At 51.2% G+C, this 115,343-nt stretch carries 110 protein-coding genes, 2 tRNA genes and 6 pseudogenes (2 of these 118 cut by a window edge); 57 read left to right on the top strand and 61 right to left on the bottom strand.

The genetic code is table 11. From position 1 onward, the window contains the following. Positions 1–21, bottom strand: the 5' end (the start) of a protein-coding gene (gene yjfY, locus WES_RS02355; RefSeq protein WP_000492914.1) for a DUF1471 family protein YjfY. Its footprint begins 255 nt before the window's first position; the window shows 21 of its 276 coding nt (coding positions 1–21); the start codon lies at positions 19–21; its stop codon lies beyond the left edge, outside the window. 326 nt (positions 22–347) lie between these two features. On the opposite strand from yjfY, the gene rpsF reads away from it, so the two are divergent. From rpsF to rplI, 4 genes are read left to right on the top strand one after another with little or no spacing between them, the layout of a single operon-like run. Further along, a complete protein-coding gene (gene rpsF / locus WES_RS02360; RefSeq protein WP_001216676.1) occupies positions 348–743 on the top strand; it encodes a 30S ribosomal protein S6 in 396 nt (131 codons plus the stop codon). Between the two features lie 6 nt (positions 744–749). Then, positions 750–1,064, top strand: a complete 315-nt coding sequence (gene priB / locus WES_RS02365; protein WP_016159978.1) for a primosomal replication protein N — start codon at positions 750–752, stop codon at positions 1,062–1,064. Positions 1,065–1,068: 4 nt separating this feature from the next. Continuing rightward, a complete protein-coding gene (gene rpsR / locus WES_RS02370; protein ID WP_000135199.1) occupies positions 1,069–1,296 on the top strand; it encodes a 30S ribosomal protein S18 in 228 nt (75 codons plus the stop codon). A gap of 41 nt (positions 1,297–1,337) precedes the next feature. After that, complete coding sequence (gene rplI / locus WES_RS02375) at positions 1,338–1,787, top strand: 50S ribosomal protein L9 (RefSeq protein ID WP_001196062.1); 450 nt, start codon at positions 1,338–1,340, stop codon at positions 1,785–1,787. Between the two features lie 100 nt (positions 1,788–1,887). Here rplI and WES_RS02380 read toward each other — a convergent pair whose 3' ends face one another. From WES_RS02380 to WES_RS02405, 6 genes are all read right to left on the bottom strand, one after another. Beyond that, on the bottom strand, positions 1,888–3,165 hold the full coding sequence (locus WES_RS02380; protein ID WP_001033619.1) for an MFS transporter: 1,278 nt from the start codon (positions 3,163–3,165) through the stop codon (positions 1,888–1,890). A gap of 92 nt (positions 3,166–3,257) precedes the next feature. Then, a complete protein-coding gene (locus tag WES_RS02385; RefSeq protein WP_016159979.1) occupies positions 3,258–5,330 on the bottom strand; it encodes an FAD-dependent oxidoreductase in 2,073 nt (690 codons plus the stop codon). Continuing rightward, on the bottom strand, positions 5,327–6,868 hold the full coding sequence (locus WES_RS02390; RefSeq protein ID WP_016159980.1) for an acyl CoA:acetate/3-ketoacid CoA transferase: 1,542 nt from the start codon (positions 6,866–6,868) through the stop codon (positions 5,327–5,329). Before WES_RS02390 ends, WES_RS02385 begins: the two co-directional genes overlap by 4 nt. A 9-nt stretch (positions 6,869–6,877) precedes the next feature. Continuing rightward, entirely contained in the window at positions 6,878–7,654 is a 777-nt protein-coding gene (locus WES_RS02395) for an enoyl-CoA hydratase/isomerase family protein (protein WP_016159981.1), read from the bottom strand. Positions 7,655–7,663: 9 nt separating this feature from the next. Next, positions 7,664–8,506 carry a sugar phosphate isomerase/epimerase family protein gene (locus WES_RS02400; protein WP_001205236.1) on the bottom strand — a complete coding sequence of 281 codons (843 nt, stop codon included), beginning with the start codon at positions 8,504–8,506 and terminating at the stop codon, positions 7,664–7,666. Positions 8,507–8,515: 9 nt separating this feature from the next. After that, on the bottom strand, positions 8,516–9,307 hold the full coding sequence (locus tag WES_RS02405; RefSeq protein WP_016159982.1) for a 3-ketoacyl-ACP reductase: 792 nt from the start codon (positions 9,305–9,307) through the stop codon (positions 8,516–8,518). A 211-nt stretch (positions 9,308–9,518) separates the two neighbouring features. On the opposite strand from WES_RS02405, the gene WES_RS02410 reads away from it, so the two are divergent. Then, positions 9,519–10,166 carry a TetR/AcrR family transcriptional regulator gene (locus WES_RS02410; RefSeq protein WP_010348212.1) on the top strand — a complete coding sequence of 216 codons (648 nt, stop codon included), beginning with the start codon at positions 9,519–9,521 and terminating at the stop codon, positions 10,164–10,166. Here WES_RS02410 and ytfB read toward each other — a convergent pair. After that, the gene (ytfB, locus tag WES_RS02415; protein WP_001119466.1) at positions 10,150–10,788 is read right to left on the bottom strand and encodes a cell division protein YtfB; all 639 of its coding nucleotides are present in this window, start codon (positions 10,786–10,788) and stop codon (positions 10,150–10,152) included. The genes WES_RS02410 and ytfB overlap by 17 nt on opposite strands. A 216-nt stretch (positions 10,789–11,004) precedes the next feature. Between ytfB and fklB the strand changes: the two genes are divergently transcribed. Then, positions 11,005–11,625 carry a BamJ family beta-barrel-assembly machinery protein gene (gene fklB, locus WES_RS02420; protein WP_000211237.1) on the top strand — a complete coding sequence of 207 codons (621 nt, stop codon included), beginning with the start codon at positions 11,005–11,007 and terminating at the stop codon, positions 11,623–11,625. 308 nt (positions 11,626–11,933) lie between these two features. Beyond that, positions 11,934–13,346: a D-serine/D-alanine/glycine transporter gene (gene cycA, locus WES_RS02425; protein ID WP_016159983.1), complete on the top strand. Its 1,413-nt coding sequence runs from the start codon at positions 11,934–11,936 to the stop codon at positions 13,344–13,346. Positions 13,347–13,390: 44 nt separating this feature from the next. Here cycA and ytfE read toward each other — a convergent pair whose 3' ends face one another. The 3 genes from ytfE to qorB form a co-directional block, all read right to left on the bottom strand. Continuing rightward, positions 13,391–14,053: an iron-sulfur cluster repair protein YtfE gene (gene ytfE / locus WES_RS02430; RefSeq protein ID WP_016159984.1), complete on the bottom strand. Its 663-nt coding sequence runs from the start codon at positions 14,051–14,053 to the stop codon at positions 13,391–13,393. A 107-nt stretch (positions 14,054–14,160) separates the two neighbouring features. After that, a complete protein-coding gene (locus WES_RS02435) occupies positions 14,161–15,126 on the bottom strand; it encodes a DMT family transporter (protein ID WP_016159985.1) in 966 nt (321 codons plus the stop codon). Between the two features lie 108 nt (positions 15,127–15,234). Continuing rightward, complete coding sequence (gene qorB, locus WES_RS02440; RefSeq protein ID WP_016159986.1) at positions 15,235–16,095, bottom strand: NAD(P)H:quinone oxidoreductase; 861 nt, start codon at positions 16,093–16,095, stop codon at positions 15,235–15,237. A gap of 88 nt (positions 16,096–16,183) precedes the next feature. Between qorB and WES_RS02445 the strand changes: the two genes are divergently transcribed. Then, on the top strand, positions 16,184–16,564 hold the full coding sequence (locus WES_RS02445) for a winged helix-turn-helix transcriptional regulator (RefSeq protein ID WP_016159987.1): 381 nt from the start codon (positions 16,184–16,186) through the stop codon (positions 16,562–16,564). Between the two features lie 118 nt (positions 16,565–16,682). On the opposite strand, the gene cpdB is transcribed toward WES_RS02445, so the two are convergent. Continuing rightward, the gene (cpdB, locus tag WES_RS02450) at positions 16,683–18,629 is read right to left on the bottom strand and encodes a 2',3'-cyclic-nucleotide 2'-phosphodiesterase (RefSeq protein ID WP_016159988.1); all 1,947 of its coding nucleotides are present in this window, start codon (positions 18,627–18,629) and stop codon (positions 16,683–16,685) included. 170 nt (positions 18,630–18,799) lie between these two features. On the opposite strand from cpdB, the gene cysQ reads away from it, so the two are divergent. Then, the gene (gene cysQ, locus WES_RS02455; protein ID WP_016159989.1) at positions 18,800–19,540 is read left to right on the top strand and encodes a 3'(2'),5'-bisphosphate nucleotidase CysQ; all 741 of its coding nucleotides are present in this window, start codon (positions 18,800–18,802) and stop codon (positions 19,538–19,540) included. Here cysQ and WES_RS02460 read toward each other — a convergent pair. Then, positions 19,530–20,087 carry a YtfJ family protein gene (locus tag WES_RS02460; RefSeq protein WP_000175264.1) on the bottom strand — a complete coding sequence of 186 codons (558 nt, stop codon included), beginning with the start codon at positions 20,085–20,087 and terminating at the stop codon, positions 19,530–19,532. The genes cysQ and WES_RS02460 overlap by 11 nt on opposite strands. Positions 20,088–20,411: 324 nt before the next feature. Between WES_RS02460 and WES_RS02465 the strand changes: the two genes are divergently transcribed. After that, entirely contained in the window at positions 20,412–20,618 is a 207-nt protein-coding gene (locus WES_RS02465) for a DUF1107 domain-containing protein (RefSeq protein WP_000689228.1), read from the top strand. Between the two features lie 59 nt (positions 20,619–20,677). Here the strand turns inward: WES_RS02465 and WES_RS02470 are convergent, their stop codons facing one another. Continuing rightward, positions 20,678–22,021 (bottom strand): polyamine export protein PaeA, encoded by a 1,344-nt coding sequence (locus WES_RS02470; protein ID WP_000935031.1) that lies wholly within the window; start codon positions 22,019–22,021, stop codon positions 20,678–20,680. Positions 22,022–22,208: 187 nt separating this feature from the next. Beyond that, entirely contained in the window at positions 22,209–22,847 is a 639-nt protein-coding gene (msrA, locus tag WES_RS02475; protein WP_016159990.1) for a peptide-methionine (S)-S-oxide reductase MsrA, read from the bottom strand. Between the two features lie 205 nt (positions 22,848–23,052). On the opposite strand from msrA, the gene tamA reads away from it, so the two are divergent. Genes tamA through WES_RS02490 form a run of 3 tightly spaced genes read left to right on the top strand, consistent with a single transcriptional unit; the run spans position 23,053 to position 28,909 of the window. After that, on the top strand, positions 23,053–24,786 hold the full coding sequence (gene tamA, locus WES_RS02480) for an autotransporter assembly complex protein TamA (protein WP_001269289.1): 1,734 nt from the start codon (positions 23,053–23,055) through the stop codon (positions 24,784–24,786). After that, complete coding sequence (tamB, locus tag WES_RS02485) at positions 24,783–28,562, top strand: autotransporter assembly complex protein TamB (protein ID WP_016159991.1); 3,780 nt, start codon at positions 24,783–24,785, stop codon at positions 28,560–28,562. The genes tamA and tamB overlap by 4 nt, the downstream gene beginning before the upstream one ends. Positions 28,563–28,564: 2 nt before the next feature. Continuing rightward, positions 28,565–28,909: a gamma-glutamylcyclotransferase family protein gene (locus WES_RS02490; RefSeq protein ID WP_001219162.1), complete on the top strand. Its 345-nt coding sequence runs from the start codon at positions 28,565–28,567 to the stop codon at positions 28,907–28,909. 375 nt (positions 28,910–29,284) lie between these two features. Here the strand turns inward: WES_RS02490 and ppa are convergent, their stop codons facing one another. Beyond that, positions 29,285–29,815, bottom strand: a complete 531-nt coding sequence (gene ppa, locus WES_RS02495; protein ID WP_000055074.1) for an inorganic diphosphatase — start codon at positions 29,813–29,815, stop codon at positions 29,285–29,287. 308 nt (positions 29,816–30,123) lie between these two features. On the opposite strand from ppa, the gene ytfQ reads away from it, so the two are divergent. The 4 genes from ytfQ (at position 30,124) to yjfF (ending at position 34,813) form a co-directional block, all read left to right on the top strand. Beyond that, on the top strand, positions 30,124–31,080 hold the full coding sequence (gene ytfQ / locus WES_RS02500) for a galactofuranose ABC transporter substrate-binding protein YtfQ (RefSeq protein ID WP_000265933.1): 957 nt from the start codon (positions 30,124–30,126) through the stop codon (positions 31,078–31,080). A gap of 212 nt (positions 31,081–31,292) precedes the next feature. Continuing rightward, positions 31,293–32,795 (top strand): galactofuranose ABC transporter, ATP-binding protein YtfR, encoded by a 1,503-nt coding sequence (gene ytfR, locus WES_RS02505; protein WP_000205783.1) that lies wholly within the window; start codon positions 31,293–31,295, stop codon positions 32,793–32,795. A gap of 13 nt (positions 32,796–32,808) precedes the next feature. Then, on the top strand, positions 32,809–33,831 hold the full coding sequence (gene ytfT / locus WES_RS02510) for a galactofuranose ABC transporter, ATP-binding protein YtfT (protein WP_016159994.1): 1,023 nt from the start codon (positions 32,809–32,811) through the stop codon (positions 33,829–33,831). Further along, the gene (gene yjfF / locus WES_RS02515; protein WP_016159995.1) at positions 33,818–34,813 is read left to right on the top strand and encodes a galactofuranose ABC transporter, permease protein YjfF; all 996 of its coding nucleotides are present in this window, start codon (positions 33,818–33,820) and stop codon (positions 34,811–34,813) included. Before ytfT ends, yjfF begins: the two co-directional genes overlap by 14 nt. Positions 34,814–34,971: 158 nt before the next feature. Here the strand turns inward: yjfF and fbp are convergent, their stop codons facing one another. After that, positions 34,972–35,970: a class 1 fructose-bisphosphatase gene (gene fbp / locus WES_RS02520; RefSeq protein ID WP_000853756.1), complete on the bottom strand. Its 999-nt coding sequence runs from the start codon at positions 35,968–35,970 to the stop codon at positions 34,972–34,974. A gap of 175 nt (positions 35,971–36,145) precedes the next feature. Here fbp and mpl point away from each other — a divergent pair, with 175 nt between their 5' ends. Next, positions 36,146–37,519: a UDP-N-acetylmuramate:L-alanyl-gamma-D-glutamyl-meso-diaminopimelate ligase gene (gene mpl / locus WES_RS02525; protein ID WP_001219776.1), complete on the top strand. Its 1,374-nt coding sequence runs from the start codon at positions 36,146–36,148 to the stop codon at positions 37,517–37,519. 85 nt (positions 37,520–37,604) lie between these two features. Here the strand turns inward: mpl and yjgA are convergent, their stop codons facing one another. Further along, on the bottom strand, positions 37,605–38,156 hold the full coding sequence (gene yjgA, locus WES_RS02530; RefSeq protein ID WP_000166265.1) for a ribosome biogenesis factor YjgA: 552 nt from the start codon (positions 38,154–38,156) through the stop codon (positions 37,605–37,607). Positions 38,157–38,249: 93 nt separating this feature from the next. Here yjgA and pmbA point away from each other — a divergent pair, with 93 nt between their 5' ends. The 4 genes from pmbA to WES_RS02550 all read left to right on the top strand — a co-directional run bounded on the left by pmbA (position 38,250) and on the right by WES_RS02550 (position 40,757). Next, the gene (gene pmbA, locus WES_RS02535) at positions 38,250–39,602 is read left to right on the top strand and encodes a metalloprotease PmbA (RefSeq protein ID WP_001162191.1); all 1,353 of its coding nucleotides are present in this window, start codon (positions 38,250–38,252) and stop codon (positions 39,600–39,602) included. A gap of 54 nt (positions 39,603–39,656) precedes the next feature. Continuing rightward, positions 39,657–40,043: a cytochrome b562 gene (gene cybC, locus WES_RS02540; RefSeq protein ID WP_001232262.1), complete on the top strand. Its 387-nt coding sequence runs from the start codon at positions 39,657–39,659 to the stop codon at positions 40,041–40,043. A gap of 191 nt (positions 40,044–40,234) precedes the next feature. Beyond that, entirely contained in the window at positions 40,235–40,477 is a 243-nt protein-coding gene (locus tag WES_RS02545; RefSeq protein ID WP_000212715.1) for a type II toxin-antitoxin system RelB/DinJ family antitoxin, read from the top strand. Then, a complete protein-coding gene (locus WES_RS02550) occupies positions 40,467–40,757 on the top strand; it encodes a type II toxin-antitoxin system RelE family toxin (RefSeq protein ID WP_016159996.1) in 291 nt (96 codons plus the stop codon). The genes WES_RS02545 and WES_RS02550 overlap by 11 nt, the downstream gene beginning before the upstream one ends. On the opposite strand, the gene nrdG is transcribed toward WES_RS02550, so the two are convergent. From nrdG to treR, 5 genes and pseudogenes are all read right to left on the bottom strand, one after another. Then, a complete protein-coding gene (gene nrdG, locus WES_RS02555; protein ID WP_001009182.1) occupies positions 40,758–41,222 on the bottom strand; it encodes an anaerobic ribonucleoside-triphosphate reductase-activating protein in 465 nt (154 codons plus the stop codon). Positions 41,223–41,342: 120 nt separating this feature from the next. Beyond that, the gene (nrdD, locus tag WES_RS02560) at positions 41,343–43,481 is read right to left on the bottom strand and encodes an anaerobic ribonucleoside-triphosphate reductase (protein WP_000187803.1); all 2,139 of its coding nucleotides are present in this window, start codon (positions 43,479–43,481) and stop codon (positions 41,343–41,345) included. 393 nt (positions 43,482–43,874) lie between these two features. Further along, the gene (gene treC / locus WES_RS02565) at positions 43,875–45,530 is read right to left on the bottom strand and encodes an alpha,alpha-phosphotrehalase (RefSeq protein ID WP_000183358.1); all 1,656 of its coding nucleotides are present in this window, start codon (positions 45,528–45,530) and stop codon (positions 43,875–43,877) included. Between the two features lie 49 nt (positions 45,531–45,579). Then, complete coding sequence (gene treB / locus WES_RS02570; RefSeq protein ID WP_016159997.1) at positions 45,580–47,001, bottom strand: PTS trehalose transporter subunit IIBC; 1,422 nt, start codon at positions 46,999–47,001, stop codon at positions 45,580–45,582. Between the two features lie 118 nt (positions 47,002–47,119). After that, a pseudogene (gene treR, locus WES_RS02575) lies at positions 47,120–48,070 on the bottom strand (trehalose operon repressor TreR); the annotation flags it as partial. A gap of 171 nt (positions 48,071–48,241) precedes the next feature. Between treR and mgtL the strand changes: the two are divergent. After that, a complete protein-coding gene (gene mgtL / locus WES_RS24195; RefSeq protein WP_001387276.1) occupies positions 48,242–48,295 on the top strand; it encodes a mgtA regulatory leader peptide MgtL in 54 nt (17 codons plus the stop codon). A gap of 140 nt (positions 48,296–48,435) precedes the next feature. Further along, complete coding sequence (mgtA, locus tag WES_RS02580; RefSeq protein ID WP_016159999.1) at positions 48,436–51,132, top strand: magnesium-translocating P-type ATPase; 2,697 nt, start codon at positions 48,436–48,438, stop codon at positions 51,130–51,132. A 45-nt stretch (positions 51,133–51,177) separates the two neighbouring features. Here mgtA and WES_RS02585 read toward each other — a convergent pair whose 3' ends face one another. The 5 genes from WES_RS02585 to pyrL all read right to left on the bottom strand — a co-directional run bounded on the left by WES_RS02585 (position 51,178) and on the right by pyrL (position 53,705). Continuing rightward, complete coding sequence (locus WES_RS02585; protein ID WP_016160000.1) at positions 51,178–51,633, bottom strand: transposase; 456 nt, start codon at positions 51,631–51,633, stop codon at positions 51,178–51,180. Between the two features lie 66 nt (positions 51,634–51,699). Beyond that, on the bottom strand, positions 51,700–52,086 hold the full coding sequence (locus tag WES_RS02590; protein WP_000047542.1) for an enamine/imine deaminase: 387 nt from the start codon (positions 52,084–52,086) through the stop codon (positions 51,700–51,702). Between the two features lie 72 nt (positions 52,087–52,158). After that, entirely contained in the window at positions 52,159–52,620 is a 462-nt protein-coding gene (gene pyrI, locus WES_RS02595; protein WP_000148581.1) for an aspartate carbamoyltransferase regulatory subunit, read from the bottom strand. A gap of 12 nt (positions 52,621–52,632) precedes the next feature. Next, entirely contained in the window at positions 52,633–53,568 is a 936-nt protein-coding gene (gene pyrB, locus WES_RS02600; protein ID WP_000013052.1) for an aspartate carbamoyltransferase, read from the bottom strand. A 2-nt stretch (positions 53,569–53,570) separates the two neighbouring features. After that, the gene (pyrL, locus tag WES_RS0121840) at positions 53,571–53,705 is read right to left on the bottom strand and encodes a pyr operon leader peptide (protein ID WP_001296693.1); all 135 of its coding nucleotides are present in this window, start codon (positions 53,703–53,705) and stop codon (positions 53,571–53,573) included. A 261-nt stretch (positions 53,706–53,966) separates the two neighbouring features. On the opposite strand from pyrL, the gene tabA reads away from it, so the two are divergent. Further along, the gene (gene tabA, locus WES_RS02605; protein ID WP_000583474.1) at positions 53,967–54,419 is read left to right on the top strand and encodes a toxin-antitoxin biofilm protein TabA; all 453 of its coding nucleotides are present in this window, start codon (positions 53,967–53,969) and stop codon (positions 54,417–54,419) included. A 45-nt stretch (positions 54,420–54,464) separates the two neighbouring features. Here tabA and argF read toward each other — a convergent pair whose 3' ends face one another. Then, a complete protein-coding gene (argF, locus tag WES_RS02610; RefSeq protein WP_000012938.1) occupies positions 54,465–55,469 on the bottom strand; it encodes an ornithine carbamoyltransferase in 1,005 nt (334 codons plus the stop codon). A 161-nt stretch (positions 55,470–55,630) separates the two neighbouring features. Here argF and rraB point away from each other — a divergent pair, with 161 nt between their 5' ends. After that, a complete protein-coding gene (gene rraB, locus WES_RS02615) occupies positions 55,631–56,047 on the top strand; it encodes a ribonuclease E inhibitor RraB (RefSeq protein ID WP_000002947.1) in 417 nt (138 codons plus the stop codon). 45 nt (positions 56,048–56,092) lie between these two features. Here the strand turns inward: rraB and WES_RS02620 are convergent, their stop codons facing one another. Continuing rightward, a complete protein-coding gene (locus tag WES_RS02620) occupies positions 56,093–56,596 on the bottom strand; it encodes a GNAT family N-acetyltransferase (RefSeq protein WP_016160001.1) in 504 nt (167 codons plus the stop codon). A 192-nt stretch (positions 56,597–56,788) separates the two neighbouring features. Between WES_RS02620 and WES_RS02625 the strand changes: the two genes are divergently transcribed. Beyond that, positions 56,789–57,976 (top strand): YjgN family protein, encoded by a 1,188-nt coding sequence (locus WES_RS02625; protein WP_016160002.1) that lies wholly within the window; start codon positions 56,789–56,791, stop codon positions 57,974–57,976. A 49-nt stretch (positions 57,977–58,025) separates the two neighbouring features. On the opposite strand, the gene valS is transcribed toward WES_RS02625, so the two are convergent. The 3 genes from valS to pepA form a co-directional block, all read right to left on the bottom strand. Beyond that, entirely contained in the window at positions 58,026–60,881 is a 2,856-nt protein-coding gene (valS, locus tag WES_RS02630) for a valine--tRNA ligase (RefSeq protein ID WP_016160003.1), read from the bottom strand. Further along, entirely contained in the window at positions 60,881–61,324 is a 444-nt protein-coding gene (gene holC / locus WES_RS02635) for a DNA polymerase III subunit chi (protein WP_000786399.1), read from the bottom strand. Before holC ends, valS begins: the two co-directional genes overlap by 1 nt. Before the next feature lie 162 nt (positions 61,325–61,486). Continuing rightward, positions 61,487–62,998, bottom strand: coding sequence for a leucyl aminopeptidase (gene pepA / locus WES_RS02640; RefSeq protein WP_016160004.1), 1,512 nt, complete (start codon positions 62,996–62,998; stop codon positions 61,487–61,489). Positions 62,999–63,151: 153 nt separating this feature from the next. Between pepA and ytgA the strand changes: the two genes are divergently transcribed. The 3 genes from ytgA to lptG all read left to right on the top strand — a co-directional run bounded on the left by ytgA (position 63,152) and on the right by lptG (position 65,447). Continuing rightward, a complete protein-coding gene (ytgA, locus tag WES_RS24430; protein ID WP_211180521.1) occupies positions 63,152–63,202 on the top strand; it encodes a protein YtgA in 51 nt (16 codons plus the stop codon). A gap of 62 nt (positions 63,203–63,264) precedes the next feature. Further along, a complete protein-coding gene (lptF, locus tag WES_RS02645; protein ID WP_000584114.1) occupies positions 63,265–64,365 on the top strand; it encodes an LPS export ABC transporter permease LptF in 1,101 nt (366 codons plus the stop codon). Continuing rightward, the gene (lptG, locus tag WES_RS02650; protein ID WP_016160005.1) at positions 64,365–65,447 is read left to right on the top strand and encodes an LPS export ABC transporter permease LptG; all 1,083 of its coding nucleotides are present in this window, start codon (positions 64,365–64,367) and stop codon (positions 65,445–65,447) included. Before lptF ends, lptG begins: the two co-directional genes overlap by 1 nt. Before the next feature lie 188 nt (positions 65,448–65,635). Here lptG and WES_RS02655 read toward each other — a convergent pair whose 3' ends face one another. Continuing rightward, positions 65,636–67,138 carry a helicase HerA-like C-terminal domain-containing protein gene (locus WES_RS02655; RefSeq protein ID WP_016160006.1) on the bottom strand — a complete coding sequence of 501 codons (1,503 nt, stop codon included), beginning with the start codon at positions 67,136–67,138 and terminating at the stop codon, positions 65,636–65,638. Positions 67,139–67,254: 116 nt separating this feature from the next. Continuing rightward, positions 67,255–67,386, bottom strand: a pseudogene (locus WES_RS23785) (alcohol dehydrogenase); the annotation flags it as partial. 152 nt (positions 67,387–67,538) lie between these two features. On the opposite strand from WES_RS23785, the gene WES_RS02660 reads away from it, so the two are divergent. The 6 genes and pseudogenes from WES_RS02660 to WES_RS24605 all read left to right on the top strand — a co-directional run. Next, positions 67,539–67,623: transfer RNA gene (locus WES_RS02660), tRNA-Leu, on the top strand. Positions 67,624–67,733: 110 nt separating this feature from the next. Continuing rightward, a pseudogene (locus WES_RS02665) lies at positions 67,734–68,324 on the top strand (DUF4942 domain-containing protein); the annotation flags it as partial. A gap of 69 nt (positions 68,325–68,393) precedes the next feature. Then, positions 68,394–68,789, top strand: coding sequence for a DUF6088 family protein (locus WES_RS02670; protein WP_000152739.1), 396 nt, complete (start codon positions 68,394–68,396; stop codon positions 68,787–68,789). Then, the gene (locus WES_RS02675; RefSeq protein ID WP_016160008.1) at positions 68,782–69,729 is read left to right on the top strand and encodes a nucleotidyl transferase AbiEii/AbiGii toxin family protein; all 948 of its coding nucleotides are present in this window, start codon (positions 68,782–68,784) and stop codon (positions 69,727–69,729) included. The genes WES_RS02670 and WES_RS02675 overlap by 8 nt, the downstream gene beginning before the upstream one ends. Positions 69,730–70,012: 283 nt before the next feature. Next, positions 70,013–71,268: pseudogene (locus tag WES_RS23780) on the top strand (IS3 family transposase). 129 nt (positions 71,269–71,397) lie between these two features. After that, positions 71,398–71,656: pseudogene (locus tag WES_RS24605) on the top strand (hypothetical protein); the annotation flags it as partial. 91 nt (positions 71,657–71,747) lie between these two features. Here the strand turns inward: WES_RS24605 and dcm are convergent. Together dcm and WES_RS02690 are read right to left on the bottom strand one after the other, a co-directional pair. Then, positions 71,748–72,980, bottom strand: a complete 1,233-nt coding sequence (gene dcm / locus WES_RS02685; RefSeq protein WP_024195157.1) for a DNA (cytosine-5-)-methyltransferase — start codon at positions 72,978–72,980, stop codon at positions 71,748–71,750. 80 nt (positions 72,981–73,060) lie between these two features. Further along, positions 73,061–73,780 carry an Eco47II family restriction endonuclease gene (locus WES_RS02690; protein ID WP_016160012.1) on the bottom strand — a complete coding sequence of 240 codons (720 nt, stop codon included), beginning with the start codon at positions 73,778–73,780 and terminating at the stop codon, positions 73,061–73,063. A gap of 393 nt (positions 73,781–74,173) precedes the next feature. Here WES_RS02690 and WES_RS23155 point away from each other — a divergent pair. Next, positions 74,174–74,478, top strand: a pseudogene (locus WES_RS23155) (integrase core domain-containing protein); the annotation flags it as partial. Between the two features lie 13 nt (positions 74,479–74,491). Beyond that, entirely contained in the window at positions 74,492–75,373 is an 882-nt protein-coding gene (locus tag WES_RS02695) for an AAA domain-containing protein (protein WP_147598610.1), read from the top strand. A 239-nt stretch (positions 75,374–75,612) separates the two neighbouring features. Here the strand turns inward: WES_RS02695 and argG are convergent, their stop codons facing one another. Then, a complete protein-coding gene (gene argG / locus WES_RS02700) occupies positions 75,613–76,956 on the bottom strand; it encodes an argininosuccinate synthase (RefSeq protein WP_000207675.1) in 1,344 nt (447 codons plus the stop codon). Between the two features lie 347 nt (positions 76,957–77,303). Here argG and WES_RS02705 point away from each other — a divergent pair. The 12 genes from WES_RS02705 to mtr all read left to right on the top strand — a co-directional run bounded on the left by WES_RS02705 (position 77,304) and on the right by mtr (position 91,019). Next, positions 77,304–77,380, top strand: a tRNA-Met gene (locus tag WES_RS02705). A gap of 206 nt (positions 77,381–77,586) precedes the next feature. Next, a complete protein-coding gene (rimP, locus tag WES_RS02710; protein ID WP_001300397.1) occupies positions 77,587–78,039 on the top strand; it encodes a ribosome maturation factor RimP in 453 nt (150 codons plus the stop codon). A gap of 27 nt (positions 78,040–78,066) precedes the next feature. Continuing rightward, positions 78,067–79,554 carry a transcription termination factor NusA gene (nusA, locus tag WES_RS02715; protein ID WP_001031044.1) on the top strand — a complete coding sequence of 496 codons (1,488 nt, stop codon included), beginning with the start codon at positions 78,067–78,069 and terminating at the stop codon, positions 79,552–79,554. A gap of 24 nt (positions 79,555–79,578) precedes the next feature. Further along, the gene (infB, locus tag WES_RS02720; protein ID WP_016159709.1) at positions 79,579–82,251 is read left to right on the top strand and encodes a translation initiation factor IF-2; all 2,673 of its coding nucleotides are present in this window, start codon (positions 79,579–79,581) and stop codon (positions 82,249–82,251) included. A gap of 162 nt (positions 82,252–82,413) precedes the next feature. Beyond that, entirely contained in the window at positions 82,414–82,815 is a 402-nt protein-coding gene (rbfA, locus tag WES_RS02725; RefSeq protein WP_001040205.1) for a 30S ribosome-binding factor RbfA, read from the top strand. Then, positions 82,815–83,759, top strand: coding sequence for a tRNA pseudouridine(55) synthase TruB (gene truB / locus WES_RS02730; RefSeq protein WP_016159710.1), 945 nt, complete (start codon positions 82,815–82,817; stop codon positions 83,757–83,759). Before rbfA ends, truB begins: the two co-directional genes overlap by 1 nt. A gap of 148 nt (positions 83,760–83,907) precedes the next feature. Further along, positions 83,908–84,177 (top strand): 30S ribosomal protein S15, encoded by a 270-nt coding sequence (gene rpsO / locus WES_RS02735; protein ID WP_000059470.1) that lies wholly within the window; start codon positions 83,908–83,910, stop codon positions 84,175–84,177. 246 nt (positions 84,178–84,423) lie between these two features. Beyond that, a complete protein-coding gene (gene pnp, locus WES_RS02740; RefSeq protein WP_000933927.1) occupies positions 84,424–86,559 on the top strand; it encodes a polyribonucleotide nucleotidyltransferase in 2,136 nt (711 codons plus the stop codon). A 108-nt stretch (positions 86,560–86,667) separates the two neighbouring features. Then, positions 86,668–87,552, top strand: coding sequence for a lipoprotein NlpI (gene nlpI, locus WES_RS02745; protein ID WP_000802080.1), 885 nt, complete (start codon positions 86,668–86,670; stop codon positions 87,550–87,552). A 106-nt stretch (positions 87,553–87,658) separates the two neighbouring features. Then, complete coding sequence (yrbN, locus tag WES_RS23775) at positions 87,659–87,739, top strand: protein YrbN (RefSeq protein ID WP_010723222.1); 81 nt, start codon at positions 87,659–87,661, stop codon at positions 87,737–87,739. After that, positions 87,732–89,621 carry an ATP-dependent RNA helicase DeaD gene (gene deaD / locus WES_RS02750; RefSeq protein ID WP_010350076.1) on the top strand — a complete coding sequence of 630 codons (1,890 nt, stop codon included), beginning with the start codon at positions 87,732–87,734 and terminating at the stop codon, positions 89,619–89,621. The genes yrbN and deaD overlap by 8 nt, the downstream gene beginning before the upstream one ends. A 153-nt stretch (positions 89,622–89,774) precedes the next feature. Further along, positions 89,775–91,019, top strand: coding sequence for a tryptophan permease (gene mtr / locus WES_RS02755; RefSeq protein WP_000224360.1), 1,245 nt, complete (start codon positions 89,775–89,777; stop codon positions 91,017–91,019). Positions 91,020–91,091: 72 nt separating this feature from the next. Here mtr and WES_RS02760 read toward each other — a convergent pair whose 3' ends face one another. From WES_RS02760 to WES_RS02770, 3 genes are all read right to left on the bottom strand, one after another. Continuing rightward, on the bottom strand, positions 91,092–92,099 hold the full coding sequence (locus tag WES_RS02760; RefSeq protein ID WP_016159711.1) for a luciferase-like monooxygenase: 1,008 nt from the start codon (positions 92,097–92,099) through the stop codon (positions 91,092–91,094). An 80-nt stretch (positions 92,100–92,179) separates the two neighbouring features. Continuing rightward, positions 92,180–93,058, bottom strand: a complete 879-nt coding sequence (locus tag WES_RS02765; protein WP_016159712.1) for a U32 family peptidase — start codon at positions 93,056–93,058, stop codon at positions 92,180–92,182. 8 nt (positions 93,059–93,066) lie between these two features. After that, positions 93,067–94,062: a ubiquinone anaerobic biosynthesis protein UbiU gene (locus tag WES_RS02770; protein ID WP_000421305.1), complete on the bottom strand. Its 996-nt coding sequence runs from the start codon at positions 94,060–94,062 to the stop codon at positions 93,067–93,069. Between the two features lie 208 nt (positions 94,063–94,270). Between WES_RS02770 and WES_RS02775 the strand changes: the two genes are divergently transcribed. Both WES_RS02775 and WES_RS02780 read left to right on the top strand, forming a co-directional pair. After that, the gene (locus tag WES_RS02775) at positions 94,271–94,795 is read left to right on the top strand and encodes a ubiquinone anaerobic biosynthesis accessory factor UbiT (RefSeq protein ID WP_001517154.1); all 525 of its coding nucleotides are present in this window, start codon (positions 94,271–94,273) and stop codon (positions 94,793–94,795) included. Then, complete coding sequence (locus WES_RS02780; RefSeq protein WP_000908553.1) at positions 94,789–95,292, top strand: GNAT family N-acetyltransferase; 504 nt, start codon at positions 94,789–94,791, stop codon at positions 95,290–95,292. Before WES_RS02775 ends, WES_RS02780 begins: the two co-directional genes overlap by 7 nt. On the opposite strand, the gene yhbQ is transcribed toward WES_RS02780, so the two are convergent. Next, on the bottom strand, positions 95,279–95,581 hold the full coding sequence (gene yhbQ / locus WES_RS02785) for a DNA damage response exodeoxyribonuclease YhbQ (RefSeq protein WP_000189371.1): 303 nt from the start codon (positions 95,579–95,581) through the stop codon (positions 95,279–95,281). The genes WES_RS02780 and yhbQ overlap by 14 nt on opposite strands. Before the next feature lie 50 nt (positions 95,582–95,631). Between yhbQ and WES_RS02790 the strand changes: the two genes are divergently transcribed. Next, entirely contained in the window at positions 95,632–96,075 is a 444-nt protein-coding gene (locus tag WES_RS02790) for a YhbP family protein (protein ID WP_016159715.1), read from the top strand. Here WES_RS02790 and yhbO read toward each other — a convergent pair. Continuing rightward, positions 96,055–96,573 (bottom strand): protein/nucleic acid deglycase, encoded by a 519-nt coding sequence (gene yhbO, locus WES_RS02795; protein ID WP_016159716.1) that lies wholly within the window; start codon positions 96,571–96,573, stop codon positions 96,055–96,057. The genes WES_RS02790 and yhbO overlap by 21 nt on opposite strands. 127 nt (positions 96,574–96,700) lie before the next feature. On the opposite strand from yhbO, the gene WES_RS02800 reads away from it, so the two are divergent. After that, on the top strand, positions 96,701–97,336 hold the full coding sequence (locus tag WES_RS02800) for an NAD(P)H-binding protein (protein WP_000084526.1): 636 nt from the start codon (positions 96,701–96,703) through the stop codon (positions 97,334–97,336). 72 nt (positions 97,337–97,408) lie between these two features. Further along, complete coding sequence (locus WES_RS02805) at positions 97,409–98,449, top strand: permease (RefSeq protein WP_016159717.1); 1,041 nt, start codon at positions 97,409–97,411, stop codon at positions 98,447–98,449. Positions 98,450–98,552: 103 nt separating this feature from the next. Here the strand turns inward: WES_RS02805 and dolP are convergent, their stop codons facing one another. From dolP to lpoA, 4 genes are read right to left on the bottom strand one after another with little or no spacing between them, the layout of a single operon-like run. Further along, the gene (dolP, locus tag WES_RS02810; protein WP_000646033.1) at positions 98,553–99,128 is read right to left on the bottom strand and encodes a division/outer membrane stress-associated lipid-binding lipoprotein; all 576 of its coding nucleotides are present in this window, start codon (positions 99,126–99,128) and stop codon (positions 98,553–98,555) included. A gap of 9 nt (positions 99,129–99,137) precedes the next feature. Continuing rightward, complete coding sequence (gene diaA / locus WES_RS02815) at positions 99,138–99,728, bottom strand: DnaA initiator-associating protein DiaA (protein WP_001158034.1); 591 nt, start codon at positions 99,726–99,728, stop codon at positions 99,138–99,140. Positions 99,729–99,747: 19 nt separating this feature from the next. Continuing rightward, entirely contained in the window at positions 99,748–100,143 is a 396-nt protein-coding gene (locus WES_RS02820) for a YraN family protein (RefSeq protein WP_000246838.1), read from the bottom strand. Next, positions 100,101–102,137 carry a penicillin-binding protein activator LpoA gene (gene lpoA, locus WES_RS02825; RefSeq protein ID WP_016159718.1) on the bottom strand — a complete coding sequence of 679 codons (2,037 nt, stop codon included), beginning with the start codon at positions 102,135–102,137 and terminating at the stop codon, positions 100,101–100,103. Before lpoA ends, WES_RS02820 begins: the two co-directional genes overlap by 43 nt. A gap of 64 nt (positions 102,138–102,201) precedes the next feature. Between lpoA and rsmI the strand changes: the two genes are divergently transcribed. Further along, a complete protein-coding gene (rsmI, locus tag WES_RS02830; protein ID WP_000809263.1) occupies positions 102,202–103,065 on the top strand; it encodes a 16S rRNA (cytidine(1402)-2'-O)-methyltransferase in 864 nt (287 codons plus the stop codon). 50 nt (positions 103,066–103,115) lie between these two features. Here rsmI and WES_RS02835 read toward each other — a convergent pair whose 3' ends face one another. The 11 genes from WES_RS02835 to kbaZ form a co-directional block, all read right to left on the bottom strand. Further along, on the bottom strand, positions 103,116–103,829 hold the full coding sequence (locus tag WES_RS02835; protein ID WP_016159719.1) for a galactosamine-6-phosphate isomerase: 714 nt from the start codon (positions 103,827–103,829) through the stop codon (positions 103,116–103,118). Between the two features lie 228 nt (positions 103,830–104,057). Then, positions 104,058–104,849 (bottom strand): PTS galactosamine transporter subunit IID, encoded by a 792-nt coding sequence (gene agaD / locus WES_RS02840; RefSeq protein WP_000534348.1) that lies wholly within the window; start codon positions 104,847–104,849, stop codon positions 104,058–104,060. Beyond that, complete coding sequence (agaC, locus tag WES_RS02845; RefSeq protein WP_016159720.1) at positions 104,839–105,642, bottom strand: PTS galactosamine transporter subunit IIC; 804 nt, start codon at positions 105,640–105,642, stop codon at positions 104,839–104,841. Before agaC ends, agaD begins: the two co-directional genes overlap by 11 nt. A 37-nt stretch (positions 105,643–105,679) precedes the next feature. Beyond that, positions 105,680–106,156, bottom strand: a complete 477-nt coding sequence (agaB, locus tag WES_RS02850; protein ID WP_016159721.1) for a PTS galactosamine transporter subunit IIB — start codon at positions 106,154–106,156, stop codon at positions 105,680–105,682. 165 nt (positions 106,157–106,321) lie between these two features. Next, complete coding sequence (gene kbaY, locus WES_RS02855) at positions 106,322–107,182, bottom strand: tagatose-bisphosphate aldolase subunit KbaY (protein ID WP_016159722.1); 861 nt, start codon at positions 107,180–107,182, stop codon at positions 106,322–106,324. 12 nt (positions 107,183–107,194) lie between these two features. Continuing rightward, positions 107,195–108,349: an AgaS family sugar isomerase gene (locus WES_RS02860; protein WP_001114847.1), complete on the bottom strand. Its 1,155-nt coding sequence runs from the start codon at positions 108,347–108,349 to the stop codon at positions 107,195–107,197. A gap of 427 nt (positions 108,350–108,776) precedes the next feature. Then, positions 108,777–109,211: a PTS galactosamine/N-acetylgalactosamine transporter subunit IIA gene (agaF, locus tag WES_RS02865; protein WP_000948816.1), complete on the bottom strand. Its 435-nt coding sequence runs from the start codon at positions 109,209–109,211 to the stop codon at positions 108,777–108,779. Between the two features lie 17 nt (positions 109,212–109,228). After that, positions 109,229–110,107, bottom strand: coding sequence for a PTS N-acetylgalactosamine transporter subunit IID (agaE, locus tag WES_RS02870; protein ID WP_010355080.1), 879 nt, complete (start codon positions 110,105–110,107; stop codon positions 109,229–109,231). Continuing rightward, complete coding sequence (agaW, locus tag WES_RS02875; protein ID WP_000406230.1) at positions 110,097–110,876, bottom strand: PTS N-acetylgalactosamine transporter subunit IIC; 780 nt, start codon at positions 110,874–110,876, stop codon at positions 110,097–110,099. Before agaW ends, agaE begins: the two co-directional genes overlap by 11 nt. A 10-nt stretch (positions 110,877–110,886) precedes the next feature. Beyond that, on the bottom strand, positions 110,887–111,360 hold the full coding sequence (gene agaV / locus WES_RS02880; RefSeq protein WP_016159723.1) for a PTS N-acetylgalactosamine transporter subunit IIB: 474 nt from the start codon (positions 111,358–111,360) through the stop codon (positions 110,887–110,889). A 22-nt stretch (positions 111,361–111,382) separates the two neighbouring features. Further along, positions 111,383–112,663 (bottom strand): tagatose-bisphosphate aldolase subunit KbaZ, encoded by a 1,281-nt coding sequence (kbaZ, locus tag WES_RS02885; RefSeq protein WP_016159724.1) that lies wholly within the window; start codon positions 112,661–112,663, stop codon positions 111,383–111,385. Positions 112,664–112,912: 249 nt separating this feature from the next. Here kbaZ and agaR point away from each other — a divergent pair, with 249 nt between their 5' ends. Next, positions 112,913–113,722, top strand: a complete 810-nt coding sequence (gene agaR / locus WES_RS02890; RefSeq protein WP_000072178.1) for an aga operon transcriptional regulator AgaR — start codon at positions 112,913–112,915, stop codon at positions 113,720–113,722. A gap of 54 nt (positions 113,723–113,776) precedes the next feature. On the opposite strand, the gene yhaV is transcribed toward agaR, so the two are convergent. The 3 genes from yhaV to garD form a co-directional block, all read right to left on the bottom strand. Further along, positions 113,777–114,241, bottom strand: coding sequence for a type II toxin-antitoxin system ribonuclease toxin YhaV (gene yhaV / locus WES_RS02895; RefSeq protein ID WP_016159725.1), 465 nt, complete (start codon positions 114,239–114,241; stop codon positions 113,777–113,779). Next, positions 114,241–114,576 (bottom strand): type II toxin-antitoxin system antitoxin PrlF, encoded by a 336-nt coding sequence (prlF, locus tag WES_RS02900; protein ID WP_016159726.1) that lies wholly within the window; start codon positions 114,574–114,576, stop codon positions 114,241–114,243. Before prlF ends, yhaV begins: the two co-directional genes overlap by 1 nt. A gap of 148 nt (positions 114,577–114,724) precedes the next feature. After that, positions 114,725–115,343, bottom strand: the final stretch of a protein-coding gene (gene garD / locus WES_RS02905) for a galactarate dehydratase (protein WP_016159727.1). It continues 953 nt past the right edge of the window; 619 of the gene's 1,572 nt are visible here — the last part of the coding sequence; the start codon falls outside the window, past its right edge; the stop codon is at positions 114,725–114,727.

Raw genomic sequence — 115,343 nt, 5'->3', positions numbered from 1 at the left:
GGCTAAAACACGGCTGAACATAGATACCTCCTCGACGGCTGTCTTTGTGTGCTCTCCTCTGTGATGATCTTCTGATTTAATTTTAATCAATGATAAAGAAGTTGATGGTGACCATTTCTGATGCAGTTGTTCAAAAAAACACCGTAATGGAATGTGATGAACTTCAAATCAGCGGGTTAGTACGATTTGGCGAAAGGTGAGATTTATTTGTCGGCTGGCCTTGAGTTTAGCGGGGTATACCAGTACTATAACGCGTCATTTTTCAGCCGCCCTTTAACACGTTCCTTGCCTCCATGGGCTGCGGCTGACCCAGACAGGAGGCTGAATAATCCGTAAGGAGCAATTCGATGCGTCATTACGAAATCGTTTTTATGGTCCATCCTGACCAGAGCGAACAGGTTCCGGGCATGATCGAGCGCTACACTGCTGCCATCACTGGTGCAGAAGGCAAGATCCACCGTCTGGAAGACTGGGGCCGCCGTCAGCTGGCTTACCCGATCAACAAACTGCACAAAGCTCACTACGTTCTGATGAACGTTGAAGCGCCGCAGGAAGTGATCGATGAGCTGGAAACTACCTTCCGCTTCAACGACGCCGTTATCCGTAGCATGGTAATGCGTACTAAGCACGCCGTTACCGAAGCATCTCCGATGGTTAAAGCGAAAGACGAGCGCCGTGAGCGTCGCGATGATTTCGCAAACGAAACCGCTGATGATGCTGAAGCTGGGGATTCTGAAGAGTAATTTCTGATGACCAACCGTCTGGTGTTGTCCGGCACCGTGTGCAGGACTCCCCTTCGAAAGGTCAGTCCATCAGGAATTCCTCACTGCCAGTTCGTGCTTGAGCATCGTTCTGTGCAGGAGGAAGCCGGTTTTCACCGGCAGGCGTGGTGCCAAATGCCCGTTATTATTAGCGGACACGAAAACCAGGCCATTACTCACAGTATAACGGTCGGCAGTCGCATAACCGTTCAGGGGTTCATTTCATGCCACAAGGCAAAGAACGGACTGAGCAAAATGGTTTTGCATGCCGAGCAGATTGAATTGATAGATTCTGGAGACTAGCCATATGGCACGTTATTTCCGTCGTCGCAAGTTCTGCCGTTTCACCGCGGAAGGCGTTCAAGAGATCGACTATAAAGATATCGCTACGCTGAAAAACTACATCACCGAAAGCGGTAAGATTGTCCCAAGCCGTATCACCGGTACCCGTGCAAAATACCAGCGTCAGCTGGCTCGCGCTATCAAACGCGCTCGCTACCTGTCCCTGCTGCCGTACACTGATCGCCATCAGTAATCGGTCACGGTCCATTAATACGACTTTGAGAGGATAAGGTAATGCAAGTTATTCTGCTTGATAAAGTAGCAAACCTGGGTAGCCTGGGTGATCAGGTAAACGTTAAAGCGGGCTATGCTCGTAACTTCCTGGTACCGCAGGGTAAAGCTGTTCCAGCTACCAAGAAAAACATTGAATTCTTCGAAGCACGTCGCGCTGAACTGGAAGCTAAACTGGCTGAAGTTCTGGCAGCAGCTAATGCTCGCGCTGAGAAAATCAATGCACTGGAAACTGTTACCATCGCGTCTAAAGCTGGCGACGAAGGTAAACTGTTCGGTTCCATCGGTACTCGCGACATCGCTGACGCTGTAACTGCAGCTGGCGTTGAAGTGGCTAAGAGCGAAGTTCGTCTGCCGAACGGCGTTCTGCGTACCACTGGCGAACACGAAGTGAGCTTCCAGGTTCACAGCGAAGTATTCGCGAAAGTGATCGTAAACGTAGTAGCTGAATAATTCGTTATTCAACGAGACGTAAAAACGCCGACCATTGGTCGGCGTTTTGCTTTATAGCGAAAGCGTTACAACTGGAGTATAACGCTCTGATATCTATTAATTAGCTTGTCGCTAGCTGTACTTGCGGTTCTTCATCTTTAACTTTGATAAGCGTCCACAATGCAATAGCGCCAATAATGTCAAAGAAAGCCAGGGCAATAAAGAACGGCGCGAAGCCGATAATGTGAACGAATGCCCCGATGAACAGGTTGAAAATCAACTGACCGCTCCACGCACAGGCTCCTGCCATACCCACTGCGGTAGCCACTTCGTCTTTTTTGAACAGATCGCCGCCCAGAGTTGCTGCCACAGTAGAAAGGCATTGATGCGAGAACGCGCCAATACTAATCAGTAATACGGCAATGTAGGGATTTTCGACAATACTCACCAGACCAATCGTCATCATAATGACGGCAGCGATAGTGAAGGTAATTCTTCGTGAGTTGATTAAACTCACGCCGCGATCGTGGAAGAACTTCGCGACAAAACCACTGGCTAAACAGCCAAGGTCGCCCAACAGGAAAGGTAGCCAGACGAACATCGCAATTTCTTTCAGGCTAAAATGCAGCGTTTCAACAAAGAAAATTGGCACCCAGAAGTTAATGGTTCCCCATGCCGGGTCAGCGAGAAAACGCGCGATGCCAATCCCCCAGAAATTACGTTGGCTGAGGATATGCTTGATTGATGTTTTTTCTTTCTTATCTGTTTTAAGATGCTGTTCTTGCCCTGATTCAATATAGTGGCGCTCTTCATCAGAAAGGCGTTTGGCATCTTTTGGATCTTTATAACAAAAGAACCAAAATAAAGCCGCGAGCAAAGCAAGGCTACCTGAGACAATAAACGCAAATTGCCAGCTATGAAACATAATGCACCAGGCAATTAGCGGTGGTGCAAGCATCGCGCCGAGTGAGGTGCCCATATTGAAAACACCTGTTGCCACGCCACGCTCTTTTGCCGGGAACCATGTTGATGCGGTTTTTACACCGGCCGGAATTGCCGACGCTTCGCTGAAACCCATCAGGGCGCGCATAAATGCCAGACCTGACCATGTTCCGGTCAGCGCATGACCCATTGTTGCCAGCCCCCATACTGCGGCACAAATCGCAAAACTCAATTTCAGACCAACAGTGTCAATAAAGAATCCCATTACCGGTTGACCCAATGTATAGGCCAACTGGAATGCACTGACAATCCATGAATATTGCTCTTTGGTTATTCCAGTTGTCTCCATAATAGTTGGAGCTGCAATACCTAACGCCGTTCTGTCCAGATAATTGATTACAGTGATAAAGCATACGAGGGCAATCATATGCCACCGGTAATTCTTTATTTTATTCATGTTTAAACCTTTTAATTATATTAATAAACCCTGGTTGTTGGTAATTCCGTGTAATAGTTAATAAAAATCAGGTACAGAGAACATATTAAGAATTATTGTGTATAAATCTCTCCCTTTAGAAAATCTGGCCAGTTTTTTTCAAAGTAAATACCATTAATACGCGGTAGCACACGTAAAGACTTCACTTCAGTAATAAAAGAGTCTTGTGAATAATGAATAGTTAATCTGTGATTTTTATCGTCAGCGAGTTCAGAGCGAAAACGCCATTCTTCTTTTGCACCGCGACGAGTTTGTGGAAGGCATTCGCCTTGTGGATCAATAACCATCCGCGCCCCACGGCTGCCGCCGCCTGCATCAATATAATGCGTCAACTGTGTCAATACGGCGGCAGACGTCAGCGCCATATGCCGCCACATAAATAGCTCGGCAATTTCGCCAACATGGTTGATAGTCAAACCGTGTTGTTGCACAAACTCACTTAACAGCAGGGCGTCACGGGCGGCGTGACGAACTTTATCGGCATGACAAATAAATCCGGCGTAATCAGACATTCGCGCCTGGATTTTTTCTTTCACCGCAGCCAGCGCCATTCCATTTTCGTTTGCCAGCGCCTGAGTGATGATCTCTCTGATTGAATTTAGTGCCGGAGATGCCAATTGTGCGACATCATCTTCAACAGATCGCTTTTGTGTGCAGCCAATAAAACGCGCCAGACGCACGGCAAAAACCTGTCCGGCATTCAGCGCCGCGCCGCCAGGTCGGGTAACACCGTGAGTTCCGGCGACTTCTCCCACCGCAAAACAACCGGGCAGAGAAGTTTGCCCCCAGATATCAACCTCAATGCCGCCATTCATATGCTGATTGTTCATGGCAAACTGCAACGGCTGCGTGGTGAGATCGTAACCGTGCATCTTATACAGCGAGATGGACAGCGGATTCATTCGTTGCAGACGTTCGATAGGCGATGGCGCCAGAGCGTCGTTATTTTCCAGATATGCGCGAACGTCGTCGTCCAGTCGATCTAATGAGAAGGGCAAATCACCAGGCACCGCTTCAGGATTTCGATTGAAATCCATAAAAACCAGGCGGCCTGATTGCTGCTCTTGCGCTACCGCCATGTCCAACAGGCTTGAGCCGAAATCCATCACTCGCGTAGCGTGGAACGGCCACTGATAGCCTTTACGGAAGATGTTTGAAGCCAGTTCCTGGGTGGTGCGATAGTAATCTGCGAGGAAGTTATACTCGTTGCCCTCGGCATCCACGGAATAGATATACGGGATCACCTGCACATAGGTGCCGGATAAATTCCACGGAAACGTGCTGCGCGGCGTGCCTATACCAAACTGGCTTTCGGTCAGATTGGTTAGCGTCAGACCTTCTTCCAGCGCCAGCCCCAGCGAGCCAAAGCATTTATGCGGATAAACACTGTCGCGATAAAGCTCGCCCGGCCCGCCTGTTGCCAGTACCACATTGGGCGCAGTGACAATTGCCAGCCCCCACGGGTTATGGGCGCGGGAACCGGTTGCGAGGATAGCCCCGGCTACACGATCTTCGCCGTTTTCACCGCGTTGATGCAGCAGTTTAATCACCGTTGCACTGGTCAACAGTGGGATGGAAAGACGCTGCACTTCTTCGAGCAATACTTTCACCATCAGACGAGAAGTGCGCGGCCCACAGGAGGTTGCGCGTCCGGCTTCGTCATGGTCGGTCTGATAACGGAGAATTGCACCATAGCGATCTTCCGGTAATTCCAGACCGAGATATTGCAGCCCGCCAAGGGTATGCAGGGAACCGACTGCTTCAACATACGCCGTGTCGTGATCCATCGCACCGCCGCTCGCCAGTGCTTCGGCAAGTTTGGCGAAGTTATCGCCGTTGCCCGCCGTAGCGGCGGTAAACAGCGTCTGTTTATCGGAACCGGAGCAGGCCGATGTTCCCATATATAACCCGGCGGTGGCGATCAGCACATTTTGCTGGCGACGTTTCAGTTCAACCGCCGCACGTAATCCTGCCGCGCCGCTACCAACGACCAGAGCATCTGTTTGCCAGAGTGGGTAGTCAACACCGTCCACCGTGATAATTGACGTTGGCTCTGTTGACACAAAACCCTTCGGGAAGGTGACGTGGGTCAGCGCATCGAGGATGGCGTCATCAGGCTGGCTCATGCGTCCTCCATCGGCGTAAAAAGGCTACTTTCCATCAGGCGCGGTTGGTTGATAATTGGACGGAAGGCCATATACGGCAGAATGTCGCGGTCAATCTCTACGCCCGGCGCGATTTCAATTAATTCAACGCCTTCTGCCGTTAACTGGAATACCGCACGTTCAGTGATATACAGTACTTCCTGACCGCTTTGCTGTGCGTAGGCGGCGCTAAAGGTGATTTTTTCCACCTGAGTAACCAGTTTAGGGATTTGACCTGACTGGGCGATATGCAAGCCATCTGGTGTTACATCAATCTTGCTGCCTTTGGCGTCGAACGTGCCGCAGAACACCACCTTACGGGCGTTTTGCGCAATTTCGAGAAATCCACCGGGGCCAATCAGATTGCCATTGAGATGTGAGACGTTGACGTTACCATGTTGATCCATCTCGCCCATGCCGAGGAACGTAATGTCGATGCCGCCGCCGCTGTAGAACTCGAATTGATCCAGCGAAGGGATAATGGCGTCGGCGTTACGGGCGCAGCCGAAAAACGCGTCATCCAGCATCATACCGTTATGCACGCCTTGCTCGACGCTTAGCCATAAACTTTGGTAAGGAACGCCTTCACGCAGCGCAACCCCAGGAATACCGCCGGGGATACCAAAGCCAAAGTTGGTTGAAGCGCCTGCGACCAGCTCGCGCGCTGCCCGACGGGCAATTAAGCGACGTACCGGATGACTAACCAGTTCAATAGCGTCGTTAGAACTCAGACGGCGATGTTGACCGCTGATCGTCAGGTCGTAACCGCCAAGATAGGTTTGCGGTTGTTCGCGGTATTCAACGATGCCATCAACCAGAATCCCCGGTAATTTGACCCGACGTGGTTCAATAGCGCCAGCTTCCAGTACATCGCGCACCTGTACGAACACTTTGCCACCGCTGTTGTGTGCTGCCAGCGCCATCGAATAGCTATCCATATCAATCGCTTCTTCTTCGAGGCTGACGTTGCCATGCGGATCGGCATAGGTGCCCCGCAAAATGGCATAGTCCACTTTGAAAGGGCGATAGCGGAGTTTGGTTTCGCCATCAATTTCGATCAGTTCTACCAGATCCTCGGTGGTGCAAGCGTTCGACTTTCCGCCGCCATTGCGTGGATCAACAAATGATCCCAGGCCAACGTGGGTAAAAAGTCCCGGACGTCCGGCACCAATTTCCCGCAGCAATGCCTGAATCACACCGCCTGGGAAGCAGTAGGCTTCAATGGCATTGTTCTTCACCAGTTCCTGCATTTTGGGCGACCAGGTAAAGTGTCCGGCAATAATGCGTTTGAGCATTTCAGCATGAGCGAAGCGGTTCGTGCCTTTGCAGTCGCGATCGCCAATGCCCAGCGAGTGGATTAGCGTCAGGTCGCGTGGATGTCCGGTTTGCAGGAAACGCGCTTCAATAGCTGCCAAAATATGGTCGGCTTCCACCATGCCGCCGCCGTTACCGCTAATGGCAATGGTTGCGCCATCCTGAATTTGCGCCGCCAGTGCCTCGGCGGTTGTTATCTTACGCATACAATTTCCTTATTGATTATGGAAGCTCACGCTACTTTTTTCGGCAAATGCCTGCGTCGCCTGCTGGCAATCCTGAGTGGCGGACATTAATCCAGCCAGTAACTGGTGTGGGTATTCAGCGTGTTTATTTTCCAGTGCCAGAATCAGCTGCTTAATATGCGCCAGTGCCACCGGACCACATTTTTCCAGCTGCGCTAACTGGTTCGCCATCCAGCTTTCCACCTGTTCTTTTTCTACTACTTCATCAATTAAATTCGCCGCCTGGGCTTCATGTGCCGTCAGACGTTTACCTAGCATCAGCATCTGGCGACCGACCACCGGGCCAACCTGATTAAGCACGCGTTCAATGCCCATCCAGCCAGGCACCATGCCGAGCATGACTTCCGGGTTAGAAAATTTCGCGCTGGGGCGAGCGATTCGAATATCGCAGCACAAGGCAAGTTCAATACCGCCGCCGATGGTATGACCGTTGAGATTCGCAACCGTTAATTGCGGTAAATTGCGCAGGCGATTAAAAACGTCATTACCGCGTTTAATCCATTTTCTGCCCATATCTAATGGCGAATAGGCCGACCACGATTTAATATCACCGCCCGCACAAAAGAATTTATCGCCGGTTGCCGTTAATTCGACTAATCGTAATGTGGTGTCGTTTTCAATTTCATTTAAATAATGGTCGAGAGATTCAATCATCTCTTCGTTAATAGCATGACATTTATCTTCACGGTTCAACGTCAGACGGCAGGAAGCCGCCGCTCTGCTGAACAGAACGGGTTGGTCACTCATGATTATTCCTTAGCAATAATGCGCGATGCGATCGACGCTAATATCCAGCGTGCTGTTAATATCTTTCTGCCACCAGTACGGTGAGAATATTTCCAGTTCAATAGCGCCATTAAATCCGGCGTTTTCAACCAGTCGACGAATTGACGGAATATTTATCACGCCATCTCCCGGCATTCCCCGGTCATTGACCAGATCGGTGGTCGGCACTAACCAGTCGGAAACATGAAATGCGAGAATACGTTTTCCGGCGCGCCGGATCTGGCTGGCCAGATCCGGATCCCACCAGACATGGTAAACATCCACAGCCACGCCGAGGCCAAATTCGCCATCGGGATCGAGTTCATCACACCAGTCCAGCGCCTGGCGTAACGTGCACAAACAAGAGCGATCGGCGGCGGTCATTGGGTGCAGTGGCTCCAGCGCAATCGGCACGCCAACTTCTTTCGAATGTGGCAGTAACTGGCGTATCCCTTGTTTCACCTGTTCCCGTGCTTCATACAGATCTTTTGTGCCCTGGGGTAAGCCGCCAACCACCTGCATATAACAGGCGGCGTTCAGCACCGCTGCGTCGTCCAGCGCCCGGCGGTTATCATCAATCGCCAGTTTGCGCTCTGCCAGCGTCGGCGCGGTGTAGTAGGTGCTACGACATAAACCGGAAACGCTCATGTTACTGGCGGCAAGCTGACGGGCGATCTGCTGAAGATCTTCGCCCTGCAACTCTCTGCGCCAGGGGGCGATCGCACCTATACCGCGTGCGGCGCAGGCATCAATAATGGCGGGTAGCGGGGTTTTATAGCCCAGCGTCGCGGTATTGATGCTGAATAAATCCGGGCGTTGTAACAGATCTCTCATGGTTCAGCCTCAGAAACGCGGCATACTTAAGCCACCGTCGATGGCGACGGCCTGACCACAGGTGTAAATCAGTTTGCCTTCCGCCATCGCGCGGACAGTGGAGGCTATATCAGCCGGATAACCCCAACGTCCCCACGGCACCAGTCCCTTAGCGATCAGTTCGTCGTAATAAGCCGTTGCTGGAATAGTCATATCGGTTTTGATTAGACCAGGGCGCACTTCATAGACGCCAATTTGTTCGTTGCAAAGGCGAGCGGCAAACAGACGAGCAGCGGCAGAAACGGCGGTTTTAGCGATGGTATATTCGCCGCGATTCATCGCCAGCATGATGGCGTTGATTGAGCTGACAAAAATAATCGAGCGGTGCGGGAATTCTGTTTCTGGTTTTGGCTGTGCGAGCAGACGTTTACTGAATGCCTGTGCGAGGAAGAACGGCGCGCGGGTGTTAATAGCAATGTTTTGGTCGAAACTGTCTGGTTCGAGGTCGAGGAGATCACCGCGTTTTTTCACAGAAATACCCGCGTTATTGAGCAGGCAGTCCAGACGCCCCCACTGATTTTGCGCCGCGTCGAGCATCTCTTCATGCAGGTAGAGATCGCCAACATTGGCAGGGAAGCAAATCACTTCCACGCCTTCTGCCATACATTCCTGTTGCGTGGCATGTAATTTTTCTACGCTGTCGGCATCGGGGCGATCGTTAATCAACAGATTAAATCCGCCACGGGCAAGCTCCAGCGCACACCCCTTACCAATGCCACGTGCGGCTCCAGTGATGACGGCAACAGGACGAGTGGATTTCATACAATAGCTCTCTTTTTGAATATTGTTTCCCTAAGTGACGATTAGCTTGCGACGTGCGGCAAGAAAGATCAACCATCTGGTTGGTTGATATGCGATAGTGATCACAGGACATTTGATAACCCGATGAAAGTACGAGTTTTTAGCCTTTTTACTGGAGCTTCTAATTAATCGGGTTAAGATAGTCATCTTGAAGAGGTCGTGGGGAAGCGTTATGTATCTTGATACCAGCAACGTACAGAGCCTGAAGGAAAAGCTGCTGTTATGTGCGGTTAATGAATTTGCCGAATATGGTTACGAAGGAGCCAGAGTCGATAATATTGTTAAGGCCGCAGGGTGCAGTAAACAGACGGTTTATCACCACTTTGGTAATAAAGAAAATTTATTTATCGAAGTGCTGGAATATACCTGGAACGATATTCGACAAAAAGAAAAATCCCTGGATGTTTCAGGTCTTCCTCCACAAAAAGCAATTGAAAAAATCATCGATTTTACCTGGGATTATTACATTGCTAACCCCTGGTTTTTAAAAATTGTGCATAGTGAAAACCAGAGTAAAGGTGTGCATTATGCAAAATCACAGCGACTTTTAGAAATTAACCATGCGCACTTGCAGTTAATGGAATCTTTGTTGGCTGAAGGGAAGAGACTCAATATTTTTAAGCCAGATATCGACCCGTTGCAGGTGAATATTAATATTGCCGCGCTCGGGGGATATTATTTGATCAACCAGCATACGCTTGGCCTGGTTTATCACATCAGTATGGTTTCACCGCAGGCGCTGGAAGCCAGACGTAAGGTCATCAAAGAGACGATCCTTAGCTGGCTTCTCGTTGACCCTTCATCTACCGCGCACGAATAAAACTGCCATCCGGCTGGCGGGTAAACAGAACCTGTTGATTATTCCCCGTATCAATGGTTAAGCCCGTCACTACGCCGCTGGCGTTCTGGCGGATTTGTACCAATTGCCCATTTTGCAAATTACTTAGCGGCTTGCCCGCGCCTTCTACCTGCGCCATCGCATAGACATCGGTAGCGGGTAGTCCGTGGTCGCGGAACAATTGCGCCATCGTTTTACCCGGTTCGACACGATAAGAGCGCCACTGATTATCAATTCCACCATCTGGCTGGAAAGGTTGCGTTTGCGAAGTTTGTGGCTGATCTTCCGGCTGGCCTTCCTGTATCGGTTCAGGGGCGACCGGAGCCACCTGATCAGGATCATTTTGTGGGGTAACTAATTGCGCCCGCAGTTGTTCTTCCGTTGGCGGTTGTGATTGCGACTGAATATCCAGCTGCGCTTCACGCGTCACCACCGGCGCGTTGGGCGTATCATCAGACGGAAGCAGAAAACCGACCACCAATACAATGGCGGCAATAATGATCCCCCGACGATGCATCGGCGGCAGCGGGTCCATGAAGCGAAAATTGTCCGGCGCGTGCCAGACTTTCTCCAGGGTTGGTTTTAGTTCAAAGCGCCCGGGCATGGTTTCCTCCTGCTCCGCGTCTTGTTCCTCAATCATAGCCTATGAATAAGCTAACGCTATGATGTCCGTGGTAAACCCGCCTTTATTATATTCATACGGGATATTGCTATTGTTTCTTTTTCCCCGTGATTTGTCATCATTCCCGCGACAAAGTTTTACCCAAGGAAGTGTGGCTGATATGCTGCCGCTACTTTATACCCGAAGAAAGGAAATACGATGACCACTCCAACTTTTGATACCATCGAAGCGCAAGCAAGCTACGGTATTGGTTTGCAGGTAGGGCAACAACTGAGTGAATCTGGTCTGCAAGGGCTGCTGCCAGAAGCACTGGTTGCGGGCATTGCCGATGCGCTGGAAGGTAAACATCCGGCTGTTCCGGTTGATGTGGTGCACCGCGCGCTGCGTGAAATTCACGAACGTGCCGATGCCGTTCGTCGTCAGCGTTTCCAGGCGATGGCTGCCGAAGGTGTGAAATACCTGGAAGAAAACGCCAAGAAAGAGGGCGTGAACAGCACCGAATCTGGCCTGCAATTCCGCGTGATCAATCAGGGCGAAGGCGCAATTCCTGCGCGTACCGACCGCGTTCGCGTTCATTACACCGGTAAGCTGATCGACGGTACTGTATTTGACAGCTCCGTTGCCCGTGGTGAGCCGGCTGAATTCCCGGTTAACGGCGTGATCCCAGGCTGGATTGAAGCACTGACTCTGATGCCGGTGGGTTCTAAATGGGAACTGACCATCCCACAGGAACTGGCTTATGGCGAGCGTGGCGCAGGCGCGTCCATCCCTCCGTTCAGCACCCTGGTGTTTGAAGTCGAACTGCTGGAAATCCTCTAAGCAGCGCATTCTGTTCCCCTCGAGCCAGAGGGGAGCAGGCATTCAGCAATAAACCCTTCAGTTTGCCAAACGACGCTATTTTGTGTTGCAAAGACCACGTAAGCGTGTATTTTTGTGAGCTGTTTCGCGTTATCACCGTGATATGACACTCATTTTAAACATAAAATTAACATTAGATCTAAATCTTAGTATTCATCCCGCGTATTGTTACCTAATATCGATGAGTCCCGATACAGATTCGTCGTATCATAGACTGACTAAAGGCCGCAGAGCCTGAACAACACAGACAGGTACAGGAAGAAAAAAACATGGTAGATCAGGTAAAAGTCGTTGCCGATGATCAGGCTCCGGCTGAACAGTCGCTACGGCGCAATCTCACAAACCGACATATTCAGCTTATTGCCATTGGCGGTGCCATAGGTACAGGGTTGTTTATGGGTTCCGGTAAAACAATTAGTCTTGCCGGGCCGTCGATCATTTTCGTTTATATGATCATCGGTTTTATGCTCTTTTTCGTGATGCGGGCAATGGGGGAATTGCTGCTTTCGAATCTGGAATATAAATCTTTTAGTGACTTCGCTTCCGATTTATTGGGGCCGTGGGCAGGATATTTCACCGGCTGGACTTATTGGTTCTGTTGGGTAGTTACTGGTATGGCGGATGTTGTCGCTATTACCGCTTATGCGCAGTTCTGGTTCCCGGGGCTTTCTGACTGGGTTGCTTCGTTATCCGTGATCATTCTGTTACTGGTTCTAAACCTCGCCACGGTAAAAATGTTCGGTGAGATGGAGTTCTGGTTTGCGATGATCAAAATCGTCGCCATCGTGTCGCTGATTGTCGTTGGTCTGATCATGGTGATGATGCACTTCCAGTCTCCGACCGGTGTGGAAGCGTCGTTCGCGCATTTGTGGAATGACGGCGGCTGGTTCCCGAAAGGCTTAAGCGGCTTCTTTGCCGGATTCCAGATAGCGGTTTTCGCTTTCGTGGGGATTGAGTTGGTCGGTACAACGGCTGCGGAAACGAAAGATCCGGAGAAATCACTGCCACGCGCAATTAACTCCATTCCGATCCGCATCATTATGTTCTACGTCTTCGCGCTGATTGTAATTATGTCCGTGACGCCGTGGAGTTCTGTGGTCGCGGAGAAAAGCCCATTTGTTGAACTGTTTGTGCTGGTGGGGCTGCCTGCGGCGGCAAGCGTGATTAACTTTGTGGTGCTGACCTCTGCGGCTTCTTCTGCTAACAGTGGCGTATTTTCTACCAGCCGTATGTTGTTTGGTCTGGCACAGGAAGGCGTCGCGCCGAAAGCGTTCGCTAAACTCTCTAAACGCGCAGTACCAGCGAAAGGGCTGACCTTCTCCTGCATCTGCCTGCTCGGCGGCGTGGTGATGTTGTATGTGAATCCCAGCGTGATTGGCGCGTTCACGATGATCACTACAGTTTCCGCGATTCTGTTTATGTTCGTCTGGACGATTATCCTTTGTTCGTACCTGGTGTACCGCAAACAACGTCCGCACCTGCATGAGAAGTCGATCTACAAGATGCCGCTCGGCAAACTGATGTGCTGGGTATGTATGGCATTCTTTGTATTCGTCATCGTGCTGCTGACGCTGGAAGATGACACCCGCCAGGCGCTGCTGGTTACCCCGTTGTGGTTTATCGCGCTGGGGTTGGGCTGGTTGTTTATTGGTAAGAAGCGGGCTGCTGAACTGCGGAAATAACCGCATTATCATGCTGGATGGCGCAATGCCATCCAGCTTTTAGATCACTCACCCGCCAGCGCGCGTGGGAACAGTACATTGTTTTCCAGGCTGATATGCTCCATCAGGTCATCAATCAGTTCATTAATGCCGTTATACATCGCTTTCCAGGTGGTGCAGGCTTCCGGCGGCGGTGTGACGTTATTGGTGGTGTGTTTGATCACTTCCAGCAGTTCGCCCGCTTCATCGTGCTCGCTTTCCATCACACTGATAGGCCCCATTGCCTGGCTACCCATGCCTTGTTTAATCATCGGGAAGAGAATTTGCTCTTCTTTCATCATATGGCTGGAAAGCTCTTCATGCAGCATGGTCAGGTATTTTGTCAGCCCTTTTGGCACGCTCGGTTTGTCGGCGTGAACGCGCTCTACTTTGGTGGCTTGCAGAATCAGTTCCGGCAGTTGTTCGCGGTGACGATCGTGGTAGCGCACGATGATATGGTCGATGATTTCCGCCAGCGGCGCGCTACGCCAGTCTTTCTCAATCGGTTGTTCAGCAAGCTTTGCCAGTTCGGCTTCAATGGCGTCAACATCCAGCTCCTTACGTGCCGCCGCGCGCGCCAGCGTCTGCTTACCGCCGCAGCAGTAATCCATATCATATTTACGAAACAGAGCCGAAGCGCGAGGAATAGAGAGCGCCAGTTCACCTAAAGGTTGGTCGCGATAAGCCATAGCTGATACCTCATTCTTAATAAGATAAGATGTATTTTAAATGCATCTTTAAGGCAAAAGCTATAACCCTTACGTAGCAGAGGCTTATTTAACTCACTGCCAGCGTGTCAACTTTCTGAGACAGATTCAGTTAAAGGTTTTTCTGGTTTTGCTCTGACCGCAATGACCACGCCAATTACTAACAGCGCGATACCGCTCAGCGTCATTAGCGGCGGCATTTGCTGGCGGAGTAAAAAGGTGTACAGCAAACCTGCCAGCGTTTCGAAAACAATCAGCGGCCCGAGAATCACTGTCGGTAATCGCTGGCTGGCGACGTTCCAGCAGAGTGCGCCAACCCATGAGCAAAGCACGGCTATCGCAACCATCAGACTAATAAACACCAGCGGACGGGGGCCAAAAGGTAAGGAGAAGTCCGGCGTTTGTATATTCAGCCAGTAACAGGCGACGAGATAGCCGATGAGAGAAACCGGCAGCGTGACCAGCGCCTGCGCCGTCGCCCACATCATCGGATGTTTGTCGGGATTTTCCCGCAGCCAGCGGGCGTTGCGCAGGGCATACCATGCCCAGCAGACCACGGAAACTAACGCTAGCACGATGCCAGAGGTATAACGTGCCCAGTCAAAATCGGGGAGTCCGTGGTTTAACTCAGCAATATTCACACACGCCAGGCCGATGCCAATACAAATCAGTGCCGGGGCGAGTTTTCCCCACGCGAGTTTGCCGTCGCGCTGGCTATAATGCAGATTGGCAAAGACAGGAATCACCACCGGCAGGGTGCCGATAATCATCGTGGAAACAGGCGCGCCGGTACGTTGAATGGCACTGGCAAGGCAAAAATAATAAATCAGGTTGCCCATCATGGTGAGCATCAAGGCGGTAAACCAATCGCGACGCGCCAACTGACGCAGACGCACGCGCCCCAGCCAGGCAATGGGTAGCGCAATTAACCCTAACGCCAGATAACGCCCCATCGACTGCAACATCGCCGGGTATTCCGGCACGATCAACGGCCCGACAAAAATAAGCCCCCACATCAACCCTGCTAGCAGGGCGTACAGCACGCCGCTAATCATCACTGGCATCCACTGGTCTGTCAGAAGAAATGTTCAGGAAGCAGACATGGTTGCTCCCGGCATCCCGTCATTATCAGAGAGGATGCGGGAGGATGCCACTTTAATTAACTAGTTATTAACATTAAAAAGATGGCTTACGCTTTCGGCTAGCGTTGTCGTTGGGCGGCCAATCAATTTGCTAAGCGTTTTGCTGTTATCAAACAGACCACCTTTCGATGCGCCAACGTCAGAATCAGCCAGCATGTCCGCCAGTCCGACAGGAAGACCAACGCCTTTCAGCGCAGTGGCGAAATCGGCTTCGCTCAGGTTCTGGTAGGTAACCGGCTTGCCGCTCTGTTTGGTCAGCTCTGCCGCTAACTGTGTCAACGTCCAGGCACTATCGCCCGCCAGTTCGTAAACCTTGCCTTCGTGACCGGCTTCGCTAATCACGCGCGCGGCAGCGGCTGCATAATCTACCCGCGTTGCTGAGGCAATTTTGCCATCGCCCGCCGCACCGATGAATACGCCGTGCTCCAGTGCTGCCGGGGCGCTGGCGAGGTAGTTCTCGGTATACCAGCCGTTGCGCAGCAGGGTATAAGCGATGCCAGAATTAGCCAGCATTTTCTCCGTCTCGATATGCTCAGCAGCCAGGCCGAGCGGAGATTTATCCGCGTGCAGCAGACTGGTGTACGCAATAAATTTCACGCCAGCCGCCTTTGCGGCATTAATAACATTACGATGCTGCGGGGCACGTTGACCCACTTCGCTGGAAGAGATCAGCAGCAGTTTTTCCACGCCCTGTAGCGCAGATGTCAGTGCGGCTTCATCGCCGTAGTCAGCCTGACGCACGGTAATGCCTTGCGCGCTCAATGCCTGGGCTTTTGCCGGATTACGTGCGATAGCCACTATTTGGCTGGCAGGGACGGTTTTCACCAGGGACTCAATAACATAGTGACCAAGTTGGCCGGTTGCGCCGGTAATAGCGATCATGGGAAGTCTCCATCGTTTTGTCTTGTGTTTAAATACGCTACCACCTAAACTTACTTTTAGTAAGTACGTACAAAAAGGTAAGTGTGAAATGAGTCAGGTTAGTCTGTCGCAACAACTGAAAGAGGGAAATCTCTTCGCTGAACAGTGCCCGTCGCGCGAGGTGCTGAAACACGTCACCAGCCGTTGGGGAGTATTGATTCTGGTGGCGCTACGTGAAGGCACTTATCGCTTTAGCGACCTGCGCCGTAAAATGGGCGGGGTGAGTGAAAAGATGCTTGCGCAGTCGTTACAGGCGCTGGAACAGGATGGGTTTCTTAACCGTATCTCGTATCCGGTGGTGCCGCCACATGTGGAATATAGCCTCACGCCGCTGGGCGAGCAGGTGAGTGAAAAGGTTGCTGCGCTGGCGGACTGGATTGAGATTCATCTGCCAGAGGTGCTGGCGGTGCGGGATGAACGTGCGGCATAACTGCCGGATGCGCTGCGCTTATCCACCCTGCGCTTCATGACTTGTAGGGCGGATAAGATACGTCAGCATCGCATCCGCCAATAAGTGCCGGATGCGATTTGTAGGTCGAAAAAGATGTCTATTTCTGACTCAAATCCACCTGATAAATCGCAAATCCGATATCATCGGTCGCGACTTTTTTCATCGGATATTGCCCTTTCTCTTTAATAAACGCAGTGGCTTTATCTGTCGGAGAAGTTTCGAAACGGATATCCAGTTTCTTATCGCCGGGGATCGGTGCCAAACGCCAGTTGTTATCTGCCGCCGGGTGAATTTCCCCCGCACGCTTCGACTCTTCTGCGATCCACGCTGCCAGCACCGAGCGGTTTTCATCCGGTGAAGCAAAAGCAATATGGCTGTCACCCGTACCGGCAAATTTGCCGCCGTAAGCGCGATAGTTATTGGTGGCAACGAGGAACATGGCATTCGGATCAATCGGTTTGCCGTTAAAGGTCAGATTCTTAATCCTTTCCGCATTAGCATTAACCACCTGACATTCACCGTCATAGCGGGCGGGCTGGGTGACGTCAATCTGGTAATTCACGCCATCAATAACATCAAAGTTATAGGTGCGGAAACCATCCCAGTTGATGAGTGACTGTGGTTTCGTGCTGTTGGGGTCAATCTGATTAAACTGTCCGGCAGAGCACTCCAGCCACTCTTTCACCTCTTTACCGCTGGCTTTCACCACGATCAGCGTATTGGGGTAGAGATAGAGATCGGCAGCGTTGCGGAAGGTAAGCTGGCCTTTTTCCACTTCAACATAGCTGGCTGGGTCGTTTTTGCGACCGCCAACTTTAAACGGCGCAGCAGCAGAGAGCACCGGCAGTTTTGCCAGATTGGGATCGCCCTGGATGTAATGTTCGACATACGCTTTTTGTGCGTTGTTCACCACCTGCACGGTCGGATCGTCCTGCACCAGCGCCAGATAGCTATACATATTGTCGGCAGATTTTCCAATCGGCTTGCTGACAAACTGGCGTGTGGCGTTGTGATCGGCTTTAAGCGTATCGACCAGTTTGCTATCTTCCGCCGCAAGGGATTTTTTATTGGCGATGTCGTAAATCGGGCGTGCTTCCGCTTTCGCCTGCGTCACCTGCCATTTTCCGCTGTCATTATCGAGTTGCAGATCAACCACGCCGAGATGATCGCCCCACATGCCAGGCATCACTGCTGGAACACCGTTAATCGTGCCTTTGGCGATATCTACGCCTTTGATATCAGCAAAATCTTTACTCGGGAAAACGGCGTGAGCATGACCAAACATAATGGCGTCAACGCCCGGAATTTCACTGAGATAATAAACTGAGTTTTCCGCCATCACTTTATACGGATCAGCAGACAAGCCAGAGTGCGCCAGAACGACAACAACATCGGCACCTTTCTCGCGCATTTCCGGCACGTACTTGCGCACAGTTTCCGTTATATCGTTAACGGTGACTTTGCCGGATAAATTGGCCTTATCCCATCCCATGATCTGTGGTGGTACAACACCGATGTAGCCAATCTTAAGCGTCTGTTTATTGCCGTCTTTATCGACCACTTCGGTGTCTTTAATTAAATACGGTGTAAACATCGGCTGTTTGGTTTTAGCGTCAATGATGTTGGCATTCACATAGGGGAATTTTGCTCCAGCCAGCGCATTTTTCAGATAATCCAGACCGTAGTTAAATTCATGATTGCCGAGTGTGCCAACGGTATAATCCAGCGTATTCAGCGCCTTATAGACCGGATGAACATCACCTGCTTTTAATCCTTTCGCCGACATGTAATCTGCCAGCGGGCTACCCTGGATCAGGTCACCGTTATCGACCAGTACGCTATTTTTCACTTCGTTGCGCGCGTCATTAATCAGGCTCGCGGTACGTACCAGTCCAAATTTTTCTGTCGATGTATCTTTGTAATAATCGAAATCCATCATGTTGCTATGCAAATCAGAGGTTTCCATTATGCGGAGATCGACTGTTGCCGCATTCACACTGGCGGCAATCAGCGTAGCAAGAAGCGTTGCACTAAACTTAACCATCTGGGCATCCTTTTATGAACAAGAAGATGAGACGTCTTTCATACGGAGCGTGAAGGATGCCATAAATAATAAATCAGGAAACGATGACGCCATCACAGTTGGCGGATTCTGTAACGATAGGGTATAAGTAAAACAACAAGTTAACACCACTGAAACAAAAGAGGTGGAGAATGTTAGAACAAGTATGTCAACTCGCACGGAATGCGGGCGATGCCATTATGCAGGTCTACGACGGGACGAAACCGATGGACGTCGTCAGCAAAGCGGATAACTCACCGGTGACGGCGGCGGACATTGCCGCGCACACCGTAATCATGGACGGTTTACGTACCCTGACGCCGGATATTCCCGTTCTTTCCGAAGAAGATCCTCCCGGTTGGGAAGTCCGCCAGCACTGGCAACGTTACTGGCTGGTAGATCCGCTGGACGGCACCAAAGAGTTTATTAAACGAAATGGTGAATTTACCGTTAACATTGCGCTGATCGACAAAGGTAAACCGATCTTAGGTGTGGTGTATGCGCCGGTAATGAACGTAATGTACAGCGCGGCGGAAGGCAAAGCCTGGAAAGAAGAGTGCGGCGTGTGCAAGCAGATTCAGGTACGCGACGCCCGTCCGCCGCTGGTCGTCATCAGCCGTTCCCATGCGGATGCTGAGCTGAAAGAGTATCTGCAACAGCTTGGTGAACACCAGACGACATCCATCGGCTCTTCATTGAAATTCTGCCTGGTGGCGGAAGGTCAGGCGCAGCTCTACCCGCGTTTCGGGCCGACGAATATTTGGGATACCGCTGCCGGCCATGCCGTGGCTGTAGCTGCCGGAGCACACGTTCACGACTGGCAGGGCAAACCGCTGGATTATACTCCGCGCGAATCCTTCCTGAATCCTGGATTCCGGGTTTCTATTTATTAAGCAATTTATGCAGCAAGTCCATGACTTGCTGCACTTCTTGCTGGGTTAACGCCCCGTCCTTCGCCCATTGCACGCGACCGTCTTTATCCAGCACGGCAATGGCGGAACTCTCTTCATCCAGTTGCCAGGCTCCGCGCGCGACGCCATTGCTGTCGACAATAAACTGCGACCACGGATAGAGCTTTTTATTGCTCTCCAGGCTGCTGCGTACAAACATACCGGAACCAGGGATAGCGTCGTCGGTGTTGACAATGGTGGTCGTCTGGTAGCGATCGTGCGGCAATTTCGCCGATTTAATTGCTTCAATCAGCGTCGCATTTTTCTCTTTTGCGGAGGTGCGACCGGCAATATGTTGCAGTACTCGCACTTTTCCCGCTAACTGCGCACTGTTCCAGGTTTTGTAGCTAAACTGATCTTTATCAAACACCAACTCGCCACGATCGGTAATACCAATCGGCGGTACGCGCTGACCAGTTTCGAATTTATGCGCGGAGGCCATCATCGGCAGTAGCAAGCAAGTCAGCGCGAGGATCTTGCGTAGGGTCATAGTGTTTCCTTCTTATCGTATGCAGGTGATCCGACCACTTGGGTCTGGCTTTTAATCATATGTGCTATTTATCGAATTTCCCGCAAGTGCGGTGCCAGTTTGCGGACAAGCGCACAAATCATATGAAAAATGAATGTTTATACTGAAGATTGTGGTTAGGCGAAAAGATAATTCTGAATAATTGTAACAGTAGAGTAAAAAAATTTATACACGCTGGAAACATTACCCCGATAGTCTATAGTCATTAGGCATTAAAATTTGCGCCTCATAATAGTTGGGCCGATTGTGGCACCGCAAAGGCGTAATACTCAGCAGGAGACAACAATGAAAATTTTCCAACGGTACAACCCACTTCAGGTGGCGAAGTACGTGAAGATCCTGTTCCGTGGACGGTTATACATCAAGGACGTTGGCGCTTTTGAATTTGATAAGGGTAAGATTCTTATCCCAAAAGTGAAGGATAAACTGCATTTGTCAGTGATGTCCGAAGTTAACCGTCAGGTTATGCGTCTGCAAACAGAGATGGCTTAACCAAGTGCTATGCAGTAATAAGACGGCTCCTGATTCAGGAGCCGTTGATGTTTCTGGGGTTATGCGACGCTTTCTTCTTTATCTTTGGCGTCAGGCAGTTTTGGCGAAAGGGCGGTGGCTTTACTGTCGATTCGCGTAACCAGTAGCTGGTCGATGCGGTAGTTATCAATGTCCACCACTTCAAATTTGTAACCGGAGAACTTCACCGAATCAGTGCGTTTCGGGATCTTACGCAACATAAACATCATAAAGCCGCCGATGGTTTCGTAGTTGCCCGACTGCGGGAACTCGTCGATATCCAGCACGCGCATCACGTCGTCAATCGGCGTACCGCCATCGATTAGCCATGAGTTCTCATCACGCGCTACAATCTGTTCTTCCAGTCCCTGACCAACCAGATCGCCCATCAACGTGGTCATCACGTCGTTGAGGGTGATGATTCCCACCACCAGTGCGTACTCGTTCATGATTACCGCAAAGTCTTCACCCGCAGCCTTAAAACTTTCCAGCGCCTCAGAGAGGGTCAGCGTATCAGGCACGATCAGCGTGTTGCGAATTTGCACGCCGCTGTTCAGTGCCAGGCTTTGATTGGCCAGCACGCGGTTCAGCAGATCTTTTGAATCGACATAACCGATAATGTGATCGATATCTTCATTACAGACGAGGAATTTCGAGTGCGGATGCTCCGCCACTTTATTCTTCAGGCTTTGCTCATCTTCATGGAGATCGAACCAAATCACGTTTTCACGCGGCGTCATGGAAGACGGCACGGTACGGGATTCCAGTTCAAACACGTTTTCGATCAGTTCGTGTTCCTGTTTACGCAATACACCAGCCAGTGCACCGGCCTCCACTACTGCGTAGATGTCATCAGATGTGATGTCATCTTTACGTACCATTGGCAATTTAAAGATACGGAAGATCATGTTCGCCAGGCCGTTGAAAAACCACACCAGAGGGGTGCAGACGAACAGGCAGAAGCGCATCGGGTTGATGATACGCAAAGCCACAGCTTCTGGCGCAATCATACCGATGCGTTTCGGGGTTAAATCCGCAAACAGAATAAACATGCCAGTCACTAACGAGAAAGAGAGAATAAAGCTCAGTTGCTCAGAGAGTTCCGCCGATATATAGCGGGAGAACAGGCTATTAAAAGCCGGAGAGAACGCCGCATCACCGACGATACCGCCGAGTATTGCCACCGCGTTCAGACCAATTTGCACCACGGTAAAGAACATGCCGGGATTTTCCTGCATATCCAGAACGCGCTGGGCGTTTATATTGCCTTCATCAGCCAGCAGTTTAAGTTTGATTTTGCGTGAGGCGGCAAGCGAGATCTCGGATATCGAGAAGAACGCACTCACAGCGATCAAGCAGAGTATGACTAAAATACTGTTTAACATATCTTATCCGACCGTTCAGGTCAGATCCTCGGAAGGGGAAGTTGATTAATTTGTGCGAAATACACATTGAAAGCCGGTTCGAAGAGAGTGAACCGACATTTTCAGTGGCTAGTATAGCGTAAGGTACTGTAAAGTCGCCAGAGGGTTAAATTTTTGCTTCATTTCGCTTTAGTTCTGCCTTTTATTGCTACGCTTCAGGCGGCAGGCAAACGCCGATCCCACCAATTCCGCAATAACCATACGGGTTTTTATGCAGATATTGCTGGTGGTCATCTTCGGCATAATAAAACGGTGTCGCGTTGGCGATCTCGGTGGTTATTTGACGATCGTCATCGGCGGCAAGCATCGCGGCCTGAAAACGTTCCAGACTGGCGCGGGCGGCAGCATCCTGTTCTGGTGTTAGCGGATAAATCGCGGAACGATACTGCGTGCCATGGTCATTGCCCTGACGCATTCCTTGTGCGGGATCGTGATTCTCCCAAAATACTTGTAACAGTTGTTCGTAGCTGATCACTGACGGATCGTAAACCACGCGTACCGCTTCGGCGTGGCCGGTATCACCAGAACACACTTCCCGATAAGTCGGGTTTGGCGTGTAACCGCCGGTATAACCTGCGGCGGTGCTGTAAACACCGGGAAGTTGCCAGAAAAGGCGTTCCACGCCCCAGAAACAGCCCATAGCAAAAATGGCGATTTCCATTCCGTCAGGCACATTTGTCATTGAGTGACCATTGACTGCATTCAGCGTGGCTACGGGCATCGGGGTATTACGTCCAGGAAGGGCATCGGCGGGGGAAACCAGATGCTTTTTATCAAATAAACTCATGGTATCGCTCTCCCGAAAATCGGTCTTTGGGGTTTAGGTTGTAACAAGAGACGTATTTGCACACAATAACTCTCGTGAATGTGTATAAAGTAAAACATAAGAAATATTTTGGATTTAGTCTGCTTTTAAATCCATATTGCTGGTTTTTTGTTAAGCCGTTTAACGGGGTTCCAGGGGCAGGAACAAAGGATATTCAGGAGAAAATGTGCGCTATATCCGACAGTTATGTTGTGTAAGCTTACTCTGTTTTGGTGGTTCTGCTATCGCCGCGAACGTCCGTCTACAGGTCGAAGGGTTATCAGGGCAGCTGGAAAAAAATGTTCGTGCACAGCTTTCTACGATTGAAAGTGATGAAGTGACGCCAGACCGGCGATTTCGCGCGCGTGTCGATGATGCCATCCGCGAAGGCCTGAAGGCGCTGGGCTATTACCAGCCGACCATTGAATTTGATCTTCGCCCACCGCCAAAGAAAGGGCGACAGGTTTTGATCGCCAAAGTCACGCCCGGCGTGCCCGTTTTGATTGGCGGCACCGATGTTGTGTTACGCGGTGGTGCACGGACTGATAAAGACTATTTGAAGTTGCTCGATACTCGCCCGGCTATAGGCACGGTGCTGAATCAGGGCGACTACGAAAATTTCAAAAAGTCCTTAACCAGCATCGCGTTGCGCAAAGGCTATTTCGATAGTGAATTTACCAAAGCCCAGTTGGGTATTGCACTTGGCTTGCATAAAGCCTACTGGGATATTGATTACAACAGTGGCGAACGCTACCGCTTTGGGCATGTGACCTTTGAAGGCTCACAGATCCGCGATGAGTATCTGCAAAACCTTGTTCCGTTTAAAGAAGGTGATGAATACGAGTCAAAAGACCTGGCAGAGCTAAACCGCCGTCTCTCCGCCACTGGTTGGTTTAACTCGGTGGTGGTTGCACCGCAGTTTGATAAAGCGCGAGAAACAAAAGTATTGCCACTTACCGGCGTCGTTTCGCCGCGCACGGAAAACACGATTGAAACCGGGGTCGGGTACTCCACGGACGTAGGTCCACGTGTCAAAGCCACGTGGAAAAAGCCGTGGATGAACTCTTACGGTCACAGCCTGACCACCAGCACAAGTATCTCTGCACCGGAACAAACCCTCGATTTTAGCTATAAAATGCCGCTGCTTAAGAACCCGCTGGAACAATATTATCTGGTACAGGGCGGTTTTAAGCGCACCGATCTAAACGATACTGAATCCGATTCTACAACTCTGGTGGCTTCCCGTTATTGGGATCTCTCCAGCGGCTGGCAGCGCGCCATTAACTTACGCTGGAGTCTTGACCACTTTACCCAGGGTGAAATTACCAACACTACGATGCTGTTTTATCCGGGTGTGATGATTAGCCGCACGCGTTCACGCGGCGGCCTGATGCCGACCTGGGGCGACTCGCAACGCTACTCAATCGACTACTCAAATACGGCCTGGGGCTCGGACGTTGATTTCTCAGTGTTTCAGGCGCAAAACGTCTGGATACGCACACTCTACGATCGCCATCGTTTTGTCACGCGCGGCACGCTGGGCTGGATTGAAACGGGTGACTTCGACAAAGTGCCGCCTGATCTACGTTTCTTTGCCGGGGGCGACCGTAGCATTCGTGGCTATAAATACAAATCTATCGCCCCGAAATACGCCAATGGTGACCTGAAAGGGGCATCAAAACTGATAACCGGATCGCTGGAGTACCAGTACAACGTGACCGGAAAATGGTGGGGGGCGGTGTTTGTTGATAGCGGCGAAGCGGTAAGCGATATTCGCCGCAGTGACTTTAAAACCGGCACCGGGGTTGGTGTGCGCTGGGAATCACCAGTCGGGCCGATCAAGCTCGATTTCGCCGTTCCGGTCGCTGACAAAGACGAGCACGGGTTACAGTTTTACATCGGTCTGGGGCCAGAATTATGAGTTTATGGAAAAAAATCAGCCTCGGCGTGGTTGTCGTCCTCTTATTATTGCTGGGGGCGGTGGCATTTCTGGTGGGCACTACCAGTGGTTTGCATCTGGTATTTAAAGCGGCAGATCGCTGGGTGCCTGGGCTGGACATCGGTAAGGTGACTGGCGGCTGGCGCGACCTTACTCTGTCTGACGTTCGTTATGAGCAGCCAGGTGTGGCGGTTAAAGCGGCTAATCTGCATCTGGCAGTCGGGCTGGAGTGCCTGTGGAACAGCAGTGTTTGCATTAACGATTTGGCACTGAAGGATATTCAGGTCAACATCGACAGCAAAAAAATGCCCCCTTCAGAGCAGGTTGAAGAAGAGGAAGACAACGGCCCGCTGGATCTCTCCACGCCGTATCCCATTACCCTGACGCGGGTGGCGCTGGATAACGTCAATATCAAAATTGATGATACTACGGTGTCGGTGATGGACTTCACCTCCGGTCTGAACTGGCAGGAGAAAACCCTGACCCTGAAACCGACATCGCTGAAAGGCCTGCTGATTGCCCTGCCGAAAGTGGCGGAAGTGGCGCAGGAAGAAGTGGTCGAACCGAAGATTGAAAATCCGCAGCCGGATGAAAAACCGCTCGGCGAAACGCTCAAAGATCTCTTTTCTCGCCCGGTATTGCCGGAAATGACCGACGTGCATCTGCCGCTCAATCTGAACATTGAAGAGTTTAAGGGCGAGCAATTGCGCGTGACGGGCGACACGGACATCACCGTGCGCACCATGCTGCTGAAAGTGAGCAGTATCGACGGCAATACCAAACTGGACGCGCTGGATATTGATTCCAACCAGGGGATCGTTAACGCCAGCGGTACGGCGCAGCTGTCCGGTAACTGGCCGGTGGATATCACCCTCAACAGCACACTGAACGTGGAGCCGTTGAAGGGTGAAAAAGTGAAGCTGAAAGTAGGCGGTGCGCTGCGCGAACAACTGGAGATTGGCGTTAACCTTTCCGGTCCGGTTGATATGGATCTGCGTGCCCAGACGCGGCTGGCGGAGGCTGGACTGCCGCTTAACGTCGAAGTGAACAGCAAACAGCTTTACTGGCCGTTTACCGGCGAGAAGCAGTATCAGGCGGACGATCTGAAACTGAAACTCACCGGCAAAATGACCGATTACACGCTCTCTATGCGCACGGCAGTGAAGGGACAGGAGATCCCGCCAGCCACCATTACCCTCGACGCGAAAGGTAATGAACAGCAGGTGAATCTCGACAAACTCACCGTCGCGGCGCTGGAAGGGAAAACTGAGTTGAAAGCGTTGCTCGACTGGCAGCAGGCAATTAGCTGGCGTGGTGAGTTAACGCTTAACGGCATTAACACCGTGAAAGAGTTCCCGGACTGGCCGTCGAAACTCAATGGTTTGATCAAAACGCGCGGCAGCCTGTACGGCGGCACCTGGCAGATGGACGTGCCGGAGCTGAAGCTGACCGGTAACGTTAAACAGAACAAAGTGAACGTTGAAGGTACGCTGAAAGGCAACAGTTATATGCAGTGGATGATCCCTGGTCTGCATCTGGAACTGGGATCAAACAGTGCCGAAGTGAAAGGCGAACTGGGAGTAAAAGATCTCAATCTTGATGCCACGATCAACGCGCCAGGTCTGGATAACGCGCTGCCAGGGCTGGGCGGTACAGCGAAAGGGTTGGTGAAGGTTCGAGGTACGGTGGACGCACCGCAGTTGCTGGCGGATATCACCGCGCGCAGCCTGCGCTGGCAGGAACTCTCCGTGGCGCAGGTTCGCGTGGAAGGCGATATAAAATCCACCGATCAGATTGCGGGTAAACTCGACGTGCGCGTTGAGCAAATTTCGCAGCCGGATGTGAATATCAACCTCGTTACCCTGAATGCGAAAGGCAGTGAAAAGCAGCACGAGCTACAACTGCGGATTCAGGGCGAGCCGGTTTCCGGACAGCTCAATCTGGCGGGTAGCTTTGATCGTAAAGAAGAACGCTGGAAGGGAACGCTGAGTAATACCCGCTTCCAGACGCCAGTCGGGCCGTGGGCGCTGACCCGCGATATAGCTCTGGATTACCGCAATCAGGAGCAAAAAATCAGCATCGGGCCGCACTGCTGGCTTAACCCGAACGCGGAACTGTGCGTGCCGCAAACCATTGATGCCGGGGCTGAAGGGCGTGCGGTGGTGAATCTCAACCGTTTCGACCTGGCCATGCTGAAACCGTTTATGCCGGAAACGACTCAGGCAAGCGGTATCTTTACAGGTAAAGCAGACGTAGCCTGGGACACCACCAAAGAGGGGCTGCCACAGGGCAGCATCACCCTTTCCGGGCGTAACGTGCAGGTGACGCAAACCGTCAACGATGCGGCGCTGCCGGTGGCGTTTCAGACGCTGAATCTGACGGCGGAGTTGCGTAACAACCGCGCCGAACTGGGCTGGACCATCCGCCTGACTAATAATGGTCAGTTCGATGGACAGGTGCAGGTGACCGATCCGCAAGGCCGCCGCAATCTTGGTGGCAACGTGAATATTCGCAATTTTAACCTCGCGATGGTAAACCCCATCTTTACCCGTGGGGAAAAAGCGGCGGGGATGGTGAGTGCTAATTTACGTCTGGGCGGTGATGTACAAAGCCCGCAGCTTTTTGGTCAGCTCCAGGTTACGGGTGTGGATATCGATGGCAACTTTATGCCGTTTGATATGCAGCCGAGCCAGCTTGCGGTCAACTTTAACGGTATGCGCTCGACGCTTGCGGGCACCGTGCGAACCCAGCAAGGTGACATTTACCTGAACGGGGATGCAGACTGGAGTCAGATTGAAAACTGGCGCGCGCGGGTAACGGCAAAAGGCAGTAAGGTGCGGATCACCGTACCGCCGATGGTGCGCATGGATGTGTCGCCAGATGTCGTATTCGAAGCCACACCAAGCCTGTTTACCCTTGATGGTCGCGTTGACGTACCGTGGGCGCGCATTGTGGTGCATGATTTGCCAGAAAGTGCGGTGGGCGTCTCCAGCGATGTCGTGATGCTCAACGATAATCTGCAACCGGAGGAGGCGAAAACTGCGTCGATTCCGATTAACAGCAACCTGATTGTCCACGTCGGCAACAACGTGCGCATTGATGCCTTTGGTCTGAAAGCGCGGCTGACGGGCGATCTCAATGTCGTACAGGACAAACAGGGGCTGGGGCTGAACGGACAGATCAACATACCGGAAGGGCGCTTCCATGCCTATGGTCAGGATCTGATCGTTCGCAAAGGCGAGTTGCTGTTCTCTGGTCCACCGGATCAACCGTATCTTAATATCGAAGCAATTCGTAACCCGGATGCTACAGAAGATGACGTAATCGCCGGTGTTCGCGTCACTGGACTGGCGGATGAACCGAAAGCGGAGATTTTCTCTGACCCGGCGATGTCGCAACAGGCTGCGTTGTCTTACTTGTTGCGTGGACAAGGGCTGGAGAGCGATCAGAGCGACAGCGCGGCGATGACCTCGATGCTGATTGGTCTGGGGGTTGCACAAAGTGGTCAGATTGTGGGTAAAATCGGCGAGACATTTGGCGTAAGTAATTTAGCTCTCGACACCGAGGGAGTAGGCGACTCCTCCCAGGTGGTGGTCAGCGGCTATGTATTACCAGGTCTACAAGTGAAATACGGCGTGGGGATATTTGACTCTATCGCAACACTCACGTTACGTTATCGCCTGATGCCAAAGCTATATCTGGAAGCCGTGTCTGGTGTAGATCAGGCACTGGATTTGCTCTATCAGTTCGAGTTTTAGCGATGCGAATATTTGTCTACGGCAGTTTACGTCACAAACAAGGCAACAGCCACTGGATGACCAATGCCCAGTTGCTGGGCGATTTCAGTATCGATAACTACCAGTTGTATAGCCTGGGCCACTATCCAGGCGCAGTTCCGGGAAACGGAACGGTACACGGTGAAGTTTATCGTATTGACAACGCCACGCTGGCCGAACTTGATGCCTTGCGCACCAGGGGCGGTGAATACGCGCGCCAGTTGATTCAGACGCCGTACGGGAGTGCATGGATGTACGTTTATCAACGACCCGTCGATGGATTAACGCTGATTGAAAGCGGCGACTGGTTAGACAGGGATAAGTCATAATATAAACACGCCACCTTCGGGTGGCGTTGTTTTTTCGAGGTATCTCGCATTCTTTTTTGTAATTCCCCCACCTTTTGATTTTCTCTCCGAGCCGCTTTCCATATCTGTTAACGCATAAAAAACTCTGCTGGCGTTTACAAATGCGCAGGGGTAAAACCGGGGCACGCTTTGAACGGTGAGTATGAGTGAGGTCGGCTAACTTCCAGCAAGTGGCTATGAACAGCAAAATGGTGGTCGAGTTTAGCTTGTTCTTACCGTTCAAGCCTTTCAACTGCTGAGAATAATGATAGTGGAATAGATAGTTTATATATTGCGGGCATAAAAAAACCCTTACTAACCGAAGCCCGGCGTTCAGGGTTATTGCGCTAGAAGAACTTATTTATTCTTTGCGCGCTCGAAGGAAGCAACGATTTCAGCTTTAGCGGCTTCGGCGTTATCCCAGCCGTCAACTTTAACCCACTTGCCTTTTTCGAGGTCTTTGTAGTGCTCGAAGAAGTGAGCGATCTGAGCCTTCAGCAGTTCCGGCAGATCGTTAACGTCTTTGATGTGATCGTATTCTTTGCTCAGCTTGCTGTGCGGAACAGCAACCAGTTTCGCATCTTCACCGGCTTCGTCGGTCATTTTCAGAACGCCAACCGGACGGCAACGGATCACAGAACCCGGCTGCAGCGGGTACGGAGTCGGAACCAGTACGTCAACCGGGTCACCGTCCAGAGACAGGGTGTGGTTGATGTAACCGTAGTTGCACGGATAGAACATCGCGGTGGACATGAAGCGGTCAACGAACAGTGCGCCGCTCTCTTTGTCGATTTCGTATTTGATCGGATCTGCGTTAGCCGGGATCTCAATAACAACGTAGATGTCTTCCGGCAGATCTTTACCCGCAGGGACGTTGAGTAAGCTCATGTCTGTTTCCTTTAAAATATGTGGCAAACAAGTGCCGAGTATTATAGCCAACTCGCGCCGAATGTCTTCGCTTGTTTTCGTCCTCATATTCCTTTTTCGCCAGTTTTAAGACGGCTCGTGGAGCAGGAACATCCATAACCGTAGCCGCATTTTTCATAGTGATATGAAAGCGATTACAAACTTGTGATTAACGTTTTATTTACTTTTTTGAAGTGTGATGTAACGCAATCCGTTACATAACGAATTGTCTATAGTTTTTTCGCGAACATCTTTTCACCAATAATAACTATCCCGACGAGGACAACCCTATGTGGAAACGCTTACTTGTAGTCTCTGCAGTCTCGGCAGCCATGTCGTCTATGGCGTTGGCCGCTCCATTAACCGTAGGATTTTCGCAGGTCGGATCAGAATCCGGCTGGCGCGCCGCAGAAACCAACGTGGCGAAAAGTGAGGCCGAAAAACGTGGTATCACGCTAAAAATTGCCGATGGTCAGCAAAAGCAGGAAAACCAGATTAAAGCGGTACGTTCCTTCGTTGCACAAGGGGTAGATGCGATCTTTATCGCTCCAGTGGTGGCGACGGGTTGGGAACCGGTATTAAAAGAGGCGAAAGATGCCGAAATTCCGGTCTTTTTGCTCGACCGTTCCATTGATGTGAAAGACAAATCTCTCTATATGACCACTGTCACCGCTGACAACATTCTTGAAGGTAAGCTGATTGGTGACTGGCTGGTAAAAGAAGTGAATGGCAAACCATGTAACGTGGTGGAGTTGCAGGGCACCGTTGGGGCAAGCGTTGCCATCGACCGTAAAAAAGGTTTTGCCGAAGCCATTAAGAATGCGCCAAATATCAAAATCATCCGCTCGCAGTCCGGTGATTTCACCCGCAGTAAAGGCAAAGAAGTTATGGAGAGCTTTATCAAAGCGGAAAACAACGGCAAAAACATCTGCATGGTTTACGCCCATAACGACGACATGGTGATTGGCGCAATTCAGGCAATTAAAGAAGCGGGTCTGAAGCCAGGCAAAGATATCCTCACGGGTTCCATTGACGGCGTGCCGGACATCTACAAAGCAATGATTGATGGCGAAGCGAATGCCAGCGTTGAACTGACGCCAAACATGGCCGGCCCGGCCTTCGACGCGCTGGAGAAATACAAAAAAGACGGCACCATGCCTGAAAAGCTGACGTTGACCAAGTCCACCCTTTACCTGCCTGATACCGCAAAAGAAGAGTTAGAGAAGAAGAAAAATATGGGGTATTGAGGGACATCAATACCTGATGCCGACTTGTGGGCCGCCGGATAAGGAGTTTATGCCGCATCCGGCGGTTGTACAGCACCGGACTTAACATCGTGCACAATCTGTCCCCTCGCCCCTTCGGGGAGAGGGTTAGGGAGAGGGGGACAAACGGCGCAGCTCTTAACATCAGGCACGATCTATTCCCAGACTTTTAGAGCGTGGCTAAGGGGGAAACCATGACGACCGACCAACACCAGGAAATCCTCCGTACCGAAGGATTAAGTAAATTTTTCCCCGGAGTCAAAGCGTTAGACAACGTCGACTTCAGTCTACGGCGCGGTGAAATTATGGCGCTGCTCGGTGAAAACGGAGCCGGTAAATCGACGCTGATCAAAGCACTTACCGGTGTCTACCACGCCGATCGCGGTACTATCTGGTTGGACGGTCAGACTATCTCACCAAAAAACACCGCCCACGCACAACAGCTAGGCATCGGCACCGTCTATCAGGAAGTCAACCTGTTACCCAACATGTCGGTAGCCGACAACCTTTTTATCGGCCGCGAACCTAAACGTTTCGGCCTGCTACGCCGTAAAGAGATGGAAAAGCGCGCTACCGAACTGATGGCATCTTATGGCTTTTCCCTCGACGTGCGTGAACCACTCAACCGCTTTTCGGTGGCGATGCAGCAAATCGTTGCCATTTGCCGGGCCATCGATCTCTCCGCCAAAGTGCTGATCCTCGATGAACCCACCGCCAGTCTCGATACTCAGGAAGTAGAGTTGCTGTTTGGCCTGATGCGCCAGTTGCGCGATCGCGGCGTCAGCTTGATCTTCGTTACGCACTTTCTCGATCAGGTTTATCAGGTCAGCGATCGGATCACTGTCTTACGCAACGGCAGCTTCGTTGGCTGTCGGGAAACCCGCGAGCTACCGCAGATCGAACTGGTCAAAATGATGCTTGGGCGCGAACTCGATACCCACGCGCTACAACGTGCCGGACGGACATTACTTAGCGACAAACCCGTTGCTGCGTTTAAAAATTACGGCAAGAAAGGAACGATCGCGCCGTTTGATCTCGAAGTGCGCCCGGGCGAGATCGTCGGACTGGCAGGCTTGCTGGGATCGGGTCGTACCGAAACCGCTGAAGTTATCTTCGGAATCAAACCCGCCGACAGCGGCACTGCGCTGATCAAAGGCCAACCACAAACGCTACGATCGCCACATCAGGCTTCGGTACTGGGCATTGGTTTTTGCCCGGAAGACAGAAAAACCGATGGCATCATCGCCGCCGCCTCGGTGCGCGAAAATATCATCCTTGCCTTACAAGCCCAGCGCGGCTGGCTACGACCGATCTCTCGCAAAGAACAGCAAGAGATTGCCGAACGTTTTATCCGCCAGTTAGGCATTCGCACCCCTTCCTCCGAACAGCCAATAGAGTTCCTCTCTGGTGGCAATCAGCAAAAAGTGTTGCTCTCACGCTGGCTGCTGACTCGTCCGCAATTTCTGATCCTCGACGAGCCAACGCGCGGTATTGACGTGGGCGCCCACGCCGAGATCATCCGCCTGATTGAAACGCTGTGCGCAGACGGCCTGGCTTTATTGGTAATTTCTTCTGAACTGGAAGAGCTGGTGGGCTATGCCGATCGGGTGATCATCATGCGCGATCGCAAACAGGTGGCGGAAATCCCGCTGGCAGAACTCTCCGTTCCGGCGATCATGAACGCCATTGCGGCGTAAGGAGAACAGTGTGATGCCTCAATCTCTCCCTGACACCGCGTCGTCGAAAAGGCGTTTTCGCTGGCCGACGGGAATGCCGCAACTGGCGGCGCTATTGCTGGTGCTGCTGGTCGATAGTCTGGTCGCCCCACATTTCTGGCAGGTGGTGCTTCAGGATGGGCGTTTGTTCGGTAGCCCTATCGACATTCTTAACCGTGCGGCTCCCGTTGCGTTACTGGCGATTGGCATGACGCTGGTGATCGCCACTGGTGGGATTGATCTCTCCGTAGGCGCGGTGATGGCTATCGCCGGAGCTACAACTGCCGCGATGACGGTCGCGGGATTCAGCCTGCCGATTGTTTTGTTAAGCGCCCTGGGCACCGGCATTCTGGCAGGATTGTGGAATGGCATTCTGGTGGCAATCCTCAAAATTCAGCCGTTTGTCGCCACTCTGATCCTGATGGTTGCCGGGCGCGGCGTGGCGCAACTGATCACCTCCGGGCAGATCGTCACTTTCAACTCACCAGATCTCTCGTGGTTCGGCAGTGGATCGCTGCTGTTCCTGCCAACGCCAGTCATTATCGCCGTGCTGACGCTGCTCCTGTTCTGGCTGTTGACTCGTAAAACGGCGCTGGGGATGTTTATTGAAGCCGTTGGTATCAACATTCGGGCGGCAAAAAATGCCGGAGTGAACACTCGGATCATCGTCATGCTCACCTACGTGTTGAGTGGGCTGTGTGCGGCAATTGCGGGCATTATCGTGGCTGCGGATATTCGCGGTGCGGACGCCAATAACGCCGGATTATGGCTGGAACTGGACGCCATTCTCGCGGTTGTGATCGGCGGTGGATCGCTGATGGGCGGGCGTTTTAACCTGCTGCTTTCGGTAGTGGGGGCGCTGATCATTCAGGGAATGAACACCGGGATTTTACTTTCGGGCTTTCCGCCAGAGATGAACCAGGTGGTGAAAGCGGTGGTGGTGCTTTGCGTGCTGATTGTTCAGTCGCAACGCTTTATCAGTCTGATTAAAGGAGTGCGTAGCCGTGATAAAACGTAATTTGCCACTGATGATCACCATCGGCGTTTTTGTGTTGGGCTATCTCTACTGCCTGACGCAGTTTCCCGGTTTTGCTTCTACGCGAGTGATCTGCAATATCCTGACCGATAACGCCTTTTTGGGGATCATCGCCGTCGGTATGACCTTTGTGATCCTCTCTGGCGGTATCGATCTCTCCGTCGGTTCGGTGATCGCTTTTACCGGCGTGTTTCTGGCAAAGGTGATTGGCGACTTTGGGATTTCACCACTCTTGGCCTTCCCACTGGTACTGGCGATGGGCTGTGCATTCGGCGCATTTATGGGGCTTTTGATCGACGCGCTGAAGATCCCGGCATTCATCATTACCCTGGCGGGAATGTTTTTTTTGCGTGGCGTCAGCTACCTCGTTTCGGAAGAATCGATCCCGATTAACCATCCCATTTATGACACACTCTCTGGCCTTGCGTGGAAAATTCCCGGCGGCGGTCGCTTAAGCGCGATGGGGCTGCTGATGCTGGCGGTCGTGGTTATCGGTATTTTTCTCGCACATCGCACCCGCTTTGGTAATCAGGTGTATGCCATTGGTGGCAACGCTACATCAGCGAATCTGATGGGGATTTCCACCCGCAGCACCACGATTCGCATTTATATGCTTTCCACCGGACTGGCGACACTGGCGGGGATTGTCTTCTCTATTTACACCCAGGCCGGATACGCGCTGGCAGGCGTTGGTGTGGAACTGGACGCTATCGCCTCCGTGGTGATTGGCGGTACACTTTTAAGCGGCGGCGTTGGGACAGTATTAGGAACGCTGTTTGGCGTGGCGATTCAGGGACTCATTCAGACTTACATAAACTTTGACGGTACGCTGAGTTCATGGTGGACGAAAATCGCCATCGGAATTTTGTTGTTTATTTTTATTGCCTTACAGCGTGGGTTAACGGTGCTGTGGGAGAATCGTCAGAGTTCGCCAGTGACGCGGGTGAATATAGCGCAAAGATAAAAACGCCTCTCCGTCAGGAGAGGCGCCAGATGATGTTGTCGGATGCGGCGTAAACGCCTTATCCGGCCTACAAAAGTCTGCAAATTCAAAATGTTACAATACATTCTGTAGGCCTGATAAGCGTAGCGCATCAGGCTATTTTTCATTTGTTATCAGCTTTACGCGTCCGGGAACTCACGGATAAAGCGTTCGACATCTTCAACCATATGGTTATTGCCGACGAAGAACGAACGGCGCTGGTGCAGGGTTTCCGGGATGATATCCAGAATACGCTCTTTGCCATCGCTCGCTTTACCGCCTGCTTGTTCCGCCAGGAATGCCATCGGGTTGCATTCATACAGCAAACGCAGCTTACCGTCTGGGTGGCTGGCGGTGCTTGGGTAGAGATAAATTCCACCTTTCAGCAGGTTACGGTGGAAATCCGCAACCAGTGAACCGATATAACGCGAGGTATACGGGCGGTTGGTGGATTTATCTTCTTCCTGGCAGAATTTAATGTATTTCTTCACCCCATTAGGGAACTTAATGTAGTTTCCTTCGTTGATGGAGTAGGTTGAGCCTTTCTCCGGGAAGCGCATCCGTTCCTGGCACAGGCAGAAAACGCCGAGTGAAGGATCATAGGTAAAGGCGTGAACACCGCATCCTGTGGTGTAAACCAGCATGGTAGAGGAGCCGTATACCACGTAACCTGCGGCAACCTGTTTGTTGCCAGGCTGGAGGAAATCTTCTTCCGTTACCGGCGTACCGACAGGTGTAACGCGGCGGTAGATGGAGAAAATCGTACCGACAGAGACGTTAACATCGATGTTGGACGAGCCATCCAGTGGGTCCATCAGCACAACGTATTTTGCGTGTTCACAGCCTTCAAAGACGACAATCTCATCTTCTTCTTCAGATGCAATGCCCGCAACGATATCGCGCGCTTTCAATGCGGCTTTCAGTTTTTCATTAGCGAACAGGTCGAGTTTCTGTTGAACCTCGCCCTGCACGTTCTCAGCACCGCTGGCACCCAGGATATCAACCAGTCCTGCTTTGTTGATATCGCGATGGATAATCTTGGCGCCCAGTTTTATTGCCGACAGCAAAGCAGTGAGCTCACCGGTAGCATGAGAAAACTCGTGCTGCTTTTCGACAATAAATTCACCTAACGTTTTCATAAAACTTTCCCTGCAATGTTTATGGAGTAAAGCGACCGCAACAATCTTAACAAATAATCTGAATGTTGCGCTCAGGTGAATCGCGCCAGCAAATTACGGATTATCCTGAAATGCGTTTCTCACTTGCCCGACATATGCGTAAAATGAGCGGTAGATTAAAAAAGGATAATGACGTATGCGCATTCATATTTTAGGAATTTGTGGCACGTTTATGGGTGGTCTGGCGATTCTGGCGCGCCAGTTGGGCCATGAAGTAACGGGTTCGGACGCTAATGTGTATCCGCCGATGAGCACCTTACTTGAGAAGCAAGGCATTGAGCTGATTCAGGGTTACGATGCCAGCCAACTCGATCCGCAGCCGGATCTGGTGATTATTGGTAATGCCATGACCCGTGGAAATCCGTGTGTGGAAGCGGTACTGGAAAAAAACATTCCGTATATGTCGGGGCCGCAGTGGCTGCACGATTTTGTGCTGCGCGACCGCTGGGTGCTGGCCGTTGCCGGTACACACGGCAAAACCACCACGGCGGGAATGGCGACCTGGATTCTGGAACAGTGTGGCTATAAACCGGGTTTTGTTATTGGCGGTGTGCCTGGAAACTTTGATGTTTCGGCGCGTCTGGGCGAAAGCGACTTCTTTGTTATCGAAGCGGACGAGTATGACTGCGCCTTCTTCGACAAACGCTCCAAATTTGTCCATTACTGCCCGCGCACGCTGATCCTCAACAATCTTGAGTTCGATCACGCCGATATCTTTGATGACCTGAAAGCGATCCAGAAACAATTCCACCATCTGGTGCGTATTGTTCCTGGGCAGGGTCGTATTATCTGGCCGGAAAACGACATCAACCTGAAACAGACCATGGCGATGGGTTGCTGGAGTGATCAGGAACAGGTAGGCGAGCAGGGACGCTGGCAGGCGAAAAAGCTGACCACCGATGCTTCCGAATGGGAAGTATTGCTGGACGGCGAAAAAGTGGGCGAAGTGAAATGGTCGCTGGTTGGCGAACATAACATGCACAACGGTCTGATGGCGATTGCTGCGGCTCGTCATGTTGGTGTTGCGCCGGCAGATGCTGCTAATGCGCTGGGGTCGTTTATCAACGCGCGTCGTCGTCTGGAGTTGCGCGGTGAAGCGAATGGCGTGACGGTGTATGACGATTTTGCCCATCACCCGACGGCGATTCTGGCAACGCTGGCGGCGCTGCGCGGTAAAGTCGGTGGTACGGCGCGTATTATTGCCGTGCTGGAACCGCGCTCAAACACCATGAAGATGGGCGTCTGCAAAGACGATCTGGCACCGTCGTTAGGCCGTGCCGATGAAGTCTTTCTGCTGCAACCGGCGCATATTCCGTGGCAGGTAGCTGAAGTGGCAGAAGCCTGTATTCAGCCTGCGCACTGGAGTGGTGATGTCGATGCGTTGGCAGATATGGTGGTGAAAACCGCCCAGCCTGGCGACCATATTCTGGTGATGAGCAACGGCGGTTTTGGTGGTATTCATCAGAAACTGCTGGATGGTCTGGCGAAGAAGGCGGAAGCTGCGCAGTAATTCTGAAGCTTCAGCCTGGAGTAGCATTGCCGGATAAAGCGTTTACGCCGCATCCGGCAAACCATACTCACATCAACAACACAACTTACCCTTCGTTCTCTGCCAGCTCGCGCAGATACTGGAAAATCTGTCGCGCGGATTTCGGCGGCTTATTCCCTTCTTTCTCTTTCTTCGCGTTGCGGATCAGAGTACGCAGTTGCTGGCGATCGGCATCAGGCCACAAGTTCAATACGTCAGCGATGGCATCATCACCGTGATCGATCAAACGATCGCGCAGGTTTTCCAGTTTATGGAACAGCACCACCTGCTGGTTGTGGCGGTTTTTCAGCTTATCCAGCGCCTGACGGATAGGCTCTACGTCGCGCTGGCGCAGCATCTTACCGATGAGCTGCAACTGGCGGCGGCGACCTTCCATCTTAATACGCTGGGCTAACTCGATAGCCGCACGCAGATCCGCATCTAACGGGATCTTATCCAGCGCGTTTTTCCCCAGATCAACAATTTCCGCGCCCAGGCGTTTTAACTCCTCGGCATCGCGTTTAATTTCACTTTTACTGACCCAGATAATTTCATCGTCTTCGTCTTCGATATCATCACCGGGAACGTCGTCGAGCCAGTCTTCGGGCTGCTTAGTCATGTCAGGCTCCTTAAAAAAAGAGGCTAATGTTACCAGTTAAGATGCGCACTGAAAAACGGTTCTCTGTTAGACTTCAGAGAAACTCTCTACATTATGGCACTTGCAATGAAAGTAATCTCTCAAGTTGAAGCGCAGCGCAAGATTCTGGAAGAAGCAGTTTCGACTGCGCTGGAGTTGGCCTCAGGCAAATCGGACGGTGCGGAAGTTGCCGTCAGCAAGACCACCGGCATTAGCGTAAGCACGCGCTATGGTGAAGTGGAGAATGTCGAATTCAATAGCGATGGCGCGCTGGGGATCACCGTTTATCACCAGAACCGCAAAGGTAGCGCATCATCCACCGATTTAAGCCCGCAGGCTATTGCCCGCACCGTACAGGCGGCGCTGGATATTGCTCGTTATACCTCGCCAGACCCTTACGCAGGTGTGGCAGATAAAGAACTGCTGGCCTTTGACGCGCCGGATCTCGATTTATTCCATCCTGCAGAAGTTTCCCCGGATGAAGCTATTGAACTGGCGGCTCGTGCTGAACAGGCGGCATTGCAGGCGGACAAACGCATCACCAATACCGAAGGTGGCAGCTTTAACAGCCACTACGGTGTAAAAGTTTTCGGCAACAGCCACGGTATGTTGCAGGGATACTGCTCAACGCGTCATTCACTCTCCAGTTGCGTGATTGCCGAAGAAAATGGCGATATGGAACGTGATTACGCCTACACCATTGGCCGCGCGATGAGCGATCTGCAAACGCCAGAGTGGGTTGGGGCAGACTGCGCTCGCCGCACTTTATCGCGCCTGTCACCGCGTAAACTCTCCACCATGAAAGCGCCGGTGATTTTTGCCAATGAAGTCGCAACCGGATTGTTTGGTCATTTGGTTGGTGCAATTGCGGGTGGTGCTGTCTACCGTAAATCCACCTTCCTGCTCGACTCGCTGGGTAAACAAATTCTGCCGGACTGGCTGACCATTGAAGAACATCCGCATCTGCTGAAAGGGCTGGCCTCTACGCCATTCGACAGTGAAGGGGTGCGCACCGAGCGTCGCGATATTATTAAAGATGGCATCCTGACCCAGTGGCTGCTGACCAGCTATTCCGCGCGTAAACTGGGGCTGAAAAGCACCGGACACGCAGGTGGTATTCACAACTGGCGTATTGCCGGGCAAGGACTCAGCTTTGAGCAGATGCTCAAAGAAATGGGCACCGGCCTGGTAGTGACGGAACTGATGGGCCAGGGCGTGAGTGCAATTACCGGTGATTATTCCCGTGGTGCAGCGGGCTTCTGGGTCGAGAATGGCGAAATTCAATATCCGGTTAGTGAAATCACTATCGCAGGTAATTTAAAAGATATGTGGCGCAATATTGTCACCGTCGGTAACGATATTGAAACACGCAGCAATATACAGTGTGGTTCTGTACTGTTGCCGGAGATGAAAATCGCCGGGCAGTAAAAAGCTGGCGCGACCTGCCGCGCCGAATCTTCATAATAAAAAAGGAAGTGAGCAATGCGTAAAAGCCTGTTAGCTATTCTTGCAGTCTCCTCATTGGTATTCAGTTCGGTGTCGTTTGCCGCTGAGCTGGAAGACAATATGGAAACCCTCAATGACAATTTAAAAGTGGTCGAAAAGGCGGATAACGCGGCACAAGTCAAAGACGCGTTAACCAAAATGCGCGCTGCGGCGCTGGATGCGCAAAAAGCGACGCCGCCGAAGCTGGAAGGTAAATCACCAGACAGCCCGGAAATGAAAGACTTCCGCCACGGTTTTGACATTCTGGTCGGTCAGATTGACGACGCGCTGAAGCTGGCTAATGAAGGTAAAGTCAAAGAAGCACAGGCCGCCGCAGAGCAACTGAAAACGACCCGCAACGCCTATCACCAGAAGTATCGTTAACTCCTTATTGGGCGGTGAAACGTTACCGCCCAACGCTTTCTTCTCCCTTCGTAAAATCACCGCAATATCTATCTTCACCACGGCATATTCCTGCGTGTCGTCCTCATTTTTGCGAGGCGTTTTCCAGAAATGAATGTAATGCATATGTAATGCTATAATGCATTACACTTTTCATAATTACCGGAGGCATAATGGCCACACTTAACGTCCGCCTGGATGACAAACTGAAAAATGAGGCTTATGCGGTGCTGGAAAAATTAAATATCACGCCTACTGAAGCAGTGCGGCTGCTGTTTCAATACGTTGCGGAAAATGGACGAATGCCGGTAAAAACGCTCACTGTCAGTGATAGTGAAGAAGCCTTGTTACGCACTGTCAGGGAACGACTGGCCAACCCACAAGAGGCCATTAAGGTCCGACTGGATGAACTATGAGCTGGCTTTTGATCTGCGGGCGCTGAAAGAGTGGCAAAAACTGAGCGTGACAGTCCGGGAACAATTTAAAAAAAAGCTTGAGGATGTGCTGAAAAGACCGCGCAATCCATCGGCTAAACTGCGGGATTTACCGGACTGCTACAAAATTAAGCTGCACACACTGGGATATCGCTTGGTTTATCAGGTTAACGATAAAGAGTTGCTCGTGTTGGTGATAGCTATTGGTAAGAGAGAGAACTCAGCCGTTTATGAAGACGCGACTAAACGGCTGGATGAGTGATTAACGCAAATGATGCACCACCTGATTGCTGCTGCCGCGCCAGATCAGGGAAGGGTCTTTTAAATCCTGCACAAATTTGCCGTCGACCAGCACGTTAATCAGATCAACAACCTGCATTTGCGCAGCATTGAGTTCGTCGAGTTTATAGCCTGTCCACACCCAGATATCTTTACCCGGACACTCGGCGCGGATGCGTTGTACCAGTTTCAGAATATCCGGCACGTTTTGCGGATGCAGCGGGTCGCCGCCGGAGAGGGAAATGCCCTGGCGTTTGATGCGGGTATCGTTCAGATCGTTGATTATCTGGTCTTCCATTGCTTTGGTAAATGGCTGACCGGAATTTACCCGCCAGGTGCTTTTGTTATAGCAGCCCGGGCATTCATGGACGCACCCGGAGACAAACAGGGTGCAGCGAGTGCCGGGGCCGTTGACGATGTCGACAGGATAGTACTGATGAAAGTTCATTTTCGCCTGGCTTATCAGTCCGCGTGTAGGCCGGATAAGGCGTTTACGCCGCTCCGGCAATCAACGCCGGATGCGACGCTTTCACATCACATCCGGCATTTGCTTAGCGCAGAGTGAAGATCAACCGATCTGCCCATTACCCAAATGTTTAACGCGGCGCTTAACTTCTTCCTGCTTACCGGCGTTAAACGGACGCGCATCCGGGCTACCTAAATATCCGCACACGCGGCGAGTTACCGACACACGGGAGGTGTCATGGTTACCACATTTCGGGCAGGTGAAGCCTTTGCTGGTGCACTCAAACTCACCGGTAAAGCCACATTCATAGCATTCATCGATCGGCGTATTGGTGCCGTAATACGGTACATGCTGATAGCTGTAATCCCAGACATCTTCCAGCGCCTTCAGGTTGTGCTGAATGTTTGGATACTCGCCGTAGCAAATGAAACCACCGTTAGCCAGCGGCGGGTAAGGTGCTTCAAAGTCGATCTTGTCGTACGGGTTCACCTTTTTCTCCACATCAAGGTGGAAACTGTTGGTGTAGTAACCTTTATCGGTCACGCCCGGCACCACGCCAAACTCAGCGGTATCGAGACGGCAGAAGCGGTCGCACAGGTTTTCACTTGGCGTGCTGTAAAGGCTGAAACCGTAGCCAGTCTCTTCTTTCCACTGATCAACCGCCTGACGCAGACGTTCAACAATCGCAATACCTTTCGCGCGAAGCTGCTCGTTGTCATAAACATGCTCGCCGCCGAACAGCGCGTTAATGGTTTCGTGGATACCGATGTAACCCAGCGAAATAGACGCACGACCGTTTTTGAAGATTTCAGAAACATCATCGTCGGCATTCAGGCGTACACCGCAGGCACCTTCCATATAAAGGATTGGAGCCACGCGCGCTTTCACGCCCTCGAGACGAGCGATACGGGTCATCAGCGCCTTACGTGCCAGCACCAGACGTTCATCCAGCAACTTCCAGAAGGTGGCTTCATCGCCTTTCGCTTCCAGCGCAATACGTGGCAGGTTCAGGCTGATCACGCCGAGGTTGTTGCGGCCATCGTGGATCTGCTCGCCGTTTTCATTTTCCCACACGCCGAGGAAGCTGCGGCAGCCCATCGGGGTTTTAAACGAACCGGTTACTTTTACTACCTGATCGTAGTTCAGGATATCTGGATACATGCGCTTGCTTGCGCACTCCAGCGCCAGCTGTTTGATGTCGTAGTTCGGATCGCCTTTTTTATGGTTCAGGCCATCGCGAATAGCAAACACCAGTTTCGGGAACACCGCAGTTTTACGGTTTTTACCGAGGCCTGCGATACGGTTACGCAGGATGGATTCCTGAATCAGGCGCGACTCCCAGCTGGTGCCCAGACCAAAGCCAAAGGTTACAAACGGTGTCTGACCGTTGGCGGTGTGCAGGGTATTTACTTCGTACTCCAGCGACTGGAACGCGTCGTAGCACTCTTTGATGGTACGAGAGTTGGCGTAGCCTTCGGCGTCCGGGATGCTCCACTCTTCCGCCGTTTTACGGTGCTTGTTGTAGCTGGCGGTGACAAACGGAGCCAGAACTTCGTCGATACGGTTAATGGTGGTGCCGCCATAAATATGGCTGGCAACCTGGGCGATAATCTGCGCAGTTACTGCGGTGGCAGTGGAGATCGACTTCGGTGGTTCGATCTCGGCGTTCCCCATCTTAAAGCCCTGGGTCAGCATACCTTTCAGGTCGATCAACATGCAGTTGAACATCGGGAAGAACGGCGAGTAATCGAGGTCGTGGTAGTGAATATCGCCACGCTCATGCGCCTGCACCACGTCACGCGGCAACAGGTGCTGACGCGCATAGTGTTTAGCAACAATACCAGCCAGCAGGTCGCGTTGGGTTGGAATTACTTTGCTGTCTTTGTTGGCGTTTTCATTGAGCAACGAAGAGTTGGTTTGCTCGACCAGACCACGGATCTCCTGGTTCAGGCGACCGCGTTTTTCACGTTCGATGTCGCGATCGTGACGGTACTCAATGTAAGCACGAGCCAGTTGTTTGTACGGGCCTGACATCAGCTGGTTTTCAACTGCGGTCTGAATTTCGTTGATATCGACCTGGTTGCGGCCTTGCATTTGCTCGCTGACGACGGCGGCAACAGTGGCACAATAATCTGCATCATCGACTTCCGCTGCTTTAGCTGCACGCAGAATGGCTTCTTTGATGCGCTCTGATTTAAACGGCACTTTGCAGCCGTCTCGTTTCATCACATGCGGTGTCATGATCGCTCCATATTTTTAAGAACAGGTTATACACAGAAAGTTGGGAAGTGCGCCCCGCTTTATTTAGCTCTTTTTACGGGGAGTTACGGCAATCCCAATCCGCTTTATCCACAATTTTGTCGGCTTTGTTGGCGTGTGTCTTGGTGCAAGTATAGTCGACGGATACAACATATTGGGTTGAGAGGCATTTTAAAGTCTATATATAGTGCTTTGCATTAAGGATGTTTGAGGTTTTTTTGATTTAGCTCAAAGTAAAAAGCAGAGTGTACGGATGACGGGCGCTACAGCGATATGTAAATTTTTTAATAATTTTCTGTTCAAAAAACCAACAAAAACAACGCTCTGACAGGTAAGGCCCCGGAAATACTCGCTTTACCGGGGCCTGGAGAAGAATTACCTCTGCAACCACCAGACAGCCTCAAAAGGTCGCAATGTCATGGCTCCCGGTTGAGAGGCGGCTTCTTCATAGTTATGCATTAATAGTTGCCAGTCGCCGCTGATTTGCGTTGGTTGCCAGGGCTGCACGTCACGGCTAAGGTTGGCTATCACCAATAAAGTTTGCCCCAGCCATTCACGGCGATAGCACCACAATACAGGGCTGTTTGGCAGGAGATCCTGGTAATTGCCCCATGTCAGAATGGGTTCTTGTTTACGCAGCGTGATTAACTTCTGGTAGGTGTAAAACACTGAGGATTCATCGGCCAGCGCAGCTTCTACGTTGATTTCGCGATAGTTATCACTCAGACCAATCCACGGCTCGCCGGTAGTAAACCCTGCGTTATCGCCGTTGCTCCATTGCATTGGCGTGCGGCTGTTATCGCGGGATTTACTGGCGAGGATTGCCAATAGCTCTTCGGCGTCACGCCCATCGTTGCGCAGCTCGGCAAACATATTGAGGCTCTCCACGTCGCGGTAATCGGTAATGCGCGTGAAATGCGGATTAGTCATGCCAATCTCCTCACCCTGGTAGATATACGGTGTTCCCTGCATACCATGCAGTACCATCGCCAGCATTTTTGCCGCAGGCTCACGGTAGTCACCTTCATCGCCAAAGCGAGAAACAATGCGCGGCTGATCGTGGTTACACCAGAACAAAGCATTCCACGCAACGTTGTGCATTCCCTGTTGCCAGTGGCGGAACAATGTTTTTAACGCCACAAAGTCAGGTTTAGCCAGCGTCCATTTTTCACCGCCGGGGTAATCGACCTTCAGGTGATGAAAATTAAAGGTCATCGACAATTCACTGCCTGTCAGTGCCGCGTATCGCTGGCAATGTTCAAGGCTGGTGGAGGACATTTCACCCACAGTCATTAATCCGCGTGGCGTAAAGACATCGCGGTTCATTTCGTGCAAAAATTCGTGTGCTCGTGGCCCGTCGGTGTAGAAGCGACGCCCGTCGCCATCCAGATCGTTGGGGAAGTTCTGGTCTTTGGAAATCAGATTCACCACATCCAGGCGCAGCCCGTCTACCCCGCGATCGGCCCAAAACTCACAGACTTTTTTCAGTTCTGCGCGTACTGCTGGGTTTTCCCAGTTGAGATCGGCCTGTTCTGGTGCAAACAGATGCAAATAATACTGTTCGCTTTCTGCGTGCCAGCGCCAGGCATTGCCGCCGAATTTAGAACGCCAGTTATTCGGTGGTATTCCTGGTTCGCCATCACGCCAGATATAAAACTGACGGTAAGGACTTTCTTTGTTCAGTGCCTCGCGAAACCAGGCGTGTTGGGTAGAAGTATGGTTAAACACCATATCAAGGATAATGCGAATACCGCGCGATTTCGCCTGCGCCACCAGTTCGTCAAAATCGTCCAGCGTACCGTAGGTGGGATCAATCGCCGTATAGTTCGCTACGTCGTAACCGTTATCGACCTGTGGGGAGACATAAAAAGGTGTCAACCAGATAGCATCGACGCCCAGTTTTTGTAGGTAGTCGAGGCGCAGAGTGACTCCTCGCAGATCGCCGGTGCCGCTGCCCGTGGTGTCCTGAAAACTCTTTGGATAAATCTGGTAGATAACGCCGTTTTGCCACCAGTGGGGAAGATTAGTCATTACGTCATTCCTGCAAATGCGAGGGGGCGCAAGTGCGCCCCGAAGAAAATTAAACAATGTTCAGCGTGCCCAGGCGGTGTTTTCGCTGGTAGATAAATGAGGTGAGCACAATCGGGATGATGATGGCGATAGCCATGGCCAGCGCAAATACCTGCCAGTAGCTCGGCTGAATGGAGAGAATACCAGGCAGGCCACCGACGCCGATGCCATTCGCCATAACGCCGTTCAGGCCGCAGAGCAACCCTGCCAGACCGGAACCAATCATCGCGCACAGCATCGGGAAGCGATATTTCAGGTTGATGCCGTACATTGCCGGCTCAGTGACTCCAAGATAAGCGGAGATAGCCGCTGGAACCGAAATTTCCCGCTCGTTCTGTTTACGGCTGGCGATAATAACTCCTACCACTGCCGACGCCTGAGCAATATTCGAAAGGGCAATCAGCGGCCAGACTGGCGTACCGCCCATGCTTTGAATCATCTGCATATCAATGGCAAGCGTGGTCTGGTGTACGCCGGTAATGACCAGCGGCGCATAGAGGAAGCCAAACAACGCTGCGCCAATAGGGGCAAAGCTGCCGGTCATCAGGTGACGTACTGCAAAGGCAACGCCATCGCCAATCATGCGACCAAACGGACCAATCAGCGCATGGGCGAGGAACACTGCGAGGATCAGCGAGCAGACCGGTACAACCACCAGATAGAGATAATCCGGCACGATGCGCTTAAGGCGAGTTTCAATAAAGCCCAGCGCCAGCCCAGCTAACAGTGCCGGGATCACTTGCGCCTGATAACCTACTTTCGCAATACTGAACATGCCAAAGTCCCACACTTCCGGCACCTGCTGCCCGAGCAGATAGGCGTTCATCAGTTGTGGAGAAACCAGCGTTACGCCAAGCACAATACCAAGGATCGGCGTGCCGCCCATTTTTTTCACCGCCGACCAGCAAATCCCAACCGGCAGGTAGAAGAAGATCGCCTCACCGATCAACCACAGAAAATCGTAGATCGTTTGCAGGGAAGGGTACATTTGCGCCAGCGTCTGGCCGTTGCTCATCGGCAGATCGCCGATAACATTGCGAAAACCGAGGATCAAACCGCCGCTAATCAGCGCGGGCAGCAATGGGAAGAAGATCTCCGCGAAATGGGAGATCAACTGCTCATGCCATTTCATATTCTGCCTGGCGGCTTTTTTCACCTGCTCTTTATCGACCTGCGCCTGACCAGTCGTTGCCAATAACGCTTTGTAGTAATCGCCAACGTTGGTGCCAATCACCACCTGAAATTGTCCTGCATTGGTGAAACAGCCTTTCACCATGGGGAGTTGTTCAATTTCTTTTGGTCTGGCATTGGCTGGTTGGTTGAGGACAAAGCGCAGGCGAGTAATACAGTGGCTGACCGTCGCGATATTGCCGCGCCCGCCGACCAGTTCAATCAACCGATCGATATCCGTTTGGTTCACTTTGCTCATCATAAGGCCCCGTGGCAGATGACATATTTGGTTGACGGCAGAATATAGTGGGAAGGAAAAATTAAAAATGGGAACGTTCCCGAAACACAGCGAAGATCACAATTTATCGTTCAGGAAACGATCAGGACAGGGTGGCGGGGATGATGATTTGTTGCGGTTCGCTGCGCCCGGTTATCTGCTCAATCAACTGGCAGGCCGCCTGGCGTCCGGCTTCTGCGTAGCCTGGGTCAACGGTGACGATCTCCGGATGGAGGAACTTCATCAACGGTGTATTACCAACGCTCGCCAGCTGTAAGGTATCGATGCGTTGCTCTTGCAGGTATTTACTTGCGCCAAGTGCCAGCGTGTCAGTTGCGCACAGCAACGCGGTGGTTTCAGGGGTAATGACTTTTGCCACGTTCTCATAACCTTGCTTCATGGCGAGGCCAGGCAGAGCGGCGACGGGATGCAGTTTATGCGCTTTGCAGAACGCCAGATAGGCTTCGTGACGTCGTTTACCGGTCGTCACGTCGCTGTGCGGTACGCCGAGATAACTGATATTGCGATGCCCCTGGTCATACAGTCGTTGCATCAGGATTTTGATCGCCCCTTCGTCGTCATAACAGACTGAAGCAAAGCCCTTTGCGTCGCGTGCCAGCAGCACCAGCGATGACTGCCAGTGGGCCAACATCTCTTCGGTTATGCCATTAAAACCAAACAGTACCACGCCGTCGATATTACGACGTTTCAAAACGCCCAGATGTTCGGCAACTAATTGTGGTGAAAACTGGCTTTCCATCATGATGGGGTCGTAACCCTGTTCATAGAATGCCGGCAGCATGGTCTGAACCGCGAGATTTTCTGAGAGCGAATCCAGGCGGGTCACGATGATGGCGACCACTTTATCGCTTTGCCCACGCATGGCGCGCGCAGAACGGGAAGGGGAAAATCCATGCTGATTCATCACCGCTTCAACACGCTCGCGCGTACGCTGGCTCACGCCGCTTTCGTTATTCAGCACCCGGGAAACAGTGGATTTTCCCACGCCGCTCAAGCGCGCGATGTCTTTGATGGTCAGCCGATTTTGCATCCTGTTATCCCGTAACTTGTTGTTTAATTATTAGAGACTAACTTTACCCTCGCATTCAGCAATGGGCAAAGTCTGGTTTATCGTTTGTTTAGTTGCCGACAGGTATTATATCGGCATAAATGCTACGAATATTATTGGATTCGCGGCGCTATTTATTCACTTACCGGAGGTTATATGGAACCTGATCCCACGCCTCTCCCTCGACGGAGATTAAAACTTTTCCGGTAAGCCTGTCTTTTCACGGCGTTACCGGATGCGTAAGGCCGTGACGTTTTAACGTCCCTGCTCAGTTTTATTACCTTCAGGTAAGGCTTCGCCACGCCTGAAGATATTTCTGCACTGTTCCTGACAGCGCGGAGGGACTCCCTATGTTTAAAGAAATTTTTACCCGGCTCATTCGCCATTTACCTTCCCGCCTGATCCGTCGCGATCCGCTACCGGGGGCGCAGCAGACAGCGAATGCACCAATCCCGCCTTCCTTAAGCGCGCATTGCATGAAAATGGCGGTGATGCCCGAAGAAGAATTATGGAAAACGTTCGACACCCACCCGGAAGGGTTGAATCGGGCGGAAGTGGAAGTTGCCCGTGAAAAATATGGCGAAAATAAATTACCTGCGCAACAACCGTCACCGTGGTGGGTACATTTGTGGGTCTGCTATCGCAACCCCTTTAATATTTTGCTCACGATCCTTGGCGGCATTTCTTACGCCACAGAAGATTTATTTGCCGCTGGCGTTATCGCGTTAATGGTGGCTATTTCTACGTTGCTGAACTTTATTCAGGAAGCACGTTCCACCAAAGCGGCAGATGCCCTGAAAGCGATGGTCAGTAATACCGCGACGGTGCTGCGCGTAATTAACGACAAAGGCGAAAATGGCTGGCTGGAGATCCCGATCGACCAGTTGGTGCCCGGCGATATTATTAAACTGGCGGCGGGGGATATGATCCCGGCAGATTTACGTATCTTGCAGGCGCGGGATCTGTTCGTTGCTCAGGCATCGTTAACCGGTGAGTCTCTGCCCGTTGAAAAAAACGCGACCACGCGCCAGCCGGATCACAGCAATCCGCTGGAGTGTGACACCCTGTGTTTTATGGGCACCACAGTGGTGAGCGGCACGGCACAAGCGATGGTGATTGCCACAGGTGGCAACACCTGGTTTGGTCAACTGGCGGGGCGTGTCAGTGAGCAGGAAAGTGAGCCGAATGCCTTTCAGCAAGGGATCAGCCGCGTCAGTATGCTGCTGATTCGCTTTATGCTGGTGATGGCGCCCGTGGTGCTGTTAATCAATGGTTACACCAAAGGCGACTGGTGGGAAGCGGCGCTGTTTGCGCTTTCGGTAGCGGTAGGTTTAACGCCGGAAATGTTGCCGATGATTGTCACCTCAACGCTGGCGCGTGGCGCAGTCAAGCTGTCGAAACAGAAAGTGATCGTCAAACATCTGGATGCCATTCAGAACTTTGGCGCTATGGATATTCTGTGTACCGATAAAACCGGCACCCTGACGCAGGATAAAATTGTGCTGGAGAATCATACCGATATCTCCGGTAAAACCAGCGAACGCGTGCTGCATAGCGCGTGGTTGAACAGTCATTACCAGACTGGGCTTAAAAACCTGCTTGATACAGCGGTGCTCGAAGGTACGGATGAAGAGTCGGCGCGCTCGCTGGCCAGCCGTTGGCAGAAAATTGATGAGATTCCGTTTGATTTTGAGCGTCGCCGGATGTCGGTGGTAGTAGCAGAAAATACCGAACACCATCAACTGGTGTGCAAAGGTGCATTGCAGGAAATCCTCAATGTGTGTTCGCAGGTACGTCACAATGGCGAGATTGTGCCGCTCGATGACACCATGCTGCGTAAGATTAAGCGGGTTACTGATACGCTGAATCGTCAGGGGCTGCGTGTGGTAGCGGTGGCGACGAAATACCTGCCGGCGCGTGAAGGGGATTACCAGCGGGCAGATGAATCCGACTTGATCCTCGAAGGATATATTGCTTTCCTTGATCCGCCCAAAGAGACAACCGCTCCGGCACTGAAGGCATTAAAAGCGAGTGGCATTACCGTAAAAATCCTCACTGGCGACAGTGAGTTAGTGGCGGCGAAAGTATGCCATGAAGTGGGACTGGACGCGGGAGAGGTGGTTACTGGTAGTGATATTGAAACGCTATCTGACGACGAGCTGGCAAGTCTCGTGCAGCGTACCACACTGTTTGCCCGCCTGACGCCGATGCATAAAGAACGCATCGTAACGTTGCTGAAGCGCGAAGGGCATGTGGTTGGCTTTATGGGCGATGGTATTAATGATGCGCCCGCCTTACGTGCTGCGGATATCGGCATTTCTGTGGACGGCGCGGTAGATATTGCCCGTGAAGCAGCGGATATCATTCTGCTGGAAAAAAGCCTGATGGTGCTGGAAGAGGGGGTTATAGAGGGACGTCGCACTTTCGCCAATATGCTGAAATACATCAAAATGACGGCGAGCTCTAACTTCGGTAATGTGTTCAGCGTGCTGGTGGCGAGTGCTTTTTTGCCCTTCCTGCCGATGTTGCCGTTACACTTGCTTATTCAGAACCTGCTGTATGATGTGTCACAGGTGGCGATCCCGTTTGATAACGTAGACGATGAGCAAATTCAAAAGCCGCAGCGTTGGAATCCGGCGGATCTGGGACGCTTTATGATCTTCTTCGGACCGATCAGTTCGATCTTCGATATTCTGACGTTTTGCCTGATGTGGTGGGTATTTCATGCCAACACGCCGGAAACGCAAACGCTGTTCCAGTCGGGATGGTTTGTGGTGGGGTTACTGTCACAAACGCTGATTGTGCATATGATCCGTACCCGCCGTGTACCGTTTATTCAGAGCTGCGCATCGTGGCCATTAATGATCATGACCGTGATCGTGATGATTGTCGGGATCGCGTTACCGTTTTCGCCGCTGGCCAGTTATCTGCAACTGCAGGCGCTGCCGTTAAGCTATTTCCCGTGGCTGATTGCGATTCTGGCAGGGTATATGACGTTAACCCAGTTAGTGAAAGGGTTCTATAGCCGTCGTTATGGCTGGCAGTAAGTGAGTGCTGAGACTGATCGGTAAATATTCTTACTGGTCAGTCTCCTACGAAAAGACCTGAACAAAAAAATAAATTACTGCAAAAATAAAAAAACAAATAAACGTCCAGCTCAAATTATAAAGGGCGCTATAGCTTTTATTTACCGAACGAGAGAGAAAGATTTCTTCTTTTTTAATGTGTCTGGAGGAGATGTTGCGATACAGGCGGATATAATAAACACAATAAAGTAATAAAGGCGGTATTACCCATCCACCTGTTGGTTTGCCAAATATAAGCGTGAGTATAATGGAGACAGCAAAGAAAAGCAGAAAGACGATTTGCGCTTTGGATTCTATTTTTTTTAATTCGCTTCTGATGCCTTCAGCGTGCTGTTCTTGCCAGCGCCGCAGCGTGCTAATACTAAATTGATAGTGTTCACATAGCTCCTTATTAGACGTACCTTCTTTTGACCGCTGTAAAATTTCAGCAATTTGTTCATTCGTGAAACGGGATTTAGCCATCTTCAACCCTCCGTGGTTGAATCAGATAATCCAGGCGCGATTCCTGGATTATCTTTCTGACAGAGATTAGCGACGAACAGCGATCGCTTCGATCTCAATCTTCACGTCTTTTGGCAGACGAGCAACTTCAACGCAAGAACGTGCCGGGAAGGTAGCGTTGTGTTCGGTGAAGAAGGCTTCGTAAGTCGCATTTACGGTTGCGAAGTCGTTCAGATCTTTCACAAACACGGTGGTTTTAACGATGTCGCCCACTTTCAGGCCAGCCGCTTCCACGATCGCTTTCACGTTATCCAGTGACTGACGCGCTTGTGCTGCTACGTCTGCCGGTACTTCGCCAGTTTTCGGGTTTACCGGGATCTGACCGGAGGTGATGATCATACTGCCCAGATCAACGCCCTGAACATAAGGTCCGATAGCTGCCGGTGCATTTTCCGTAGCGATAGTTTTGCTCATGATTTCTCCTTTATTACAGCGGTAAAAAGTCTGGCTCATTATAGGGAGCCAGACTTTTATTACCAACCGCAATTAATTGGCCAGTACCACATTATGGGAAAACTCTTTTTCGCAGTATTTGCATTTGAGCGCGATGTCATTGGCGCGTTTTCGCACTGCAAAGCTGGAAGAAACCGGTTCGGCATGGCTGATACAGTTGCTGTTTGGGCAGACCAGCACATTGTCGATGCGCTCCGGCAGGCTGGGGCGCGATTTACCAACCACTTCATAGTTGTCGATACGATTTACCGTGGCTTGCGGTGCGTACAGCGCCAGTTGGTCTACCTGATCTTCACTCAAAAAGGTATTTTCGATCTTGATCAGATCCTTACGACCCATCTCGCCAGAAGGCAGGTTCAGGCCGATGGTGATACGCTGATCCGTTTCGGTCAGCTTGAACAGACTCAACAGCTTAAAACCGATCTGGGCGGGGATATGGTCAATTACCGTGCCGCGTTTAATAGCTTCAACCTGCAATTTATTATCGTGTGTCATCTCAATTTCCCCTTACAGTACCAGATCGCGATTCAGAACCAGCGCCAGTAACGCCTGGCGAGCGAAAATCCCGTTGCCTGCTTGCTGGAAGTACCAGGCGTGCGGCGTTTTATCGACATCCGTTGCAATTTCATCAATACGCGGCAGCGGATGCAGCACTTTCATATTGGCTTTGGCGTTGTGAAGATCGCTGGCGCGCAGGACAAACTGCGCTTTTACGTTGGCGTATTCGGACGGATCCAGGCGTTCTTTTTGCACGCGGGTCATATACAGAATGTCCACTTCCGCCATCACTTCTTCAATGGAACTATGCAGGCTCCAGGCGATCCCTTTTTCATCAAGCATGTCCAGAATGTACTGCGGCATTGCCAGCGCGTCCGGCGCGATGAAGTAAAAACGGTTGCCGTCGAACTTCGCTAACGCCTGAGTCAGGGAGTGAACGGTGCGGCCATATTTCAGGTCGCCGACCATTGCGACGCGAAGATTGTCCAGACGTCCCTGGGTTTCCTGAATGGTGAACAGATCCAGCAAGGTTTGCGTCGGATGTTGGTTGGAACCATCACCGGCGTTCAGCACCGGCACATTGCCGGAAAACTCAGTCGCCAGGCGCGCCGCACCTTCCTGTGGATGGCGCATCACAATTGCATCGACGTAAGTGCTGATAACCGAGATGGTATCAGCCAGCGTTTCACCTTTTTTTCCCAGTGAGGTGTTTGCGCTGTCAGAGAATCCCACCACACTAGCGCCCAGGCGGTGCATCGAGGTTTCGAAAGAGAGGCGGGTGCGGGTTGATGCTTCGAAGAAGCAACTGGCAATCACTTTATGTTTCAACAACTCTGGTTGCGGGTTTGCTTTCAGTTTCGCCGCTGTCGCCAGCACCAGATTAAGGTCATCGCGACTAAGGTCATTTATGGAAATGATGTGTTTTTGATATAGCGGATTAGCCATGTTTATCTCCTGACGCCTGGGCAAAAAAAAGCCCCTCGATTGAGGGGCTGGGAATGGGTGATCAACGGGAAGAAAAACGGCAGGCCAGCGTCTTTTTTCAGACGCGGTAAGACAAAATGTCGAACACACTGAACCATACATCCTCCCGGCAAATTGTCCGGCATTATACTCAGCCAGAAAGTGGGATCAAGCGATTAATGCAAGAAATTCCCCAGGTAAACGATTGTTGTGAATTTATATGCTTAAAATTTGAATTTATAACGAAATGAATTTGCGGGGGAATGTGGGTGGAAAAATATGCGCTGGCGCAATCAGGCGGCAAAAAATGCTGGTATGGCAGTAAGGAATTACGTATAACAAGAGAAATGAAACGATGTTTTAATTGAGGGAATGAAAAAATGATCATCGGAAATATTCATAATCTCCAGCAATGGTTACCGGAAGAGTTACGCCAGGCGATTGAGTATATTAAAGCGCACGTTACGGCAGAAACGCCAAAAGGTAAGCACGACATCGAAGGCAACCGCCTGTTTTATCTTATCTCTGAAGATATGACCGAGCCGTATGAAGCACGCCGTGCGGAGTACCATGCCCGCTATCTCGATATTCAGATTGTGCTAAAAGGGCAGGAAGGCATGACCTTCAGCACACAACCTGCGGGCACGCCGGATACCGATTGGTTAGCCGATAAAGACATCGCCTTTTTGCCAGAAGGTGTTGAGGAGAAAACAGTTATCCTCAATGAAGGCGACTTTGTCGTGTTCTATCCGGGTGAAGTACACAAGCCACTGTGCGCAGTGGGCGAGCCAGCCCAGGTTCGCAAAGCGGTTGTGAAAATGCTGATGGCGTAAGTGGATTATGCTGGAGGCGACGTTACGCCGCCTCCGGTACTGGCGTTATTGGGCGAGCGTCGCAACCATTACCGCTTTGATGGTATGCATGCGGTTTTCCGCCTGATCAAAAACAATACTGGCGGCAGATTCAAAGACCTCATCCGTCACTTCCATCCCACCGTGCAGGCCAAACTCTTCTGCCATCTTTTTACCTAGCGTCGTTTGGTCGTCATGAAACGCGGGCAGGCAGTGCAGAAATTTGACGTCTGGATTACCGGTCAACTGCATCATTTTGCTATTCACCTGATAATCACGCAGCAATGCAATACGTTCTGCCCACTTCTCTTTCGCTTCCCCCATCGACACCCACACATCGGTGTAAATAAAGTCGGCCCCTTTAACGCCTGCTGCGATATCTTCTGTCAGCGTAATATTCCCGCCATTTTGCTGCGCCAGGGCGCGGCATTCCGTAACCAGCGAAGCTTCCGGCCAGCACGCTTGTGGCGCTACCAGGCGTAAATCCAGACCGGTCAACGCCGCAGCTTCCAGCATTGAGTTACCCATGTTGTTGCGTGCATCTCCGGCATAAACCAGCGTCATCTCATTGAAAGCTTTACCTGGTAAATGCTCCTGCATGGTCAGCAGATCCGCCAGAAGCTGTGTAGGATGAAACTCATTGGTCAGGCCGTTCCATACCGGAACACCTGCATATTCCGCCAGCGTTTCGACAATCTCCTGACCATAGCCGCGATACTGAATACCGTCATACATGCGACCAAGTACGCGGGCGGTATCTTTAATCGACTCTTTATGGCCAATCTGGCTGCCGCTTGGGCCGAGATAAGTGACACGTGCGCCCTGGTCATATGCGGCAACTTCGAAAGAGCATCGGGTACGAGTCGAGTCTTTTTCGAAGATGAGCGCGATATTTTTACCTGTGAGTCTGGCTTCTTCTTTACCGCTTTTCTTATCGGCTTTCAGCTTCGCAGCTAATTGCAGCAGGCTGTTGAGTTCAGCTGGCGTGAAATCGAGTAATTTCAGGAAATGTTTATGATAAAACCCGGACATAGATCCCTCCAGTGGCTAACGCTGTAATGAATTAAAATTCAATTTATATGGGTGATTATTCATTTGCAAGCCTAAAACATAAATCTTTGTCACAAAGGTGGAGGCAATGTCAGTGGTGTGTGACAATAAGAGTATCGGCAGGACATTAAGAGGAATGAGCCATGGCAAACCCGGAACAACTGGAAGAACAGCGTGAAGAAACGCGTTTGATTATTGAAGAATTACTGGAAGATGGCAGCGATCCGGACGCGCTGTACACCATCGAACATCACCTTTCCGCAGACGATCTGGAAACCCTGGAAAAAGCAGCGGTTGAAGCGTTTAAACTCGGTTACGAAGTGACCGATCCGGAAGAGCTGGAAGTGGAAGATGGCGATATCGTAATTTGCTGTGACATCCTCAGCGAATGCGCGTTGAATGCCGATCTTATCGACGCCCAGGTTGAGCAATTGATGAACCTAGCAGAGAAATTCGACGTTGAATACGACGGTTGGGGTACTTACTTTGAAGATCCTAACGGCGAAGATGGCGACGATGAAGATTATGTCGACGAAGACGATGACGGTGTTCGTCACTAATTAATTGATTAAAATGCCCGCTAGTACACACTAGCGGGCATTTTTTTAGAGTTGACGCAGCATCCGCACTTCACAATCGACATGGCCCGTGCAACCAAGTGCGTAATCGATATGTTGAAAACCTAAATGTTCATACAAACCAATCGCTTCTTTTAAAAAAGCGGTCGTTTCCAGATAGCAGCGTTTGAAGCCCATTTCTCGCGCCTGCTCCATCGCCATTAAGGCCAGTTTTTTCGCCAGTCCTTTACCGCGAATAGCAGGGAGAAAATACATCTTTTGCAGTTCGCAAATGTCCGATTCACTACCTGCTAATGGCGCAATCCCGCCGCCGCCCACCACTTCGCCATTGTGTTCAACTACCCAATACGCATGACCAGGCTGACTATACACTTGATACAATTCGTCGAGATTGGGATCGGCGACGGTGTAGCCTTTATCAGCGGTAAGACCGTATTCTGCGGATACCTGGCGGATGACGCTGGCGATGGCGGGATTATCGGCGGCAGTAAGTTTGCGCAAACGGAGCGCGGGAGAAGCGACAACATTCATAGCATAGCTCAATTTCAAATGTATGATTTATAGCTCACTTTAATACCACCCTCGCTTATGCGGTGCAAGAAGAAGATAAATCAGAAAATATTAAGCATATATCTCTTTGAGAAAGCGTATTCTAGGCGTACCAGTATCAATTTACTGGGATTATTATCTATATGAATGGAATTTATTTTAGGGATATGATTCATGAATGGTGTAAACGTCGGGAAAGATAATTCTCGTCACTCATTTGTTTTTACAGGCAAAGGTGGTGAGTATTTTCTTATTTGTCTTGTGAATTTTTTACTGACAATTATTACTCTGGGAATATATGGGCCGTGGGCATTGGTGAAATGCCGTCGTTATATTTATCAACATGTGACACTCAATGGGCAACCATTTAGTTATAAGGGAACTGGTGGTGCCATTTTTGTTAGCATGTTCCTTATTATGGTCGTTTATCTTCTCAGTATTTCTTGTTTTTCAGGCCAGCACTTTGTTCTTGGTTTTCTCCTGTTTGCTCTCTTGATCTGCGGTATTCCTTGCATGGCAGTGAAGAGTCTGCAATATCAGGCGAACATGACCTCACTGAATGGCATTCGCTTTGGCTTTAACTGCTCGATGCTCCGTGCATGGTGGGTCATGTTAGGTCTGCCTGTTCTGTTGGCGTTAGCTTTTTGGTTCGCACTGTATCTTATTGCGCAAGTGACGACATCGATAGGAGGATTATTCTTTAACTTAGTCGCGTTAAGTTTGCTTTCTGCCATCGGGCTGGGTGTTGTCCATGGTATAACCTATAGTAAATGGATGCCATTGCTGGGTAATAATGCAACTTTTGGCATTAATAAATTTTCTATTCAGGTAAACGTAAAAGAATGCATTAAAGGATGTACACTCGCAATATTAACTATGGCTCCTTTCATCATTGTGATTGGTATTATGATTGCGCCAGTATTCCAGCAGTTAATAATGATGAGCATGTTGGGGCAGTCTGATGCAGGAGGTGAGCTTGTATTGCAATATTACCCGCAGATTACGGCTTCCTACTTCCTGTATTTTGTTGCGATTCTTGTGTTTTCCATTTATCTCTATGTCACGTTACGCAATCTGTTTCTGAATAATTTAACGCTGGCAAATGGAACAATTCGTTTTCATTCGTCCATTACCACGTTCGGTATGCTTCTGCGCATGTTTGCAGTATTAATGGGAGCCTCAATCACCTGTGGCCTGGCTTACCCCTGGTTGAAAATGTGGATGATTAGCTGGATTGCCAACAATACCCACGTTCAGGGTGACCTTGATTCGCTGGAGTTAACCAATGATGACAAACCGCAGGATAGCGGTCCGTTAATGTGGATTTCTCGCGGTATCATGCCGTATGTTCCGTTTATCTAAATAAAAAGGCCGGAGTATGCTCCGGCCTTCATTTTCTTTACTGTATTGATTACAGTGCAGCGATAACAGCCTGCTGTTCAATCAGCTTCGCTTTCGCTTCTGCATAGCCTTCCAGCTTCTCACGCTCTTTAGCGATGACCGCTTCCGGTGCGCGGGCGACAAAGCCTTCGTTCGCCAGCTTGTTCTCGATACGGCTGATTTCACCTTCAATCTTCGCCACTTCTTTCGCCAGACGCGCCAGCTCATCTTCTTTGTTGATGAGGCCTGCCATCGGGATCAGCAACTCTGCGCCGTCGACGATCTTAGTAACGGAAACCGGACCTTTGTCATCGGCAGGCAGCACGGTGATGCTTTCCAGACGCGCCAGCGTTTGCAGGAAGCCACGGTTTTCATTCACGCGACGCTCTGCATCCGCGCTGCAACCACGCAGCAGCAGCTCCAGCGGTTTGCCCGGGGCGATGTTCATTTCCGCACGGATGTTACGTACCGCAACGATCGCTTGTTTCAGCCACTCGGTATCGGCCAGTGCGGCTTCATCAACCTGAGATGCATCGTACTGCGGGAACGGCTGCAGCATGATGGTGTCAGCGGTGATGCCGCAAAGCACTTTTACGCGCTGCCAGATAGTTTCGGTGATGAACGGAATGATCGGATGCGCAAGGCGCAGCAGACCTTCCAGTACCGTAACCAGCGTATGGCGAGTACCGCGCAGCTCGGCCTCGGTTCCGCCGTTCATTACCGGCTTGGTCAGCTCCAGATACCAGTCACAGAACTGGTTCCAGGTGAATTCATACAGAATGCCTGCAGCGATATCGAAGCGGAAGCTATCCAGTGCTTCGCGGTACGCTTTGATGGTCTGGTTGAACTCCGCCAGAATCCAGCGATCCGCCAGCGACAGCGTCATTTCGCCGCCGTTGAAGCCGCAATCCTGACCTTCTGTGTTCATCAGCACAAAGCGGCTGGCGTTCCACAGTTTGTTACAGAAGTTACGGTAACCTTCCAGACGCTTCATATCCCAGTTGATGTCACGACCAGTAGAAGCCAGCGCCGCCAGGGTGAAGCGCAGGGCGTCAGTACCGTGCGGCTCAATGCCGTTCGGGAACTGCTTCTCGGTGCGCTTACGGATTTTGTCCGCCAGCTGCGGCTGCATCATGTTGCCGGTACGTTTTTCCAGCAGTTCAGGCAACGAAATACCGTCGACCATATCCAGCGGGTCAATAACGTTACCCTTGGATTTGGACATCTTCTGGCCTTCGTCGTCACGAATCAGGCCGGTCATGTAAACAGTGTGGAACGGCACCTGCGGTTTGCCATTTTCATCTTTGATGAAGTGCATGGTCATCATGATCATGCGGGCAATCCAGAAGAAGATGATGTCGAAGCCAGAAACCATCACGCTGGTTGGGTGGAACTGACGCAGGGCGTCGGTGTTTTCCGGCCAGCCAAGAGTAGAGAAGGTCCACAGCGCGGAAGAGAACCAGGTGTCGAGAACGTCTTCGTCCTGACGCAGCGCGACGTCCGCGCTCAGGTTGTTTTCCTGACGCACTTCATCTTCGTTGCGGCCAACATAAACGTTACCCGCTTCGTCGTACCATGCCGGGATACGGTGACCCCACCACAGCTGACGAGAGATACACCAGTCCTGAATATCGCGCATCCAGGAGAAGTACATGTTTTCGTACTGCTTCGGTACGAACTGAATGTCGCCGTTCTCAACTGCTTCAACCGCCGGTTTCGCCAGCACGTCGGCACGAACGTACCACTGGTCGGTCAGCATCGGTTCGATAACCACGCCGCCACGGTCGCCGTAAGGAACGGTCAGGTCGTGCGGTTTAATTTCTTCCAGCAGGCCGAGTGCGTCAACCGCAGCAACGACTGCTTTACGCGCGGCAAAACGCTCGAGTTTCTGGAACTCTGCCGGGATTTCGCTGGAATAAACGTCGGATTCGTTGCCTTTGGTGTCGAACACCTGGGCGCTTTCACGGATATCGCCGTCGAAGGTCAGAATGTTGATCATCGGCAGGGCGTGACGTTTACCGACTTCATAGTCGTTAAAGTCGTGTGCCGGAGTGATCTTCACGCAGCCGGTGCCTTTTTCCATGTCGGCGTGTTCGTCGCCAACGATCGGAATACGACGGTTAACCAGCGGCAGAATGACATATTTGCCAATCAGATCTTTATAACGCGGATCTTCCGGGTTAACAGCCACGCCGGTATCGCCCAGCAGGGTTTCCGGACGGGTAGTCGCAACCACCAGATAATCTTTACCATCTGCGGTCTTCGCACCGTCAGCCAGCGGATAGCGGATGTGCCACATAGAACCTTTCGATTCGCGGTTTTCCACTTCCAGGTCAGAGATAGCGGTACGCAGTTTCGGATCCCAGTTTACCAGGCGTTTGCCACGGTAAATCAGGTCTTCTTTATACAGACGAACGAAAACTTCTTTCACCGCATTGGACAGACCTTCGTCCATGGTGAAGCGTTCACGCTCCCAGTCTACGGAGTTGCCAAGACGACGCATCTGACGGGTAATGGTGCCGCCGGATTCTGCTTTCCATTCCCAGATTTTGTCGATGAAGGCTTCGCGGCCATAGTCGTGACGGGTTTTACCTTCTTCTGCGGCAATCTTGCGCTCAACGACCATCTGGGTAGCGATCCCGGCGTGGTCAGTACCGACCTGCCACAGGGTGTTTTTACCCTGCATACGCTGATAGCGGATCATGGTATCCATGATGGTTTGCTGGAAGGCGTGACCCATATGCAAACTGCCGGTGACGTTCGGCGGCGGGATCATGATGCAGAAACTTTCCTGGCTTTCATCGCCATTAGGCTTAAAGTAGCCCTGCTTTTCCCAGTGCTCGTAAAGCGGCTGTTCGATATCTTGTGGGTTATATGTCTTTTCCATTATTTCCAGGTTGCCGTATTCAGGTTGAAACCAGCCACGCGGTAGGCTTTATAGCGTTCGCGCGCTAGTTGTTTCAGAGAATCTTCATAAGGAACGAAGTCTACCACTTCTGTGAAAGCGGTGGCAAAATCTGCAAAGCTTGTTCGCAGACTAATCAATATATCGCGCGGGCTGCTGCTACGTTTTTGCGGCCAGGCGATCTCCACCGGCGCACCGCCGCGCGGTCCTTCTCCCGCTAAATTGTGCGGAACAAAACTTTCTGCCGGACGCGCCCACAGGGCTTCATCCAGCCGGTAAGCCTGCTTTTCATCTTCACAGGCGATGAGCACGCGCTTACCGCTGCGCCAACGTTCTGCGGCAATTTCACACACCAGTTGCTCAACGGCGCTTAAGCCATCGACGGTGGTGTCATTGTCCAGAAGGTAGAACGTTGCGTTTTTCATATATGGGGCTTCTTGTGGTGGATTTAAATATGCATCTTGTAATACACAGCATTGCCTGATGCGACGCTGTCGCGTCTTATCAGGCCTACGAGTTCGGTGCTCTGTGTAGGTCGGATAAGGCGTTCACGCCGCATCCGACAAGAACAACATCGCTTGATGCAATTACTCTTCGCCGTTAAACCCGGCGCGGTTTAACAGGAACTGTGCCAGCAACGCTACCGGACGACCGGTTGCGCTTTTTGCTTTTCCAGAACGCCATGCGGTTCCCGCGATATCCAGGTGCGCCCAGTTGTACTTACGGGTAAAGCGCGACAGGAAGCAACCTGCGGTAATCGCCCCGCCAGGACGCCCGCCAATGTTCGCCATATCAGCAAAATTGGATTCCAGCTGTTCCTGATACTCATCACCCAGCGGTAAACGCCATGCGCGGTCGCCAGACTGTTCAGACGCGGCAATCAGCTCATGAGCCAGCGGATTATGGTTCGCCATCAGGCCGGTGATGTGATGACCCAGCGCGATTACGCAGGCACCGGTCAACGTCGCTACGTCAATTACCGCTTCCGGCTCAAAACGCTCAACGTAAGTTAACACATCGCACAGCACCAGACGGCCTTCGGCGTCGGTGTTTAGTACTTCAACGGTTTGACCGGACATGGTGGTTAACACATCACCCGGACGATAGGCACGACCGCCTGGCATGTTTTCGCACCCTGCCAGAACGCCGATAACGTTAATCGGCAGTTGCAGCTCCGCGACCATCCGCATCACGCCGTAAACCGCCGCCGCGCCGCACATATCGTACTTCATCTCATCCATGCCTTCTGAAGGCTTGATCGAGATACCGCCGGAGTCGAAGGTTAAACCTTTACCCACCAGCACAATCGGGCGCGCATCTTCTGACGCATTACCTTTGTACTCAATCACCGACATCAGCGATTCGTTTTGTGAACCCTGACCAACTGCCAGATAGGAGTGCATCCCCAGCTCTTTCATCTGCTGTTCGCCGATAACGCGGGTGATGACATTCTTGCTGTAGCTGTCAGCCAACTGGCGCGCCTGAGAGGCGAGGTAAGCGGCGTTACAGATATTCGGTGGCATATTGCCGAGATCTTTCGCGGCTTTGATCCCGGCGGCAATCGCCAGACCGTGCTGGATCGCGCGCTCACCGCTGGTCAGTTCGCGGCGGGTCGGCACGTTGAAGACCATCTTACGCAGCGGACGACGCGGCTCGGTCTTGTTTGTTTTCAGCTGGTCAAAGCTGTAGAGCGTCTCTTTTGCCGTCTCGACCGCCTGACGCACTTTCCAGTAGTTGTTGCGACCTTTGACGTGCAGCTCGGTCAGGAAACAGACCGCTTCCATTGAACCAGTATCATTCAGTGTATTAATGGTTTTCTGAATAACCTGCTTGTACTGACGCTCATCCAGCTCACGTTCTTTGCCGCAACCAATAAGGAGGATGCGCTCGGAGAGCACATTTGGCACATGGTGCAGCAACAGGGTCTGCCCCGGTTTTCCTTCCAGTTCGCCCCGACGCAGCAGGGCGCTGATGTACCCATCACTGATCTTATCGAGCTGTTCTGCAATCGGAGAAAGGCGACGTGGTTCGAAGACGCCCACGACGATGCAGGCACTCCGCTGTTTCTCCGGGCTACCGCTTTTTACACTAAACTCCATGCACTACGCTCCTGAATCTTAAAGACAACGGCGGTGGCTACAGATAGAATTGCAAGCTTTCGTAACTCATGTCCGCTGTTGCGATGACTTCGTGTTAATCTTAACGTTATTACGGCATTGGCACGTCAGAACAAAATCTGAGAGGTGAATCCGTTGAGTATAATTATCTTAGCGACGATTTCGACGACTCAAGAGAATAAATGACGTTTAAGCCATGAAACAAGCTAAAATCCTGCAAAAGACGAGTTTTTACGGGCGTATTTAAAGTGATAATCATAAGATATCTGGTTCGGGAGACGCTCAAAAGCCAGCTGGCGATACTCTTCATCTTGCTTTTGATCTTCTTCTGTCAAAAGTTAGTGAGGATACTCGGCGCAGCGGTTGACGGCGACATTCCGGCGAACCTGGTGCTCTCCCTTCTCGGGTTGGGCGTGCCGGAAATGGCGCAGCTTATCCTGCCATTAAGCCTGTTCCTCGGGCTGCTGATGACGTTGGGTAAACTGTATACCGAAAGTGAAATTACGGTAATGCATGCCTGCGGCCTGAGCAAAGCGGTTCTGGTGAAAGCGGCAATGATCCTTGCGGTATTCACGGCAATCGTCGCGGCGGTTAACGTGATGTGGGCGGGACCGTGGTCATCGCGTCATCAGGATGAAGTGTTAGCAGAAGCGAAAGCGAACCCTGGCATGGCGGCGCTGGCGCAAGGGCAATTCCAGCAAGCGACCAATGGCAGCTCGGTGCTGTTCATCGAAAGCGTTGACGGCAGCGATTTCAAAGATGTGTTCCTCGCGCAAATTCGACCAAAAGGCAATGCACGACCTTCTGTGGTGGTGGCCGATTCCGGACATTTAACTCAGTTGCGGGATGGCTCTCAGGTGGTGACTCTCAACCAGGGAACTCGTTTCGAAGGCACTGCACTGTTACGTGATTTCCGCATTACTGACTTCCAGGATTATCAGGCGATCATTGGTCACCAGGCGGTGGCGCTCGACCCGAACGATACCGACCAGATGGACATGCGCACGTTGTGGAACACCGACACCGATCGCGCCCGTGCGGAGCTAAACTGGCGTATCACGCTGGTATTCACCGTGTTTATGATGGCGTTGATGGTCGTACCGCTGAGTGTGGTTAACCCGCGTCAGGGACGCGTACTATCGATGCTGCCAGCCATGCTGCTGTATCTACTTTTCTTCCTGATCCAGACCTCCCTGAAATCGAACGGCGGTAAAGGTAAGCTGGACCCGACGCTGTGGATGTGGACCGTTAACCTGATTTATCTGGCTTTGGCGATTGTTCTCAACCTTTGGGACACCGTGCCGGTCCGCCGCCTGCGCGCCAGTTTTTCGCGTAAAGGAGCGGTGTGATGCAACCTTTTGGCGTACTTGACCGCTATATCGGTAAAACTATTTTCACCACCATCATGATGACGCTGTTCATGCTGGTGTCGCTCTCCGGCATTATCAAATTTGTCGATCAGCTGAAAAAAGCCGGGCAGGGGAGTTACGACGCGTTAGGCGCAGGAATGTATACCCTGCTGAGCGTGCCGAAAGATGTGCAAATCTTCTTCCCGATGGCGGCTCTGCTGGGGGCGTTGCTTGGTCTTGGGATGCTGGCGCAGCGCAGCGAACTGGTGGTGATGCAGGCTTCTGGTTTTACCCGTATGCAGGTGGCGTTGTCGGTAATGAAAACCGCCATTCCGCTGGTCTTGCTGACGATGGCGATTGGCGAATGGGTCGCACCGCAGGGCGAGCAGATGGCACGTAACTACCGTGCACAGGCGATGTACGGCGGCTCGTTGCTCTCTACCCAGCAAGGCTTATGGGCGAAAGATGGCGACAACTTTGTCTACATTGAGCGGGTTAAAGGTGATGAAGAGTTAGGGGGTATCAGTATTTATGCCTTTAACGAAAATCGTCGTCTGCAATCTGTGCGCTATGCCGCTTCCGCGAAGTTTGATCCTGAACATAAAGTCTGGCGTCTGTCGCAGGTTGATGAATCTGACCTGACTAATCCAAAACAAATCACCGGTTCGCAGACCGTGAGTGGCACCTGGAAAACCAACCTCACGCCAGACAAACTGGGCGTGGTGGCGCTGGATCCGGATGCACTCTCCATCAGCGGTTTGCACAACTATGTGAAGTATCTGAAGTCGAGCGGTCAGGACGCTGGACGTTATCAGCTCAACATGTGGAGCAAAATCCTCCAGCCGCTATCCGTGGCGGTGATGATGCTGATGGCACTGTCGTTCATCTTCGGCCCACTGCGTAGCGTGCCGATGGGCGTGCGCGTGGTTACCGGTATCAGCTTCGGTTTTGTGTTCTATGTACTGGATCAGATCTTCGGCCCGCTGACGTTGGTTTACGGCATCCCGCCGATCATCGGCGCACTGTTGCCAAGTGCAAGTTTCTTCTTAATCAGCCTGTGGCTGTTAATGAGAAAATCGTAACCAGATGAGTGAAGAAAGGGAGCGAAAGCTCCCTTTTACATTGTTGGCAAAGTGCGCTTTATTCATGCCGGATGTGGCGTGAATGCCTTGTTCTGCCTACAAAATCATGCAAATTCAATATATTGTAGTGGCGTAGACCTGATAAGACGCGATAGCGTCGCATCAGGCAAAGACAAATCGCACCTGACTTACCTTTTTCTCCCTCCCAGCAAGCTTCCCAGCACACCGCGTATAATCTGGTTCGTGACCTGGCGGGCGGCACTTTTCGCCATAGTCTGCACTACGCCATCTTTCTTTCCGCCACGCGGTCCGGTAGTGCCAAACAAAATGTCCTTTAACCCACCGAGAATACCGTCATCCACAGCCATCTCTTTTCCTTTGGCTGGTGGATTATTTTGCTGTTCGGTACTGGTTTGCACTCCTTTTTGCAGCATCTCATAGGCAGATTCCCGATCCACGTCATCTTCATACTTGCCATATACCGGCGAGTGATTAATCAGGCCGTTACGCTCATCTTCCGTCACAGGTCCCATCCGTGAACAAGGCGCAATCACCATTGCACGCTCCACCACAGAAGGACTACCTTTCGCATCCAGAAATGAGATCAACGCTTCGCCGGTTCCCAGCTCCTGGATTGCCTTTTCTGTATCAAACGCTGGATTGGGTCGCATGGTTTGCGCTGCCGTCTTCACTGCTTTCTGGTCTTTCGGCGTAAATGCACGCAGAGCGTGTTGAACGCGATTCCCCAACTGCCCGAGTACGTTGTCGGGTATATCCGAAGGGTTTTGCGAGACAAACCAGACGCCCACGCCTTTCGAGCGGATAAGCCGTATTACCTGCTCAATTTTATCCAGCAGCACTTGCGGTGCATCGTTAAACAGCAGATGCGCTTCGTCGAAGAAAAAGACGAGTTTCGGTTTATCCAGATCCCCCGCTTCCGGCAGTTGCTCATACAATTCAGAAAGCATCCACAGCAGACTGGCAGCGTACAGTTTTGGCATCTGGTAGAGCTTTTCGGCGCTAAGGATATTGATAACGCCTTTGCCGTTGGCATCGGTACGCATCCAGTCTTTGATATCTAGCATTGGCTCGCCAAAGAAATGCGTCGCTCCTTGCTGCTCCAGCGACAGTAATCCGCGCTGGATTGCACCAACAGATGCGTTACTGATATTGCCATACTGATTCTGGAATGATTTGGCGTTATCTCCGATGTACTGGGTAATGGCCCGAAGATCCTTAAAGTCGAGCAACAACAGTCCCTGATCGTCAGCAATGCGGAAGATGATATCCAGCACACCAGTTTGCACGTCGTTGAGATTTAACAGTCGTGCAAGCAACAGCGGCCCGAGATCCGATACCGTTGCCCGTACTGGATGACCTTTCTCACCAAAAATATCCCACACCACCACTGGATTCGCATGTGGTTGCCAGTCGTTGACGCCGATACTTTTCAACCGAGCGAGCAGTTTTTCCGAGGTCGTACCTTCCTGTGCAACCCCGGTCAAATCGCCTTTCACATCGGCCATAAACACAGGTACACCGATTTCTGACAGTGATTCCGCTAGTTTTTGCAGCGTGACAGTTTTACCCGTCCCCGTTGCGCCAGTAATCAGCCCGTGACGGTTAGCCATAGCGGGTAATAAAAACAGTTCCGTGTCAGGTGTGCGTGCAATTAAAAGTGGTTCGCTCATGAGATTTCCTCCAGTTCCCTGCCTGGAGTATAGGCACGGTTGAAAAGTTTTCACCACTAAATTCAGCCGATTGCGAGATGTCTTAAAGGCCGGGCAGAATCGACCTGATAAAGGGATCAGAAGTCGGCTTTCAGGACCACGCGGTAGCGCGCCTTACTGTCATGTACATGCTGGATGGCATCGTTAATTTTCGACATTGGGAACAGTTCGGTTGTTGGTGCGACTTTGCTGCGGGAAGTGTAGAGCATGGTCGGGCAGGTGCCTGGAGTGTGACAGAGGTTACACATCGTGGAAGACAATGCTGAAATTTTCAGCACTTAGCGAGGCAGGCGTAAGCTGGCGCTTGCATGGTGACGCGTGACAGGTATAATCCACAACGTTTTCCGCATACCTCTTCAGTGCCGAAGTGGCGAAATCGGTAGACGCAGTTGATTCAAAATCAACCGTAGAAATACGTGCCGGTTCGAGTCCGGCCTTCGGCACCAAAAGTATGTAAATAGACCTCAGCTGAGGTCTTTTTTTATGCCTGAAATCCGCGCCACACAAGGCTTTTCCAGCTTTTCTCCTCAACTGAAGTCAACCTGACTCAACCCACATCACCCGCAATATCGATCGCAGCATCTGGCGCGATCTCATGCTGAAGTCCGGGATGTTGACTCTGATGGATGCCGAAGCCCGCAGTCAGTGGGCGAAGAATCTGGAGGAGGGCGATCTTCCGGCGATTAGCGAAGCCAACATCCTGAGTACCTTTGAACAACTCCACAACAACAAGCAGGACGTTTTCGAACGTGGGATTATCAATGTATTTAAGGGATTGAGCTGGGATTACAAAACTAATAATCCCTGTTATTTCGGTAAGAAGATTATCGTTAACAATCTGGTGAAGCATGACAGATGGGGCTACAGCCTGAACTGGGGCTGGCGGCGAGATCAGCTTGCCGATCTGGAACGGATGTTCTATCTGCTGGATGGGAAGACCATTCCCGATAACCAGCATGATGTTGCGATTCGGTTTATGGACTTCGTTAGTGCTCACCCGCATGAGCAGGTATTTGATGACGATTTATTTGTCATCCGCTATTACCAGAAAGGCAGTGGGCATATCACATTCAAGCGACTGGATCTGGTGGATAAGATGAATGACATTGTGACGAAGCACTATCCGTCAGCGTTATCAGCAAAATGAATGTCGTATGTTTGCTATCTAAAATGTCGTATTTTTGCTACTCTTTATGCAATGACTCAGGAGGCGAATATGACGATAAAAGCACGCATTCAGTCACGACTGAAACGTTCTAAACGTTACGTATTCACTCGTGACGACTTTAAAGATATTGCAGGCTACGATCAGGTTGGTCGGGTATTGCGCGATCTTGTCAGGGAAGGGCAACTGTTGAAGGTTGGTTATGGCGTATATACCAAAGCACGGCGGAACGGTATTACAGGCAAGGTAATGCCAGCGGCTCCCGGAGGCTCTTCAGCGGTGATTGTCGAAACGCTGGAACGCCTGAAAGTACGCTATCGTTTTGCTGGCGCAACGCAGGCATACAACAGCGGTACTTCTACGCAGATCCCAGCTTCACCGGAGATAAAAACCCCCCGGCGTTTTAAACGCGTATTATCTGTAGGGAACAGCAGATTAAATGGATGATTTAACCACTCTTTTTTCTGAAGTGGCTGACGCGCTTGGTATTGAGTCTGTCGCAATTGTGGAAAAAGATCACTATATCGTTGAGCTTTTGCAATTACTTAAACCTCTGGTGTTCGATACTCATCAATTGGTGTTTGCCGGAGGAACAGCTCTGGCAAAATCAGGTGTCGCACTTAATCGCATGTCGGAAGATGTGGATATCAAACTGGTGCCTAAGGATGCATTTCAGACACTTTCCCGCACTCAGCGAAAAAATACCCGTAAAGAAATTTTTCAGGCAGTTTCCAGTGCAATAGCTTCATCGGGTGTGTTCAATTTTGATGATGATTACCCAAAAGTGACGCGGGATGAATATCGTTATAATGACATACCTGTTCGTTATCCACAGCGAGTGGTGCAGGCACCTTGTTTGCGTCCTTTTATCCGGCTGGAACTGATGGAAGCGAAGCTACTGGAGCCCTCTGAATTACGGGATATTCATTCACTGGTAACAGGGATCACGGGAAAAGCGGCTATTGTTTCAGCGTTTCCATGCGCAACTATCATTAGCACACAGGCTGAAAAGCTGGTGGCGATGTTACGTCGTACTGCGGCAGTTGTGCGAGATGTTGAGCGATTTGATGATGCATCGCTGGTACGTCATATCTACGATACAAACTGTATTGTTGAGACGAGTCATGTTGATATGAGTCTGCTCGTTGATTTTGTTCAACAAACTATTGAGCAGGACATTCAGCGTTACGGCAACCAGTACCCGCAGTTTTGCGCGTGTCCAGTTGATGAGTTAAAAATGGGACTGGATGAGTTGGCGAACAATCCTCTCTACCAGATGCGCTATCAGCAGTTTGTTTCTCCAATGGTGTATGGAGAGCGAAAGATCACATGGGATGAGGCTTACTCCAGGTTTAGGAGCTTAGCGTTATCCATCCTGAATGCTTGATATGCAGCATTTGTCTTTACTTGAAATTCCGATAAACATTGTGAAGCGTTAAAGTACCGACTGATTATTCAGGTTGTTGATTTCTCAGAGAATCGCGCTGAGTATACAAAGTGATTTTTGGGTTAATAAATCACATTAATTTCAATGGATTATGTTTGAAAGAGCGGTGCGGCCTTCGCACCACATCGTATGCACATCAAGTCGCTCAAGGGCGGCTTTTTTTGTGTCTATGACCCGTCCTGAATAGCGTTGACACGTTCCAGACTTAAATCCGGAGAACGTGATGATGACTGAGTTCAAACGCACCCAACGTGATTATCCTCTATCCTTTAAAATAGCTGTTGTTGAGCAGGTTGAAAAAGGCGAGATGACCTATAAACAGGCCCAGCAGCGGTATGGCATTCAGGGGCGCTCCACCGTTCTTGTCTGGTTGCGTAAATATGGCCGGCTTGACTGGAGTCCCGGACTTCCTGATCTGGTGAAGAGGAAACTGCCTGTGACTCAGACAACTATCCCGCTCACACCCGAGCAAAGAATCAGGGAACTTGAAGAGCAGCTTGAGCTGGCGAACCAGAAAGCTGAGTTTTTTTAGTCGGTTATCAATGTCCTGAAAAATGATTATGGGGTGAGTATCGTAAAAAAGCGGCCCGGCAAGTCCTCGCGCAAAGTTCGGCCCCAAAAATAACTGTTACGCGTGCATGTCAGTTCCTGGGGCACAGCAGACAGGCATGGTATCAGGACAACGCAAGGCGCAGAAAACGGCAGGAACATCATGCTCAGGTTCTTGATTTTGTTGCCCGTATCAGATGTCGTCAGCCTCGAATCGGTGCGCGTAAACTGCACTATCTGCTGAACACTCAGGCCGATAAAAGGCTGAATATCGGACGAGACCGCCTGTTTAACCTGCTGGATGAATACCGGCTCCTAGTGCCAGTAAAGCGGGCATATCACAAAACCACCAACAGCCATCACCGCTTTTACCGGCATCCCAATCTGCTGAAACCCGGCCCGGAGCAGATTACCGCCCTTGAGCCAGAGCAGGTCTGGGTTGCCGACATTACTTACCTTCCCCTGCTCAGCGGCATGGCTTATCTGAGTCTGGTCACTGATGCCTGCTCCAGAAAAATCATGGGTTACCATGTCGGGGAAAATCTGCAGACAGAAAATGTGGTAAAAGCGTTCAGACAGGCTCTGAGGCGAAGAAAAACGACAGGTCCTCTGGTACATCACTCTGACAGAGGGTTGCAATACTGTTCAGCTCTTTATCAGTCAGTCCATGAGAGAAACGGAATAACCTGTTCAATGACTGATGGTTATGACTGCTACCAGAACGCACTGGCTGAGCGAATAAACGGTATCCTGAAAAATGAGTTTTTACTCTCGCGTCCTGCAGACCTGATGCAGGCCCGGGAAATGGTAAAAGAGTCCGTGACAATTTATAACTGTGAGCGGCCACATCTGACCCTGAAATACAAAACGCCCGATGACGTTCATCAGGCGTTTTACAGACAGAAAAGTGTCAACTTATATCAGGACTAGTCATTAACTTATTGATGGCGAGTGCCTCTGCTTGTATTTCCCGGTTAGATAATAGTAAAAGCTTATAAACTAACGGACAGTAAACTATTAATAAAAGCGAAAGGGGGCTATCTGGAATACCTCGGCAACATGCCGCTGCCTGAACAGATTACAAATGTCGCTGTATTCGAAGATGTGTATCGTTTCCTGTTGAATGGTTCCGGCGGTTGGAGTTGCGCCGTACTGATGAGGCTGCTGTCCGTGTCTTCCTTTAGAATTATCGATATCGCCATTGTGATGCAATAGGTAAACCGCAGCGCCTCATGTCTTCCGTGTGCCGGATCATTGCTATCGAACCAGGCACCAACGTGCTGTAGTACATCGTTCTGCTAATGATGCGGAGAGGGGAGATGTATCGTAAGAATTATTTTGCAATAAATCTAACGAATCCAACATAGGGTAAGAATAAAAGGGTAGGCCATGAAACCTACCCAGTATGGTTATCTTTTATTTATCTTATCTAAAAGATGTACCACAGATTTGCCAACAGCAAATGACAGATTAACAGGAACAGCATTTCCTATTTGCTTATATTTCGCTGACATTGGGCCTTCAAATACCCAGTCATCGGGAAAGGTCTGTATTCTTGCATACTCACGCACAGTTAATGGTCTTGTTTCTTCTGGGTGGCAACGCTCTGTTTGTTTCTGTGCTGGGGCACATGTTAATGTTAGGCTTGGTTCATCCCATGACAAGCGACGAGCCATACCAGTTTTGCCCCCTCCTAAGTAAAAACTCTTGAGCATGTATTCTTTTTGAATATCTTCTGGAAGATCTCTCCAATAGCCACCGGGAGGAACCATACTTAGGATCTCTGCTTTTCTTTTGGGATATTTTTGTCCCTCAGATTCTGGCACGTCGCTATCGTACAACACTCCCTTTTTTAATGCATCTTTAAGGGTTAATATTTTATTGTAAGAAGAAGGCCACTCATAATCGATGCCATCAGCAAGATCATTTCTTACAGCTACAATGATCAAACGCTCGCGTTTTTGCGGCACTTTGTAGAAAATAGCCTTAAGTACTCTCGGCTCAAATAAAGTGTAGCCCAAGTCTGTGATAATATTTTTTATTGTTTCTAAAGTTCGTCCATCATCATGATTTAGCAACCCTCGAACATTCTCTGCTAAAAGAACTTTCGGATTGATTTCTTTAGCGGCTCGGGCGAATTCAAAGAAAAGGGTGCCCCGTGTATCTTCAAAACCAAGTTTTTTGCCTGCATAAGAGAATGCTTGGCAAGGAAAGCCACCAGCCAGCACATCAATGGTATTCCTATAAGGTGTGAAGTCTACTTGGCTCACATCACCTTCAACCACATTCCATTCAGGCCTATTTTTTCGTAACGTCTTACAAGCATGGGAGTCAATTTCATTTAGTAAAACAGATTTTAAACCGGCTTTTTCTAAACCTAAAGCCATCCCCCCTGCGCCAGCAAATAACTCTAATACAGTATAAACATTATTGCTTATTTTAGTCTCATCAGACCACTGGCTTTTAAATAAAAACTGAGCTTGTTCAAAATTTTTAAGTTGCTCTTTTTTATAAAATCGATAGTTGTTTTCGTCATTTCTTTGAGAAACTAATTTTCCAGCAGTATCCCAACGCCTTAAAGTTTCTTTTGAAACGCCCAAAATGTCTGCAACTTCTGAAAGTGAAAACTCTTCCTTTAACATATTTAGTAACCATGCCAACATTAGTCATGGTTACTACTGTATGGGTTTACATGTACTTTGTCAAACGTTGATCATGGTTATTAGCCGTAAGCGAGCCCAAAATACTTAATAAAACTATCTTTATCAGGGATGGAAAAGCCTTGCTGCCCAAAACGTTCGCTCAAAATATACTCAATTGCGTGAGGAAGAGCACTATGGAGTTCTTGCAGAGCATCTGGTCTGCCAGTGACAAGCTCATAGAAACTCGCACCATCAATGATTCGAATGTTAGGGTTCGAAGGACACTGAGTACCGCTACCTTTATTGGAAGGGGTAAAAGGGATGTCATATCTGATAGGTTTACGAGGGATTATATTAACAAAGTACGCGCAGTAATCCTTAAATCGGCTATGTTTCGGTGATACCAACTCATCTAAACCTTTATATTTATCTGCTAGATCCCCGCCAGTAACCGTTGAGTATTTATTTTTCACCTCAGCGATGATTTTTCTTTCTTCGTTGAGAAGATCAACGATGCCACCAATCCCCATATCCCGCCATCCTTCAACATGGCCGAGGATTTTTTGGTGAAAAGTACCAACATGATTTTGAATGGTTTTCTGCTGTTGTCGTGCTAGTTCGGAGTTTCGCCACTCTTCATGGGATGAGAACCCCGGAGCTTCAAAAAGTGCGCCAAAAGGGTCAATCACATTGCTGGTAAAAGTCTTCTCAGCAGCGTCTTTTTTCTTTTTAGCTTTCGTTAATAAGATTTCAACTTCGTTAAAAAGATCTTCATCACTGATATATTCAAGTAATGACATAGTTGTCTCTCCATCATTCTTTATAATTCAATAAATTTTTCGCGTAATAACCTTTGGGGACTATTGCGGTTGCGGCTAATTACACGACAGCTCTCAAAAACGACACTGGAGCAAGTTTTCTAATCATAACGATTACAGACATAGATTAAAACGATCAATAAGCACTTAAAGAGCGGATGTTTGTTGTGACGGGATCTGAATGGCTTGTGCTGAGGATTCGAGCAATATGTTACAGGGATAGGGGATTTGAAGTGGTTTACTGAATTTGGCCACCTGAAAAGAGGTGATATGCTCACCTCAGAACAACACAGGAGCACAAATGAAAAGAAGAAATTTTAGTCCTGAATTCAAATGCGAATCCGCTCAACTGGTTGTTGACCAGAACTATACAGTGGCAGTCATTATACGAGCAGGCAGTTCAGGCAGTTACTGTGGCGATACCGGATCAGGCAGAGTATGAGCCGGCGCGGAAACTGCTGGGATAACAGCCCAATGGAACGCTTCTTCAGGAGTCTGAAGAACGAATGGATGCCGGTGGTGGGTTACGTAAGCTTCAGCGAGGCAGCTCACGGCATAACGGACTATATCGTTGGATATTACAGCGCACTAAGACCGCACGAATATAACGGTGGGTTACCCCCAAACGAATCGGAAAATCGATACTGGAAAACTCTAACTCGGTGGCCAGTTTTTGTTGACCACTACAAACCGTTGTATAAAGTCGTTGGCATTGTGACGCCATTTTCGGCACAGGTTAATGCCATCAAGACGTCATTGCGTAAGCTGGAGATTAATTGCAGTGACGAAGATGATTCGCTGACCGTGGGAACTGTGCATTCCTTGCAGGGGGCGGAGAGGGCGATAGTTCTTTTCTCTACGGTCTATTCAAAACATGAGGATGGGCGGTTTATTGATAGCAATAGCAGCATCCTCAATGTCGCAGTCTCGCGTGCGAAAGATAGTTTTCTGGTTTTTGGGGATATGGATCTTATTGAGATGCAGCCGGCTTCCTCGCCGCGAGGATTACTGGCTACATATCTGTTTGCTTCAGACAACAATGCGTTGCAATTTGAGTTTCAGAAACGACAAGATTTAAGTTCCGCAAATGCACAGATTTCAACGCTGCATGGTGTGGAGCAGCATGATGCATTTTTGAATAAGGCTCTTGCCGGGGCTCAAAAGAAAATAACGATCATTTCTCCCTGGTTATCCTGGCAAAAAGTGGAGCAAACCGGGTTTCTGGCGTCAATGGCTCTGGCCCGTTCCCGGGGCATTGATATTACCGTGGTGACGGATAAAAACTGCAATATAGCGCATGTCGATGATGGTAAGCGTCAGGAGAAACGACATCTGCTGAATGATGCTGTTGAAAAGCTCAATAATATGGGCATCGCTACGAAATTGGTTAATCGTGTTCACAGCAAAATTGTGATTGAGGATGAAGAGCTGCTGTGCGTCGGATCTTTTAACTGGTTCAGTGCCGCGCGGGAAGATAAATATCAACGATACGATACGTCTTTGGTGTACCGTGGCGAAGGCGTAAAAAATGAAATAAAGGCAATATATAGCAGTCTGGAACAGCGTCAGCTATAAGTGCGAAGATCGGTTCCTGGCACAGGATGACGTAATAATGTCATCGGTGAAATCGATAAAGAGAATATTTTACTCATATGAAGGTGACTATAAGATTTATTGCGAGTCGCCTTCCCTATTTTCAATCTCATTGTTTATCTCATCTTTCATCTTTGCATAATGCGCCTGGCATTATAAGAAAAGATTTGACAGAGGAAATCCAGATAACCCCGCCCTTGATGGGCAGGGTTAACGTCGAATTACTGGCCTTTGTTTTCCAGATTCTCAACCTGCGGTACGCCTGAAGCGGCAGAAGATGAGAGCAGACCCGTTTTGGCATAACCGAAAAGTTTTTCGCGAGTATCGGTGATATCCAGGTTGCGCATGGTCAGTTGACCAATACGATCATCTGGCGAGAACACCGAGTCACCTTTTTCCATCGTCAGACGTTCTGGTTTGTAAGTCAGATTGTCAGAGACGGTATTAAGGATGGAGTAATCATTCCCGCGACGCAGCTCCAGGGTAACTTCACCTGTAATCTGGCTGGCAACCCAGCGTTGCAGAGAGTCACGTAGCATCAATGCCTGGGAATCGAACCAACGTCCCTGATACAACAGACGACCCAACTGACGACCATGCGCGTGATACTGCTCGATGGTGTCTTCGTTGTGAATACCTGTCAGCAGACGTTCATAAGCGATATGCAGTAGCGCCATCCCCGGAGCTTCGTAGATACCACGGCTTTTCGCTTCGATGATACGGTTTTCGATTTGGTCGCTCATGCCCAGGCCGTGACGACCGCCGATGCGGTTGGCTTCCAGCATCATTTCCACATCATCGCTAAAGGTTTTGCCGTTCAGCGCCACCGGATGACCCTGTTCGAAACGTACCGTGACTTCTTCTGCCGGGATCTTCACACTCTCATCCCAGAATTTCACACCCATAATCGGGTTGACGATTTTGACGCTGGAATTGAGGTATTCCAGATCTTTCGCTTCGTGCGTGGCACCAAGCATATTGGAGTCGGTGGAGTAGGCTTTCTCGACCGACATTTTGTAGTCGAAACCGCAGGCAATCATAAATTCAGACATTTCATGACGACCCCCTAACTCATCAATAAAGTCAGTATCAAGCCACGGTTTGTAAATTTGTAGTTCCGCGTTGGTCAACAGACCGTAACGATAGAAACGTTCGATATCGTTTCCTTTATAGGTGCTGCCATCACCCCAGATGTTAACGCCGTCTTCTTTCATGGCAGCAACCAGCATGGTGCCAGTCACGGCGCGACCCAGCGGCGTGGTGTTAAAATAGGTCAGGCCGCCAGTGGTGTTATGGAAAGCACCACACTGAATAGCGGCAATGCCTTCCGCCACCAGTTGTTTGCGGCAGTCGATTAGACGAGCGTTCTCCGCGCCGTATTCCATAGCACGACGAGGGATCGCATCATAATCCTCTTCGTCTGGCTGACCCAAATTTGCAGTATATGCATAAGGGACAGCTCCCTTTTGTCGCATCCACAGCAGTGCGGCACTGGTGTCCAGACCGCCAGAAAAAGCGATGCCAATACGTTGACCTACCGGGAGATGCTTGAGAATCGTCGTCATAAAATAACACCCTGCTTGATTAACTGATGATGAGCCTGGATTTCCGCTCTCACTGAATTATTATGCAAAATAAATGAGTTTTCATTTAATCATCTTTTATCGGAGACCGGAAGAGTTTAGTGCGTTTTTTGTAAAATAATGCGTTTAAGAGAAGTAAGGTGAGGTAGAAATTATTCAATCAATGAAAGTGAACTGGATATCCATTCACGTGAGTAGCAATAAATGTTGACAAAATGTGGCGTGGATCACTATAATGACCGCAGATTTTACGTCCCGTCTCGGTACACCAAATCCCAGCAGTGTTTGCATTTTTTACTCAAAACGAGTAGAATTTGCCACGTTTCAGGCGCGGGGTGGAGCAGCCTGGTAGCTCGTCGGGCTCATAACCCGAAGGTCGTCGGTTCAAATCCGGCCCCCGCAACCACTTTCCCTTAGAGTTCTTTTTCAAATATACTGTGAAGACTTCGGCCTTCGTAGTGGGATTTGAAAAAATCCTTCTGGAAAGTGCTCCAGACCGCATTTGCGGTTATAGGGTTCAGTTATATAAAGCCCCGATTTATCGGGGTTTTTTGTTATCTGACTACAGAATAACTGGGCTTTAGGCCCTTTTTTTATGTCTTGGGGGTGGGCTTGTCCACATTAGAGCAAAAATTAACAGAGATGATTACTGCGCCAGTTGAGGCCCTGGGTTTTGAACTGGTTGGCATCGAGTTTATTCGCGGTCGCACATCCACACTGCGCATCTATATTGATAGTGAAGATGGCATCAATGTTGATGATTGTGCTGATGTGAGCCACCAGGTAAGTGCCGTGTTGGATGTTGAAGATCCCATCACCGTTGCTTATAACCTGGAAGTCTCCTCACCGGGTCTCGATCGCCCACTGTTCACGGCTGAACACTACGCCCGTTTCGTCGGAGAAGAGGTGACTCTGGTTCTCCGTATGGCGGTACAAAACCGTCGTAAATGGCAGGGCGTTATCAAAGCGGTAGACGGTGAAATGATCACAGTTACCGTCGAAGGTAAAGATGAAGTGTTCGCGCTGAGTAATATCCAGAAGGCGAACCTGGTTCCCCACTTTTAATAGTCTGGATGAGGTGAAAACCCCGCGATGAACAAAGAAATTTTGGCTGTAGTTGAAGCCGTCTCCAATGAAAAGGCGCTGCCTCGCGAGAAAATTTTCGAAGCGTTGGAAAGCGCATTGGCTACAGCAACCAAGAAAAAATATGAACAAGAGATCGACGTCCGCGTACAGATCGATCGCAAAAGCGGTGATTTTGACACCTTCCGTCGCTGGCTGATAGTTGATGAAGTCACTCAGCCGACTAAAGAAATCACCCTTGAAGCTGCGCGTTTTGAAGATGAAAGCCTGAACCTGGGCGATTACGTTGAAGATCAGATTGAGTCTGTCACCTTTGACCGCATTACGACCCAGACGGCAAAACAGGTTATCGTGCAGAAAGTTCGTGAAGCCGAACGCGCGATGGTTGTTGATCAGTTCCGTGAACACGAAGGTGAAATCATCACTGGCGTGGTGAAAAAAGTAAACCGCGATAATATCTCTCTGGATCTGGGTAACAATGCTGAAGCTGTCATCCTGCGAGAAGACATGCTGCCGCGTGAAAACTTCCGCCCTGGCGACCGCGTTCGTGGCGTACTTTATTCCGTTCGCCCGGAAGCGCGTGGCGCGCAGCTGTTCGTAACCCGTTCCAAGCCGGAAATGCTGATCGAACTGTTCCGCATTGAAGTGCCGGAAATCGGCGAAGAAGTGATTGAAATTAAAGCTGCAGCTCGCGATCCGGGCTCTCGTGCGAAAATCGCGGTGAAAACCAACGATAAACGTATCGATCCGGTAGGTGCTTGTGTCGGTATGCGCGGTGCCCGTGTTCAGGCAGTTTCCACCGAGCTCGGCGGCGAGCGTATCGATATCGTCCTGTGGGATGATAACCCGGCGCAGTTCGTGATCAACGCGATGGCACCGGCAGACGTTGCTTCTATCGTGGTGGATGAAGATAAACACACCATGGATATCGCCGTTGAAGCTGGTAATCTGGCGCAAGCAATTGGCCGTAACGGTCAGAACGTGCGTCTGGCTTCGCAGCTGAGTGGTTGGGAACTCAACGTAATGACCGTTGACGACCTGCAGGCTAAACATCAGGCGGAAGCACACGCAGCGATCGATACCTTCACCCGTTATCTCGACATTGACGAAGACTTTGCCACTGTCCTGGTAGAAGAAGGCTTCTCGACGCTGGAAGAACTGGCCTATGTGCCGATGAAAGAGCTGTTGGAAATTGAAGGCCTTGATGAGCCGACTGTTGAAGCACTGCGCGAGCGTGCTAAAAATGCACTGGCCACCATTGCACAGGCCCAGGAAGAAAGCCTCGGTGATAACAAACCGGCTGACGATCTGCTGAACCTTGAAGGGATGGATCGTGATTTGGCATTCAAACTGGCCGCCCGTGGCGTTTGTACGCTGGAAGATCTCGCCGAACAGGGCATTGATGATCTGGCTGATATCGAAGGGTTGACCGACGAAAAAGCCGGAGCACTGATTATGGCTGCCCGTAATATTTGCTGGTTCGGTGACGAAGCGTAATAAACTGTAGCAGGAAGGAACAGCATGACAGATGTAACGATTAAAACGCTGGCCGCAGAGCGACAGACCTCCGTGGAACGCCTGGTACAGCAATTTGCTGATGCAGGTATCCGGAAGTCTGCTGACGACTCTGTGACTGCACAAGAGAAACAGACTTTAATTGACCACCTGAGTCAGAAAAATTCAGGACCGGACAAATTAACGCTGCAACGTAAAACACGTAGCACCCTTAACATTCCTGGTACCGGTGGAAAAAGCAAATCGGTACAAATCGAAGTCCGCAAGAAACGCACCTTTGTGAAACGCGATCCGCAAGAGGCTGAACGCCTTGCAGCGGAAGAGCAAGCGCAGCGTGAAGCGGAAGAGCAAGCCCGTCGTGAGGCAGAAGAATTGGCCAAACGCGAGGCGCAACAAAAAGCTGAACGTGAGGCCGCAGAACAAGCTAAACGTGAAGCCGCTGAACAAGCGAAACGTGAAGCTGCGGAAAAAGACAAAGTGAGCAATCAACAAGACGATATGACTAAAAACGCCCAGGCTGAAAAAGCCCGCCGTGAGCAGGAAGCTGCAGAGCTCAAGCGTAAAGCCGAAGAAGAAGCGCGTCGTAAACTCGAAGAAGAAGCACGTCGCGTTGCTGAAGAAGCACGTCGTATGGCGGAAGAAAATAAATGGACTGATAACGCGGAACCGACTGAAGATTCCAGCGATTATCACGTCACTACTTCTCAACATGCTCGCCAGGCAGAAGACGAAAGCGATCGTGAAGTCGAAGGCGGCCGTGGCCGTGGTCGTAACGCGAAAGCAGCGCGTCCGAAAAAAGGCAACAAACACTCTGAATCTAAGGCCGATCGCGAAGAAGCGCGCGCAGCAGTACGTGGCGGTAAAGGCGGAAAACGCAAAGGTTCTTCACTGCAGCAGGGCTTCCAGAAGCCAGCTCAGGCCGTTAACCGTGACGTGGTGATCGGTGAAACCATCACCGTTGGCGAACTGGCGAACAAGATGGCGGTTAAAGGCTCTCAGGTCATCAAAGCGATGATGAAACTGGGCGCAATGGCAACCATCAACCAGGTCATCGACCAGGAAACCGCACAGCTGGTTGCCGAAGAGATGGGCCACAAAGTTATCCTGCGTCGTGAAAACGAACTGGAAGAGGCGGTAATGAGCGACCGTGATACTGGCGCTGCGGCTGAACCGCGTGCACCGGTCGTGACCATCATGGGTCACGTTGACCACGGTAAAACTTCTCTGCTGGACTACATTCGTTCAACGAAAGTGGCCTCTGGCGAAGCAGGCGGCATTACCCAGCACATCGGTGCATACCACGTTGAAACTGAAAACGGCATGATCACCTTCCTGGACACCCCAGGGCACGCCGCGTTTACTTCAATGCGTGCACGTGGTGCGCAGGCAACGGATATCGTAGTTCTGGTTGTCGCTGCAGATGACGGCGTAATGCCGCAGACCATTGAAGCAATCCAGCACGCGAAAGCGGCGGGTGTGCCGGTTGTGGTTGCTGTGAACAAAATCGATAAGCCAGAAGCTGATCCAGATCGCGTTAAAAACGAACTGTCCCAGTACGGCATTCTGCCGGAAGAGTGGGGCGGTGAAAGCCAGTTCGTACACGTATCTGCAAAAGCGGGTACAGGTATCGACGAACTGCTGGATGCGATCCTGCTGCAGGCTGAAGTCCTGGAACTGAAAGCTGTGCGTAACGGGATGGCGAGCGGTGCGGTCATCGAATCCTTCCTCGATAAAGGTCGTGGTCCGGTTGCAACTGTACTGGTACGTGAAGGTACTCTGCACAAGGGCGACATCGTTCTGTGTGGCTTCGAATACGGTCGTGTTCGTGCAATGCGTAACGAACTGGGTCAGGAAGTGCTGGAAGCAGGTCCGTCCATTCCGGTGGAAATCCTTGGTCTGTCCGGTGTTCCGGCTGCGGGTGACGAAGTGACCGTTGTTCGTGACGAGAAAAAAGCACGTGAAGTTGCACTGTACCGTCAGGGTAAATTCCGTGAAGTTAAACTGGCGCGTCAGCAGAAATCTAAACTCGAGAACATGTTCGCCAACATGACCGAAGGCGAAGTTCATGAAGTGAACATCGTACTGAAGGCTGACGTTCAGGGTTCTGTGGAAGCGATTTCCGATTCCTTGCTGAAACTGTCTACTGACGAAGTTAAAGTGAAGATCATCGGTTCTGGCGTAGGTGGTATCACCGAAACCGACGCGACCCTGGCCGCTGCATCCAACGCGATTCTGGTTGGCTTCAACGTTCGTGCTGATGCCTCTGCGCGTAAAGTGATTGAGGCTGAAAGCCTGGATCTGCGTTACTACTCCGTCATCTATAACCTGATCGATGAAGTTAAAGCGGCGATGAGCGGTATGCTGTCTCCGGAACTGAAACAACAGATCATCGGTCTGGCAGAAGTGCGTGACGTGTTCAAATCACCGAAATTCGGCGCCATCGCAGGCTGTATGGTTACCGAAGGTGTGGTTAAACGTCACAACCCGATCCGCGTTCTGCGCGACAACGTGGTTATCTACGAAGGCGAGCTGGAGTCCCTGCGCCGCTTCAAAGATGACGTTAACGAAGTCCGTAACGGTATGGAATGTGGTATCGGCGTTAAGAACTACAACGACGTCCGCACTGGCGATGTGATCGAAGTATTCGAAATCATCGAGATTCAGCGTACGATTGCCTAAGGCTGATTGGGTGTAGGCCGGATAAGGCGTTTGCGCCACATCCGGCAGCCGTTGCCTGATGCGACGCTGGCGCGTCTTATCAGGCCTACGTGAACAGCCCTTCCACCTGAAATTAATTTTAAAAAGGGGCTTATGGCCCCTTTTTTGTCAGGAGAATTTATTATGGCGAAAGAATTTGGTCGCCCGCAGCGCGTAGCGCAGGAAATGCAAAAAGAGATCGCTCTCATCCTGCAACGCGAAATTAAAGATCCTCGTCTGGGCATGATGACCACCGTTTCCGGTGTCGAAATGTCTCGTGACCTGGCGTATGCCAAAGTGTATGTCACTTTCCTCAACGACAAAGATGAAGATGCGGTAAAAGCGGGCATCAAAGCGTTGCAGGAAGCCTCTGGTTTCATCCGCAGCCTGCTGGGCAAAGCGATGCGTCTGCGTATCGTCCCGGAACTAACCTTCTTCTACGACAACTCATTGGTTGAAGGGATGCGTATGTCAAACCTGGTGACCAGCGTGGTCAAACATGACGAAGAACGTCGTGTTAACCCGGACGACAGCAAGGAGGACTAATGAGTCGTCCTCGTCGTCGCGGTCGCGACATTAACGGCGTTTTGTTGCTGGATAAACCGCAGGGCATGTCCAGCAACGATGCGCTGCAAAAAGTGAAACGCATTTATAACGCCAACCGTGCCGGACACACCGGCGCGCTGGACCCGCTGGCGACCGGCATGTTACCGATTTGCCTCGGGGAAGCGACGAAGTTTTCCCAGTATCTGCTGGACTCCGACAAACGCTATCGGGTGATTGCGCGTCTTGGGCAGCGTACCGATACTTCCGACGCTGACGGACAAATCGTTGAGGAGCGTCCGGTAACCTTTAGTGCAGAGCAACTGGCGGCAGCACTGGATACTTTCCGTGGCGATATCGAACAGATCCCTTCGATGTATTCGGCGCTGAAATATCAGGGCAAAAAACTGTACGAGTACGCGCGTCAGGGTATTGAAGTCCCACGCGAAGCGCGTCCGATTACCGTTTATGAATTGCTGTTTATTCGTCATGAAGGCAATGAGCTGGAGCTGGAAATTCATTGCTCAAAAGGCACCTATATCCGCACCATCATTGACGACCTGGGTGAAAAACTTGGCTGTGGCGCGCATGTTATTTACCTGCGCCGTCTGACAGTAAGTAAATATCCAGTCGAACGGATGGTGACCCTGGAACATCTGCGTGAACTGGTTGAGCAAGCTGAACAGCAGGATATTCCGGCTGCGGAGTTACTTGATCCATTACTGATGCCAATGGACAGTCCAGCTTCGGACTATCCGGTGGTGAATCTTCCGTTAACGTCTTCTGTTTACTTCAAAAATGGTAACCCGGTTCGTACATCTGGTGCGCCGCTGGAAGGACTGGTTCGTGTTACAGAAGGTGAGAACGGTAAGTTTATCGGTATGGGCGAAATTGACGATGAAGGCCGCGTCGCGCCTCGTCGCCTGGTGGTTGAATACCCGGCGTAATGTTAACCGTCTTGCGATAACAGGTCGCTACGAGTAGAATACTGCCGCTTAACGTCACGTAAATTGTTTAACACTTTACGTGACGTACACTGGGATCGCTGAATTAGAGATCGGCGTCCTTTCATTCTATATACTTTGGAGTTTTAAAATGTCTCTAAGTACTGAAGCAACAGCTAAAATCGTTTCTGAGTTTGGTCGTGGTGAAAACGACACCGGTTCTACCGAAGTTCAGGTAGCACTGCTGACTGCACAGATCAACCACCTGCAGGGTCACTTTGCAGAGCACAAAAAAGATCACCACAGCCGTCGTGGTCTGCTGCGCATGGTTTCTCAGCGTCGTAAACTGCTCGACTACCTGAAACGTAAAGATGTAGCACGTTACACCCAGCTCATCGAGCGCCTGGGTCTGCGTCGCTAATTCTTGCGAGTTTCAGAAAAGGGGCCTGAGTGGCCCCTTTTTTCAAGCTAACGGCAGCAATTCACTGGAAACTAATGTATTGTTGCTATGAATGATCTTCCGTTGCAGAGGTTCGCGCGGCTAATGAGAGGCTTTACCCACATCAGGCTGGGTTAGGGTTGTCATTAGTCGCGAGGATGCGCAGAAGATCGGGTATTAACACCAGTGCCGTTAAGGTGCTGTCTAAGAAAGAGAAAGGATATTACATTGCTTAATCCGATCGTTCGTAAATTCCAGTACGGCCAACACACCGTAACTCTGGAAACAGGCATGATGGCGCGTCAAGCCACTGCCGCTGTTATGGTTAGCATGGATGACACTGCGGTATTTGTTACCGTTGTTGGCCAGAAAAAAGCCAAACCAGGTCAGGACTTCTTCCCACTGACCGTTAACTATCAGGAGCGTACCTACGCTGCTGGTCGTATCCCGGGTAGCTTCTTCCGTCGTGAAGGCCGCCCAAGCGAAGGCGAAACCCTGATCGCGCGTCTGATTGACCGCCCGATTCGCCCGCTGTTCCCGGAAGGCTTCGTCAACGAAGTTCAGGTTATCGCCACCGTAGTTTCTGTTAACCCGCAGGTTAACCCGGATATCGTCGCGATGATTGGTGCTTCTGCAGCACTGTCTCTGTCTGGTATTCCGTTCAATGGTCCGATTGGTGCTGCCCGTGTGGGTTACATCAATGATCAGTACGTACTGAACCCGACCCAGGACGAGCTGAAAGAGAGCAAACTGGATCTGGTTGTTGCGGGTACGGAAGCAGCCGTACTGATGGTTGAATCTGAAGCTGAACTGCTGAGCGAAGACCAGATGCTGGGCGCAGTAGTGTTCGGTCATGAACAACAGCAGGTTGTTATTCAGAACATCAATGAACTGGTGAAAGAAGCCGGTAAACCGCGTTGGGACTGGCAGCCGGAGCCGGTAAACGAAGAGCTGAACGCACGCGTTGCTGCACTGGCTGAAGCTCGTCTGAGCGATGCTTACCGCATCACCGACAAACAAGAGCGTTATGCGCAGGTTGACGTGATCAAATCTGAAACCATCGCGACGCTGCTTGCTGAAGACGAAACCCTGGACGAAAACGAACTGGGTGAAATTCTGCACGCTATCGAGAAAAATGTTGTTCGTAGCCGCGTACTGGCAGGCGAACCGCGTATCGACGGTCGTGAAAAAGATATGATCCGTGGTCTGGATGTCCGTACTGGCGTGCTGCCGCGTACTCACGGTTCTGCGCTGTTCACCCGTGGTGAAACTCAGGCGCTGGTTACCGCAACGCTGGGTACTGCACGTGACGCGCAGGTTCTTGATGAACTGATGGGCGAACGTACCGATACCTTCCTGTTCCACTACAACTTCCCTCCGTACTCCGTAGGCGAAACTGGCATGGTCGGTTCTCCGAAGCGTCGTGAAATTGGTCACGGTCGTCTGGCGAAGCGCGGCGTGCTGGCAGTAATGCCGGATATGGACAAATTCCCGTACACCGTACGTGTTGTATCTGAAATCACCGAATCCAACGGTTCCTCTTCTATGGCTTCCGTGTGCGGCGCTTCTCTGGCGCTGATGGACGCAGGTGTGCCGATCAAAGCCGCCGTTGCGGGTATCGCAATGGGTCTGGTGAAAGAAGGCGACAACTACGTTGTACTGTCTGACATTCTGGGTGACGAAGACCATCTGGGCGATATGGACTTCAAAGTTGCGGGTTCCCGTGACGGTATCTCTGCACTGCAGATGGATATCAAAATTGAAGGTATCACCAAAGAGATCATGCAGGTTGCGCTGAACCAGGCTAAAGGTGCGCGTCTGCATATCCTTGGCGTAATGGAACAGGCGATCAACGCGCCGCGTGGCGATATCTCTGAGTTCGCTCCGCGTATCCATACCATCAAGATCAACCCGGACAAGATCAAAGACGTTATCGGTAAAGGCGGTTCTGTTATCCGTGCCCTGACCGAAGAAACCGGCACCACCATCGAAATCGAAGATGACGGTACTGTGAAGATCGCAGCGACCGACGGCGAGAAAGCAAAACACGCCATTCGTCGTATCGAAGAGATCACTGCGGAAATCGAAGTGGGCCGCGTCTACAATGGTAAAGTGACCCGTATCGTTGACTTTGGCGCATTTGTTGCCATCGGCGGCGGTAAAGAAGGTCTGGTACACATCTCTCAAATCGCTGACAAACGCGTTGAGAAAGTGACCGATTACCTGCAGATGGGTCAGGAAGTACCGGTGAAAGTTCTGGAAGTTGATCGCCAGGGCCGTATCCGTCTGAGCATTAAAGAAGCGACTGAGCAGTCTCAACCTGCTGCGGCACCGGAAGCTCCGGCTGCTGAACAGGGCGAGTAAGGTTGCCATTTGCCCTCCGCTGCGGCGGGGGGCTTTTAACCAGGCAGGACGCCTTGTTAGCAACCGGGAACAGGACGTTCATTCAACCGTGGTCTTCGGGAGTGGGAAATGAAGCCTTTTTTGCGCTGGTGTTTCGTTGCGACAGCACTTACGCTTGCAGGATGCAGTAATACTTCCTGGCGTAAAAGTGAAGTCCTCGCAGTACCATTGCAACCGACTTTACAGCAGGAAGTGATTCTGGCACGTATGGAACAGATCCTTGCCAGTCGGGCTTTAACCGATGACGAACGCGCACAGCTTTTATATGAGCGCGGAGTGTTGTATGATAGTCTCGGTCTGAGGGCATTAGCGCGTAACGATTTTTCGCAGGCGCTGGCAATCCGACCGGATATGCCTGAAGTATTCAATTACTTAGGCATATATTTAACGCAGGCAGGCAATTTTGATGCTGCCTATGAAGCGTTTGATTCTGTACTTGAGCTTGATCCAACTTACAACTACGCGCACTTGAATCGCGGGATCGCATTATATTACGGCGGTCGTGACAAGTTAGCGCAAGATGATCTGCTGGCGTTTTATCAAGACGATCCCAATGATCCTTTCCGTAGTCTGTGGCTTTATCTCGCCGAGCAGAAGCTCGATGAGAAGCAGGCTAAAGAAGTGTTAAAACAGCACTTCGAAAAATCGGACAAGGAGCAGTGGGGATGGAACATTGTCGAGTTCTACCTGGGCAACATTAGCGAACAAACGTTAATGGAAAGGCTCAAGGCGGACGCAACGGATAACACCTCGCTCGCTGAGCATCTCAGTGAAACCAACTTCTATTTAGGTAAGTACTACCTAAGTCTGGGGGATTTGGACAGCGCCACGGCACTGTTCAAACTGGCGGTTGCCAACAACGTTCATAACTTTGTTGAGCACCGATACGCATTGTTGGAATTATCGCTCCTGGGCCAGGACCAAGATGACCTGGCAGAATCGGACCAGCAATAGCTGACGTACACATCAGCCCGTAATCTTATTTGATTGCCATCACCTTAACGGGTGAGGGCGTTGTTGTTCGTTAATACACCTACTTTGAGCCGGTTCACACTTTTCAATGAAAATTGCTGATCAATTTCATGATGAGTTATGTAGACTGGCCGCCATTAATTTTGAGGCACACGTACTACATGGCTGAATTCGAAACCACTTTTGCAGATCTGGGCCTGAAGGCTCCTATCCTTGAAGCCCTTAACGATCTGGGTTACGAAAAACCATCTCCAATTCAGGCAGAGTGTATTCCACATCTGCTGAATGGCCGCGACGTACTGGGTATGGCCCAGACGGGGAGCGGAAAAACTGCAGCATTCTCTTTACCTCTGCTGCAGAATCTTGATCCTGAGCTGAAAGCACCACAGATTCTGGTGCTGGCACCGACCCGCGAACTGGCGGTACAGGTTGCTGAAGCAATGACGGATTTCTCTAAACACATGCGCGGCGTAAACGTGGTTGCCCTGTACGGCGGCCAGCGTTATGACGTGCAATTACGCGCCCTGCGTCAGGGGCCGCAGATCGTTGTCGGTACTCCGGGCCGTCTGCTTGACCACCTGAAACGTGGCACTCTGGATCTCTCTAAACTGAGCGGTCTGGTTCTGGATGAAGCTGACGAAATGCTGCGCATGGGCTTCATCGAAGACGTTGAAACCATTATGGCGCAGATCCCAGAAGGTCATCAGACCGCTCTGTTCTCTGCCACCATGCCGGAAGCGATTCGTCGCATTACCCGCCGCTTTATGAAAGAGCCGCAGGAAGTGCGCATTCAGTCCAGCGTGACTACCCGTCCTGACATCAGCCAGAGCTACTGGACTGTCTGGGGTATGCGTAAAAACGAAGCTCTGGTACGTTTCCTGGAAGCGGAAGATTTTGATGCGGCGATTATCTTCGTTCGCACCAAAAACGCGACTCTGGAAGTGGCTGAAGCCCTTGAGCGTAACGGCTACAACAGCGCCGCGCTGAACGGTGACATGAACCAGGCGCTGCGTGAGCAGACTCTGGAACGCCTGAAAGATGGTCGTCTGGATATCTTGATTGCGACCGACGTTGCGGCTCGTGGCCTGGACGTTGAGCGTATCAGCCTGGTGGTTAACTACGATATCCCGATGGATTCTGAGTCTTACGTTCACCGTATCGGTCGTACCGGTCGTGCGGGTCGTGCTGGCCGCGCACTGCTGTTCGTTGAGAACCGCGAGCGTCGTCTGCTGCGCAACATTGAACGTACTATGAAGCTGACCATTCCAGAAGTAGAGCTGCCGAACGCAGAACTGCTGGGCAAACGCCGTCTGGAAAAATTCGCCGCGAAAGTACAGCAGCAGCTGGAAAGCAGCGATCTGGATCAATACCGTGCACTGCTGAGCAAAATTCAGCCGACCGCAGAAGGTGAAGAACTGGATCTCGAAACTCTGGCAGCCGCACTGCTGAAAATGGCACAGGGTGAACGTACTCTGATTGTTCCGCCAGATGCGCCGATGCGTCCGAAACGTGAATTCCGTGACCGTGATGACCGTGGTCCGCGCGATCGTAACGACCGTGGCCCGCGTGGCGACCGTGAAGATCGCCCGCGTCGTGAACGTCGTGATGTTGGCGACATGCAGCTGTACCGCATTGAAGTGGGCCGTGATGATGGCGTTGAAGTTCGTCATATCGTTGGCGCGATTGCTAACGAAGGCGACATCAGCAGCCGTTACATTGGTAACATCAAGCTGTTTGCTTCTCACTCCACCATCGAACTGCCGAAAGGTATGCCGGGTGAAGTGCTGCAACACTTTACGCGCACTCGCATTCTCAACAAACCGATGAACATGCAGTTGCTGGGCGATGCACAGCCGCATACTGGCGGTGAGCGTCGTGGCGGTGGTCGTGGTGTCGGTGGCGAGCGTCGTGAAGGCGGTCGTAACTTCAGCGGTGAACGCCGTGAAGGTGGTCGTGGTGATGGTCGTCGTTTTAGCGGCGAACGTCGTGAAGGCCGCGCACCGCGTCGTGATGACTCTACCGGTCGTCGTCGTTTCGGTGGTGATGCGTAATACACGCTGACCATCGCACACAATCTGTAAAATAATATATACAGCCCCGATTTTAACAATCGGGGCTTTTTTTCTGTCTTTTGTACTCGCGTACTGGTACAGTGCAACGCATAACAACGCAGTCGCACTATTTTTCACTGGAGAGAAGCCCTTATGGCAACACTAACCACCACCCAAACGTCACCGTCGCTGCTTGGCGGCGTGGTGATTATCGGCGGCACCATTATTGGCGCAGGAATGTTTTCTCTGCCTGTGGTCATGTCCGGTGCGTGGTTCTTCTGGTCAATGGCGGCGCTAATCTTCACCTGGTTTTGTATGTTGCATTCCGGTTTGATGATTCTGGAAGCTAACCTGAATTATCGAATCGGTTCGAGCTTTGACACCATCACCAAAGACTTGCTGGGCAAAGGCTGGAACGTGGTCAATGGCATTTCCATTGCCTTTGTGCTCTATATCCTGACTTACGCTTATATCTCTGCCAGCGGTTCGATTTTGCATCACACCTTCGCAGAGATGTCGCTAAATGTCCCGGCACGGGCGGCGGGTTTTGGTTTTGCACTGTTGGTGGCGTTTGTGGTGTGGTTGAGCACTAAAGCCGTCAGCCGAATGACGGCGATTGTGCTGGGGGCGAAGGTCATTACCTTTTTCCTCACTTTCGGCAGCCTGCTGGGGCATGTACAGCCTGCGACATTGCTCAACGTCGCCGAAAGCAATGCGTCTTATGCGCCGTATCTGCTGATGACGCTGCCGTTCTGCCTGGCATCGTTTGGTTACCACGGTAACGTGCCGAGCCTGATGAAATATTATGGCAAGGACCCGAAAACTATCGTCAAATGTCTGGTGTACGGTACGCTGATGGCGCTGGCGCTGTATACCATCTGGTTGCTGGCGACGATGGGTAACATCCCGCGTCCGGAGTTTATCGGCATCGCCGAGAAGGGCGGCAATATTGACGTGCTGGTACAGGCGTTAAGCGGTGTGCTGAACAGTCGTAGTCTGGATCTGCTGCTGGTAGTGTTCTCAAACTTTGCGGTAGCGAGTTCGTTCCTCGGCGTAACGCTTGGTCTGTTCGATTATCTGGCAGATCTGTTTGGTTTCGACGACTCGGCTCTGGGTCGCTTTAAAACGGCACTGTTGACCTTTGCACCGCCTGTTGTTGGTGGCCTGCTGTTCCCGAACGGATTCCTGTATGCCATTGGTTATGCTGGCTTAGCGGCTACCATCTGGGCGGCAATTGTTCCGGCGCTGCTGGCTCGCGCATCGCGTAAACGCTTCGGTAGCCCGAAATTCCGCGTCTGGGGCGGCAAGCCGATGATTGTCCTGATTCTGGTGTTTGGCATTGGCAATGCACTGATCCATATTTTATCGAGCTTTAATTTGCTGCCGGTATATCAGTAAGGGTGAGGTCTGATGCCCTCACCCTAACCCTCTCCCACAGGGAGAGGGGACTGCCCGACGCGGAAAATGCACTTACCCCAACAACTCTTCCTTCACATCCATCGCCAGATCAAACGAATGCAGCCGCGCCTGGTGGTCAAAAATCTGTCCGTTAACCATAATCTCATCGGCGTCGGTTTCGCGCAGGATTGACTGCAAGCCATGACGCACTTTCGCTTTATCACCTACCAACGACATACTCAGCGCCTGCTGCACGCCATACTGCTCGGACGGTGACCAGAACTGATCCATATTTTGAATCGGCGGCGGCAGTTGCCCGGTTTCGCCACGGCGCAGCTTCACAAAGGCTTGCTGCATCGAGGTAAACAGGAATTCGGCGTCGCGGTTGCTGTCGGCGGCGATAATATTGATGCACACCATCGCGTATGGTTTCTCCAGCCGTGCCGACGGTTTGAAGTTGCTGCGATAAAGATGTAGCGCCTGGAACAACATATCCGGCGCGAAGTGTGAGGCAAACGCAAACGGCAGACCAAGCTGCGCCGCCAGTTGTGCGCTGTAAAGGCTGGAGCCTAACAACCACACCGGGATTTTCTCGCCATAGCCAGGCACCGGGCGCACATGCGGATTTGGATCGCGGGCGTCAAACCAGTCCACCAGCTCTGCAACATCACGAGGGAAATTATCAATATCGCTGCTCATATGTCGACGTAGTGCCATCATGGTCCGTTGATCGCTACCCGGTGCACGACCCAGCCCTAAATCGATTCGCCCCGGATAGAGCGTATTGAGCGTGCCAAACTGTTCGGCAATCACCAACGGTGAGTGGTTAGGTAACATCACGCCGCCAGACCCCAGATGCAGCGTGGTGGTATTCGCCGCCAGATAGCCAATCAATACCGATGTTGCAGCACTGGCAATGCCGGTCATATTGTGGTGTTCCGCCAGCCAGTAGCGATGATAGCCGCGCTTTTCAGCCAGACGGGCGAGGTCGAGAGAGTGGGAGAACGCTTCTCGTGCTGAAGAACCTTCGGGGATGGGAGCCAGATCGAGTAGCGAAAAAGGAATAGTTTTATCAGTCATAACAGCTCACTTTGTTACCGATTAATCTTTAATACTGCATTAAAGAGTAGTTAAAGTTGTTAACAAAGTGAGCTGTTTATTCATGCTTGCAGTTCCAGCCCGGCCAGCCGTCGCCAGTAGCCGTTACAATCGCTGTTTGCCGTCAACGGCAGTGGAGCAGCGCCATTTTCATTGGCGCGGAAGGCGTCGAGCATAGCGAAAGTGTCAGCACCTTGCGGCGACAGACGAACCACATCAACCAGCCCCTGCATGGATGCCAGCTCGTTACCGAGGTTGTAAACATAGCCGCTCATGGTCTGAATGCCGTTGAGCACAAACACTTGCTGATTTTCCTGCGACAGCACGTTGCGCCCGTTCGGATACTTGATGCAGCAGGTTTCACACTCATCTTTCGGGCGGTCTTCCGAACGCGCGGTAAAGCAGCGGGCGGAATAGGCCAGCGGCAGATGACCGTAGCTCAAGACTTCCACTTCAAACTGGTTGCGAATGCCCAGCTCATCGCACTGATTGAGCAGATTCACCAGCCAGTCGCGGGAAAGTTCCACCGGCATACACCAGCGCATCATGCCCTGTTTGAGTAATATTTTCAGCGTCACTGCGTTGTAGCAGTTCAGCGCGTGCCCGGCGACGAACGGCAGTTTGCGTTCAGCGCACATATTCACCACGCCGAGATCGCTGGCTTCAATCAGAAATTCGCCATTCTCAACATAGCGTTTCAGTTCGCCAAGTTCAGAGGATGCCTGAACCAGCGCCAGTGTGGAGAGCACAATCTGCTTGCCGCTACCGGCGAGCGATTTTGCCATCTCCAGCCAGTCGCCAACTTTGGTTGCCCGACGCTTGCTGCACACGGCTTCACCGAGATAAATCACATCGGCGCTGCTGGTGGCGGCCTGCTGATAAAATTCTTCCAGCGTCTCTTTTGGCCAGTACCACAGCACCGGCCCTAAGGAATATTTCATTGCTTTTCTCACTGCCATTTACGGTGATACGCGCCAAGGGTGGTTTGCGTGCCTTCGGACATCGACCCGAGCGTCTCCATCCACGCGCTTTGCGGTACGAAGTTTTGTGGATCGGCTTTACAACGGTCGATAGCCTGACGCCAGACTTTCGCCACCTGGCTGACATACGCCGGGCTACGCTGGCGACCTTCAATTTTCACCGAAGCAATATTTGCCGCCATTAACTCTGGCAGTAGTTCCAGGGTATTGAGGCTGGTTGGTTCTTCCAGCGCGTGATAGCGTTCGCCGTCCACCAGATAACGCCCTTTACACAGCGTCGGATAACCTGCGTTTTCGCCGTCCTGATAACGGTCGATCAGCACTTCGTTCAGGCGGGATTCCAGCCCCTGCGGTGTTTGTTGCCAGCGCACGAAGCGAGCCGGAGAACACGCACCGACGGTGTTGGGCGACTCACCTGTCAGATACGACGACAGATAGCAACGGCCTTCCGACATAATGCACAGGCTGCCGAAAGCGAACACTTCCAGCGGTACAGGGGTAACCCGTGCCAGTTGTTTCACCTGATGAATCGACAACACGCGCGGCAGTACCACGCGGGCAACGTCAAAATGGCGATGATAAAAGTTAATCGCCTCTTCATTGGTCGCTGAAGCCTGCACCGATACGTGACGCTCAATATGTGGATAACGCTCGGCGGCGTACTCCAGCATGGCGAGGTCGGCGAGGATCAGCGCGTCGGCACCCAGCTGCGCCGCCATATCCACGGCGCGCTGCCAGCGGGCGTAACCGTCCGGGTGCGCAAAAGTGTTAATCGCGATGTGAAGTTTGCGGCGATGTTGATGGACAAAACTCACCGCTTCCTGCAATTTTTTCTCGGTAAAGTTAAGGCCGGCGAAGTGGCGGGCATTGGTATCATCTTTTAGCCCGATATAAACAGCATCTGCGCCGTTTTCGATGGCCGCCTTAAGCGCCGGGAGATTTCCGGCAGGGCAGAGCAGCTCCATAATTTTTCCTGAAGGTTGCGCTATCAAAGCGCAAAAATGTTAACGAACTGGGATTTTAGTTAACCTTGCTGCGACAATTTTTGATTTAAGGCAGTTAAAGTTGTATTGGTGGTATCAGCAATTTCATATGGAATTGTTGATTTATACCGCTATGTTATTTTCCTGATATGGCAAAATAGGACGATTGTTGAAACAGGGAGTAAAACTCGTGTTGGATAAACTGCGTTCCCGTATTGTGCATTTGGGGCCATCTCTGTTGAGTGTACCGGTAAAACTGACGCCATTTGCGCTAAAACGCCAGGTTCTTGAGCAGGTCTTAAGCTGGCAATTTCGCCAGGCGCTGGACGACGGCGAGCTGGAGTTCCTTGAAGGTCGCTGGTTAAGTATTCATGTGCGTGATATTGATCTGCAGTGGTTTACCTCGGTGGTGAATGGCAAACTGGTTGTCAGCCAGAACGCGCAAGCTGATGTGAGTTTTAGTGCCGACGCCAGCGATCTGCTGATGATTGCGGCGCGTAAACAAGATCCGGATACGCTTTTCTTCCAGCGTCGGCTGGTGATTGAAGGCGATACGGAGCTGGGGCTGTATGTGAAAAACCTGATGGACGCCATTGAGCTGGAGCAAATGCCGAAAGCCTTACGCATGATGCTGCTGCAACTGGCGGATTTTGTTGAGGCGGGAATGAAAACCACGCCTGAAACCAAACAGACATCGGTAGGTGAACCATGCTAATTCGAGTAGAAATTCCCATTGATGCGCCGGGTATTGATGCCCTGCTGCGTCGTTCATTCGAAAGCGATGCGGAAGCGAAGCTGGTTCACGATCTGCGTGAAGATGGCTTTCTGACGCTGGGGCTGGTGGCGACAGATGACGAAGGTCAGGTCATTGGCTATGTGGCATTTAGTCCGGTTGATGTGCAGGGCGAAGACCTGCAATGGGTTGGCATGGCACCGCTGGCGGTTGATGAAAAATACCGTGGACAGGGGCTGGCACGCCAACTGGTCTATGAAGGACTTGATTCGCTTAATGAGTTTGGCTATGCCGCAGTGGTGACGCTGGGCGATCCGGCACTGTACAGTCGTTTCGGCTTTGAACTGGCGGCGCATCACGATCTGCGTTGCCGCTGGCCAGGCACTGAAAGCGCCTTCCAGGTACATCGTTTAGCGGATGACGCGCTGAATGGCGTAACTGGTCTGGTTGAGTACCACGATCATTTCAATCGCTTTTAATCTCCGGGGTTTGCAGGCTGCTCAACAGTTCTGCAAACCCTGCGCCTTCCGCTACCAGACGCTCTTTCTGCCGTTTGGTTAGTTGCTTAACGCGATATTCCGCCCGTAGTGCCAGCGAACGGTCGCCTACTGGCGCGGAAAACGCCAGCGTTAGTTCTCCTTTCCCACGCAGTGCTTTCGCGCCTTTGCCGCTCTGGTGCTGCTGATAGCGGCGTTCGACATCCGTGGTGATCCCGGTGTAAAGCTTATTATCGGCGGTACGAATCAAATAGAGATACCAGGGTGTCATCGTTTGTGTCACATGTTAAGGTCAGGCCACCAGTATAAAAGAGAACAAAAATGGAAACACTCACCGCTATTAGCCATTGGCTGGCAAAACAACATGTTGTCACCTGGTGTGTGCAGCAGGAAGGGGAACTGTGGTGCGCCAACGCCTTTTATCTGTTTGATTCGCAAAAGGTTGCTCTTTACATTCTCACGGAAGATAAAACGCGTCATGCACAGATGAGCGGGTCGCAGGCTCCGGTTGCCGGAACGGTAAACGGTCAGCCGAAAACGGTGGCGTTAATCCGTGGCGTACAGTTTAAAGGCGAGATCCGCAGGCTGGAAGGTGAGGAAAGCGACCTCGCACGCAAGGCGTACAATCGCCGATTTCCGGTTGCCCGAATGTTGTCGGCACCGGTTTGGGAAATCCGGCTTGATGAAATCAAATTCACCGACAACACGCTGGGCTTTGGTAAAAAACTGGTCTGGCTACGCGGCTCAGGCACCGAGCAGGCGTAACGCCTCGCGGTTAAATGCTGGCAGATCGTCCGGCGTCCGGCTGGTAACCAGCTGATCTTTATCGACCACCACTTCCTGATCGTAAAATTCCGCGCCTGCGTTTTTAACATCAATAATGATCGGTTTAACGGCGGTCAGCTTACGACCGCGAATAACATCGGCGCTAATCAGCAGTTGCGGGCCGTGGCAGATAGCGAAGACCGGTTTACCGCTATTCACAAAATCTCGCGTGAAGGTGACAAAACGATTATCACCACGCAGATAATCTGGTGAATGGCCACCTGGAAGCAGCAGGGCATCAAACTCTGCTGGCGTAACGTCATCGATGGATTTATTAATGGTGACGCTGGCTTCCCCTTTTTTCCCTTTCACCGTTTTACCCGCTTGCTTTTCAATAGTGACAACTTCGTGCCCGGCTTTACGAAATGCGTCTGCGGGTGAAGTAAATTCTGAATCCTCAAATTCATCAGTGATTAAAACAGCAATCTTTTTACTCATGCTTCCTCCGCGTTGTTGCATTGGATGAGGCGAATTTCCCACAATCGGGGATAATTACCTCGTAGACTATTAAGCCTGGTGCATGTACCGGGGAGTGCAAGGCGGACAATTCTGTAAAGGAGCGAAGATGAGTCAGGTACTGATTACAGGCGCAACGGGGCTGGTGGGCGGTCACCTGCTGCGGATGTTGATTAACGAACCGAAAGTAAACGCCATAGCCGCGCCGACGCGACGCCCGTTGGGCGATATGCCAGGCGTGTTCAATCCCCATGATCCACAACTGACCGACGCGCTGGCGCAGGTTACCGATCCCATCGACATTGTGTTTTGTTGTCTCGGCACCACGCGGCGGGAAGCGGGTAGCAAAGAGGCATTTATTCATGCCGATTACACGCTGGTCGTGGACACCGCGTTAACCGGACGGCGGCTGGGTGCACAGCATATGCTGGTGGTCAGTGCTATGGGGGCTAATGCCCACTCGCCGTTTTTCTATAACCGCGTCAAAGGGGAGATGGAAGAAGCGTTAATCGCCCAGAACTGGCCGAAACTGACCATTGCGCGTCCGTCGATGTTGCTGGGCGATCGTAGCAAGCAGAGGATGAACGAAACGCTTTTTGCGCCGCTGTTTCGTTTGCTGCCTGGCAACTGGAAATCCATTGATGCGAGAGACGTGGCGCGGGTCATGCTGGCTGAAGCCATGCGGCCTGAACATGAAGGGGTGACTATTTTAAGCTCTTCAGAACTACGCAAAAGAGCTGAATAATTATTCCCAAGGATTGATAGTGAGCGTAATATTCACGCGCTCAATTATCATAACTTATTCCTGGGGAATGCTATGACTGGTCAGTCTTCATCTCAGGCGGCAACGCCCATTCAGTGGTGGAAACCCGCGCTTTTCTTTCTCGTTGTCATTGCCGGACTTTGGTATGTGAAATGGCAACCCTACTACGGCAAAGCGTTTACCGCCGCCGAAACCCACAGCATCGGTAAATCAATACTCGCGCAGGCGGATGCCAATCCGTGGCAGGCAGCGTGGGACTACGCGATGATCTATTTCCTCGCGGTATGGAAAGCGGCGGTGCTGGGGGTGATCCTCGGTTCGTTGATTCAGGTGCTGATTCCCCGTGACTGGTTGCTGCGCACGCTGGGGCAATCGCGCTTTCGCGGCACGCTGCTGGGAACGCTGTTTTCGCTACCAGGTATGATGTGTACCTGCTGTGCGGCACCGGTCGCGGCGGGGATGCGTCGCCAGCAAGTGTCGATGGGCGGTGCGCTGGCATTCTGGATGGGGAATCCGTTGTTAAACCCGGCGACGCTGGTGTTTATGGGGTTTGTCCTCGGCTGGGGCTTTGCCGCGATTCGTCTGGTGGCGGGGTTGGTGATGGTGTTGCTGATTGCGACGCTGGTGCAAAAATGGGTGCATGAGACACCGCAAACGCAGGCACCGGTCGAAATTGACATGCCGGAAGCGCAGGGCGGATTTTTTAGCCGCTGGGGCAGGGCGCTATGGACGCTTTTCTGGAGCACGATCCCGGTTTATATCCTTGCAGTACTGGCGTTGGGTGCCGCTCGCGTCTGGTTATTCCCCCATGCCGATGGCGCTGTCGATAACAGCCTGATGTGGGTGGTGGCGATGGCGGTAGCAGGATGCTTGTTTGTCATTCCCACGGCAGCAGAAATTCCGATTGTACAAACGATGATGCTGGCAGGTATGGGAACCGCTCCGGCGCTGGCATTGTTGATGACGCTCCCGGCGGTGAGTTTGCCGTCGCTGATTATGCTGCGTAAAGCGTTTCCGGCAAAAGCATTATGGCTGACGGGGACGATGGTGGCGGTGTCTGGTGTGATTGTCGGTAGTCTGGCGCTGTTGGCCTGAAACATGTCGGATGCGGCGTAAACGCCTTATCCGACCTACGGTTTGCATCGTTGTAGGCCTGATAAGACGCGGCAAGCGTCGCATCAGGCATTACAAGGGACAGTTATTTAATAAACGTAAACGCCGTGGTCACCCGCTTCACGCCGCTCACCCGGCTGGCAATATCTGCCGCCGCTTTTGCTTCACGTTCAGTCACCAGCCCCATCAGGAACACTTCGCCGTTTTCGGTGGTCACTTTCACGTTGGACGATTTCACCAGGTCGCTGGTTAAGAGCTGCGAACGCACTTTGGTGGTAATCCACGTATCGTTAGACGCTTCGCCCAGACCAATCGGCTGGCCCTGACGAATCTCGTTATACACTTCGTTGGCACCGTCTACGCCCATAGCAATCTGTTTGGCGCGAGCCGAAAGTTCAGCGTTTGGTGACTGCCCAACCAGCAGCACTTTGCCCTGATAGGCCGTTACATTAATGCGCGCTTCTTTCTTAATCTGTTCGTCTTTTGACAATGCGCTGTTCACGCGCACTTCCAGAGTACCATCGTCCACCTGGGTGCCGACACTGCGGGGGTCGGTCGCCGCTTTAGTACCCACAGCGGCAGTACCTACTACGGCAGCAGCAACACAACCTTGCAACAGCAGCGCGGAAATAAGGACTGCGATTGGCGATAATGCCTTCATGTATTCTCCTTAATCATCCTGGTGAGGGAAAAGCGTGTTATCGATCAGATCGCACAGGCAATTTACCGTCAGCATATGCATTTCCTGAATGCGAGCACTACGATGCGAGGGAATGCGGATCTCCACGTCCTGTGGCCCTAACAAACCTGCAAGTTCACCGCCGTCATAGCCGGTTAATGCCACAATGGTCATATCACGCGTAACGGCGGCTTCAACAGCTTTTACGATATCGCGGCTATTGCCACGAGTAGAAATAGCTAACAACACATCTCCCGCATGTCCCAGCGCCCGCACCTGTTTTGCATACACTTCATCATGTAAGCGATCGTTGGCAATCGCCGTTAAGACAACATTATCGGTATTTAGTGCAATGGCAGGTAGGCTGGGCCGCTCCGTCTCGAAACGGTTGATCATGCTGGCAGCAAAATGCTGTGCATTGGCAGCGGAGGTTCCATTACCACAACAGAGGATTTTGTTGCCATTGAGCAGAGACTGAACCAGCGTCATGGCTGCACGTGAGATGGCATCCGGAAGCGCCTCTGCCGCTGCAATTTGAGTTTGAATGCTTTCAGTGAAGCAAGCTTTGATTCTTTCTTGCACGCTAATCCTTAAACCTTAATTATGAGTGGTCATTAAAGGCGTCCTTAATCCACTCAACCTCATTCCCGGTGAAGGCTATCACATCGAACCGGCAATCCACAGTATCAAAACTCCCATTATGACGCGCGAGCCACAAGCGGGCAGTCTGTAATAATTTGTGTTGTTTGCTGCGGGTCACACTGGCTGCTGCGCCACCATATAGGGCAGAGCGGCGGTAGCGCACCTCAACAAAAACGGTGGTCTGGCCTTCATGCATTATCAGATCAATCTCGCCGCCACGCTCGTTCACGTTAGCGGCGACAAAGCGCAGTCCTTTGCCTTCCAGCCAGCGACGCGCTTGTGCCTCCCACGCATCGCCGGTCTGTTTAGTGGTTAACTGGCGGGGACTACCTGACCTTGTTGGTACTGTAGCCATGATAACTTCCTGTTAATCACGCAATCCGGGTTAGCCGTCAGACTTCCGGTATTACCGTTGATTTCAAAACCCTGAACCTGGCGCATTTGCGAGAAATGATTCGCCAGTGACCAGGCATCGACGCCCATCGCATACATGCGCGCCAGCGAATAATCATTATTTACCGCACTGAGCGCCTGCTGCATTAACGGCAGATTACCGCCTGCCAGCATCGGGATTTCGCTGTACTGCAAGCCTTCCATCTCCAGTCGGAAATCCGGGCCAGCAGAGCCTCCTGCGCTGCGGGAGCTGGCGTACAACGTTGCACCGCTGTGACTGCCGTTACGCATGGCGATCATCGGTTTGATGAAGGCGATTTCAGCTGGCGTTGCCACAATGTACACCGCATCGACACGGCCGCCATTATCGGTGAACTGGTCTCCGGTCGGCGTGGTTTGCAGGGTTGGATTGTTGGTCGTCATGCCGGAGTCGGTTGTCGCTCTGGGTGTAATCGGGCTACCTGTTAAAGCGATACCTGCACGGCCGTTAACACCCGCGTGTAATTCGCTGGTGGAACCAAATTTTTGTTGCAAAACGGTGCCGCCGCCGAGTTTCTGCCACTCTTGCGCAAACGCATTGGCTACGCGATCGCCCAACGAACTGCGTGGGATCAGTACCAGCGGTGCTTGTTTACCCTGGTCACGAATATGACGCGCTGCATCGCGCGCTTCATCTTCTGGCGATAGCGCGAAGTAACAGATATTGGCGCGGTTTTCGATATTTTCCGGCTGATTGAGTGCCAGCACGTTCAGCGGGGTGTTGCTCTTGAGCAACTCCTCAACGTTATTTTTTAGCAGTGGACCGACTACAATACTCGCGCCATCCTGCTGAACCTGGTTGAGGATCTGGCTAAGTGGTTGTGATGAGGTATCGTAGATTTTCAGTTCTGCGGATGGATTCGCCGGAGAGCTTACCGCTGCGGTGCTTGCCGGAGGGGCGCTTACAGGCACCGGCTGTGCGGCGGTTTCTTCACCTGTCAGATCGCTAACAGACGCTTGTGCCGGGCTGGCAACGCCGTCTACGGTTTGCGGCTGGGGTTGTTCTGCTACGTCAGCGACAGGCGCGGCTGCTACCTGAGCCGCTACCGGCTGAGTGCCGATATTTTTCGCCGCTTCAAAGCCTTGCTGAATAGTGCGACCAAACACTGCGGCCTGACCATTCAACGGTAACAGCAGGGCGATTTTGTTGGTTGACGCTGGTTTAAACGCTTTTACATTTACCAACTGCGTTGGCAGCATTTTCGCGCCCGGATTGTTCGGATAACGTTTCTGCCAGTCAGCGATCCCGGCTTTCATCATGTCGGGGTCATTGCGGTTATCAAACCAGACGCGTTGCAGATCCAGCCAGCCTTGCAGGATGTTTTCGTCGGCGTTGATCACCAGCGTATTCGCCTGCTGCTGGGTCATGGCGGAGAGCGCCTGCCAGGTGGCATCGATATTCTGCTGTTTTTCTTGCGCACCGAGTAACGGTTCCTGAGCAATTAATGCGCGCAATAAATCAATGGAAGGACGTCCCTGACTGGCATCGATTTTTGCCTGCCAGTAACGCGCCTGCTGGTTTTGCTCTAAATCTGCCGGAGTAATTTTAGCCAGCAAGGTCTGCGCGCCAGCAAAATCTTTTTGTGTCAGCTTAATCTCTACCGCCAGCAGAGATTTTTCACGACGCTGGATATCGTTCAGTTCTTGCGGCAGCTGGTTAAACAGTTCAACCGCCTGCCCGGTTTTACCTTCTTTCACCAGTGCACGAATGGCGAGTAATTGCCAGTTGATCCTGGTATCATCAGAGCTTTGCTGCATCTGCTGAAGATAAAAGGCAGAATCGGCCTGCGCCGTGCCCTGCATATAGGCAGTGGACTGATCGGGGGTATGGGTGCCACAACCGGCGAAAATCAGGGCTGCCAGAACAACAGGCAGACAACGCGCGGCTTTCAAACGAGAAAATGTTGAGGGTACCATAATGTATCCAGTGATATTTTTTTTACGCAATTCTCAATATTAAATCGGCAATACGGACGACACAATGAAACAACACCAATCGGCGGATAATTCTCAAGGTCAGCTCTACATTGTACCGACGCCAATCGGCAATCTGGCGGATATCACTCAGCGTGCGCTGGAGGTATTACAGGCCGTTGATCTGATTGCCGCCGAGGATACGCGTCATACCGGTTTACTGCTGCAACATTTTGGGATAAACGCCCGACTGTTCGCCCTGCACGACCATAACGAACAACAGAAAGCCGAAACGCTGCTGGCGAAGCTGCAAGAGGGACAAAACATTGCGCTGGTTTCTGATGCCGGAACGCCGCTGATTAACGACCCTGGTTACCATTTGGTGCGTACCTGCCGTGAAGCGGGGATTCGCGTGGTGCCGCTACCGGGACCGTGTGCTGCCATTACTGCATTAAGTGCCGCTGGTTTACCATCCGACCGTTTTTGTTATGAAGGCTTTCTGCCCGCTAAATCGAAAGGCCGCCGTGATGCGCTAAAAGCGATTGAAGCGGAACCGCGCACGCTGATTTTTTATGAATCAACCCACCGTCTGTTAGATAGCCTGGAAGATATCGTCGCGGTGCTGGGTGAGTCCCGCTACGTGGTGCTGGCGCGAGAACTGACCAAAACCTGGGAAACTATTCACGGCGCGCCCGTTGGTGAGCTGTTGGCGTGGGTAAAAGAAGATGAAAACCGCCGCAAAGGTGAGATGGTACTGATTGTCGAAGGACATAAAGCGCAGGAAGAGGACTTGCCTGCCGATGCGCTGCGCACGCTGGCGCTGTTACAGGCAGAACTGCCGCTGAAAAAAGCGGCGGCGCTGGCAGCAGAAATTCACGGCGTGAAGAAAAATGCGCTGTATAAGTATGCGCTGGAGCAGCAAGGGGAGTAATTACAGGCGTTGCAGCAGGAATAAGAGCTGCAACGCCTGTTCCTGGCGAGTTAACGACGACACATCTCATCAATTACGCATGTGAAATGGTTATGCAGCCATAAAAACGACGCCGGGATAGTGGTGGAGACTTTAGCCGTGAGAAAACGTTCTGTCGCATCCTGCTTTCCTTCGCCAGTCACCAGTAACAAAACTTCGCGGGCATTGAGAATATCCTTCAAGCCTAAGGTGATCCCGTGAGTCACGGGACGACCAGCGGTTTTTAACATCTCATGCTGCTGGGTTTTCGCATCAAGTTGGCTGATATGGCAGGCCGGTTGCAGGCTTTCTCCCGGTTCGTTCAGCCCAAGATGACCGTTTTTCCCTAGTCCGAGAACGCACAAATCGAGACCGCCTTTGCGCGCAATCAGATTCGTTACCCGCTCGCACTCTCTCTCGTTTATCTCTTCGGAGCGAAAGCTGATGAGCTGGTCTTCACGTAACCCCAGCGGCTGCACGATATGCTGTTGAAGGAAAGTTTCGCAGGTGCCGGGCGCGGTTAATGGCAGATCCACCCATTCGTCGAGCTTCACGAAGGTGAGTTGGCTGACATCAACCTGCTGTTGGTGGATTTTTTCTACCAGATAATGATATGTCAGTAATGGTGTCGCTCCGGTCGCGAGGCAAATCACGGCCTTTGGTTTGCTACGGATCACGTCCAATAAATATTCGCTGGCGCGCTCACTTAACGCCGTATAGTTTTCAACTTGCTGTAAGGTTTGCATGAGGAGAAATTCCTTGTGTAGAGAGGCACCACCAGGCGCGATGCGAAGACCAATGACAAACGCCAAATAGCCTGATGCGCTACGCTTATCAGGCCTACATTGTTTGTGCAATATATTGAATTTGCATAGTTTTGTAGGCCGGATAAGGCGGTAACGCCGCATCCAGCATGAACAAAGCGCACTTTGTCAACAATCTGAGGCTGCGTCAGACGCAGTGCCTTGTTCCATTTACAAAATGCCAAATGCGGAACAAACAATAGAGAGCACAAACGTCACGCCGATTAACAGCACCGGATGCGCTTTTTTCACCCGCAGGAAGTAATACATCAGCAGGGTATAGGCCATCGGTAAAATATTCGGGAAGACTTTATCGAAGAAATCCTGTTGCAGTGCGACGCTGTGGCTACTGTCGATAGCAAACGACGTCACCACATTAATATGCACATACGAAGCGATCAGCCCGCCGATTACCGTGATCCCGAGGATGGTTGCCGAACGGGCGATCATTTGCGAGTTCTCTCGTACTTTATCAATAGCCTTCACGCCGACTGAATAACCGACGTGGGTCCAGCCGACGCGCAGGAAAAAGATAAGCAGGTAAACGGCGAAAAACAGAATCGGCCCCAGCAGGTTTCCCTGACTGGCAAACGATGAGCAAATCCCCGCCATAATCGGCAACAAGGTAAACCAGAAAATCGCATCGCCAATCCCGGCGATTGGGCCAAACAGCGCTACTTTCAGACCTTTAATGGTGTCGCGGTTTTCTCCTTTCTCTTCCATCGAAATCAATAACCCCATCAGGAATCCGACCAGATTCGGGTGGGTATTAATAAATTCGAGATTATCTTTCATCGCCGCGCTTAAGCCCGGTTTGTCGTCCTTATAAATCTTTTTCAGGATCGGCAACATCGCCCAGGTAAAGCCGCCAGCCTGCATCCTTTCGTAGTTAAAGCTCGCTTGCAGCAGCGACGAACGAAAGCCCAGACGGGTGATATCTTTTTTACTGATTTCAGATCCCATTGCTGTAGTCCTCTTCTTCATTTTTACTGGCAACGGGCTGCGGTTGCGCTTGCTGCCGGGATTTCGCATTGAAAAACTCATACACCGCAAAGCCTGCGCCCAGTACGGCAACCGGCAACAGGTTGCTGACCTGGATGTAGCAAACAAACAGGAAACCGGCGATCAGGTAAGGGATATATTGCGCTTTGAACATCACGCGCAGCAGCAAGCCAAAACCGACGGCAGGCAGAATACCGCCAGCCACTTCAAAGCCGTGGGTCAACCATGTGGGCATTGCTTTTACCAGCGCCTGCATCGCACCTTGCGCCAGGTAAGTACAGAGGAAAGCAATCACCGCATACGAAAAGGCAACAATCAGCATCGTTGTCCAGTTAAGTCGGGAAAACGCTGCTGTATCCGCCTCTTTGGCGCATTTATCGGCTTTGCTCATAAATAGCGAGAATGCCGAATAGAAGAACAGAATGACGTACTGCATTAACAGGCTGAACGGCAGGCCAAGACCAATCGCCGTTTTGGCATCGACGCCCGTAGACCATGCAATAACGGTAGTCATCAGACCGGCCATAATCGGGTTAGGCGGCTGAACACCACCAGCAGGGGTTAATCCGGCGAAAGCCAGTTCTGTCAGGCCACCGGTAATTAAGCCAGTCTGAATATCACCGAGAATAGCGCCAGTCAGTGTACAAACGATTATCGGGCGGAATAAAAATAAGGCTTCCAGCCAAAAATCAATCCCCAGAACGAATACTAACGCCGCCAGGGATAATCCCTGAATTAGGGTTATTTCATGCATTTTATTACCTCAAACTAATATTAAGGCGATTTTAGATCTAGTCAGGGATTTGTTCTTTTTGATCGCCGGGGACATCCTGAATAAAAACATTCACGCCGCGTTGTTTAATGAAACGTAAGTCGGCAAAATCCTGAGCATCAACATAAACTTTACTGCTGATTTGCTTCTTCCCTTCCGAGAAATGCATGTTACCGACGTTGACATCTTTCAGGTCAATACCACCCTCGACCAATTTACGTACCGTTTGCGGCGTACGGCAAATCAGGAAAATCTTCTGATGTGGCGCTGCTTTGCCGATGACGTTAATGGTTTTTTCGACAGTAAAGAAGCGGATACCAAAGCCGTAGGTTTCCGCAGTAATACCCATCAGTTTCTGCTGAATATCATCGTTAGCGACAACATCATCCACGACCACCAGCAGATTCGCACCGATGGTGGATGTCCAGGTCACGCCAACCTGGCCATGAACCAGACGGTTATCAATACGGGTTAAGAGAATATTTGGACTGCTCATTATGTAATCCTCACCATAAAAATTGAATAATATAATTTTAAAATATATTATCGTTACGATATTGTACTGATGTATTTATTACGGTTTACTCATTTCCTTTGCCATTAAGGCACTACCCGATATTAGTCGAGCAGTACTTATTAATAAATTGTATAAACTTAATGATTATGCTGAAATGCGATTTGCTGAACCACAGACATTAATTTTATTTCTGACCACTTCTTTCATTGCATCCATGCCGACGCGCATATAATAGCGAGGATCATTACCCTGCGGATTTTCCGCAAACCACGCTTTAACCGCGCCGGCGAAGGCTATTTTTAATTCTGTTGCGACATTAACTTTCGTCACACCCAGTTTAATAGTCCAGCGAACAAATTCATCCGGGACATCGCTGGCGCCATGCAGTACCAGAGGGATGTCTACCATTTCACGAATTTCCGCCAGCCGCTGAAAATCAATTTTCGGTATTTTTCTGTACAGGCCATGCGCCGTACCAATCGCTACCGCCAGGCTGTCGACGCCAGTCTGTTTGACAAAGCGTCTGGCTTCTTGTGGGTCGGTGAGGAACGCGCTTTCTGCGTCAACACTCATATCATCTTCCACGCCTCCCAGACGGCCCAGTTCGGCTTCCACACTGCAATCCTGCGAGTGGCAGAAGTCGACAACCGATTTCACCAGTTTCACGTTTTCAGCAAACGGGAAGTGACTGCCATCGATCATCGCGCTGCGCACGCCAGCGTGGACTTTACGGCGAATATCATCGAGCGATTCGTGGTGGTCGAGATGCAGTGCCAGCGGCATGTTGTAGGTTGTGGAATAGGCGCTACACAGGGCGTAGATCTCTTCCAGCGCGATATGTTTAAAGGTGCCAGGCGTCCCGGCGAGGATCACCGGCGATCGCATTTCACTGCACACTTCGAGGATCGCCTGGATCGTCTCGGCGTTATGGATGTTAAACGCAGGCACCGCGTAGCCATTGGCCTGGGCGTCTTGTAACAGATATTTGGTGGAGATAATGCTCATAATGCGATCCTCTTATGCCTGCCACGGATGAATAATTACGCCTTGCACCACGCGGTTTACGGTGCCACTGGCTGATGGGGAATCCGGCGTATTGCCCATATGTAGCGACTGCATCAGTGCAAACGTCTGGGCGTACATCAGGAAGCAAAATGCCTGCTCAACGTCGATAAAGTGACGGGATGGCGGCAGGATGATATGCGGGCCGGCGGCGATAGTGTCGTTGCTTTCAGCGGCGATGGCGATCACGCGCATTGCCTGGTTATCGCGGCGGAGTTCTGCCAGCAGATCAAGATCATACTGACGGGTGTAGGGGTGGCTGGAGACAAACACCACCACCAGCGTTTCGTCATCGACCAGTGATTTCGGGCCATGACGGAATCCGGTCGGGGAATCATAAAAGGCCACCAGTTTACCCGCTGTCAGTTCCAGCACTTTCAACGCCGACTCGCGTGCCGCGCCCTGTAAGCCACCGCTACCGAGATAAACGATCCGCTTCCACGGCGCGTAACCAAACACGCCTTCGCTGAAATCGCCGAGCGAGGTCAGGATCGCCTGGCAACGATCCGCCACATCGCGGAAGGTCTGGCTGTTGATCATCTCAGGTGCGAAAACCGCGAGGCAGCTGGCCATCATGGTGGTAATACTGCTGGTCATCGCAAAGCCGCGATCGTGCGTTTCTGCGGGCATCAGTAGGGCAAACGCGTTATCGCTGTTGATCGCGTTTTGATAGAGAGCGCCCGCTTCATTGCAGGTGATCGGCAGGTGATAGCACTCCGGTACAAACTTATTTGCCAGTTTCACGGCGGCGACGCTTTCCGGGCTATTGCCGGATCGACCGAAGGAGATCAACAGCAGCGGATGCGCTGGATTCAGATAGTCCATTGGATTGGTAACCAGATCGGTGGTTGGTATGGCGCTGAAGTTTTTGCCGGTATGGCTGGTGAGCCACGGCGCGATGATGTCACCGATAAATGCCGAGGTTCCGGCTCCGGTCAGGATTATCCGCAGATCCTCTTTGCGCAGTAACGGTGCAAGGAAACCGTTGAGCGCGGAACGTAGCGCGTCAATGTTGGCGAGCGAACGAAGCCACGCGCGAGGCTGATGGCGGATCTCTTCTTCAGTCCATGTGCCGGTGGTGGTGGTCGCAGGGGGGTAATTTTCTGGCATAACTAAATCCTTAGTTTGATGAACTTGACGTCTGGCATTATCGCTTTCGCTTGCCTTTCGTTTCATTTCACTTGACGATGTCTTTCGTTGATTAAAATTTATAGAAAAGAAACTGAAAGTTCAACAATGAAGAAAGAAATAAAACGAAATTTGTGATCGTTGAAAGAAAAGACAAGGGAAGATAAAGGTATTGCGTGATGGGGGGATATTTGCACCGATTGCCGGATGCGGCGTAAACGCCTGATCCAGCCAGGCTGCCACCTGCCCAGCCGTAGGTCGAATAAGACGCGTCAGCGTCGCATCCGACACCGGTGCAAAAGTCAAAACAAAAGAAAAAAGTCTCGTAGGGGAAGTGAAAGCCAGATAAAGAAACGAAAGTGTAAAACGCCACTCACTGTCTTTTACCAACAGTGGAGGGGCGTTTACCTTATATTCCTTCCTCGACCGGACATTCTTTATGGCAGCGGCCTAATTCGTCCACCAGACTGGTCAGCCCACGGTGTCCGCACTCCAGCGCCTGCACGCGGAATTCTTCGCTGCTTAACCCTTCGCGCTCCAGCACCATTTCCAGTAATAGTTGCAAATTGGTGCCGGTGATCACTTCACAGCCCGGTTTTTGCATCGCCTGCGTTGAAGCTACGCGAAACGGCGTGCCTCCCAGCAAATCCGTCAGAAAAACAATGCCGTCTTCACAATCCAGTTGGGCGATAGCCTCTTCAAGCTGCGATGTAAGCAGCGCAGTGTTTGAGGTTTCTGGAAAATCAATGGCGATAAACTGCGATTGCTCACCGAGGATTTGCTTCATTGCTTTTTCCATGCCGCTGGCAAATCCGCCATGCCCTGTCAAAATAATACTTAACATCTAATACCTCATTGTATTTAAAGGAAATGACAGAATTTACCGACGATGCCGAGAACCACAGTGATTGCAATCAGGCGCAGCGGACTCCAGCCGCGACGTACCAGCCAGAACATGGTCAGGGTATAGACCAGCGGCAAGAAGGCAGGCATCAGTTTGTCGATAACGTCAGTCTGTAGCTTAACCACTGCGTCGCCCGCCGTGATTTCCAGCGTGGTGCTTAATCGGACATAGGTTGCTACCAGCGCGCCGATCACCGTCATCCCAACGATAGACGCCGCATGACCGACTTTTTTGGTATTCGCTTTAATTAGCGGGATCGCCGCGACGCCCATTCGATAAGCGTAATGCGCAAGACCAAAACGCAGACCGAGATGCACCACGTTGAATAACACGATAAATACCACAGCGCCGAGAATGGAGCCTTGCAGCGCCAGACTGGCGCCAATCCCGCCGCAAATTGGCAGCAGCGTTAGCCAGAACATCGCATCGCCAATCCCGCCGAGCGGCGCACCAACGGCAATCTTGGTGCTCTGAATACTGTTCACGTCCTGTTTTGAGCGTTCCATCGCGAGGATAATGCCGATAACAAACGTCACCAGAAACGGGTGAGTATTGAAAAAGCCCATATGGCCTTTCATGGCACGCGCCAGGTCGCGTTTATTGGTGTGGATCTTTTTCAGTGCAGGCAGCAGACCGTACAGCCAGCCGGAAGCCTGCATACGTTCGTAGTTGAACGAAGCCTGTAACAGCATGGAACGCCAGGCGACGCGGTTGATATCTTTTTTCGTCAGCTCTGCGCCAATGCTCTGATCGTCATATACGTTTTCATTGACGCCAGTCAGCAGTGTTTCTTCGTTTTCACTGACGTTCGGCAAGGTCGTTTGATTAGATGCCATCTTCAAATTCCTCTTTCTGTGCCGCAGGTTGAGTCGGTTCAGGAGATTTACGTAGTAGGTCGATCAGCGCCATAGCCAGCGCGGCGGCAGCAATAGCCAGCACCGGTAACTTGAGCCAGGCGGCGGCAACAAAGCCCAGGATGAAGTAGGGGATGTAAACGTTTTTCATCATGATTTTCAGCAGCACGGCAAAACCGATTGCTGGCATGATGCCGCCTGCAACGCCAAGGCCGTCGATTAACCGTTGCGGCAGGACATCAATGATGGTTTTGGCATGTTCCGCGCCGAAGTAAATCGGCAGGAAAGCACAAAGAAAATAGAAGGTGCCGAGCGCCAGCAGTGCCAGATAGTTCACTCGCTCAATGCCGCGTGTATCGGCATTTTCCGCCATCCGGTCACAACGGGACATTACGCCAGACATCACCGAGAACAGGAAGGTAATCCCCATCTGTACCGCGACGGCGAAAGGCACGGCGACACCGACTGCGACATCGGGTTTCACGCCGGTGGTAATAGCAAATGCCGTACCGACGATAGTACCGATAATGACGTTAGGTGGCTGTGCGCCAGCCAGCGGAGCCAGCCCCATCCATACCAGTTCCAGCGTACCGCCGGTTAAAATACCGGTATGTAGATCGCCAAGTACCAGCCCAACCAACGGCCCAAGAACCACCGGGCGGTGTATATGGGTTAAGCCGTTAAACATATCCAGGCCAGCGATAAAGGCGAGAATGCCCAACACGAATGCCTGCAACAGACTGATTTCCATGATGAATCCCTCAAAGTAATTTAAAGAGCTCCACAGCAGGTTCTGTCGGGACGCCCTGAACGAAGCATTCCACTCTGGCGGTTTTCAGATCGTTAAACGCCGCGATATCACCCGCATCTACAGAAACCGTTTTGGCGATTTGTTGCTTGCCATTGGCGTAATGCATATTGCCAACATTAATGCGACTCACCGGGACACCACCTTTCACCAGCGTCAGGAAATCGGCTGGTGTTTTGCAAACCAGCAGGATTTTCTGCCGGTCAGCGGCGCGATGGATGTTGTCGATCACTTTCTGCAACGACCAGAAACGCACAGCGATCCCTTCTGCCAGTACCATTTCCATCAGGTTTTGTTGTACCGGATCTTCGGCTACCTCGTCATTGGCTACCAGAACCAGATTTGCCCCCGCAAATCCGACCCACTGAACGCCGACCTGACCGTGAATCAAGCGTTCATCGATCCGGCTTAAAACAATATTTGGCATAGCGTGTTCCTCTTTGTTTTGGTTATTGGCCTCCACAGGCTGTGTGGTACTGCGCCAGGATGTCCTGAATATGGTTGATAATGAGCGCCCTCGGCGTTGGCTGTAGCTCGCCGGAGCGAACTTTGACGTATTGCAGCGGCAGATACTGGCTGATGAGTGGTAGCGGAATTGGCGCATCCGCCAGGTTACGAACCAGATGGACGAAAGCGTCATCAATCTGGCTGTCCGGCCAGTAGTAGCGCACACGATCTGAGTAGCTGTAACCGCGTGCCAGACGACGTGCGTTGCCGTCACCGTGGTAGTGGCTTTGCCAGTATTCCGGACGGTCAAGCATCACGTTTTCCAGGACCTGACGCAGACTGGAACAGGCTTTCGCTGGCACCAGTTCTTCTTCAATCGCCGCCAGAGAAAACAGGGCTTCACGTAGGGCGAAGGTCAGCGCCGGGCCAACTTTCAGAATGGCAAAGTGGTCGATTACCAACTGGCGTAGTGATTGCGGCGTTTGATAATCGGTAGAGTGAGCTTCGAAAATCAGCGTTTGGTAGTTTTCGACCATCTGGCTTAAGGCGGTCGCTTTTGCGGGCTGATAATCAATAACGTTGGTGTGATCGAATTCGACGCCGGGTTGTACCACCAGGGCAATGATGCGTGGCCACAGGGCATTCAGACCTTGCTTTTCAAAGGCGTGACGATGGGCTTCCAGCGTGGCGCGGGCGGCATCGGGCGTAGTGACCGCCAGTTCGCTTAAGGTTTCATGAGCGCCGCCGGGCACCGGAACTTCGGTGCCGATGACATACACCAGATCGGCCTCGCCAAAGTGTTCGCGGCAGGTTTCTTCCGCGACTTTTGCCAGACGGGCAGCGCGTTCAGCCACGATGTCATCGGTTAAGGGAACCGGATCGCCCTGACAGGACATGCTGCAATCAAGATGGATTTTTTTGAACCCCGCCGCGACGTAGCTTTTAATCAAATCATCGGCATTGGCCATCGCCTGAGCGGCAGGCAGATTCTGCCAGCGGTTTGGCCCCAGATGGTCGCCACCGAGAATCAACGCGTTTTGCGGGAAATTCAGCGAGTCGGCAAGCTGGCAAACAAAGCCGCGAAAATCGGCGGGCGTCATTCCGGTATAACCGCCGAACTGATCCACCTGATTGGAGGTTGCTTCAATCAGTAACGGCGTTTGGTTTGCGAAGGCATAGTGGATGGCAGCTTCCAGCACTAGCGGATGTGCGGAGCAAACGGCATAAATCCCATTTGTTTTGCCCTCTTTGTGCTGTCTCACCATTTCTATCAGATATTTCACTTTCTTCTCCAGACCAAATAATTGCCATTGTTAATCTTTCGTTTTGTTTCAATTTATACTGCGCCATGGTGAGGTAAAAATAAAACGAAAGGTAATGGTTTTCTGATCTGATTCACAAAAGAAACATAATGAAAGTTACTGAAACAAGAGTCGCTTACGTCAATAGGCAATGTGGGCTTGCATTTGGTTAATAGAAAGGCGTTAATAAGAAAAACGAAATGAAACGAAAGATTTACGAAAGGATTTACTATGAGTAATACCGACGCATCAGGTGAGAAGCGAGTGACTGGCACCAGCGAGCGAAGAGAGCAGATCATTCAGCGCCTGCGTCAGCAAGGGAGTGTGCAGGTTAACGATCTGTCGGCATTGTATGGTGTATCTACTGTGACAATCCGCAACGATCTGGCGTTTCTGGAAAAACAGGGGATTGCCGTGCGTGCCTACGGCGGCGCGCTGATCTGCGATGGCTCGACGCCGTCAGTCGAGCCTTCGGTAGAAGATAAAAGCGCGCTGAACACGGCGATGAAACGCAGCGTTGCGAAAGCTGCCGTTGAGTTGATTAAGCCAGGTCATCGGGTGATCCTCGATTCCGGAACCACCACCTTTGAGATTGCCCGTCTGATGCGCAAGCACACCGATGTGATTGCGATGACCAATGGTATGAACGTGGCGAATGCTTTGCTGGAAGCGGAGGGCGTTGAACTGCTGATGACCGGAGGGCATCTGCGCCGCCAGTCGCAATCTTTTTACGGCGATCAGGCTGAACAATCGCTGCAAAATTACCACTTCGATATGCTGTTTCTCGGCGTAGACGCTATCGATCTGGAGCGTGGCGTCAGTACGCATAATGAAGATGAAGCTCGTTTAAACCGCCGGATGTGCGAAGTTGCGGAACGGATCATCGTGGTCACCGATTCCAGTAAGTTCAACCGCTCCAGTTTACATAAGATCATCGATACTCAACGGATCGACATGATCATTGTCGATGAAGGCATTCCTGCGGATAGTCTGGAAGGGCTGCGAAAGGCTGGGGTTGAGGTGATTCTGGTCGGGGAGTGAGAAATGGTGCCCGCTGGTCAAAACGGATGCGTTCGGCGGGCATTGTGAACACCATCAATGGGTTTCTTCAGTCTCTCTGGTGAGGGTTTCCCAGTCGGCAGGAGGATGTCCTCTTTTTAACATTTTGCTGAATACGGTATAGGCATCTGTTTTTTTACCGTAGGTGCGCAGCGTGTTTTCATCGTTCATCCATCCAAGAATGATGACTTTCTCTTTTTCGCTGTAACGAAAGAAGAGACGATAACGACCAGTGCCAAATTTTACCCGTGACCAGTCTTTATTTTTCCCTGAGCCTAACGAATTGCCATGACGGAATGCCGGTGATGATGGATTGACCGTGATATGCTCCTCAATAACTTTATGTACTACCGCCAATAACTTTGTGGCGGCTTTTTTCTGATAATTTTCAGGATCTTTTCCCTTTAATGTCTCAACTTCGGCAACTAAAGCGTCGTAGGTTTCCTGAAAGCAGGGATGAGCATATAGCGCCCAACCATTAACCCTTTGTGGAAAATCCATTATTCGTCGTCGCCAATCTCATCATCAATGTTGACGTCCATGCCAGCGACAAGTCTTTTTCCTTGTTGAATTTCGAATGGACGAGTTTTTTGCGGGTTGTTCTGGATATCTGCATCCAGAAAACGCAAAAATGCATTCATAGTATGATCCTCCTGTTCATCTCCCACACGGCACATAAATACTTGCCCACCAGGCAGGATTTCGTAATGAATGCTGTCCAGGCCTGGCTTCAGTTTTAAGGCCTCACGCACTGGCGCGGGGATAGTTGTTTGTCCGCGTATCGTGACCTTTGATTCAGTGGTCAGTACAGCGTTAGAGCGAGCATTAGCGGGCATTGTTCACTGTCCTTTTACAGCCTTTTTTCTGCTCAAATTATAATCTTCAACTAAGGTAATGCAAATGCATTATTAATGGATGAGGGGACTTGAAACAATAAAAACATGGCACTAAGGCCATGTTTTGCAAGGCGCGTTCCAAAAGAAATCAGGTCACCGGTGCCGGGTTAAATACTGCCAGTTGGTTATGCAGTCCCCATTGATCCGAGAAGGTTTTCTTCTTCCCGCTGGCGACGTCAAGAATAAAGTGGAACAGCTTCCAGCCCACCTCTTCAATGGTCTCTTCGCCGGTGGCGATAGTGCCCGCATTAATATCCATCAAATCAAACCAGCGGTTCGCCAGTTCGGTGCGGGTTGCCATTTTAATGACCGGCACTGCCATCAGACCGTATGGTGTGCCGCGACCAGTCGTAAATACTTGCACGGTAATCCCTGAAGCCACCTGTTGGGTGCCACAGACGAAATCGCTGGCTGGCGTCGCGGCGTAAATTAATCCGCGTTTGGTCGGGCGCTGTCCGGGTGACAGCACTTCAACAATCGCGCTTTTACCTGATTTGGCAATGGAGCCGAGTGCCTTTTCCACCACGTTTGCCAGACCGCCTTTCTTGTTGCCCGGCGAAGGGTTGGCGCTGCGGTCGGTTTTTCCCATATCAAGATAGTTGTCGTACCACTCCATCTCATCCAGCAGGCGCTTGCCGACCTCTTCATTAATAGCGCGCGGTGTCAGCAGATGGATCGCGTCACGCACTTCCGTTACTTCTGAGAAC

The organism is Escherichia sp. KTE31, assembly GCF_000407925.1.
Lineage (GTDB): Bacteria > Pseudomonadota > Gammaproteobacteria > Enterobacterales > Enterobacteriaceae > Escherichia > Escherichia ruysiae.
This window is presented reverse-complemented; position numbering and strand designations above follow the sequence as displayed.

Bases quoted from the DNA above. Each gene is read 5' to 3' on its own strand.
- rpsF (WP_001216676.1), top strand. From the start codon at position 348: ATGCGTCATTACGAAATCGTTTTTATGGTCCATCCTGACCAGAGCGAA.
- priB (WP_016159978.1), top strand. From the start codon at position 750: ATGACCAACCGTCTGGTGTTGTCCGGCACCGTGTGCAGGACTCCCCTT.
- rpsR (WP_000135199.1), top strand. From the start codon at position 1,069: ATGGCACGTTATTTCCGTCGTCGCAAGTTCTGCCGTTTCACCGCGGAA.
- rplI (WP_001196062.1), top strand. From the start codon at position 1,338: ATGCAAGTTATTCTGCTTGATAAAGTAGCAAACCTGGGTAGCCTGGGT.
- WES_RS02380 (WP_001033619.1), bottom strand. From the start codon at position 3,165: ATGAATAAAATAAAGAATTACCGGTGGCATATGATTGCCCTCGTATGC.
- WES_RS02385 (WP_016159979.1), bottom strand. From the start codon at position 5,330: ATGAGCCAGCCTGATGACGCCATCCTCGATGCGCTGACCCACGTCACC.
- WES_RS02390 (WP_016159980.1), bottom strand. From the start codon at position 6,868: ATGCGTAAGATAACAACCGCCGAGGCACTGGCGGCGCAAATTCAGGAT.
- WES_RS02395 (WP_016159981.1), bottom strand. From the start codon at position 7,654: ATGAGTGACCAACCCGTTCTGTTCAGCAGAGCGGCGGCTTCCTGCCGT.
- WES_RS02400 (WP_001205236.1), bottom strand. From the start codon at position 8,506: ATGAGAGATCTGTTACAACGCCCGGATTTATTCAGCATCAATACCGCG.
- WES_RS02405 (WP_016159982.1), bottom strand. From the start codon at position 9,307: ATGAAATCCACTCGTCCTGTTGCCGTCATCACTGGAGCCGCACGTGGC.
- WES_RS02410 (WP_010348212.1), top strand. From the start codon at position 9,519: ATGTATCTTGATACCAGCAACGTACAGAGCCTGAAGGAAAAGCTGCTG.
- ytfB (WP_001119466.1), bottom strand. From the start codon at position 10,788: ATGCCCGGGCGCTTTGAACTAAAACCAACCCTGGAGAAAGTCTGGCAC.
- fklB (WP_000211237.1), top strand. From the start codon at position 11,005: ATGACCACTCCAACTTTTGATACCATCGAAGCGCAAGCAAGCTACGGT.
- cycA (WP_016159983.1), top strand. From the start codon at position 11,934: ATGGTAGATCAGGTAAAAGTCGTTGCCGATGATCAGGCTCCGGCTGAA.
- ytfE (WP_016159984.1), bottom strand. From the start codon at position 14,053: ATGGCTTATCGCGACCAACCTTTAGGTGAACTGGCGCTCTCTATTCCT.
- WES_RS02435 (WP_016159985.1), bottom strand. From the start codon at position 15,126: ATGATTAGCGGCGTGCTGTACGCCCTGCTAGCAGGGTTGATGTGGGGG.
- qorB (WP_016159986.1), bottom strand. From the start codon at position 16,095: ATGATCGCTATTACCGGCGCAACCGGCCAACTTGGTCACTATGTTATT.
- WES_RS02445 (WP_016159987.1), top strand. From the start codon at position 16,184: ATGAGTCAGGTTAGTCTGTCGCAACAACTGAAAGAGGGAAATCTCTTC.
- cpdB (WP_016159988.1), bottom strand. From the start codon at position 18,629: ATGGTTAAGTTTAGTGCAACGCTTCTTGCTACGCTGATTGCCGCCAGT.
- cysQ (WP_016159989.1), top strand. From the start codon at position 18,800: ATGTTAGAACAAGTATGTCAACTCGCACGGAATGCGGGCGATGCCATT.
- WES_RS02460 (WP_000175264.1), bottom strand. From the start codon at position 20,087: ATGACCCTACGCAAGATCCTCGCGCTGACTTGCTTGCTACTGCCGATG.
- WES_RS02465 (WP_000689228.1), top strand. From the start codon at position 20,412: ATGAAAATTTTCCAACGGTACAACCCACTTCAGGTGGCGAAGTACGTG.
- WES_RS02470 (WP_000935031.1), bottom strand. From the start codon at position 22,021: ATGTTAAACAGTATTTTAGTCATACTCTGCTTGATCGCTGTGAGTGCG.
- msrA (WP_016159990.1), bottom strand. From the start codon at position 22,847: ATGAGTTTATTTGATAAAAAGCATCTGGTTTCCCCCGCCGATGCCCTT.
- tamB (WP_016159991.1), top strand. From the start codon at position 24,783: ATGAGTTTATGGAAAAAAATCAGCCTCGGCGTGGTTGTCGTCCTCTTA.
- WES_RS02490 (WP_001219162.1), top strand. From the start codon at position 28,565: ATGCGAATATTTGTCTACGGCAGTTTACGTCACAAACAAGGCAACAGC.
- ppa (WP_000055074.1), bottom strand. From the start codon at position 29,815: ATGAGCTTACTCAACGTCCCTGCGGGTAAAGATCTGCCGGAAGACATC.
- ytfQ (WP_000265933.1), top strand. From the start codon at position 30,124: ATGTGGAAACGCTTACTTGTAGTCTCTGCAGTCTCGGCAGCCATGTCG.
- ytfR (WP_000205783.1), top strand. From the start codon at position 31,293: ATGACGACCGACCAACACCAGGAAATCCTCCGTACCGAAGGATTAAGT.
- ytfT (WP_016159994.1), top strand. From the start codon at position 32,809: ATGCCTCAATCTCTCCCTGACACCGCGTCGTCGAAAAGGCGTTTTCGC.
- fbp (WP_000853756.1), bottom strand. From the start codon at position 35,970: ATGAAAACGTTAGGTGAATTTATTGTCGAAAAGCAGCACGAGTTTTCT.
- mpl (WP_001219776.1), top strand. From the start codon at position 36,146: ATGCGCATTCATATTTTAGGAATTTGTGGCACGTTTATGGGTGGTCTG.
- yjgA (WP_000166265.1), bottom strand. From the start codon at position 38,156: ATGACTAAGCAGCCCGAAGACTGGCTCGACGACGTTCCCGGTGATGAT.
- pmbA (WP_001162191.1), top strand. From the start codon at position 38,250: ATGGCACTTGCAATGAAAGTAATCTCTCAAGTTGAAGCGCAGCGCAAG.
- cybC (WP_001232262.1), top strand. From the start codon at position 39,657: ATGCGTAAAAGCCTGTTAGCTATTCTTGCAGTCTCCTCATTGGTATTC.
- WES_RS02545 (WP_000212715.1), top strand. From the start codon at position 40,235: ATGGCCACACTTAACGTCCGCCTGGATGACAAACTGAAAAATGAGGCT.
- WES_RS02550 (WP_016159996.1), top strand. From the start codon at position 40,467: ATGAACTATGAGCTGGCTTTTGATCTGCGGGCGCTGAAAGAGTGGCAA.
- nrdG (WP_001009182.1), bottom strand. From the start codon at position 41,222: ATGAACTTTCATCAGTACTATCCTGTCGACATCGTCAACGGCCCCGGC.
- nrdD (WP_000187803.1), bottom strand. From the start codon at position 43,481: ATGACACCGCATGTGATGAAACGAGACGGCTGCAAAGTGCCGTTTAAA.
- treC (WP_000183358.1), bottom strand. From the start codon at position 45,530: ATGACTAATCTTCCCCACTGGTGGCAAAACGGCGTTATCTACCAGATT.
- treB (WP_016159997.1), bottom strand. From the start codon at position 47,001: ATGATGAGCAAAGTGAACCAAACGGATATCGATCGGTTGATTGAACTG.
- mgtA (WP_016159999.1), top strand. From the start codon at position 48,436: ATGTTTAAAGAAATTTTTACCCGGCTCATTCGCCATTTACCTTCCCGC.
- WES_RS02585 (WP_016160000.1), bottom strand. From the start codon at position 51,633: ATGGCTAAATCCCGTTTCACGAATGAACAAATTGCTGAAATTTTACAG.
- WES_RS02590 (WP_000047542.1), bottom strand. From the start codon at position 52,086: ATGAGCAAAACTATCGCTACGGAAAATGCACCGGCAGCTATCGGACCT.
- pyrI (WP_000148581.1), bottom strand. From the start codon at position 52,620: ATGACACACGATAATAAATTGCAGGTTGAAGCTATTAAACGCGGCACG.
- pyrB (WP_000013052.1), bottom strand. From the start codon at position 53,568: ATGGCTAATCCGCTATATCAAAAACACATCATTTCCATAAATGACCTT.
- pyrL (WP_001296693.1), bottom strand. From the start codon at position 53,705: ATGGTTCAGTGTGTTCGACATTTTGTCTTACCGCGTCTGAAAAAAGAC.
- tabA (WP_000583474.1), top strand. From the start codon at position 53,967: ATGATCATCGGAAATATTCATAATCTCCAGCAATGGTTACCGGAAGAG.
- argF (WP_000012938.1), bottom strand. From the start codon at position 55,469: ATGTCCGGGTTTTATCATAAACATTTCCTGAAATTACTCGATTTCACG.
- rraB (WP_000002947.1), top strand. From the start codon at position 55,631: ATGGCAAACCCGGAACAACTGGAAGAACAGCGTGAAGAAACGCGTTTG.
- WES_RS02620 (WP_016160001.1), bottom strand. From the start codon at position 56,596: ATGAATGTTGTCGCTTCTCCCGCGCTCCGTTTGCGCAAACTTACTGCC.
- WES_RS02625 (WP_016160002.1), top strand. From the start codon at position 56,789: ATGAATGGTGTAAACGTCGGGAAAGATAATTCTCGTCACTCATTTGTT.
- valS (WP_016160003.1), bottom strand. From the start codon at position 60,881: ATGGAAAAGACATATAACCCACAAGATATCGAACAGCCGCTTTACGAG.
- holC (WP_000786399.1), bottom strand. From the start codon at position 61,324: ATGAAAAACGCAACGTTCTACCTTCTGGACAATGACACCACCGTCGAT.
- pepA (WP_016160004.1), bottom strand. From the start codon at position 62,998: ATGGAGTTTAGTGTAAAAAGCGGTAGCCCGGAGAAACAGCGGAGTGCC.
- lptG (WP_016160005.1), top strand. From the start codon at position 64,365: ATGCAACCTTTTGGCGTACTTGACCGCTATATCGGTAAAACTATTTTC.
- WES_RS02655 (WP_016160006.1), bottom strand. From the start codon at position 67,138: ATGAGCGAACCACTTTTAATTGCACGCACACCTGACACGGAACTGTTT.
- WES_RS02670 (WP_000152739.1), top strand. From the start codon at position 68,394: ATGACGATAAAAGCACGCATTCAGTCACGACTGAAACGTTCTAAACGT.
- WES_RS02675 (WP_016160008.1), top strand. From the start codon at position 68,782: ATGGATGATTTAACCACTCTTTTTTCTGAAGTGGCTGACGCGCTTGGT.
- dcm (WP_024195157.1), bottom strand. From the start codon at position 72,980: ATGTTAAAGGAAGAGTTTTCACTTTCAGAAGTTGCAGACATTTTGGGC.
- WES_RS02690 (WP_016160012.1), bottom strand. From the start codon at position 73,780: ATGTCATTACTTGAATATATCAGTGATGAAGATCTTTTTAACGAAGTT.
- argG (WP_000207675.1), bottom strand. From the start codon at position 76,956: ATGACGACGATTCTCAAGCATCTCCCGGTAGGTCAACGTATTGGCATC.
- nusA (WP_001031044.1), top strand. From the start codon at position 78,067: ATGAACAAAGAAATTTTGGCTGTAGTTGAAGCCGTCTCCAATGAAAAG.
- infB (WP_016159709.1), top strand. From the start codon at position 79,579: ATGACAGATGTAACGATTAAAACGCTGGCCGCAGAGCGACAGACCTCC.
- rbfA (WP_001040205.1), top strand. From the start codon at position 82,414: ATGGCGAAAGAATTTGGTCGCCCGCAGCGCGTAGCGCAGGAAATGCAA.
- truB (WP_016159710.1), top strand. From the start codon at position 82,815: ATGAGTCGTCCTCGTCGTCGCGGTCGCGACATTAACGGCGTTTTGTTG.
- rpsO (WP_000059470.1), top strand. From the start codon at position 83,908: ATGTCTCTAAGTACTGAAGCAACAGCTAAAATCGTTTCTGAGTTTGGT.
- nlpI (WP_000802080.1), top strand. From the start codon at position 86,668: ATGAAGCCTTTTTTGCGCTGGTGTTTCGTTGCGACAGCACTTACGCTT.
- yrbN (WP_010723222.1), top strand. From the start codon at position 87,659: ATGAAAATTGCTGATCAATTTCATGATGAGTTATGTAGACTGGCCGCC.
- deaD (WP_010350076.1), top strand. From the start codon at position 87,732: ATGGCTGAATTCGAAACCACTTTTGCAGATCTGGGCCTGAAGGCTCCT.
- mtr (WP_000224360.1), top strand. From the start codon at position 89,775: ATGGCAACACTAACCACCACCCAAACGTCACCGTCGCTGCTTGGCGGC.
- WES_RS02760 (WP_016159711.1), bottom strand. From the start codon at position 92,099: ATGACTGATAAAACTATTCCTTTTTCGCTACTCGATCTGGCTCCCATC.
- WES_RS02765 (WP_016159712.1), bottom strand. From the start codon at position 93,058: ATGAAATATTCCTTAGGGCCGGTGCTGTGGTACTGGCCAAAAGAGACG.
- WES_RS02770 (WP_000421305.1), bottom strand. From the start codon at position 94,062: ATGGAGCTGCTCTGCCCTGCCGGAAATCTCCCGGCGCTTAAGGCGGCC.
- WES_RS02780 (WP_000908553.1), top strand. From the start codon at position 94,789: ATGCTAATTCGAGTAGAAATTCCCATTGATGCGCCGGGTATTGATGCC.
- yhbQ (WP_000189371.1), bottom strand. From the start codon at position 95,581: ATGACACCCTGGTATCTCTATTTGATTCGTACCGCCGATAATAAGCTT.
- WES_RS02790 (WP_016159715.1), top strand. From the start codon at position 95,632: ATGGAAACACTCACCGCTATTAGCCATTGGCTGGCAAAACAACATGTT.
- yhbO (WP_016159716.1), bottom strand. From the start codon at position 96,573: ATGAGTAAAAAGATTGCTGTTTTAATCACTGATGAATTTGAGGATTCA.
- WES_RS02800 (WP_000084526.1), top strand. From the start codon at position 96,701: ATGAGTCAGGTACTGATTACAGGCGCAACGGGGCTGGTGGGCGGTCAC.
- WES_RS02805 (WP_016159717.1), top strand. From the start codon at position 97,409: ATGACTGGTCAGTCTTCATCTCAGGCGGCAACGCCCATTCAGTGGTGG.
- dolP (WP_000646033.1), bottom strand. From the start codon at position 99,128: ATGAAGGCATTATCGCCAATCGCAGTCCTTATTTCCGCGCTGCTGTTG.
- WES_RS02820 (WP_000246838.1), bottom strand. From the start codon at position 100,143: ATGGCTACAGTACCAACAAGGTCAGGTAGTCCCCGCCAGTTAACCACT.
- lpoA (WP_016159718.1), bottom strand. From the start codon at position 102,137: ATGGTACCCTCAACATTTTCTCGTTTGAAAGCCGCGCGTTGTCTGCCT.
- rsmI (WP_000809263.1), top strand. From the start codon at position 102,202: ATGAAACAACACCAATCGGCGGATAATTCTCAAGGTCAGCTCTACATT.
- WES_RS02835 (WP_016159719.1), bottom strand. From the start codon at position 103,829: ATGCAAACCTTACAGCAAGTTGAAAACTATACGGCGTTAAGTGAGCGC.
- agaD (WP_000534348.1), bottom strand. From the start codon at position 104,849: ATGGGATCTGAAATCAGTAAAAAAGATATCACCCGTCTGGGCTTTCGT.
- agaC (WP_016159720.1), bottom strand. From the start codon at position 105,642: ATGCATGAAATAACCCTAATTCAGGGATTATCCCTGGCGGCGTTAGTA.
- agaB (WP_016159721.1), bottom strand. From the start codon at position 106,156: ATGAGCAGTCCAAATATTCTCTTAACCCGTATTGATAACCGTCTGGTT.
- kbaY (WP_016159722.1), bottom strand. From the start codon at position 107,182: ATGAGCATTATCTCCACCAAATATCTGTTACAAGACGCCCAGGCCAAT.
- WES_RS02860 (WP_001114847.1), bottom strand. From the start codon at position 108,349: ATGCCAGAAAATTACCCCCCTGCGACCACCACCACCGGCACATGGACT.
- agaF (WP_000948816.1), bottom strand. From the start codon at position 109,211: ATGTTAAGTATTATTTTGACAGGGCATGGCGGATTTGCCAGCGGCATG.
- agaE (WP_010355080.1), bottom strand. From the start codon at position 110,107: ATGGCATCTAATCAAACGACCTTGCCGAACGTCAGTGAAAACGAAGAA.
- agaW (WP_000406230.1), bottom strand. From the start codon at position 110,876: ATGGAAATCAGTCTGTTGCAGGCATTCGTGTTGGGCATTCTCGCCTTT.
- agaV (WP_016159723.1), bottom strand. From the start codon at position 111,360: ATGCCAAATATTGTTTTAAGCCGGATCGATGAACGCTTGATTCACGGT.
- agaR (WP_000072178.1), top strand. From the start codon at position 112,913: ATGAGTAATACCGACGCATCAGGTGAGAAGCGAGTGACTGGCACCAGC.
- yhaV (WP_016159725.1), bottom strand. From the start codon at position 114,241: ATGGATTTTCCACAAAGGGTTAATGGTTGGGCGCTATATGCTCATCCC.
- prlF (WP_016159726.1), bottom strand. From the start codon at position 114,576: ATGCCCGCTAATGCTCGCTCTAACGCTGTACTGACCACTGAATCAAAG.